Origin of the sequence: uncultured Microbacterium sp., assembly GCF_947489255.1 — a bacterium.
In the GTDB taxonomy this organism is placed as follows: domain Bacteria; phylum Actinomycetota; class Actinomycetes; order Actinomycetales; family Microbacteriaceae; genus Microbacterium; species Microbacterium phycohabitans.
This window is the reverse complement of sequence record NZ_CANLCY010000003.1, coordinates 226,193-341,535: the sequence shown is the minus strand read 5'-3', so window position 1 is coordinate 341,535 and position 115,343 is coordinate 226,193. Positions and strand designations below refer to the sequence as shown.

Below are 115,343 nucleotides of genomic sequence, written 5' to 3'. Positions count from 1 at the left end.
CGCGCGAACTCAGCGCATCAGCAGGATCTGACAGATGAAGAGGCCCCCGCCGTCGTTCCACACCTCGACGGCGGGGGCCTCGCACGTGCCGTCCTCGGCGGTGAGCAGTCGGACCCCGGCGTCGTCGTAGAGCGCGTAGGGGCCCACGGTGCCGCGGACCGCGGCGGAGATGCCCTGCGGGAGCTCGCTCACGGAGGCCAGGGCGTCACGCAGCGGAGCGCTCGCTTCTTCGGTGTAGTGCGTCTCGGCGCCGTAATCCCGGCAGTTCGCCGTGCCGCCCGCCCCGATGGGGAAGCCCGTGCCCAGGCAGTAGCCGCCCGCGGGCATCTCGGGGAGGGTGTCGTGGGCGCTGCGGTACTTCTCGAAGATCTCCTGCCACTGCACGAGCTTCTGGGTGGCCTGCTGGTTCGGCGTCGAGCTCGTCGAGATCAGGAACCAGGAGAGGAATGCGAGCGCTCCGATGATGATGAGGCCGCCGATCACGAGCGACACGATGGCGGCGGGGTGAAGGCGAGTGCGAGACGTGGTCGACATGGCGGGCTTTCTCGAGAGGGGGGCGCGGGCGACGCGATGACGGATCGCGCCAGAATCGCATCCGCCGCGCCCGTCCTCGTCGGCGAGCGCCGTGGCTCCCGCGGGCGAGCGCCGGAGATTCACCCGGGCGCTCGCCCCGTGGGGTCCGGCGTCGAGTCGCGTCCGGCGGGCGAGGGAGACTAGGGGGATGAGCAGTACGGCATCCACGCCCCCCGATCGTTACGTCGTCGCCACCGACGGCGCCTGCAAGGGCAACCCCGGTCCCGCGGGCTGGGCCTGGGTCGGAGAAGACGGCCACTGGGCCGCGGGTTCGATCCCGTCGGGCACGAACAACATCGGCGAACTGCTCGGTCTGCTGCACGCGATCACCGATCACGCCGACGTGCGCGAGCTCGTCGTGCAGGCCGACTCGAAGTACGCGATCGACACGTACTCGTCGTGGATGGACGGCCACCGCCGCCGGGGGTGGGTCACGAGCGCCAAGAAGCCGGTGGCCAACCGCGGGATCCTCGAGGCGCTCATCGCCGCCCGTGACGCGCGCCGTGCCGCGGGGCTCCCCGACGTCGTGCTCGAGCACGTGCGCGGGCACTCCGGGCACGTGCTCAACTCCTGGGCCGACGAGCGGGCGGTGCGCGCCTCGCAGCACGCGGCCAAGGGCGAGGAGCTCATCTGGACCTCGCTGCGCGGTCTCGACCGCCTCGAGGTGCAGAAGGCGCCGCCCCGCTCCGCGGCGGACCGCAACGGCCGCTGACCCCGCGCCCTCAGCCGGCCAGCACCTCGGCCTCCTCCGCCGCGGTGAGCCCCGCCCGTCGCGGCCGGTCGATCCCGCGCGCGCGTTCGTCGTCGAGGACACGTCGCATCGTCTCGGCCAGCGGGCGGCGCCGGCCACCGGACGACAGGAAGGCGGCGTCGCTGCGACGGGAGAAGCCCCGCGCTTCGGCGGGCAGCCACAGCGGGAGCGACCGCGGGCCCATCCAGTGCTGCACGCCGCGGGCGAGGAGGGCCTCGTCGTCGAGGGTGACGGTCTCGGCAACCGCTGCGGACGCATCGCGGGCGGCGGCGAAGATCGCCGCGAGCGGGAACTCCTCGCCGACGGCGTTCACCGGGCCGTGCGCCCCGGCGGCGCCCGCGCGCACGATCCATTGCGCGAGGTCGTCGACGTCGATGCCTTGCGCGTGCCGATCCGCTGTCTCGGGCACGAGCACGCGGCCTCCTCTCGCGAAGCGCGCCGGCCAGTAGCCGAAGCGGTCGGTCGGGTCCCCCGGTCCCACGATGAGCCCGGCGCGAACCAGAAGAGCCCGCTCCGCCAGGCGCGCCGTGGTCAGCCGCTCGGCGTGCACCTTGGCATCCGCGTACCGCGCGAGATCGGTCGGCTCGACGAGGTCCGCGGACACGTCGGCGAACGGGGCGTCGGAGTGGGCGTACACCGACACGCTCGACACCAGGGTCCAGTGCGCCGCCCGCTCGGCGAGGGCGTCGAGGGCGGATGCCACGAAGCCCGGGTCCCACGACAGCTCGACGACGTCGTCCCAGTCGCCGTCGAGGCTCGCGTAGGCGTCGGGGTCGTTCCGGTCGGCGCGCACCAGCCGTGACCCCGCCGCGACGACCCCCGACTCGCCGCGGGCGAGGCAGGTGACGTCGGCGCCCGCGGCCAGCGCGGCCGTCGCGATCGCCCGGCCGAGCCAAGCGGTTCCACCGAGGATGAGGATGCGTCGCATGCGGCCAGCCAAGCAGTCGGACGCCCGGGGAGGCGAGGGGGTTCGCGGTCGGCTGATCTCGAAGGGGCATCATGAGCGGGGATTCCACCCGTTATGGTCGGGCGGAAGGAGGGCATTCGTGAACGGACCATATCCTCGGCGGCCGATGGACGATCGCCACGGAGGGGACTTCGACGGCCCGCCGTCCGACCCCCGTGCGACTCAACGCTCGCGCCTCTGGGATGCCGCGTGGGCACCGAGCGATCCGTCCGGGCCCGACCTCCGGCGCGACCACCCTGATCGATGGATGCGGTTCTGGAGCCTTCCCGACGGTCGGCGTCTGCCCGAGGGCGACGCGGACATGGCGGTGGTGCTGCACCGCTATCGGACCGTCCTCGAGGTGCTGGACCCCGAGCACGCCGCGCTCACCGTCGTCGGGGCGGACTGGGGCCCTCCCGACGGCGCCGGTGGATGGACGCGGCGGCATCTGCCGGGCCGCCGCCCCTGGCGGATCTCGAGCCTCGCCGACGATGGCGGCACGCCGGGCACGACGTTCTTCTGGGCGTCCGAGGGCGTCGCCACGGACGACCTCGACGACCTCCTCCGCCTCGCCGCCGTCGACGCGGCTCACGTCATCGTGGTTCCGCCTGACATGTCGTGGGTGTTCGCGCCGTACGACGGGGGTGTCGACGTGTTCGTCATCGACAGCGATTCCCGGGAGGCCGTGCGCGAGCCCCTCGGGCCGTGGCTCTCGACCCACCCCGACGGGCTCTAGGGGCATCACGCATCGACCGCCTGGGCGAGGGGAATGCGCGGCGTTCGTCGACGAGGCGCGGCGCACGGCCTCGCGAGGACGCCGATCGGTCGGGCGCACGGGGTCGCGGGTCGTCACCGACCCAGCGGCGTCCCCTGGTGGAACAGCATCCGGAGATCCGGCGCGCACCGCCACACCGACGAGCGGCGGCTCTCGCGGCCGTCGAGTCGGAGCAGGTAATCGAGAAGCACCGTGTCGGGCGCGATCGTGCGCGACGAACGTTCTCGGATGACGCCCGCCGCGCTGCCCGGGTCTCGGGCGACGGCGTCGATGATCTCGGCGCGTTCCCATCGCCGCCCCGACTGACCGATCTCCACGAAGTCGTCGGCGAGGAGACGTCCGAGCTCGGCCGCGTCCCTCCGGACGGCGGGGTCGAGCAGACGCTGCTCGGCGTCCCAGGCCGCGGCGGTGAGGGCCGCGGCATCCATCGCCCGACCGCGTATCTCGTAGCGGCGCTCGATGCCCGCCGTCGCGCTGCCCCACGTGCTCGTCGAGACACGGCGCTGGTGGGCGTCGAACGCGGCCTCGTCGGCGAAGCGCTCCTCGACCCGCCAGACGAGCGGGTCGTCCGTGGGGTCGACCTCGAACATGAGGCAGCCCGGTTCGGCACGGGTGAGGGCGACGTGCGCCGGGAGGTGCGCGCGCACGCGCTCGCGTTCCGCGGCGTCGGCGCAGCGGAGCTCGCCCGACAACGTGACCGCGGGACCGCGGGGTACAGGCGTGGTCGTGCCCGACTCCCAGTCGCGGCGCAGCACGCTGTAGGCGACGGATGCCATCGGCTCGCCGTCCTCGACCGGCCACCCGTCGCGGTAGTACGCCTCGAGAACCCACCCGCTGCGCTCGAACGTGCGGCGCATCGCCGTGTTGTCCTCGCGCGTCTGGCCCTCGAATCGGATGACGGCGGGATGGGCGGCGAAGACGCGGTCGGTCGCGAGCGCCAGCGCTGCCGCGCCCAGCCTCTGCCCGCGCCAGGAGTCACCGATCCGCAGGTCGAGCATGGCCGTGGCATCGGCGAGGTCGTCGAGTCGGACGACCCCGATGCGTCCCCGATCGTCGTCATCGATCCAGAGCGTCTCGGTCTCCTCACCGCCCCACGATCCGGCGTCGATCGATCCGTGCACCTCCGCGACGCGGGGATGCGGGTGCACGTGGAACGGGAAGTGATTCTCCGAGAGGAAGGCGACGAGCGCGTCACGATCGGCCCCGGCGGCATCGAGACGGGTCAGATGCAGCGGCATCCGTCCACGCTACGGGCTCCGGGTGCCGGGAAGGGGACGCCGGGCTCAGGTCGCCGGAGCCGCGAGCGAGGGCGTCTTCGCGATGGCATCCCTCAGCACCTTCTCGCCGGCGAAGAGGGTGTCGTGATAGACGTCGCCGAAGGCGAAGGGGGCACGCATGTGCCAGATCGAGGCCCCGGTGCACCACGACGATCGCAGCGGCGCAGCGAGGACCGAGCGGTACAGAAGAGCCTGGACGTCGTGGTTCGGCGCGCCCGTGGGCGGGGTGCTGCCCTCCTGCTGGGCGAGACCGTCGACACGCGGTTGCACGCCGACCTCGGTGATGAGGAACGGGATGCTCAGCTGCGCGCACACGTCTTCGAGCTTGCCGAGGTGGTCGTCGGTTCGGCCGCCGGCTCCCCGCCATCCGTCGACGAGCTCGTCGACGGTGATGTTCGGCGCGGACGGGGTGTAGACCTTATCGGTCAGGCGGATCCAGGAGTTGATGCCGAACACGTCGAGCAACTGCGCCATGTGCGGGGTGCCCTGGGGGAGCCAGTAGGTGTGCAGCAGATAGAGCTCGAGAGTGGTGAAGGCGGCGGTGAGCTTCACTCCGGGCTCGGCCGCCCGCACCGTCTTCGCGAGGTCGACCCACTTCGCGTACTGCGCCGCGTCGGTCTGTCCCGGTTGCTCGCACGCGAGGGAGAGGTACTCGACGCCGTTGTCGGCGCACAGACCCGCGAAGTGCACCATCTGCTCGGTCCACCGCGTGAAGAAGCCCTCGACGGATGCCGGGGCGTAGTTCGCACGGTAGAACCCGTCGCCGTCCTCCTCGGTGGCGATGTGCGGCTTGAGCAGGGTGATGCGCACCCCGCGGTCCTCCGCGAGGGCGAAGACCTTGCGGATGCGGTCGTCGGACACCCGGGTGAACGTCGTCGAGGTGGCATCCGGGATGTAGCAGAGCACGACGAGGGTCGCGTGGGCGCCGAGACGCGCGATGCGGTCGAGTTCGCGCGCCGTCACCGACAGGGGCGTCTTGTCGTCGAGGCTCAGCGAGATGCTGAGGTCGCGCTTGATGTCGCCGACCGTACCGGCGAATCGACGTCGCCGACGATCGTCGCCGTGGCGTACCTCGATCGTGAACGCGTAGGGTCCCGGCGTGGTCAACCGCCCCGCGAGAGCGGAGCCCGCGAGGGAGAGACCGGCGGGGAGGGCCCCGTCGAGCAGGGTCAGCGTCGCGTCATCGTTCTTCGACAGCGGGCGGCGGACGGTGTCCCACACGTGCAGGTCGAGATCGGCGGGCGAGTTCGCGCTCGGCGACGGGGATGCACCGGAGGCGCTGCTCGAGGGCGAGGCAGGGGGTTGCTGCGGGGCGTCGCTGGTGATCATGCTCGCCGCGGCGGCGCTGCCCGCCCCCAGGGCCACGACCCCCAGACCGCCCAGGAGCAGACCGCGTCTCGAGACCTCCATGGCGACCCCCTCCCGATGCGATGCCGTGTGATGCGCGGTGTCGACGTCGACCGGTGGAGGGCCTTCGCCCCCGCCGTCCCAGGCTAGAGGCGCGGTGTGCTGGTGCGTGGGGAATCTCCGACGACTCTGGGGGTTCTCGCGGGCTCGGTGCCGGCAACGACGCGCCGGTTACGCTGGAGCAACCGTCACCCGAGGAGTCACCGTGTCCACCGACGAGCGCGCCCGGCGCATCCGCACCCTCCGTACCGCTTCCCTCGGGATCGCCGGCATCGGCTCTTCGATCGCCATGGCCGTGCTCGGATCGTGGTGGACGCCGCTCATCCTGCTCGCGGCCACCGCGGGGGCGGTGCTCGTGATCTGGCGGTCCGACAGCGCGCTCGCCGCCCCTCGCGCGGTCATTCCGGTGCTCGTCGTGGTGAGCGCCCTCACCGTGGCGGGCCTGCTGGGCGTCGTCGGTGTGCTGCCCGCGGGCTGGGTGTGGGCCGCCCTCGGCGCCTACGCGGTGGCCTGGGGCGAGTACCTGCTGTCGCAGACGATCGCGCGCTCGCGGGGCGTCACGGCCTGGCGCTGAGCGGCGCCGGCCGCTCCAGGCACAGCAGATCGGGACGATCGTCCCACGAGGCGACCCCCGCCGCAGTGGGCGAAGACGGCGGTGCGCACGACGGTCATCCCGCCACGCTACGTCTCCGCGCGAGACGACGAACGGACCCGGATGCCGAGGGGGCGGCATCCGGGTCCGTTCCGTGTTCGGTCAGACCGTCGCGAGCGTTGACTGCCACCCGAGGGCGGGAGCGACGTGCTTCGCGAAGTTCTCGACGAGGCGCAGGTTGAAGTCGACGCCCATCTGCGAGGGGATCGTCAGCAGGAGGGTGTCGGCGCTCATCACGGCCGCGTCGTTCTGCAACTGCTCCACCAGCACCTCGGGTGGGGCGGCGTAGGTTTTGCCGAAGGTCGAGCGCATGCCGTCGATCACGCCGATCTGGTCGTTGCCCGCCGAGCCGCCGAAGTACATCTCGTCTTCGGCGGTGACGATCGGGAAGATGCTGCGGCTGACGGAGGTGCGCGGCTCCCCGGCGTGCCCGGCCTCGCGCCACGCGGCGCGGAAGGCGTCGAGCTGCTGCGCCTGCAGGATGTCGAAGGGAGTGCCGTCGGCCTCGGTGAGCAGCGTCGACGACATGAGGTTGACGCCGATGCGGCCCGCCCACTCCGCGGTCGCCGTGGTGCCGGCGCCCCACCAGATGCGCGTGCGCAGGCCGGGGGAGTGGGGCTCGATGCGCTGCAGGCCGGTGCCGCCGCCGAAGGGGCTCATCGGGTCGCGCTCGGCGAGGCCCTCGCCGTCGATGGCGCGGAGGAAGAGGTCGAAGTGCTCGCGGGCGATGTCGGCTCCGCGGGGGTCTTGCGACCCGGTGTACCCGAAGGCCTCGTAGCCGCGCTGGACCGTCTCGGGTGACCCACGGCTCACGCCGAGCGCGAGGCGGTTGCCGCTGATCAGGTCGACGGATGCCGCCTCCTCGGCGAGCATGAGCGGATTCTCGTACCGCATGTCGATCACGCCGGTGCCGACCTCGATGCGCGAGGTGCGCGCGGCGATCGCGGCGAGAAGCGGCATGGGGGCGGCCTGCTGGCGGGCGAAGTGGTGCACCCGGAACGAGATGCCGTTCACGCCGAGATCGTCCATGCCCTGGGCGAGATCGATCGCCTGCAGCATGGAGTCGCCCGCGGAGAGGTGGTGCCCGCCGCCGAGGGGGCCGTAGTGGCCGAAGGAGAGTGTGCCGAAGGAGCGCATGCAGGGTGCAACGCACGGCATCCTGATCTATTCCCGCGCATATACCGCTCAGCGACCCCGGACGCCGCCGGGTGTGGAAGCATTTCGAGAGTGGACGATGGCGTGCGGGAGGAGCTGCGGCGACTGCGCGCGCGGGCGTACGGTCCCGGCGCCGACATCTCCGACGATCCCGCTGCGTACGCCCGGTTGCTCGCCCTCGAGGACCTCGAGCGCGTCGAGCGGTCCGAGCCCGCGGCCGTGACGACCCCGTCTCCGTCCGCCCCGTCCGTCGAGAACGCGTCGACGATCGACGGCGAGCGGGAAGCCCCGGCCGAAGAGGACGCGCCGCGCGAGCGCCCGCCCCTCCTGCGATCGAAGCGCACCGTCTGGGCGTGGGCCCTGTCTCTCGCGCTCGTCGCAGCGCTCGCGAGTGCGGCGACCTCGGTGGGCGTCGGCTTGGTGCCGGTCGCCGCATCGGCGGGAGCGCCGCAGGTCGCCACCCTCGTCGAGGACCCGGGCGCCCAGACCCCCTCCGTCTTCGGGCAGCGCACGGGTGACGAGCGGGCATTCGCCGACTTCTACGGTGTGAGCGCTTTCGTCGGCACCGCCCAGATCGACGCGAGTGAGAACCGCAGTTCGTGCATCTACCTGCTCGACACCGACGAGGTCGGACAGGACGGCACCACCGGCTTCCGCGGGAACTTCGTCTACGGCGGATGCGGTGCCGGGATCTTCCCCGCCACCGTGCAGTTCATCGTCGCCGACGGCATGCCGGACGCCTTCATCGAACGCTTCCCGGTCGGCACGAGCGTGCAGTTCGTGTACGACGGCGAGAACGTGGGCGTGTTCAGCGACGCGGGCTGAGGATGACCGGGCGGTGGGGCCGGTGGCTTCGACGGGCTCAGCCACCTCGTGGTGGGTCGATGGGCCTCGGTCGCCCGGGGCGGCGGTCCGTGAGCCTGCCGGAAGCCCGGCCAGCGGATGAGAGGGTGGGGGAGTGACCCCCCTCCTCGAACATGTGCCGACCGGTGCCGATCCGGATGCCGTGTACCTCGGTTTCGTCGAGTGGGCGGCCTCGCGCGGGCTGACGCTCTACCCCGCGCAGGACGAGGCGATCATCGAGATCGTGTCGGGGGCGAACGTGATCCTGTCGACACCGACCGGCACGGGCAAATCCCTCGTGGCGGTCGCCGCGCACGCGGCATCCCTCTCCCGGGGCGGCCGTACGTACTACACGGCGCCGATCAAGGCCCTCGTGAGCGAGAAGTTCTTCGCGCTCGTCGAGATCTTCGGCGCGGAGAACGTCGGCATGGTCACGGGCGACTCGTCGGTGAACGCCGACGCGCCGATCGTCTGCTGCACCGCCGAGATCCTCGCCAACCTCGCGCTGCGCCAGGGCGCCGACGCCGACGTGGATCAGGTCGTCATGGACGAGTTCCACTACTACGGCGAGGCCGATCGCGGCTGGGCCTGGCAGGTGCCGCTGCTGCTGCTCACGCGCGCGCAGTTCATCCTCATGTCGGCGACCCTGGGCGACGTCGAGGACATCGCCGACGACCTCTCGCGACGCACCGGTCGCCCCACGGCGCGTGTCACGGGCGTCGAGCGCCCCGTGCCGCTGCACTTCGAGTACGCCCGCACGCCCGTGCACGAGACGGTGCAGGAACTGCTCGACACCAAGCAGGCCCCGATCTACGTGGTGCACTTCTCACAGGCCGCTGCGATGGAACGGGCGCAGGCGTTGTCGTCGATCCGCATCATCGGGCGCGAGCAGCGCGACGAGATCGCCGAGGCGATCGGCGGGTTCCGCTTCACCACCGGCTTCGGCAAGACGCTCTCGCGCTACGTCCGCGCCGGCATCGGCGTGCACCACGCCGGCATGCTGCCCCGCTACCGGCGCCTGGTCGAGACGCTCGCGCAGCGGGGGCTCCTGCGCGTCATCTGCGGCACCGACACCCTCGGCGTCGGCATCAACGTGCCGATCCGCACCGTGCTCATGACCGCGCTGACGAAGTACGACGGCACGCGCATGCGCCAGCTCTCCGCGCGCGAGTTCCACCAGATCGCGGGCCGCGCCGGCCGCGCGGGTTACGACACCGCGGGAACGGTCGTCGTCATGGCACCCGACCACGAGATCGAGAACGCAGCTCAGATCCTCAAGGCCGGCGACGACCTGAAGAAGCAGAAGAAGATCGTGCGCAAGAAGGCGCCGCAGGGCTTCGTCAACTGGACCGAGCAGAGCTACGACCGCCTCGTCGCGGCGGAGCCCGAGCCGCTGCAGCCGCAGATGAAGCTCAGCGCCGCGATGCTCATCAACGTCATCGCGCGCGGCGGCGACGTGTTCGCGAACGTCCGCGCGCTGGTGTTCGACAACCACGAGCCCCGCGCCCGCCAGTACGAGCTCGCCCGTCGCGCGATCGCGATCTTCCGCACCCTGGTGCAGGCCGGTGTGGTCGAGGTCGTCCCCCCGCGTGAGTCGCCGGAATCCGTCGCTTCGAGCGGCCCTGAAGCGACGAATATTGGCGACTCGCGCATTCGGCTCACCGTCGACCTTCAGCCGAACTTCGCACTCAACCAGCCCCTGTCGCCCTTCGCGCTCGCCGCGATCGAGATGCTCGACCCCGCGGTCGAGCTGGGGAGGGGGCCGGATGCCACGGCCGCCGCCGGCGGCGTGGGCACGGGGCACTACGCGCTCGACGTGGTGAGCGTCATCGAGGCGACCCTGGACGACCCGCGTCCGATCCTGTCGCAGCAGCAGTTCCGCGCGCGCGGGGAGGCCGTGGCGGCGATGAAGCGCGAGGGCATCGAGTACGACGAGCGCATGGAACTGCTCGAGGAGATCACCTGGCCCAAGCCCCTCGACGACCTGCTCGCCCAGGCGTACGAGGTGTTCGCGTCGAGTCAGCCGTGGATCCGCGACTTCGAGCTGTCGCCGAAATCGGTCGTGCGCGACATGTTCGAGCGGGCGTGCTCGTTCGGCGAGTACGTCTCGCTATACCAGCTCGCCCGCAGCGAAGGGCTCGTGCTGCGCTACCTGAGCGACGCCTACCGCGCGATCAGGCAGACCGTGCCGGTGGACGCGCAGACCCCCGACCTGCTCGACCTCATCGCGTGGCTCGGTGAACTGGTGCGGCAGGTCGATTCGAGCCTCGTCGACGAGTGGGAGCAGCTCATCAACCCCGCCGACGATCCCGACGCGCCGGTGGTGCCGCCGGCTCCGCCGTCGATCCTCACCAACCGCCGCGCCTTCGTCGTGCTCGTGCGCAACGAGATGTTCCGCCGTGTGCAGCTGGCGGCCCTGCAGCGCGACGACGAGCTCGTCGAGCTGGATCCGGATGCCGGGTGGCCCGACGTCCTCGACCGGTACTTCGACGAGCACGATGCGATCGGCACCGGCGGAGCGTCCCGGTCGTCCGCCCTCGTGGACATCGACGAGTCCGAAGCCGCCGAAGGCTTCTGGCGCGTCGAGCAGACCATCGACGATCCCGCGGGCGACCACGATTGGCGCATCCGCGCCGAGGTCGATCTCTCCGCCTCCGAGGAGGAGGGGACGGCGGTCGTGCGGGTCACCGAGGTGCTGCGGCTCTGACCCCTTCTCCCCGGCCCGTCGATGGGTGAAGTTCTCCACCGATCACATGTGCGCATGTGATTCCTGCTGAGTGGTGTCGTAAATTGGACGCACGCCGCGAACGGGAAGGATCGGCCGTGACTCTCGACACTGCACAGGTGTTCATCGCCCTCGCCGCGTTCTTCCTCACGTTCTCCGCGGCGATCCTCGGCGGTATGAAGTGGATGCTCGATCGAGGTGAGCGTCGCACCGACCGCAACTTCGCGCAGGTCGACCGGCGGTTCGAACAGGTCGACCGGAGATTCGAGCAGGTCGATCAACGGTTCGAACAGATCGACCACCGGTTCGAACTGATCGACCACCGGTTCGACCGCCTCGAGGCCCGCATGGAGCGCGCGGATGCCCGCATGGACCGCGCCGACGCCCGTTTCGACGAGCGCATGGCTCGGATCGACGCCCGCGAACGTCAGATCGACGACCGGCTGCTGAAGATCGACGCGAACATCCTCGCCATCACCACGAAGATCGCCGGCATGAGCGACAGCATCATCGAGATGAAGGCGTCGCTCGCACGGCTGGAAGGTCCGCAGCCGCCCCTCCTGATCGCGCGCGGCTGACGCTCCCCGTTCGCGACGGGCAGGGGCCGCGGCGGCCTGAGCCTCGCACGAACGACGGATGCCGAGGCCTTGAGGCCCCGGCATCCGGTATCTGCGGTCGCTCTTACGACTTGCGGGCGACGCGGTTCTCGGCGCTGACCATCCACGACAGCTGCTCGAGACGCTCGAGCACGCCGTGCAGGATGTCGGCGCTCGTGGGGTCTTCGTCGTCGACGTCATCGTGCACGTCGCGGACGGTGCCGACGACGGCGTCCAGGCGCTCGGTGATGAGGTCGATGACCTCGGCCGTGTCGACCTCGCCCTGAGGGAACTCGGGGAGAGTGGTGGTCTCGGCGACGGTGTCGCTGCGGCCGTCGGGCAGGGCGTGCAGCGAGCGCATGCGCTCGGCGACCTCGTCACCGAACTCGCGCGCGGCGTCGATGATCTCGTCGAGCTGCAGGTGGGTGTCGCGGAAGTTCTTGCCGACGACGTTCCAGTGGGCCTGCTTGCCCTGGATCGACAGCTCGATGAGGTCGACCAGCACGGCCTGCAGGGCGTCGGTCAGCTGCTCCGACGCCTGGAAACCCTTCTCGGCGTTCTGCTCGTCGGTGGTCTCCGGACCGCTGCCTCCGCGCGCGGGGCGGCGGCGGTTCTTGGTGGGGGCGTCCTTCGTGGTGGTGGACATGCGCGTTCCTTTCGTCACGGTCGATAGCGACGTTAGGCCGCACGCCCGGGCGCGCGGCGGGGGTTGCGAGGGCGTCGGAGGAGAGGTACCGGAGTCCGCCGTAGCCGCTCGCGGGTCGAACGACAACCCCGGGGGAGCCTCGCCGCCCGATTCCTAGCGTGAAGACGTGGCTCCCACTCCTCCCGCACCGTCTCGGCCCCTCCGCGACTACGCCGCGATCGGCGACGGTCGAACGGTCGCGCTCATCGGCCTGGACGGATCGGTGGACTGGCTCCCGCTGCCCAACATCCACTCGCGTCCGGTGTTCGCCCGTCTCGTCGACGAGTCCGCGGGGGGATGCATCGAACTGGCGCCCGTGGAGGAGTACGAGGTCACGCGGCGGTACATCCCGCGTACCAATGTCCTCGAGACCACGTTCACCACGGCATCCGGGGTCGCGACCGTCACCGACGCGATGGTCACGGGTATCGCCGGACGCCTGCCGTGGGCAGAGCTCGCCCGCCGCGTCGACGGCGTGGAGGGCGAGGTGGAGTTCGCGTGGTGCGTGCAGCCGGGCACCATGCTGCGCTCGGCGGCCCCCTGGACCGAACGCATCGACGGCTTCTCGATCATGCGCGTCGACCACGTCTCGCTGGCGGTGACCGGCCACGAGCACGGACTCCACGGCGATCCGGATGCCGGCAACGAGAGCATCGACGGAGGGTTCACGACCACGAAGGGCTCGCGGCATCTCCTCGTGATCGCCGCGACCGAGGGCGAGCCCCTGCGCATCCCCGACGCGAAGAACGTGGACCGGGGCATCGACCGCACGATCGGCGGCTGGACGATGTGGTCGGACGAGTTCTCGTACGAGGGGCCGTGGGCCGACGACGTGCAGCGCAGCGCTCTCGCCCTCAAGCTCCTGCTGTTCAGCCCGACCGGGGCGATCGCGGCCGCGGCGACGACGTCGTTGCCCGAGAACCCGCGCGGCGGCAAGAACTGGGACTACCGCTTCGCCTGGGTCCGTGACCTCGCCTACACCGCCCACGCCTGGGTCGGCTTCGGTCTGCGCGAGGAGACGCACGCCGCCATCTCGTGGCTGTTGCGGACGATCCGGAAGAACGGTCCCGAGGTGCAGGTGATGTACACGCTCGACGGCGACGCCGAGATCGGGCTCGAGAAGCATCAGGTGCCGGGATGGAACGGCAATCAGCCGGTCGTCACCGGCAACCCGGCGCAGGGGCAGCTGCAACTCGGGGTCTACGGCGACCTGATCGCGCTGTGCCGCACGTACGTCGAGGCCGGCAATCGCCTCGACACCCAGACCGGGCGCCTGCTGGCAGACGTCGCCGACCGCACGTGCGACCTCTGGCGCCGCGAGGACTCCGGCATGTGGGAGCTCCCGGAGCTGCGTCACTACACCTCGTCGAAGATGGGGTGCTGGAAGGCGCTCGACGACGCCCAGTGGCTCGCCGACGGCGGTCACATCCCCGACAACGGCGATCGCTGGCGCGCCGAGCGCGACCGCATCCACCGCTGGGTCGAGGAGCGTTGCTGGTCGGAGAAGCTGCAGGCCTACACGCTCGCGTCCGGCAGCGAAGATCTCGACGCCTCCGTGCTGCTGCACGCGCCCACCGGTTTCGACCGGGGCGAGCGGATGTCGAAGACCCTGGATGCCATCACCGCACGTCTCACCACCGAGAACCACCTCGTCTACCGCTACACGGGCATGGACCAGGAGGAGCAGACGTTCGTCGCCTGCGCGTTCTGGCGGGCCACGGCCCTGGCCTGCGTCGGTCGGCACGACGAAGCCCTCGAGGCGATGGACGCGCTCGTCGCGCAGGGCAACGACGTCGGGATCTACTCCGAGATGATCGCCGAGTCCGACGGGGCGTTCTGGGGCAATCTGCCGCAGGCGCTCAGTCACCTCGCCCTCATCAACGCCGCTCTCGTCATCCGCGACCTCGTCGACGAGGCCGCGCTGAAGAACCGCTGACTCTCCGCCGAGGCGGCCTCCGCCCCGGCATCCCCCTATGAAAGGACTCGCCATGAGCACGCAGTACACCTTCACCGACCCGGCCAAGCTCTACGCCGACATCGACCCGCAGTCGCAGGACCAGAAGGAGCCCGGCCTCGACGCCGAGCTGACGCCGAAGGCCGCCCTCGGCGAAGACACCTACGTCGGCACCGATCGGCTGAAGGGCCGGAAGGCCCTCATCACCGGTGCCGATTCGGGCATCGGTGCGGCCACGGCGATCGCGTTCGCCCGCGAGGGGGCGTCGGTCGCGATGTCGTACCTGCCGGAGGAGAAGGTGGATGCCGATCGCATCGCCGGCATCCTGCGCGATGCCGGCGCGACCGTCGTGCAGATCCCCGGCGACCTGCGCGAGCGCGAGTACGCCCGCACGCTCGTGAAGGAAGCGGTCGAGGGCCTCGGCGGCCTCGACATCGTCGTCAACAACGGCGGCAAGCAGATCTTCAACGAAGACGTCACCACGCTGACCGACGAGGAGTTCGACGACACCTTCAAGACCAACGTCTACGCGATGTTCTGGATCTGCAAGGAGGCCGTGCCCCACCTGAAGCCCGGTTCGACGATCATCAACACCACCTCGATCCAGGCGTACTCGCCGGCGCCGATCCTCGTCGACTACGCCTCGACGAAGGCGACGATCAACACCTTCACCAAGGCGCTCGGCCAGCAGCTGGCGCCCAAGGGTATCCGCGTCAACGCCGTGGCTCCGGGACCGATCTGGACGCCGCTGCAGGTCACCGACGGCCAGCCCGACGAGAAGGTCGACGAGTTCGGCGAGGAGACGCCGCTCGGACGCATGGGCCAGCCCGCCGAGCTCGCTCCGGCGTACGTGTACCTCGCCTCGGCGGAGTCGAGCTACGTCATCGGCGAGACGCTGAACGTCAACGGCGGGATGCCGACGCCGTAAGCGGCGACCGCAGGCGGGGCCGTCGTCCGGGAACGGGCGGCGGCCCTTCGGCGTGCGGGCGGGGCCCGGTCCCTTCGACAGGCTCAGGGACCTGGCGAGCGCGCCGGAGCTAAGTCGGGGCGTGGCGTTCGCGGGAGGTGGCTGAGCCTGTCGAAGCCACCGGGGCTGCTTCGGGGCCTGGCGTGCGGGGGAGGTGGCTGAGCCTGTCGAAGCCACCGGGGCCGCTCAGGCGTCGAGGCGCTTGCGGTAGAAGATCTCGCCGTCGGCGGTGGTCTCGGTGCGCTGATAGCCCTCGCGCTCGTACAGGCGCTGGTTCGCCTCGCTCAAGCCTCCGGTGAAGAGTTCGGCCTCGGTGGCTCCGGCATCCCGTCCGCGGTCCTCCACCGCCGCGAGCAGCAGCGTCCCCAGCCCTTCCCCCTGCTGGTCGGGCGCGATCGCGAGGCGGCCGATCAGCAGCAGGTCGCCGTCGCGGCGGGCGCGCACCGCGCCGACGATGCGACCGCCGGTCACCGCGACGCAGCCGAGGTTCTCCACGAGTTCCGCGGCGAGCTCCTCGAGGGTCTGCGTGAGGGGCGGCATGTCGGGATCGCCGTAGATGAGGGCTTCGCTCGCGAACGCGGCGCGTTGGATCGTCAGCACCTCGCCGGCGTCGTCGGGGTGGATGGGGCGGATGACGGGTTCATCGGTCATGGGGTTCTCTCCCGGCGGTTTCGAAGCGGAGGTTAACTATCATGGGGCGTGCTGCGACGTCTTTCAGGGGTCTAGCGCTCCTCGCCATGAACGACTTCTTCGATTCGCGCGTCCGCACCGACGACGCCGCCGACACGCACGCCTGGCTCCAGGCGCAGTACGGTCATGTCGACGTCCTGGCGGATCGCGTGTCGATCGCGGAGCACGCGGTCGGCGATGCGGCTTTCGCGCTGCGGCGCCTCGCCTGGGACTGCCGGGCGGAGATCGTCTACGAGGCCGACCGTTTCTTCTTCGCCACCTCGGGCCCCGGGTACGCCTGGCGTATCGGCGCGCGCCACGGCGACTACAGCGTCGAGCCGGGCATCGTCGAGCCCGGGCACGAACTGATCGGGAGTGCGGACCGGACCGAGGTGCAGCTGTTGACCTTCGACGCGGACTGGCTCCGTGAGGCGGCTCGCACGATGTACGGCGACGACGCCCTGGAGGTCCGCTTCGGCGATTCCGGTCCCGTCTCGCGGCGGCTGCGGGACTACTGGCTGGCGACTCTGCGCTGGTCGCTCACGCAGACACCCCTGCTCGCCGAGCCGCTCGTGCGCGCCCACGTGCGTCGTGCGCTCGTCGCGGCGACGCTCGAGGCGTTCCCCCTTCTCGGTGATCCGCGCGAACGGCGGGCGTCGGCGATCGAGCAGGCGTCGCTGTACGCGGCGGCGAGCTCGTGGATCGACGACCACGCCTCGTTGCCCGTCACGGTCGACGACGCCGCCCGTGCGGTCGGGACCTCGACGCAGGGCCTGCGCCGCGCGTTCCTCGCCAACGGGCACCTGGCATCCACTCCCGAGGACTATCTGGCGCACGCACGTCTGAGCGCCGCGCACGCGGACCTGCTGGCCGCGGACCCGACGATCACGAGCGTCGCCGACATCGCGGCCCGCTGGGGATTCCTCGACCTCGCGGCTTTCGCCCGGGCCTACCGCGACGCGTACGGCGCGACGCCGCGGCGGACGCTGGATCGCTGACTCAGCGATCGCGGTCGGTGTACTCGCCCGGGTCGTCGAGGTCTTCACGCGACTCGTGGCCGCTCGACTGCTCGACGTCGGTGTAGGCGCCGGCCTCGTCGGCGCGCGGGCGGCTCTCGCTGCCGTCGGCGTTCTGGCGGTCGATGTACTCGCCGGGCTGGTCGGCGCTGCCGCGGTCCATCTCGCCGTCGGGCAGTTGGACGTCGGTGTACTCGCCCTCGCCGGGTCCCGTGCCGTGTCCGTTGACGTCGCGATCGGCCATTGCCGCCTCCTCGGGGTCGTGGTGTGCTCGACGCTAGCCGTCGGATGCCGCGGCCGCGACCGTCTTGACACGCTCCTGCGGCGCGGCCCGACGCGTGTCAAGGCCGCGGCGCGAGTCCACCCGGAGGTGCAGGGTGGAACACATGCCAGCTCTCGCCATCATCCTCGTCATCGTGGGCCTCGTGCTCCTGTTCCTCGGCGTCTTCGTCGAGGCCGTGAAGTTCTTGCTGTGGATCGGGATCATCATCCTGATCATCGGCATCATCGCCGCGCTCATGCGCTTCATCCGTCGACAGGTCTAGTCACACCGGTCGCATGCCGACGCCGCTCCACGCGAACCGCCCCCGGGCTGACGCGTCGGGGCGGCGTCGTCGTTCTGCGGCGTTTGCGAGCCGCCGCACGCGTCTCAGGCCGAGAACAGGTCGCGCGCCCGCGGCCGACGCGACGCGGCGACATCGTCGAGAGCGCTGCCCAGCTCGGAGAACTCGAACGTGAAGCCCGCCTCGGTGAGCGCCCGGGGGACGGCCCAGCGGCTCTTGAGCACCAGCTCGGGTTCGTTGCGCAGCAGGGCCATCGCCGGATCGAGCATCCAGCGCCACGCCGGCAGGCCGAACGGCATCCGGGCCACCCGCCGCAGTTCGCGCATGAGGGTGCGGTTGTCGCTGACGCCCGGAGCGACGAGGTTGACGGGCCCCGAGAGCGCCTCGTCGTCGCGGAGGAAGCGGACGGATGCCACCACGTCGTCGATGTGGATCCAGCTGAAGCGCTGATACCCGCGCGAGCGATGCCACGACGACCACACGGGACCGGTGGGGCGGGCGCCGATCCCACGGTAGCGACGGTGCGGGAACCACCAGCTGTCGATCTGCGGCCCGCCGAGTCCGAGCTTCGCGAGAGCGAACAGCATCCGGGTGGCGGGACCGTCGCCGAGGACGATGGCCATGCGCAGGGCCACGCGCCGGGTCGCGGGCAGGTCGCCCGAGAAGAACGCGCGCTCCCAGCTCGTGGCCACGTCGACCGAGAACCCCTCGCCGATCACGCCGTCGGTCTCGTCGTTGCCGCGTTCGGTCTCGTGGCGGTAGATCGTGGCGGTGGAGGCGTTCATCCACACGCGCGGCGGTCGCCCGGCCGCGGCGACGGCGGCGTGCAGAGCACGCGTGGTGTCGACGCGGGAGCGCAGGATCTCGTCGCGGTTTGCGTCGGTGTACCGGCACGACACGATCTTGCCGGCGAGGTTGATCAGTACGTCGGCGCCGTCGACGAGACGCGCGATCCCGCCGGGATCGGCCCAGGTGACCGTTCCGGATCGGCCGACGGTGTCGACGTCGAAGCCGTCCTGCGCGAACGCGCGGGTCAGCGCTCGCCCGACGAATCCGCTCGCGCCGGTGATGACGGCGCGGGGGTGCCCAGCCGGCGGGTGATCGGTCACGGGGACTCCTGTCGTCGCAGCCGATCGTAGCGAGCCGGTCGTCCTCGGGGGCGCGCGGTCGCTCGACATCGCGACGATCCGGTCGGGCGTGTGCGCCGTGACTGACACAATGGAGGCCATGCGACGACACGGCCGGGGCACGCGCGTCGCGCGGGGTGCCGCCGCCGCTGCCGTCGCGACCTTCGTCGCCCTGCTGTCGCACGTCTCCGGCGGCGGTGAGGTTCCCGGCATCCTGGGCATCGTCGTGCCGCTCGCGCTCTCGTTCGTCGCATGCACCGCGCTGGCCGGCCGCCGCACCTCGGCGCTGCGGCTCGGCCTGGCGGTCGCGGTGAGCCAGGTGCTGTTCCACACCCTTTTCGTGCTGGGCAGCTATCGGTCGGGAGCCGAGGGGCACGTCCACGGAGCCGTGCCCGCCGCCGTCACCAGCAGCGCCATGCCGCACGTGATGACGACGGATGCCGGGATGTGGGCGTGGCACGCCGTCGCGGCCCTCGTCACCACCGTGGCCCTGCACCGCGGGGAACGCACGCTCGCGGCCCTGCGCGAGCTCGCGCAGCGCTCGATCGCCTGGGTCCGCGCGCGCGCCCGGATCATCGCGGCGACCTTCGGACCGGCGCCACTGCGCCGCGTCTCGGCCGAGGTGGTGGCCGTCGTGCGGCCCGTCTCGGCGCTCATCGTCGCATCCGCGAGGCGGCGCGGGCCACCGGCACGGACCGCGTGAGTTCCGCCCCGTCGGCCTGAGTCGGCGACGGGGTGGTCGATCCCGACGGGGCCTCGTGCGCCCGGGCGGGGTCGTTCGACGTCGTCCGGACGTCTTCTCGTTCCCGTGCCCTCGTGCGCCGGCCACGGACGCCACGCCGATGCCTCCCCGCATCGCCGCGCGTGCCGTTCGTCCGCCGTGCTCGCGAGGCTGCGGCCCCGTGCCTCCGCACGGGCGCCGATGTACGGGTGCCGCGTGCACCCGGAGAGTGCCCCATGTTCCGTTTCCGTGCCCTCGCGGGCGGGATCGTCGTGGCCGTCGCCGTCGTTCTGGCGTCGATCGTCCCGGCATCCGCCCACGATCAACTCCTGTCCAGTACACCCGCCGAGGGTGAGCGTCTGGCATCCGCCCCCGATGAGATCTCCCTGAGCTTCTCGGCCGACGTGCTCGACGTGGGCGCCGAGGTCGTCGTGGCCGACGCCGACGGCGTCGACTGGGCGGGCGCCGACCCCCTCCTCTCCGCGGGGGTGGTCACCGTGCCGTTGCGCGGTGAGCTGCCCGCCGCGGGGTACGAGGTGCGGTGGCGCGTCGTCTCGAGCGACGGTCATCCCATCTCGGGCGTCGTGCCCTTCACCGTCGGCGACGGCGCTCCCCTCGAGCGCGCCGCCGCGGTCCCCGCCGCCGAGGCGGCATCCGATCCGGTGGTCGACGATGCGGCCGGGATCCCCCGCGTCGTGGTCGTCGCCGCAGCGGGAGCGGCCGTCGCCCTCGCGATCTTCATCGTGTTCTTCTTCCTCCGCCGTCGCGCCGCGCGCGACGCACAGTCCTGAAAGGCTGCTCATGACCCTCCGTACCCTGCGCTTCAGCGCCCTCGCCGCCGCCGCCGTTCTCGCCCTCGCGGGCTGCTCCGCCCCGGCATCCACCACCCCTGCCTCGTCGCAGGCCGACGCGTTCACCTCGACCGACGTGTGGGTCAAGGCCGCCGACAGCGGCATGACCGCCGGCTTCGGCCAGTTGCGCAATGACGGCGACACCGATCTCACGGTCGTCTCGGCGACCGATGAGGCGACCTCCGCGATGGAACTGCACGAGACCGTGCCGAACGAGACCGGTCAGATGGTGATGCGCGAGGTCGAGGGCGGCTTCGTCATCCCCGCGGGCGGATCGATCGAGCTCGCGCCCGGCGGCAACCACCTCATGTTCATGGACGTCACCTCGCCGCTGCGCGCCGGCGAGGAGACGACCATCACGCTCACCTTCGCCGACGACTCGACGGCTGAGATCACCGCTCCCGTGAAGGAGTTCTCGGGCGCGAACGAGAACTACGAGGGCGGCGACATGAGCGACATGGACATGGGTCACTGATGGCCCGCCGAGACAGAAGCCCCGCCGACAGCGGAGGTGCGACCAGACGCACCTTCCTGCTCGGCGGGGCGGTCGCGGGCGTCGGGGCGGCGGCGGCGATCGGGATCGACGCGGCCGTGTCCGCCCGCGCGCAGGATCCCGGGGCGTCGACGCCGCTGAACGGCGAGACGACCGTGCCGTTCTACGGGATGCATCAGGCCGGCGTGGACACCGACGCGCAGGCGCACGTCTCGCTCATCGCGTTGGACCTTCTCGCCGAGGTCGATCGCGACGGGATGCGACGGCTCATGCGCACCCTCACCGACGACGCCGCCCGGCTGACCCAGGGGCGAGGCGCCCTGGCCGACACCGAACCCGAGCTGGCCGTCGCCCCCGCGCGACTGACGGTGACGTTCGGGTTCGGACCGGCCTTCGTCGCGCGCGCCGGAGCGTCGGCCCCGGCGTGGCTGCAGCCGCTCCCGGCGTTCGGGATCGACCGCCTCCGGCCGGAGTACGGCGACGGCGACCTGCTGCTGCAGGTCGCGGCCGACGACCCCGTGACCGTCGCGCACGCGGCGCGCATGCTGCTCAAGGACGCGCGGGCGTTCGCCGCCGTGCGGTGGGTGCAGCAGGGCTTCCGTCGGGCGCACGGCACCGAGCGCCCCGGGACGACGATGCGCAATCTCTTCGGCCAGGTCGACGGCACCGCCAACCCGGTGCCCGGGACAACCGCCTTCGACGACATCGTCTGGGCGCGGGAGGGCTGGCTCGCCGGGGGAACCGGGATGGTGGTGCGGCGCATCGCCATGGACCTCGACAAGTGGGACCACCTCGACCGCCCCGGCCGCGATCAGGCCGTCGGGAGGTTCCAGTCCACGGGCGCCCCTCTCACCGGCACCGACGAGTTCGACGAACCCGACTTCGACGCGACGGATGCCATCGGCTTCCCCGTCATCGCCGAGTTCTCGCACCTGCGGCGCTCGCGTCCGGATGACCCCACGCAGCGGATCTTCCGCCGCGGCTACAACTACGACCAGACGCCGCCCGCCGGCGCGGTTAGCGACGCGGGCCTGCTGTTCGTGTCGTTCCAGGCAGACATCGAAAGGCAGTTCGTGCCCATCCAACGCAGACTCGACGAGCTCGATCTCCTCAACGAGTGGACGACCCCCATCGGATCGGCGGTGTTCGCGGTGCCACCGGGATGCCGCGAAGGCGGCTTCATCGGAGAGGGGATCCTGTCGTGACCACGACCATCGAACCCGCCGAGCCCGCGGCGGAGGCACCGGCTCCCCGCCCGGGTGCGGCCATGCGTCCCGGCCGCGGCGGATGGTTCACCCCGCTGCTGCGGCGCCTGCACTTCTTCGCAGGTCTCCTCGTGGGACCGTTCATCCTCGTTGCGGCGGTGAGCGGAGCGCTCTACGCCGTCACCCCGACGCTCGAGAAGGTCGTCTACGCGCACGAGCTGACCGCGGCCTCGGATGCCGCCGGGGTGCCGTTGGCCGCGCAGGTCGAAGCGGCCGAGGCGTATCTCGGCGACGGATCGACGCCCGTCGCCGTGCGCCCCGCCCCCGAGGCCGGGGCGACCACGCGCGTCATGTTCGCCGACGAGACACTGCCCGAAAGCACGACGCGGGCGATCTTCGTCGACCCCGCCACGACCGAGATCCGCGGCGACCTCCCCGTCTACGGCACGAGCGGAGCGCTGCCGCTGCGGCACTGGATCAGCGACCTGCACCGTTCGTTGCACCTGGGCGATGCGGGCCGCTGGTACAGCGAGCTCGCGGCATCCTGGCTCGGGATCGTCGCTCTCGCGGGACTCGGGCTGTGGCTCGGACGCTTCGTGCGCTCGCGCCGGGGACGCCGCGACCTGCTGCGCCCCAACCGCCGTCACACCGGGTACCGACGGCTGTCGGGATGGCACACCTCGGTCGGGATCTGGGTCGTCCTCGGCGCGGTGTTCCTCTCGGCGACGGGCATCACCTGGTCGACGTTCGCGGGAGCCCACGTGTCCGACCTGCGCGCCGCCGTCGGAGAGGGCACTCCCGCGCTGACGACCTCGCTCGACGGCGCGGCGGCCGCGGGCGGTGAGCACGCCGGACATGCCGGACACGGCGGCGCGGCGTCGTCGCCGACGGGTGCGGCCAACCCCGCGACCTTCGACGCGGTCCTCGCGATCGCGCAGCGCATCAACGTCAACAGCGGAGACGTCGAGATCAAACCCCCGGCCGCCGCGGGGAAGGCGTGGGTGGTGCAGGAGATCCACCGCAGCTTCCCGACCGAGGTGGATGCCGTCGCGATCGACGGATCGAGCATGCAGGTGACCGACCGGATCGACTTCGCCGACTTCCCGCTGCTGGCGAAGCTGTCGCGCTGGGGGATCGACCTGCACATGGGGACGATGTTCGGCCTCGCGAACCAGCTCGTGCTGTTCGCGCTCGCTCTCGGCATCGCGGCCCTGGTGGTGCTGGGATACGCGATGTGGTGGAAGCGGCGGCCGACCCGCGGCCTCGCGACCGCCCCCGCGCGCGGGGTGCTCGGTCGCGCGCCGTGGTGGGGGATCGCGGCGGTCCTCGTCGTCGCGATCGCGATCGGGCTGTTCCTGCCGCTCGTGGGCTACACCCTCGCGGCGTTCGTGGTGATCGACCTCCTGCTCGGCTGGCGCGCGCGCCGCGCCACGGCCGCGGGGTCGCGCGGCACCGCGTCGCGCTGAGCGCCCCGGGGCGGCATCCCGCGGACACGCCTCACCGGCGGCCGTCCGCGGGGGCCGCCTCTGTCGGCGCCGTGGCCGCTCCGCGCACCTCCGCCGTGAGAGGGAGGCGGACGACGCCGCGTGCTCGTAGCGTGGGAGGACCCCGCCGGAAGGACCCCCGTGACTCTCGCCCGTCGCCTCACCGCCCTCGTCTCCCTCGTCGCCGTCGCCGCCCTCACCGCGTGCGCGAGCGCGAAACCCGCTCCGAGCGGGAGTCCCGCGGCATCCGTCGACATCCCCGCCACCCCGGTGGGAGAGCGCATGACGTGGATCATCGACGTGTTCGAGGCCGAGGACGACACCACCCCCGGCGCGTGGGCCCGCGTGCTGGACGAGAACTTCCAGAAGCAGGTGCCGGCCGAGCAGGTCGCCGAGATGGTGAACCGGCAGATCCGTCCGGCGGCGCCCTTCACCGTGACCGCCTACACCGGGACCGAGACGCAGGCCCGTGCCACGCTCGCCGGTGCCCTCGGCGACCCGTTCGACCTCACGCTCGCGATCGACTCCGCGGGGCGCGTCACCACGATGCTGCTGGGTCCGGTCGCCCCCGCGTGGGAACCCTCGACCTCGCTCGACGAGGTGGAGCAGCGGCTTCGCGCGCTGCCCGGCCAGGTGAGCGCGCTCGTGCAGCGCGGCGACGAGACGGTCGTGTCGATCGACGCCGAACGCTCCGCGCCCCTGGCATCGGTGTTCAAGCTGTACGTGCTCCTGGCGGTGGCGGATGCCGTGGCATCCGGCGACCTGTCGTGGGACGACACGCTCGTGCTCGACGACGACGACCGCAGCCTCCCCTCGGGCGAGCTGCAGGATGCTCCCACCGGCACCGAGGTGTCGGTGCGCGAGGCGGCCTCGGCGATGATCCGCATCAGCGACAACACCGCGACCGACCTCCTGATCGCCCGGCTCGGACGCGAGCGCGTCGAGGCGGCGGTGGCGCGAAGCGGTCATTCCGATCCCGCCGCGCTGCGGCCCTTCGTCTCGACCAAGGAGCTGTTCACCCTCGGCTGGGGTGACCCCGCCGTGCGCGCCGAGTGGGAGGCGGCCGACGAGGCGGGCAAGCGCGCGCTCCTCGACCGCATCGACGCGGCCCCGCTCGCCGTCGAGGGCGAGAAGGTCGTCACGCCCGAGTGGCAGGACGGTTTCGACTGGTTCGCCTCGGCCGCCGACGTCGCCGCCGTGCATCGCGCGCTGCAGCAGACGCAGGATGCCGAGGTGCTCGGCATCCTGAGCGAGAACCCGGGGCAGGGACTCGACGTCGGAACGTGGCCGTACGTGGCGTTCAAGGGCGGATCGAGCCGCGGCGTGCTCACCGGCAGCTGGTTCGTGCGCGATGAGACGGGGGAGGCGACGGTGGTGCTGATGATGGCCGACACCGACGTCGCGGCGGTGTCGGAGGCGATGTCCGGCTTCTTCCACCTCGCCGAGGACGCGCTGCGTCTGGCGCACTGACGGCACGGGCTCGACCTCCGGCGAGGAGGGAGGTTCCCGAGCCCGTCGATGGGACCGGGCGCGGGAGGCGCCGGCGGCGGAACCTCCCGCGCGGGGCGGTCAGGCGTCGTCGGGGTCGGGCAGTCGCTGGGCGATCTTGCTGGATGCCGCCGAGTCGCGGCCGACGCCCGGTTGGAACGCCGCGATCGGGTCGTCGGCGTCCACGTGCGCCTCGCCGCCGTCGGCGTCGCGCGGGGGAGAGGCGGGGGTCCTCTCCGTCGCGTGGTGATCGGTGCCCTGCGTGTCCTCGGTGTGGCGCGAGGTCGACCCGCCCTCGCTCGAGTCCCGCTCGGTGAGGCCGTCGGCGGCGCGGGTGCCGACGCCGGGCAGGTCGTTCTGGCTCGAGATGTTCTGCATGCGCGCTTCGTCGTCGGGATCGATCCGCGCGGCTCCGACGGCGCCGGAGTCGGCCCCTGCGGCACCGGCGGGGATGTCGGCGGCGAGACCGTCGGACTCGGGGACGAGGTTCTCTTCGTCGGCTCCGGGGAGCCGCTCGGCGGGGGTGTCCATGCTGATCCTTCCGTGGGTGTGACGCCACGCTAGGTCGCCGCCCGGCGGGCGGGGGCGGGGTTGCGCGACGCCGGTCCGCGGCATCCGGTCTCGTTCGGCCCCGGTGTCGGAGGGGCTGGATAGGCTCGATGCAGCTTCGAAAGGAACCGCAATGCAGCAGCGTCCCCTCTCCCGTACCGGCCGCGAGGTCTCGGCCATCGGCCTCGGCACCTGGCAGCTCGGCGCCGATTGGGGTGATGTCAGCGAAGACGACGCCCGCGCCGTGCTCGAGGCCTCGGCCGATTCCGGCGTCACCCTCTTCGACACCGCCGACGTCTACGGCGACGGCCGGTCCGAGCAGATCATCGGGGCGTTCCTGAAGAGCCGAGCGGATGCCGGCATCACCGTCGCGACCAAGATGGGTCGCCGCGAAGACCAGGTGCCCGAGAACTACGTGATGGAGAACTTCCGCGGCTGGCTCGACCGCTCCCGGCGACTGCTCGACACCGAGACCCTCGACCTCGTACAGCTGCACTGCCCGCCGTCTGCGGTCATCGACGACGACGCCACGTGGGACTCCCTCGACCAGCTGGTCTCGGAGGGCGTGATCGCCGCCTACGGGGCGTCCGTCGAGACGATGGACCAGGCCCTGTCGGCGCTGCGGCGGCCGAACCTGACCAACCTGCAGATCATCTTCAATCCGTTCCGCCTCAAGCCCCTCGACGAGGTTCTGCCCCTCGCGGTCGAGAAGAACGTCGCGGTCTTCGCACGCGTTCCGCTGGCCAGCGGCCTGCTGTCGGGAAAGTACACAGCCGACACGACCTTCGCCGAGAACGACCACCGCAGCTACAACCGCAACGGCGAGGCCTTCGACAAGGGCGAGACGTTCTCGGGCGTGCCGTTCGACGAGGGTGTCGCCGCCGCCGACGAGCTCAAGGCATCGCTGCCCGAGGGCGTGACCCTGCCGGCGGCGACGCTCGCGTGGATCGCGTCGCGCCCCGGCGTCACGGCGGTCATCCCGGGGGCGCGTTCGGTGCAGCAGGCGAGCGCCAATGCGGCCGCGGGCGACCTGCTCGACGGTGGTTTCGACCTCGAGGCCTTCGACGCGCTGGTGCGCGACGTCTACGACCGTCGTCTGCGCGCGGAGATCCACCCGCAGTGGTGACCTCGTCATGACGAAAGCCGGGCCCGCCTGTGGAGGCGGGCCCGGCTTTCGTGGAGGGTAAGACGTCAGCTGACGTCGCCGCGCCAGGCGCCGGACTCGGCACCGCGCGACTCGATGTACTCCTTGAAGTTGGCGAGGTCCTTCTTCACCGAGTGGTCGTCGGCGCCGAAGACCGCGCCGAGCTTCTCGAGGACACCGGTCGGCTCCCAGTCGATCTGCACGGTCACGCGCGTCTCGGCATCCGACAGTCGGTGGAAGGTCACGACACCCGCGTGGTTCTCGTCGCCGCCGACGCTGTTCCACGCGACGCGCTCGTCGGGGTGCTGCTCGGTGATCTCGGCGTCGAACTCGCGCTCGGCTCCGCCGATCTTCACCTTCCAGTGCGTGAGCGTGTCGCTCTTCTGCGTGATGGACTCCACGAAGCTCATGAAGTGCGGGAACTCCTCGAACTGGGTCCACTGGTTGTAGGCGACGCGGACGGGAACGTCGACGTCGATGGTTTCGATGACCTGTGCCATGGTGCATGTCCTCTTTCGTGTGGTTTCCGGGGCTGTCCTCAGTCTTCGCGGGATGCCGACCGCCCGCCCCCGGGGTTGAGGGATCGGCGTTCGTGCCCTATAGGCGCAGAGCGCGTCCATGATGCGATCGCGAGGAGGCTGAGCCTGTCGAAGTCTCCGGTTCAGGTAGCGGTGCCGGTCCCTTCGACGCGCTCAGGAACCTGGGGCGGGAGGAGGCCGAGCCTGTCGACGTCTCCAGGTCTCAGGCGCGGCCGCGCAGGATCAGGTGCCAGTACACCCACGGCAGCACGCGGCGGTCCGCGATCCACGACAGGCGGCGCTCGCGATACAGCGACCGCCAGAACGGGACGCTCGGCTGCAGCCGTCCTCGCCGGTCGAACTCCGCGAACACCACCGTGCCGCGCGAGACCGTGAACGGCACGACACTGTAGCCGTCGTACCGTGCGGACGGAGTGCGGCCGTTCAGCGCCGCCGTGATGTTCTTCACCAACGTCTTCGCCTGCTGTCGGATGGCCCCGCCCGAGCGCCGCGTCGCGACCGTCGCTGCGTCACCGACGGCCCAGATCTCGGGGTGTCGGACGTGCTGCAGGGTCTCGGGGTCGACGTCGACGAACCCGTGCGGATCATCGGATGCCGACAGCCCGCTGCCGGCGATCCACTCCGGCGCCCGCTGCGGCGGAACCGCGTGCAGCACGTCGTACGCGAGCGTCTCGCGGGTGTCGCCGTGGCCGATCTCGAGCGTGCGGGAGCCGGCATCCACGCTCGTGAGTTCGCGCTGGTAGCGAACCTCGATGCCGTACTCGTCGAGCTTGCGCCGCAGTTCGCGATCGATCGCCGGGATGCCGAAGGGCACCGGGTCGGGGCAGACGAACACGACGCGGATGTCGTCGCGCACGCCGATCGCGCGCCACCAGTCGCACGCGAGGTACATCGGCTTCTGCGCCGCGGCGCCGCACGAGGCGGGCTCCGGCGGTTGGGTGAACACGACGGTGCCGCGGCGCAGGTCGCGCAGCACGGGCGAGGCTTTCGCGGCGAGGTCGTAGTCGTAGTTCGACACGCCCTCGGGGGCGGCCATGGCCTCGGGCAGGCCCGGGATCTGTTCCCACGCCATGCGCATCCCGGCGCAGACGACGAGCTGGTCGTAGTCGATGCGTCCGCCCGAGACGAGGTGCACGCGCCGGGTCGCGGCATCCACGGTGAACGCCTCGTCGCGCAGCCACCGCACCCCCGGAGGGATGACGTCGGCCTGAGGCCGGATCGCCTCGGACGCGCGCGCGGCCCCTCCCGCGATGTGCGACTGCAGCGGAGCGAACACGTGCTGCTCGCGAGGCTCGATCACGGTGATCTCGCCGACGCGGGCGCGATGCAGCCGCCCCGCGACGGAGAGTCCGGCGTTGCCGCCGCCGATGACGACGACGCGCACGGGGGCGGCGGAGGGAGAAGGGGTCATGTGCCCCACGCTCCGCCGCCGGATGCCGGGATGCCAGCGCCTTGACAGCGACGCGCGGTGGCACAGGGGGCCTCGCACCCGCTGCCGCGTCGCCGGGAGCGCGCGGCGGCGCCTGTCAAGGGCCCGGGGAGCCCGCGAGGGGCCGCGTTGGATGGAGATCACCGCCGATCCCGGCGGCCACCCGCGTCCGACGGAAGGACCCCTCATGAGCGACGCTTCGATCGACCCGACCCCCGACGCGACCGCGCCGGCAGCCGACGCGGGCATTGCGGGTGTGCAGCCCCTTCGCGACGGCGACACGTCCATCGAGCCCGACCCGACGCTCGACCCGGCGCAGGCGGAGTGGGATGCCACGACCGCCCTCGACGAGGGGGCCGACCCCGAGGACATCAACCCGGCGACCGCGACCGGGGGCGACCCGGCGGAGATCCCGGCCGACGACAGCGACATCCCGCTCGAGGACATCCACCCGGAGTCGACCGGCACCGATTCGCAGGGCGAGGATCCCGGCGTCGTCGAGCTGGGCGAGGAAGGCCAGGGCGATCTGGCCCCCGAAGACCTCTGAACCGACGCACGGTGCCCCGGCCGCAGAGGCGGCCGGGGCACCGTGCTGTCAGGACGGCGGGCGATCGCGCCCGCTCGGCCGCGGCTCCTACTGCTCGATCGGCTGCGGAGTGCTCTCGTGCGCCTCGATCACGCCCTCGCCGTCGTCGGTCGAGACGGCGATGCGCCGCGGCTTCGCCTTCTCGCTGACCGGGATCGTGACGCTCAGCACGCCGTTGCGATAGCTGGCACTGATGCGCTCGGTGTCGATGCCCTGACCCAGGTTGAGCTGCCGGACGAAGGATGCCGTCTCGCGTTCGCGGGTGATCCACTTCACGCCCTCGCCGGAGCCGAGGGTGCGTTCGGCGCGGATCGTCAGCAGCTGCCCGTCGACGTCGATGTCGACCGACCCGGGGTCGACACCGGGCAGGTCGGCCGCGAGCACGTAGTGGTCGCCGTCGCGGTACAGGTCCATCGGCATCCGTCGCGGACCACCGCCGCGGCGGGCGTCGAGGAGCGTCGACGCGAGGCGGTCGAGGTCGCGGAAGGGGTCGTAGGTGGCCATGGTCGTTCTCCTTTTCGATCGGTCCGGATGACACATCCGGGTCTGTTGAAGTTGAGTCACCTCCGCTCAACTCGGCAGAAGATTAGCACTCTCCACCCGAGAGTGCCAAGCCTCCTCGACCGAGTGTCCAGACCACGCCGTCCGCCCGTCGCGGCGCACGGCGTGCCGTGGACACTCGACGGATCTCCCACGCGACATGCCGGAGACGCCGCGGGCGTCCCGCGCCGGGTAGCGTCGTCCGGGTGATGGATGCCGCGGCGAAGCCGCCCCTCGTGAAGGCGCTGTGGGGGGCGACCCATCCCGGGCCCACGCTCGTGGTCACGGCCCTGTCTCTCGCGCTGGGCATCGCGGCCGGCGTGGAGCCCGCGCGTCTCGCTCTGCTGGTCGTGGCCGTGTTCGCCGGTCAGGTGTCGGTCGGACTCTCCAACGACGCGATCGACGGCGCCCGCGACGCGGCGGTCGGCCGCACCGACAAGCCCATCGCCGGGGGAGCGGTGACCCCGGAGCGCGCGCTCGCGGTGGCCGTGGCATCCCTCGTCGTGGCGATCGTCCTCTCGCTGCCGCTCGGGCCGGGACTGCTCGCCGCCCACGCGATCGCCCTCGCCTCGGCCTGGGCCTACAACGCCGGGCTCAAGTCGACGCCGTTCTCGATCGCCCCCTTCCTGCTGAGCTTCGGGCTGTTCCCCTCGTTCGCGACGCTCTCGCTGCCCGATCCGGAGCTCGCCGCTCCCTGGGCCTCGTTCGCCGGCGCCGCCCTCGGCGCCGCCGTGCACCTCACCAACGTCGTGCGCGACCTCGACGACGATCGTCGGACGGGCGTGCGGGGCCTGCCGCACCGGCTCGGCGCGCGCGCCTCGGTGGTGCTCGCCGCGGTGGGGATCACGGTCGGCGCCGTCGCGGTGCTCTTCGGGACGGATGCCACCACCGTCGGCACCGTGTTCTTCGTGGCCGTGCTGACCGTCGCGGCCACCGCCGTCGTCGCGGTGATGGTGCGCCCTCCGGGCCGCGCGGTGTTCCAGCTCACGATGCTCGCGGCCCTGCTGCTGGCCGCCCAGCTCGTCACCACCTGACGTCCCCGCCGTCCGCGGAGTCGTCCCGGCCGCGCCCGCTCCGGCCCCGGCCGGTGTGCACAACGGCGGAGTCGGCGCCGACACGCCGCGCGAGGCGGCCTCCGCGTCGGCGTGTCGCCCGCGGCATCCGCCGCTGTGCACATCCCGCGGCATCCGCCGCTGTGCACACCCCGCGCCATCGCCGCCCGGCGTGCTGCCCACCCCGCCCACTCTGGCCCCGCCCGGTGTGCACAACGGCGGAGTCGGCGCCGACACGCCGCGCGAGGCGGCCTCCGCGTCGGCGTGTCGCCCATCGCGCCCGCGGTCGTGCACGCGCACGCGCCCCGGCACGCGCCCGGCGCCGTCAGCCCCGCGCGGCCCGGTCGAACCGCATCGCGTACGCCCGCGTGAACGCCGCGCCGCCCGGCCCGCGCAGCACCGTGCGCAGCGCCGTCGTGCGCGCCGCGTGCACGGCAGGGGCGGCCGCGCGACCGAGCATCGTGTTCAGGAAGGCCAGGCGCGCCGCATGCCGCGCCGACGCCAGGCGGTCGCGTTCCCACCGGGTGAGGCCCGTGTCGTCGCCGTGGCGCACCCAGGGTGCGAGCAGGGGCGCCACCGTGAGCGCATCGAGCAGGCCGAGGTTCATGCCCTGACCGCCGATCGGGCTCACCTCGTGCGCCGCGTCGCCCACGACGACGATCCGTCCGCGCCGCAGTGCCGGGGCCACGGCCCGCCGCACCCCGAACGTCGACGCGCCCGCGATCTCGGCCTCGACCCCGGTGCGGGCGGCGACGGCGTCGCGGAGGAAGCCGTCGGCATCCGTCACCTCGCCCGTGCCCGCCCAGGCGACGAGCCGGCGCCGACCGTCCGGCAGCGGGAACGACTCGACCACCCCGTCGCGCTCGAGGTGCACGCGCGCGATCGGACCCCCGGATGCCACGACGTCGGCCATGACGTACCGGTCGGGGTAGTGGTGCGTGCGCACGGCTCCGGATCGGTAGACGAGGTCGCGCCCCGACCAGCCGGTGGCGACCACGACCACCCCGGCGCCGATCTCGTTCCCGTCGTCGAGCTGCGCGCGGACGCCGTCGCGCTCCTGTCGCAGCGACGTCACGCCCACTCCCCGCCGCACCGGTGGGGCGAGCGCGGTGAGCACCTCGATCGTGTCGGACTGCGGCAGGGCCGCCACGTACGGATGCCGGGCCCGCAGCCGGTCGAAGCGGATCTCGGCCAGGACGCGCCCGTCCGCTCGCGCCTCCCCGCGGGCGATGCGCACCGCGCGTTCGCGGATGCCGTCCGTCGCCCCCGACGCCTCGAGCAGCTCCAGAGCCGGGGAATGGATGCCGATCGCCCGGGTGCCCGCGCCGGGGTCGACGCGTCGCTCGACGACGTCGACGGCGACACCGCGGGCGCGCAGGTCGGCGGCGAGGGCGAGACCCACGGGCCCCGCGCCCACGACGAGGACCTCAGTCACGCGCGCGCCCCCTCGCCGTGGCGAGCACGCGGAACGGTGCCGGGGTCTCGACGACCCAGGGCGTGCCCAGGGCGGCGGCCAGTTCCGCGGCGCGATAGCTGCGGCGGATCGAGCGGAGCCCGTCGACCCGCAGGAACGTGCCGGCCGAGAGCGGAGCGATGCCCACGGCGTAGAGGCCGTAGGCGAGTCGCCCGCGCGCGATGTCGGCGTGCAGCACCGCTCCGCGCGAGAGGGCGAGGCTGTCGTCGGCGAAGGCTGCGAGCGACGGCTCGTCGAGGTGATGCAGCACGTGGTTCGACAGCACGAGGTCGAACGTCTCGCCCGCCTCGATCAGCTCCCGCGATCCCCGCGACACGAAGCGCACGCCGGGGCGCTCCCGCCGTCGTGCGGCCTCGTGCGCGCGGGGGTCGGGATCGGCGCCCACCCACTCCACCTCGAGGCCGTCGCGCCTCGCGAGCGCCGCGAGGCGCGCGACGACGTCGCCACCGCCCGAGCCGAGGTCGAGTACGCGCGCGGGTCGCCCGAGCGCGTTCAGCTCGGGCCGCACCCGCGTGCGGTACACGTGCCCCCAGGCCGACACGAGGCGGTTCACCACATCGAACCGGCGGTAGGTGGCGGCCAACGCCCGCGGGTCGCAGTCGGGGTCGTCCATGAGCTCGGTCAGCGCGGTGTCGCGCCGCGCGAGTCCGGTGAACCCGCTCACGCCGACGCGCGGCGCGCGGTGAGGGTCGCGGCCTCCACGGTGAGCCCCGGTCCGAAGGCCATCGCCGCGACGCTGTCCCCGTCCTTCAGAGCGGGGTCGGCGAGCAGGTCGCGCAGGATGAACAGCAGCGTGGCGCTCGACATATTGCCATGCCGGCGCAGCACCTCCCGCGAGGGCGCCAGGGCCTCGGCATCCAGCCCGAGGGCGCTCTCGACGCGGTCGAGGATGCTCCGCCCGCCCGGATGCACCGCCCACGCGTCGACGTCGGCCAGGTCGCCGAGCACGTCGGCGGCGATCGCGGATATCTCGCGCCCGATGATGCGCGGCACCTCGGGCGTCAACGTCATCTCGAAGCCCGAGTCGCCGACGGTCCACGCCATGTCCTTCTCGCCGTCGTCGGTCACGTGGGTGGCGAAGCCGTCGAGGTCGAGGCCCTCTCGCGAGGGATCCCCGGATGCCACGACCGCGGCGCCCGCGCCGTCGGCGAACACCGAGGCGGCGACGATCTGATCGGGGTGCGACGAGGTCTGCCAGTGCAGCGAGCACAACTCGGTGCAGGCCACGAGCACGACCGCGGCGGGGTCGTTCCCGACGATCCGCGCCGCGAGGCGCAGCGCCGGGATCGCTGCCGCGCAGCCGATGAATCCGAGGTGGTAGCGCTCGACGGTGGGGGAGAGTCCGAGGTCTCGCACGAGGTGGTAGTCGGGACCGGGGGCGAACATGCCCGTGCACGACACGGTGACGACGTGCGTCACGGCATCTGCGGAGTACCCGGATCCCTCGATCGCCGCGCGCGAGGCCGCCGCGAAGAGTCCCGGCGCGGTGCGGCGGTATTCGTCGTTGCGGGCCCCCGTCGGCGGCATGAGCAGCGTGTCGCCGTCGCGCACGGGGAGGCCGTCGACGGCGGTGCCCGCGAGCTGCGGCAGCACGACGTGACGGGTGTCGATGGCCGCGGCGTCGAACGCGGCCCCGACCAGACGCTGGGCCTTGCGGTCGAAGCCCGGTTGCGCGGCGAACAGGTCGCGCAACGTCGACTGGGTCACGCGGGTGTCGGGCAGCGCCGTGCCGATCGACACGATTCGGGCGGTCATGTCTCACTGTAGACACGCTTCGGCGGCCCCGGCGCGGGGATGGTGCGGGTGTCGCGCGGCATCTAGGGTGCCGGGGGCCGGATCGTGCTCGAGAGGTGGTTGAGCCGTTGAAGCCACCGATCGCGCGCGTCCCGGTCCCTTCGGCGGGCTCAGGGACCTGTGTGCGGTTGCGATGGGTCGGTCGGGTTCGGCGAAGCCGCCGATCGCGCGTCCCGGTCCCTTCGACGGGCTCCGGGACCTGTGTGCGGTTGCGATGGGTCGGTCGGGTTCGGTGAAGCCACTGATCGCGCGCGTCCCGGTCCCTTCGACGGGCTCAGGGGCTTGGGTGCGGTCGCGATGAGTCGGCCGCAGACGCCGGTCGCGCGGATGGCCGGGCCTTCGGCGAGCCCCCGACCCGCGTGCCGGAGCGAAGAACCGCCGCCGTCAGGCCGCGATCGCGTCGCGCAGCAGCAGTCCCGCGATCGCACCCCGGTACTCGTCGATCATGCGGCGGCGATCGAGTCGTCCACGCGCCGCGAGGGCGGCTCCGCGCAGCGCCGGACGCAGGGCCAGGGCGTCGCCCCAGGCCTCGGCGATCGCGTCGACGTCGCGCGCGGTGACGAGACCGAAGTCCCTCACCATGCGCGCGGCGTCTCCGACGTCGGTGGTCACGGGCACGGCCCCGGATGCCGCGCCCTCGACCAGGCAGAGCGGTGACGCCTCGCCGAAGGCGCTCGTGAGGGCCACGACATCCGCGATGCGGTACAGCTCGGGCATGTCCTCGCGCAGACCCAGCGCGTGGATGGCGACCTCGTCGCCCACGCCGCTGTCGGCGCGCAGCGCACGGAAGGCGGGGTTGTCGGCCGTCATCCCCGAGCCGCACATCACGTAGTGCGTGGCCGGGGTGCGGCGCGCGTGCCGGGCGACGGCCCGAAGAAAGAGTCCCGGATCCTTCATCGCATCGAAGCGCGCGGCCAGCAGCACCACGGGCGCCGACTCCGGGATGCCGAGAGCCGAGCGGATGCGGCGTCGCTCCGCACGCGTGCCCGGGCGGAAGCGGCGGGTGTCGATGCCGTTGTCGATGACCCGCGCCTCGCGTGCGGCCACTCCGGCCCGCGCGTACGCCTCCGAGGTCGAGGTCGCGCACGAGATGGTGGCCGTCACGGCGCCGGAGGCGGCGGCATCCGTCAGCCACCGCAGAGCGGGCCCGGAGTGGGCCGGGTCGGAGCGGTGCAGGCACGCGGCGATGGGGATGTCGGGCAGAAGGCCCGCACGGTCGAGCGCGACGACGAGGCTGAGCGGCTGCTCCTTGAGGGAGAGCACGACGTCGGCGTCGTCGAAGAGGGCGGCCGCGTGGTCGAGCTCCGCCGTGGTGTAGTCCTCCGGGGCGATCGGGCGGTCGCCGGCGGTGCGGTCGAACGCGTCGATCTGCACACCGGCCGCCCGCAACCGCCGGTAGCGGGTGTCGTCGCGCGCGAGCTGCAGCGATGCGTCGCGGCGGGCCGAGGCGGTGAGCGAGAGCACGCGGTGCTCCTGCGCTCCGTCGCGCGCGAGGCCTTCGATCAGGTCGGAGTGCAGGATGCGTGCCCCGCCGGCGAAGAAGCCCTCGTAGAGCGAGAGCACACGGATGGATCGCGTCATCGGGGTCTCCGTTCGGCCGGGGAGATGTGCCGCGGATGCGGTCGTCCCATGCTGAAGGGTCGACCCCGTGGACCGGGTTACGCCCGAAAGACCATCGTGTGAACGCCCGGACACGAGCCGACGCGCCGGCTCCCGGGGGAAGGAGCCGACGCGTCGGGTGAAGGGGCGGTGGATCAGGCGCGGGGCGCGACCACCATTGCCTCACCGGCGTCACGTGTGCGCGACCAGGGCCAGCGCGGCGCCGTGCGCTCGCGCGGTTGATCGGTCGAGCGCGGCACGATGCCGTTGCCCATGGCGGTCGACATGGCGATGCTCCACACCGAGCCCGCCTGCTGTCCGCTCTGCTGTCCATAGATCATGGTGTTCTCCTCACTCCCGTCTCCCGACGGGATGCCCCCCGTCTCACGACGGCGTCTCGACTTCCGTCATAACCCGAGGGTCGTTCGACCACTCCCCGCTTGACAACGGTGACATGATGCGTATCCCGGGCTCGGGTCGGCGAAAGACCAGACCCACCCCGCGGATGCGGACGCGACGAGGGCCGATGTCACTACGATCAGGGCTCGTGCAGTCATCCGAAGCTCCGGCGTCCTCCTTCCCTGGATCGCCACTCGGGCGCGCCCTTCTCGCCTACGGCGAGGCGAGACGGATCGCCGCCGCCGAGGCCCGACGCGCTCTGTCCTTGAACGAGCTCGACGCCCGTGCCCTCCTCTTCATCGCCGACAATCCGGGCGCGCGCCCCACGCACGTGCGCGACCACCTCGGCATCACCTCGGCCGGGGTGACCACCCTCATCGACCGCCTGGTCCAGCGCGGGGCGGTCAGGCGCGATCTCGACGCCGAGGACCGCCGCGTGAACCACATCACGGCCATCGTCGACCTGGACTCTCCGCCGTGGTCTGCGCTGCGGGCGTTCGACGCGGGCATCGAGGATGCCGTCGCCGACATGGATCCGGCCGTCGCCGACCGCGTGGCCCGGGTCATCGACGAGCTCATCGCGCACGCGCAACGCTGACGACCGGCCGCGACACGGGGCGGTCGCAGGTCAGGATGCCGCGCCGCCGTGCGACGTCGCGGCGTGACGCGCATCGCGACGGCGCCTCTCGACGGCCGACACCGGGAGCGGGTGCGACACCGCCCGAGTCGACCTACTCCGTGGCGGCCAGGAACGCCTCGGAGCGAGCCTGGAGGAACGAGCACAGCGCGGCGAGGGTCGCGAGCTCTCCCGCGAGGGCCATCACCCGGCCCGCCGGCAGGGGAGCGGCGTCTTCACGGGGCTCGAAGGTGACCGACCAGTCGGTCGCGCCCTCTTCGGCGCCGGGCGCGACATAGAAGGTCGTCGACACGCTGCGCAGCCGGGCAGCGATCAACCCGGCATCCCCGCCGTCGTCGTTGTCGCGGGGAATGACGCGGAGGATGTCGGCGTCATAGCCGAGGGCACGGAAATCGTCGATCCACGACTGCAGAGTCGTCACGGTGCGGAACGGCATCGGGTCCCCTCGGGTGACTGGGCGCCGAACAGGCACCGCCCCCATTATGGCGGCGGTGGGGACCGCCGCGGTCGGACGTCGCCTCCTCGGCGTCGCGAGTTCGCGCAGCGACGCTCCGGGAGACTGCTCCGGGGGCGGGAGTGGTCGGTCACCTCTCCCGGCTGCGGCCTGCGGAAAGTCGCCGCGACCGGGCGCGAGGTCGACGCGCGCCCGCGATGCTGCGCTTCGCGGCCGTTCGCTCGCGTCCTGAGGCCGACGGCGCCGAAATGCGCATTTTCCGCATTTTGAAAGATTCGGTGAAAACGGATGGGGGGTCCTCCGCGCCGACCGTCGCCGGTCGGAAGCATCATCGCCGATCAGTGCGTCGTGTCGCGTGAGAGCGTTCCCATATCGACGTGTGCCTTTCGGCGCAATGGTCTTGCCGCACATTCTCGGACGATTTAGGAAACCTGCGTGGAGCACACGAACATCGAGACCCGCGACGCCGAGACGGTCGAGCACCTGTGGCAGACCATCGTGCCCGGAGCACGCATCACCCGCGCGGATGCCATTCAGCCGGCGCTGGCGTGGCACGCGGCATCCGAGCCGGGGTTCGGGTTCTGCGACTGGACGATCGGTTCGACGATGCTGGTCGAATCCGACCCTCTCGACCAGGTGGTGGTCGGTCGGATCGCGGGTCCGCGGGTCGTGGGGACCTACCGGCGCGAGCGCATCGACACCGCGGTGCCGTTCATGGTGGTCGACCGTCCGCTGGAGATCGCCTTCACCGGTCGCATCGCGGGCACCGGCGTCTCGTTCGCGCGGACGGAATTCGACGAGGCCGCGCGGCGCCTGTCGGGTGACGAGGGATTGCGCGTGCGGGCGACGGGCTACGCGCCCGTGAGCGAGCAGCGGCTGCGCTACTGGTCGCGCACCTGGGAGTACACCCGCGACGTGCTGCTGCGCTCGCCCGAGCGCACCCCGCTCATCCAGCAGCAGGCGCGCACGCTCATGCTCGAGGCCTCGCTCATGACGTTCCCCACGACCTTCACCGACGCGCTCGCCGCCGGGCGGCCGTCGCGACCGCTGCCTGCTCCGGTGCGTCGGGCCAAGGCCTACGTCGAGGCGCACGCGGCCGAGCCGGTCGTGCTCGCCGACATCGCGGAGGCGGCGCGCCTGTCGCCGCGCGGCCTGCAGTACGCCTTCCGCGCGGCCACCGGCCGTACGCCGATGCAGTACCTGCGGCGCGTGCGCCTCGACGCCGCGCGGGCCGAACTGCGCAGCGCCGACCCGTCGGTCGAGACGGTGGCGGCGATCGCCGCGCGCTGGGGTTTCTCCAACCTCGGCCGCTTCGCCGCGATGTACCGCGGGGAGTTCGGCGAGACGCCCTCGACGACCCTGCGCTCCTGATCCCGCCGGGCCGCCGCGTCAGTGCCCGGCGCCGAGTCCGCCGCTGAGGCGGTCGTGGAAGCGGGCTGCGGTGTCGTTCATGCCCTCGAGCTCGACGGTCGTGCCGAGGTGGGCGTATTTCGTGCGCACCGCGTCGAGCGCGGCCACGGTCGAGGCGTCCCACACGTGCGAGCGCGAGAGGTCGATGATCACGCGCGCGGGGTCGCGGTGGTATGCGAACTTCGTGGTCAGGTCGTTGCTCGAGGCGAAGAACAGCTCGCCCTCCACGACGTAGCGGGCGACGTCGCCGTCTTCCGAGCGGGTGACGCTGGTCAGGCTCGCGACCCGACGGGCGAAGAGCACCGCGGCGGCCATGACGCCCACGGCGACGCCGATCGCGAGATTGTGCGTCCACACCGTGGCGGCGACGGTCAGCACCATGACGATCGTCTCGCTCAGCGGCATCCGGCGCAGGGTCGAGGGGTGGATGCTGTGCCAGTCGAACGTGGCGATCGACACGACGATCATCACGGCCACGAGGGCGGCCATGGGAATGATGGCGACGACGTCGCCGAACACCAGGACCAGCATGAGCAGGAAGACGCCGGCGAGGAACGTCGAGATGCGGGTGCGCGCCCCGGACGCCTTGACGTTGATCATCGTCTGGCCGATCATCGCGCAGCCGCCCATGCCGCCGAACAGGCCCGACAGCACGTTCGCGGCGCCCTGGCCGAGCGATTCGCGGGTCTTCGACGACGGCGTGTCGGTGATGTCGTCGACGAGGGCCGCGGTCATGAGCGATTCCAGCAGGCCGACGACGGCCATCGCGACGGCGAACGGGAAGATGATGCCGAGCGTGTCGAAGGTGAGGGGCACGTTCGGGATGAGCAGTGCGGGCAGGCTCTCGGGCAAAGCGCCCTGGTCGCCCACGGTGGGAACCGAGATGCCGAAGACCACGGCGGCACCCGTGAGCAGCACGATGGCCACCAGCGGGGCGGGGATCGCCTTAGTGAGACGCGGCAGCAGGTACATGATCGCCAGGCCCGCCGCGGCGATGGGGTACACCGCCCACGGAACGCCGATCAGCTGGGGCACCTGCGCGATGAAGATCAGGATGGCCAGGGCGTTCACGAATCCGACCATGACGCTGCGGGGGATGTAGCGCATGAGCTTCGCGACGCCCGCGAGGCCCAGGATCACCTGCAGGATGCCGCCGAGGATCACGGTTGCGAGCAGGTAGTCGACGCCGTGTTCGCGGGCGACGGGGGCGATGACCAGCGCGATGGCCCCGGTCGCCGCCGAGATCATTGCGGGGCGCCCGCCGAGGAAGGCGATCGCCACGGCCATGACGAACGACGAGAACAGGCCGAGGCGCGGGTCGACCCCGGCGATGATCGAGAAGGCGATGGCCTCGGGGATGAGGGCGATCGCCACGACGAGACTGGCGAGCACCTCGCGGGTGAGCAGGCGCGGGGAGCGCAGGGCCTGGAGGACGGTGGGTTCGGGGCGCGGGCGCGCCAGGACGTCGGTCATATCGATGCTCCTGAGGGGTATCGGAGGGAACCCGCAGCGGCGCGGGGAAGAATAGGGGGGTCGCGATCGCGACCGAGAAGAACTCTACCGTAACGTGAGGTTTGCGGGATCGGGGATGTCATGACCGAGGAGCGTCCGATGCAGATCGGCGAGCTCGCCGAGCGCACGGGACTGTCGATCCGGACGCTGCGCCACTACGACGAGATCGGCCTGCTGCGTCCGTCGGCTCGGACCGAGGGCGGCTTCCGCCTCTACACGGCCGACGACGAGTCGCGCCTGCTGCTGATCCGACGGATGAAGCCGCTGGGCTACTCGCTCGAGCAGATGGGCGAGCTGCTGACCGTCGTCGACGGCCTCGAGGCCGATCCCGACGATGCGGCGCTGCGCGAACGATTCGCCGACATCCGCGACGAGGCGCAGCAGCGCCGGGAAGACCTGCGCCGCAAGGTCGCCGCGGCCGACGAGTTCGTCGCCCAGCTGGAAGCGCGATGACCGCGCACGACATCGCGCTCGAGGCACACGGCATCCGTCTCTCTCCCGCCGCGGCATCCGACGCCGCCGAGGCGTGGCCCCTCACCGACCCGGAGCTGTGGAGCCGCATGACCTCGCCGTGGCCCGACTCGGTCGACGCCTACGCCGCGCACGTCGAGCGCCAGCTCGCGACTCCCGGCCTGTTCGCCTTCACCGTGCGGGATGCCGAGACCGGCGTCGTTCGCGGATCGACCACGTTCTACGAGTACGTGCCCGCGCAGGGGCGGGTCGAGATCGGGACGACCTGGTACGGACGCGCCTTCCAGGGCGGGCGGACCAACCCCGCCGCCAAGCTCCTGCTGCTCGGTCATGCCTTCGAGACCTGGGGCGTGAACCGCGTGGCGCTGCGCTGCGATGCGCGCAACGAGCGCAGTGCCCGCGCCATCGAGCGGCTCGGCGCGACGCGGGAGGGGCGCCTCCGTCGGCATCGCATCGCCCCCGACGGCTCGGTGTCCGACACGCTGTACTTCTCGATCCTGCGCGAGGAGTGGGGCGGAGTGCGCGAGGGGCTCGAGGCGCGGCTCGCCGCATCCCCGTCGCCGGGCGTCGCCGGCTGACGTCTGCGCGACGGACTCCGTGCCCGGCGGCGGTCAGTCGCGCGCGGCAGCCGCGCGACGGCGGGCGAACTCGCGGGCCTCGGTGAAGAGCTCGAGGTCGATCTGCACGTGACGACGCGCGAGTTCCGCGGCCTCGTCGGGGGCGGCGGTCACGATCGCGTCGACGATCGCGTCGTGCTCCCGCGCCGCGCGGGACTCCATGCGCCGATGGCTCTCGCGATCGCCCCAGGGGTGCGCGGGAGCCGACAGCGAGAGATGGCGCTCGTGCTCGAGGAGGATGTCGCGCAGGGCCGTGTTGTGCGCGGCATCGATGATCGACAGGTGCAGCAGGCTGTCGGCGCGCTGCTTCGGGTCGCCCGAGGGGGCCGCGTGGAAGGCGGCGAGGCGGTCGCGCATCGTCGAGATATCGGCATCCGTGCGTCGTTCGGCGGCGAGGCGGGCCAGCGACGAGTGGAGCATCGAGCTGGCGGTGCACGCGTCGACGAGGTCGCTCCAGCGCGCCTCGAACCACCGGTCGACGCCGACGACCACCGAGTCGGGCCAGTGCTCGGCGACGAACGTGCCGCCGTTGCGGCCCCGACGGCGCTCGATGAGCCCGCGCGTGGAGAGGTCGTCGAGGGCGGCGCGCACCGTCGTGCGGCCCACGCCGAGCAGGGGCGAGAGGTCGCGCTCGGCCGGCAGTCGCGTGCCGGGCAGGAACTCGCCCACCGCGACGGCGGTGATGAGGCGCTCGGTCACGCGCTCCACCAGGGAGGCGTCGTCGGTCTCGGCCATGGGCTCCCGTCGTTTCCTCCATGTTAATTCCGCAGAAAAGGTTTGCCAACACACCTTTAAGGGGTCCACGATGACCTCATGCAACGCGAGATCACCGTCCCGTTCCTCGACGGATTCACCTGGGCCCGACTGACCGAACCCGCCGAGCCCTCCGGCGCGGCGCCGCTGTTCGTTCTCCACGGCGGCCCCGGAATGGCCCACGACTACGTGAAGAACCTCGACGCGCTCGCCGAGATCACCGGTCGCACCGTCGTGCACTACGACCAGATCGGGTGCGGACGCAGCTCGCACCACCCCGACGCCCCCGCCGACCGCTGGGTGCCGCAGCTGTTCGTCGACGAGTTCCACACCCTTCGCGAGGCACTGGGCTTCGACGAGTACCACGTGCTGGGGCAGTCCTGGGGCGGCATGCTGGGCGCCGAGATCGCGGTGCGACGACCCGCGGGACTCCAGGGACTGATGATCTGCAACTCCCCGGCATCCATGCAGCTGTGGCTCGACGGCGCCGCGCGCCTGCGCGCGGAGCTGCCCGCCGAGAACCGCGAGGCCCTCGATCGCCACGAGGCGGACGGCACCCTCGACCACCCCGACTACGTCGAGGCCACGCGCGTGTTCTACGAGCGGCACGTGTGCCGCATCACGCCGATGCCGCAGGACTTCGTCGACAGCGAGGCGCAGATGCTCGCCGACCCGACGGTCTACCACACCATGAACGGACCGAACGAGTTCCACGTCGTCGGCACCGGCCGCGACTGGACGATCATCGACCGCCTCCCGCAGATCGCGGTGCCCACGCTCGTGGTCGCGGGGGAGTACGACGAGGCCACGCCCGAGACCTGGGCGCCGTTCGTCGAGCAGATCCCCGGCGCGCGCTCCCACGTGTTCGCGGGCGCCAGCCACTGCACGCACCTCGAGATGCCCGACGTGTTCCGCGGCGTGATCGCCGACTTCCTCGCACCCCTTCCCTGACCCGTCCCCCCGAACCCGCTTCACACGCACCCGCCCCACCCGAACCCCGATCAGGAGCCCCGATGTCGAAGACCGCCCCCGAAGCCCAGCAATCGCTGGAATCCTTCGGCTACAAGCAGGAGCTGAAGCGCTCCATGTCCACTCTCGACCTGGTCGTCTACGGCCTGGTCTTCATGGTGCCGATCGCCCCGTGGGCGATCTTCGGCGTGGTCTACAACGCCGCGAGCGGAATGGTCCCGCTGGTCTACATCACGGGCGTTGTGGCCATGATCTTCACCGCGCTGGCCTACGCGCAGATGTCGAAGGCCTTCCCGATCGCCGGTTCCGTGTTCTCGTACGTCGGACGCGGCATCCACCCCACCGTCGGCTTCTTCGCGGGATGGGCGATCCTGCTCGACTACCTGCTCGTCCCCACCCTGCTGTACGTCTTCGCGGCGTCGTCGATGGCCGGCATCTTCCCCGACGTGCCGCAGTGGATCTGGGCCGTCGCGTTCGTGATCATCAACACCGTCATCAACGTGCTCGGCATCGGCTCGATCAAGCTCGCGAACCGCGTCATGCTCGGCATCCAGCTCGTCTTCGTGGTCATCTTCGTCGTGATCGCGATGGTCGCCCTCTCCTCCGGCACGATCCCCGGCGCCGAGTTCTCGATCGCCCCGGTGTGGGATGCCGAGAAGGTCAACCCCGCGCTCATCGCCACCGCACTGTCGATCGCGGTGCTGAGCTTCCTCGGCTTCGACGGCATCTCGACGATGGCCGAGGAGTCCACGGGTGACCGCAAGTCGGGCGGCCGCGCCATGATCATCGCGCTGCTCGTGGTCGCCGTGCTCTTCGTCGCGCAGACGTGGTTCGCCAGCGCCCTCGCGGCCGGAACGATCGCGTTCTCGGATGACGACGTCAACAACGCCTTCTTCCTGCTCGTCGCCCAGGCCGCGGGCTCGGGCTGGGCCACGGCGTTCCTCGCCGTCAACGTCGTCGCGGTCGGTATCGCCAACGCCGTCGCCGCTCAGGCCGCGACCTCGCGTCTGCTGTACTCGATGAGCCGTGACCGTCGCCTGCCGGCGTTCTTGTCGAAGGTGAACTCCCGCCAGGTGCCGCTCGCCGCGATCCTCTCCGTCAGCGCGATCTCGCTCGTGCTCGTGCTGTTCTTCGTCGGTCAGATCGCCGTGATCTCGTCGCTGGTGAACTTCGGCGCGCTGCTGGGCTTCCTCCTGCTGCACGTGTCGGTCGCGGTGTACTACCTCGGCAAGAAGAAGTCGAAGAACTACCTGCTGCACCTCGTCGTGCCGGTAATCGGGTTCCTCATCATCGGCTACGTGCTGCTCAACGCCGACATCACCGCCAAGATCGGCGGCATCCTGTGGCTCATCGTCGGCGGTGTCGTCTACGCCATCTTCGCCCGCAAGAACGGCGGCGCGACCGGGCCCCTGCCCGAGCACGCGACCGCGACGGCCGGAGAGGGCGGCGGCGAGGTGGCCGCGCGATGACGGCCGACCACGTGCTCGGGGCGGAGCTCGGGCGACCGGGCTTCCGCGCCGACGTCGCGCCCGTGCTGCGGCTGCGGCCCGGCACCGGTGAGACGGTCGCGTTCCACACCGACGACGCCGTCTACCGCGAGCTGCACGAGCACGGCGACCTCGCCGCGCTCACCGCCCCCATCAACCCGGTGACGGGGCCGGTGTACATCGAGGGCGCCGAACCCGGCGACGCCCTCGCCGTGCACGTGCACGACATCGTGCTGCCGGACTTCGGATGGTCGCAGAGCCTGCCCGGCGCGGGCGCGCTCTCGCACCGCATGCCCGATCGCGTGGTCAGCCGCCGCGTCCCGATCGACGCCGACGGGGTGCACGTCACCGCGCGGCACGTCGTGCCGGCGCGCCCCATGATCGGCTGCATCGGCACGGCTCCGGCCCGGGGCGAGAACTCGACGGTCATGCCGACCACGGGCCTCGGCGGCAACATGGACCTCACCGACGTGGCCCCGGGCGCCACGGTCTACCTGCCCGTCGAGGTCGAGGGGGCGCTGCTGTCGATCGGCGACATCCACGCCGTGATGGCGCGCGGCGAATCGTCGTTCGTGGCAATCGAGGCGGCCGGGGTCGCGGTGGTCTCGGTCGATCTCGTGAAGGATGCCGGCTTGCGCGCGCCGCGCGTCGAGACCGCCGACGAGTGGATCTTCGTCGGTCTCGGCGATCCGGTGCAGGAGAGCATCCGCCGCGGCTACGAGGACGTCTTCGACACCCTCGTGGAGGAGCACGGCTGGGATGCGATGGACGCCTACGCGCTCATGAGCGCTGTCGTGCACAGCGAGCTCGGCGGACCCACGGGGTCGGAGGCCCCCGACCCCCTGCACCCGTTCCGCGCGATCGGGGCGGTGACGTTGCACCGCCTGCCCAAGAGCGTGCTCTGAGGCGGGGCGGGCGTCCGGGGCGCTCGCAGGCCGGGGGCGTGCCGCCATCGGGTCGCCCGCGCGGTCCGAGCCCCCGGGCGGGTGCCCGCTCCCGACGTCTGTTCCACCCGACCGGACCGGCCGGTGACTCAGGCGGGCTCGGCAGCCGTGTAAGCTTTCCTGTTGGAAGTGTGTCCGAGCGGCCTAAGGAGCATGGCTGGAATCCATGTAGGCGGGGTAACTCGCCTCGCAGGTTCAAATCCTGTCACTTCCGCCACACGAAGAGCGTCATCCTCGATCCGAGGGTGGCGCTCTTCGGCGTTCAGCCCACGCTCTCGCGCTCGCGCTCGGCGTCCACGGCACCCGGGCGCACGACGAGCGAGCGGGGCAGCACGCGCGCGAGCACGCGGCGGACCGGGGTCGCCCGCGCGAGCAGACCCGCCCGGATGCGGTCGACGGCCGCGGCCAGCGACGGTCCCTGCTCGGCATCGGGCGCATCGCCGGCGTAGCTGACGCGCTCGAGGGCTTCGCGCAGCAGGTCGGCATCGTCGGCGGCGACGCCGTGCTCCGCGGTGAGACGCGCGGCGAAGGCACGGGGCGATTCGGCGCCGGGCGCCGGGATGCCGAGGTCCACCGCATCCTCCCGCAGAGCGGTCCAGGCGGCGACGGCGTCGCCCGCGCGCGCTGCCGCCAGGCGGCGACGGCGCCACACGACCCGCAGCAGCGACGGCACGAGGGCTGCCGCCAGCAGGGCCAGGAGCACGATTCCGACGGGCACCCATGCGGCACCCTGGCGTCCGCTCGTCGCCGCGCTCCCGGCATCCACGGCACCCACGTCGCCGCGGTCGGCCGCCGAGGGCGCCGTCGAGGGCTGGGCGTCGGGGGCGGCGGCATCCTGTTCGGGAGTGGAGGGGGTCGCACCGCCGTTCGACGTCGATCCCGACGCGAAGTTCGTCGGCACGCCGAGGCTGTTGGTCGGCTCGAAGGGCACCCAGCCGATGCCCTGGAAGTAGACCTCGGGCCACGCGTGCAGCTGGCTCGAGGTCACCGTGTACTCGGTGCCGCCCTGCTGGGGGATGCTGGAGGCCGTGCCCGGAAGGTATCCGACGACGATGCGCGAGGGCATGCCGAGCGAGCGCGCCATCACCGCGAACGCGGAGGCGTAGTGCACGCAGTATCCCGCGCGCACCTGCAGGAAGTCGGCGACGGCGTCGAGTCCCGCGCCGTCGAAGCCCGCGTCGACCGGTGCGTCGAGGGAGTAGCGGAACTCGCTGCTGCGGAACCAGGTCTGCATCTCGAGCAGGGCGTCGTACGGGGTCGAGGTACCGGCCGTCACCTCGCGGGCCGTGTCGCCGATGATCGAGGGCACGTCGGCGGGCAGGGCGCTGACGTCGGCGCCCAGACCGGGGTCGCCCACCGAGCGGCTGCGGATCTGCTCGAGCGTCGGTCGCGGTACGCTCGCCTGCACCTCGTACTGCTGGTCGCGCGTGGACCCGGCCCGCGTGACGACCGTGCGGTTCTGCGGCATCCCGAGCCACTCGCCGTCGAGGCCGGTGACGCTCGAGGCGGGGTAGGGAACGGGCAGCCAGGGACTATCGAGGGCGTCGACGGTGACGTCGGTGGTCCAGTCGGCGCGCGCGATGTCGGCATCGGTCTCGACCGGGCTGAAGACCGCCCCGTCGCCGGGAACGGGCACGGTGTCGGCGCTGTCGGGAGACCACACGGCGCCGTCGAAGCGCGACAGCGTCACCGCGCGCAGGTAGGGAGCGGTCGGGGCCGTCGTGCGCACGGTGAGCACGTCGACCTCGCGCGGCTGGCGCAGGTCGTTGCCGAGCTCGAGGTTGGGGTTGATCGTCGTGCCCGTGCCGCCCGACCCGCCGGTGGCGAAGCGCAGGCCGGGCTGGGGGAGGAGGGGAGTGGCGACCACGGCGACGATGACGGCGACCACGGCGACCGCGACCGCCGTCGCCGAGACCCCCAGCCGCCCGGGCGTGCGAGCGGTCGGGCGACGCGGCACCGTCCCGGCGGCGCGGGCACGCGTGTCGATGCGGAGCAGGAAGAGCAGCGAGGCGGCCAGCAGGACGAAGCCAGCGACGTCGACGTCGGAGGGGATCGCGATCGTGGGGATGAGCGACACCGCGACCAGGCCGACGCCCGCCAGCAGCGGCATGCGCGCCGTGAGCACCACGTGGTCGAGCACGAGGGCGAGGGCTGCGACCGCGGCGACGAGCAGGAAGCTCAGCCCCGCCTCGGGCGGCACGGGGGCCACGCCTAGGCGGATCTCCTCGGACGCTCCCGAGAGCAGCCCCGGCACGGTCGCGAAGGTCGCCGGAGTCGGGATGACGCCGAGCAGGGCGGTCGATCGACCGAACAGCAGGGTGAGCCCCACGATCCAGACCGCCGCCTCGACGATGCTGGCGACGATGGCGGGGAGCTGGGCGAGCCGCACCAGCAGCCCAGCCGCGAGCACCGCGGCGGTGAGCGCCGCCGCGCCGGCCACCCACGGACCGGGGGCGATCACCGAGAACGCCGGCAGGAGCGCCGCGATGATCGCGACGAACAGCCCGGCCGTCAGCAAAGCGGCGTCGCGTCGGCGGCGCGCGGTGCGCAGCTGCGTCACGTCAGCGGCCGACACGGGCGTACCCCTGTTCGATCGCGTCGTCCCACGCCGCCGCCACATCGCCGCCGGGCAGCACCTGCGCCGCGCGCCATCCGCCCGCCCGCAGCCGCTCGAGCTCGGCGCGTTCGGCCACCACCAGCAGCACCGGCAGGGCGGAGCGCTGGGCCACGGCGCCGAGACCCGCGCGGTCGTCGGCGTCCAACGCCCCGGTGACCACGATCACGGGACCGGTCAGGGCCGCCGCGGTCGCGGGGACCACACGGCGCGCGGCATCGTCCGGACGAGCGCGCAGGCTCGCGAAGCCCGCCGCGGTCGCGCGGGCGTCCACGTCGTCACCGCCCTCCACGGGGTCGGCGAGCAGGTGCCCGTCGCTGTCGACCACGTCGACCGTGTACCCCTCGTGCACCAGGCGCGCGACCGCGGAGACGCACGCCGAGACGGCCGTCTCGAACGCGGCGTCGCCGCCCGGCGCGTGGGCGGCCTGGGGAGACCACCGCGACAGGGCGCGGTCGAGCACGACCGTGGCCGCCGGGCTCGACTCCTGCTCCTCCTGACGCACCATGAGCGCGTCGCGGTGCGCGGTCGCCCGCCAGTGGATGCGACGCATCGAGTCGCCCGGCGCGTAGGGGCGGGCGACGAGGTTGTCGGCGCCCTGGCCGATCTGCAGTGTCGTGGTCTGACGTGACCCGCCGGCCTCGCCCGATGCCCCGGGCAGCGCCGCGAGATCGCGCACCGTGGGCGCCACGGTCACCGGCGTCGTACGGCCGAGGGCGATGCGTCGGCGCACCAGTCCGAAGGGGTCGGTCGTGGTGACCTCGAACGGTCCGACGGCGTGCACGCCCCGAGCGGCCCCCGTCATCTCGTAGCGCACCTCGATCGTCGACGCCGAGCCGCTCAGGCTCGACGAGATCGTGGGCGACGCCCCCTCGGCCGCACCCGACAGGCCGGAGGGGAGTGCGTCGCGCCAGCGGCCGGGAGCGGTCGGCAGGGCGCTGTGGATCCCGGCGCGCACCGTCACGGTCGCGGAGCCCCCGACCTCGGGCACCTCGGGCGAGACGACGCGCGCGACCGCACCCGATCCGCGGGTCAGCAGCAGCGCGATCGCCGACGCGGCCAGCAGCGCGACCAGGAGCGTCGCGAAGTACAGCAGTTCCGGGATGCCGGCGCGCTGGGCGATCACGAAGGCCGCCACGGCGAGCAGCAGTGCCCCCGTGCCGCGCACCGTGAAAGGCCAGAACCGCCTCGCTCGGGCCCTCACGGTCGCGAGGCGAGGGGCACGCGCACGCTCGCGGCGATCCGCTCGAGAGCGTCGGCCACGACCGCCGCCCCCGCCTTGCCCCCGGCCGCCGACCGGTTTGCGATCAGGCGGTGGGCGAAGACGGGCGCCAGCAGGGCCGTGATGTCGTCGGGGATGACGTACGACCGGCCGTCGAGTGCCGCCCGCACCTTGGCGGCCCGCACGAGCTGCAGGGTCGCCCGGGGGCTCGCACCGAGCCGGATGTCGGGGTGGCTGCGCGTCGCCTGCGCGAGCGCCACGACGTACTCCTCGAGGGCCGGGGCGACGTGCATGCCGCGCGCCCACGCGATCATCGCGGTCACCTGGCGGGCCGAGACGACGGGGGTGAGCCCGTCGAGCGGGTTGACCGCGTCGCGCTGACGGAGCATGAGCGCCTCGGCCGCGGCATCCGGGTATCCCATCGAGATGCGCAGCAGGAAACGGTCGCGCTGCGCCTCGGGCAGGGCGTACGTCCCCTCCATCTCGTAGGGGTTCTGCGTGGCGACCACGAGGAAGGGCGAGGGCAGCACGTGCGTGCGCCCGTCGACCGTCACCTGGCGCTCCTCCATCGCCTCGAGCAGCGAGGACTGCGTCTTGGGGGAGGAGCGGTTGATCTCGTCGGCGATGACGATGTGGGCGAACACCGCACCGGGGGTGAACTCGAACTGCCGCTGCACGGGGTTGAACACCGACACGCCCGTGATGTCACCGGGAAGCAGGTCGGGGGTGAACTGGATGCGCCGCACGTCGGCGTCGATCGTGGCCGCGAGAGCCCGCGCCAGCATGGTCTTGCCGACCCCGGGCACGTCTTCGATCAGCAGGTGGCCCTCCGCGAGCAGGGCGATCAGGGCACTCTGCACGGCCTCCGGCTTGCCGTCGATCACACGGGAGACGGATGCCAGGATTCCCCCGGTCAGACGGGCGAAGGTCTCCGCATCCAGAGGGGCGTCGGTCGGGGGTCGGGGTGTGGTGTCGGGGCGGCGGAGTCGTGATGCCGCCTCGGGCGTGACCGTCTCGTCCATGGCATCCCTTGTGTCGCGGGGTGGAGGCGCGTCGTCGCCGCCGTGACCTGATCGTAACCCGCGTCGCGGGGGCGAGGGCTGGAAACGGTGCGGTGCACAGGCGTCACTCGGCGGATGCTCGGGCCCCTAGGATCGGGGAGCGTTGGTCCACCCGAGGAGCCCGCGCATGTCGCACACCACCCCGTCCCTGCCCGCCGTCACGCACGTGCTCGCCGTCGACATCGGCGGGACGAAGGTGGATGCCGCCCTCGTCTCCCTCGCCGGCGAGGTCGAGCGGGCGAGCGTGACCCGGCGACCGACCGGGCGCAGTGCCGACCGCGACGAGATCGCCCGCAACATCCGCGAGGCCGCCGTCGCGGCGCTCGCCGCCGTCCCCGACGCCCGCGTCGGCGCGATCGGCGTGGGCAGCGCGGGCCCGGTCGACCTCCCCTCGCGCTCCGTCTCGCCGCTGAACCTGCCCCTCGCCGCCGGTCTCCCGATCGACGAGGTGCTCGGCGGCCTCATCGACGGTCCGATCCGCCTCGCGCTCGACGGCACGTGCATCGCGCTCGCCGAGCACTGGCGCGGCGCTCTCGTGGGCTGCGACGATGCGATGGCCATCGTGGTCTCGACCGGCGTGGGGGGCGGACTCATCCTCGGCGGAGCGCCCATCCCCGGGGCCAGCGGCAACGCGGGGCACCTGGGCCAGACGTTCGTGCGCACCATCGAGGGCGACGAGGTCGTGGCATCCACCCTCGAGGCGGTCGCGGCAGGCCCCGGGACGGTCGCCTGGGCGCAGTCCCAGGGTTGGGAGGGCGAGACGGGACTCGATCTGGCCGCCGCCCACGCGGCGGGGGACGCGATCGCGATCGCGGCCGTCAGCCGATCGGCCCTCGCCGTCGGGCAGGCGATCGCGGCGGCGGCGACGCTGTGCGACCTCGAGGCCGTCGCCATCGCGGGCGGCTTCTCGCAGGTGGCCCCCGACTACATCGACCAGGTGCGCGCGGCCGCCGAGACGGCGTCGCTGCACGCCTACGCGCGCCGGTGCCGCATCGTCGGCTCGGGGCTCGACGGCGACGGCCCCCTCCTGGGCGCGGCGGCGCTCGCACTGCAGTCCTGAGGCCGGGTCTACCCTGAGACCGAGGGACCGCGCCGCGGGCCGGCGAGTGAGGGCGGGGAACATGCGTACGGGTTCCAACCTGCCTGCCGTCGGCGAGTACAACCAGACCCTGGTGCTCGACCTCATCCGGCGCTCGCCGGAGGGGCTGAGTCGTGTCGAGCTCTCGGCGCGCACCGGTCTGAGCGCGCAGACGCTGAGCAACGTCACCCGCCGCCTCGCCGATGACGGGTTGATCATCGAGGCGGGCAAGGTCATCTCCGGCCCCGGCAAGCCGCGGACGCTGCTCAAGCTCGAGCCGCGCTCGCGGTTCGCCGTCGGTGTGCACCTCGACCCGGTCGTCGACACGATCGTCGTGGTCGACATGGCGGGCGAGGTGATCGCGCACGACGAGATCCCCGGGCTCCGCGAGGTCGCTCCCGGAGCCCTCGTGACGGCCGTGGCTGCGGCCGTCGACGCGATCGTCGACCGTGCGGACGTGCCGCGCGAGCTCGTGCTCGGGGTGGGCGTCGCCGCCCCCGGACCCTTCGACGCCCGCGGGGGACGCCTGCTCGACCCGCCGCTGCTGCCGCAGTGGCACAACGTGAACGTGCGCGAAGACCTGGGCGCGGCGACCGGGCTGCCCGTCATCGTCGAGAAGGACGTGACCGCCGCCATGGTCGGCGAGATGTGGTTCGACCGCTCCGACGTGCTCAGCGACGCGATGTTCCTGTACTACGGCGCCGGTGTCGGCATGGGGCTCGCGGTGGCGGGCGCCCCCGTGCGCGGGCGCACCGGCAACGCCGGGGGCATCGCCCACGTGGTGGTCGATCCGCAGGGCCCGCTGTGCGCGTGCGGGTCGCGCGGGTGCCTGGGTGTGTCGATCGAACCCCGCGTGCTGATCGCGGAGGCGGGATACGTCGGGGGAGATCCGCGATCCGACCTCGACCGCCTCGTGCGCGACGCGCGCGACCCGGGTCATCCGGCCGCCGGGGTCCTGCATCGCGCGGGGGAGCGCATCGCGCGTGCCCTGGTCATCACCAACAACCTGCTCGACGTCGACGAGGTCGTGCTGGGCGGACCGGTCTGGGAGCGCCTCGCCGGGGTACTCGCCGACGTCGTCGCCGAGCGGGTGGCCTCGGATCCCGCGTCGACGGCGACGCTGCCGATCATCGTGCGGCGGTCCGTGGTCGGTGTCGACGTCGCCGCCGTGGGGGCCGCGTGCCTCATGCTCGACGGGGCGTTCGCCGCGCGTCCGGCCCGCATGATGATCGCTCTCTGACCCCGCCGCTCGCGCCGAGCGTCGGGCGTGTCCCGATCGTTACCGACGGCGGGACTCTTCGACTTGCCGAGTTAGTCCATTTGATTTATAAAAGGTTCTGGCGACGCGGTGTCTCCACCCGAGCAAGGGAGCTTCCATGAAGAAACTGACGATGGCGACCGGTCTTCTGACCGCCACCGCCCTGACCGTGGCTCTGGCCGGCTGCTCCGGTGGCAGCGGCGACGCGGCGGACTCGAAGACGATCCGTGTGGCGTACCAGACCACGGCGACGTTCAACCAGATGCAGACGCTGATGGAGAACGCGAAGAAGCAGTGCGAGGCCGCCCACGAGGGCATGATGGTCGAGCTCGTCCCGATCCAGGCCGAGGGCGCCGACTACTACACGAAGCTCGCGCTGATGAACAAGTCGGCCAGCACCGCTCCCGACGTGCAGTACGAAGACACGTTCAAGATCCAGTCCGACGCCGCGGCCGGCTACCTCCTGCCGCTGGACGATTACCTCGCGAAGTGGGAGGACTGGTCCCAGTTCGCCGACGGCGCCAAGCAGGCCGGCCTCGGAGCCGACGGCAAGACCTACGGCGTCTCGCTCGGCACCGACACCCGCGGTCTCTGGTACAACAAGGCCCTCTTCGAGGCCGCCGGCATCCCCGTGCCGTGGCAGCCCAAGACCTGGGACGACGTGCTCTCGGCCGCCGAGAAGGTCAAGGCCTCCAACCCCGACGTCATCCCGATCAACGTCTACTCGGGCAAGACCGCCGGCGAAGCGGCATCCATGCAGGGTCTCGAGATGCTCATGTACGGCACCGAGGACACCCTCTACGACACCGACAGCAAGAAGTGGGTCGTCGGCAGCCAGGGCTTCAAGGACTCGCTGCAGTTCGTCAGCGACGTCTACCAGGGCGGTCTCGGACCGTCGCTGCAGCAGGCTCTCGACCCCAACATCTTCACCAGCGTGACCGCCGACTGGCTGCCCTCGAGCAAGCTGGCCATCGCTCTCGACGGCTCGTGGCAGTCGGCCGCGTGGGTCGACGGCGGCACCGCCGCGTGGCCCGAGTGGAGCGACGCCCTCGGCATCGCCGCCATGCCCACGCAGAACGGCCAGGCGCCCGGCACCACCAGCATGTCGGGTGGATGGACCCTCGCGATCGGCAAGAACACCAAGAACGCCGACGCCGCGTGGGACTTCCTCTCCACCGCCGTGAACAAGGACAACGCCACCGCCTACGGCATCGACAACAGCCAGATCGCCGTGCGCGCCGACGTGGCCGAGTCCAGCGAGTACCTCGACGCCAACCCGAGCTTCAAGACCTTCTCGAGCTTCGTCGACACCACCCACTTCCGCCCCGCGACCGAGGACTACGACAAGATCTCGAACCAGATCCAGGTCGCCATGGAAGCCGTCATGACCGGCCAGTCCAGCGTGGACGACGCGGCCGCCGCCTACGACCAGGCCGTCATCGGCATCGTGGGCGAAGACAACACCCAGCAGGGCTGATCGTGACCGCCCTGGCTTCCCCCGGGGCGACCGGAACCGGCCGGGGGTCGCGCGTGAAGACGCGCGGCCTCCGGTCGTCGGCCCGGGCGCTCCCCCTCCTGCCGGCGGCCCTGCTGCTGGCCGTCTTCCTTCTCGGCCCCATCCTGGTGTCGCTGTGGGGCTCGCTCACCAACGCGACGCTGTCGGGATCGACCGCCGTCGCCAGCGACTTCGTCGGCTTCGACAACTACATCCAGCTCTTCAAGGCCCCCGACTTCCCTGTCGCGGTCGTCAACACGATCGTCTTCGTGTTCTTCTCCGCCGTGATCGGCCAGAACGTCCTCGGTCTGGCCCTCGCCCTGATGATGCGCTCGGGCAACCGCGTGGTGACGGCCGTCGTCGGCACCATCGTCGTGACCGCGTGGGTCCTCCCCGAGATCGTCGCGGCGTTCGCCGCATACGCCTTCTTCCGCGACAACGGCACCCTCAACGCCGTGCTCGCCGTCTTCGGCGTCGAGCCCGTCAGCTGGTTGTTCACCCTGCCGGTGCTCATGGTCATCTTCGCGAACATCTGGCGCGGCACCGCGTTCTCGATGATGGTCTACTCCGCCGCGCTGTCCGACGTCCCTCCCGAGATCACCGAGGCGGCCGAGGTCGACGGCGCGAGCGGCTTCAAGCGCCTCATCCACGTCACCATCCCGATGATCCGCTCGACCATCGGCACGAACTCGATGATCGTCACCCTTCAGACCCTGTCGGTGTTCACGCTCATCTTCGTCATGACCGGTGGCGGCCCCGGCACCAAGAGCACGACGCTGCCGATCCTCGCCTACCAGCAGGGTCTGAAGTTCGGCGAGCTGGGCTACGGCACCGCGATCGCCACGATCATGCTCGTCATCGGCGCGGTCTTCTCCTTCTTCTACGTCCGCGCCCTGCGCGAGGAGGTCTCGTCATGAGCGCCACCACGACCCTCCCCGAGGTGACCGGCCGTACCCGGTCGGCCGCGCGGGTTTCGAAGAGCGCGAAAGCGTCGCTGTCGTCGCCGCGCACCCGGGCCCTCCGCGTGCTGAGCAACACGCTGCTCATCGTGATCGGCATCCTGTTCGTCGTCCCGCTCATATGGCTGGTCACGGCCTCGCTCGACGCGCAGCCGACGCTCGCGATCAAGATGCCCGAGGTAATCACCCTCGACAACTTCGCGGCGGTGATGAAGCCCGACCTGCTGTTCCTCCCGCTGTGGAACAGCGTGCTGCTGGCCGGCGGCACCGCGATCGCCACGGTCGTGCTCGCCTCGCTGGCGGCTTACCCGCTCTCGCGGTACAAGATGCGCGTCGGAAAGCCCTTCCTCTATGCGGTGCTCTTCGGCACGTGCCTGCCGATCACGGCGATCATGGTGCCGGTCTACAGCCTGTTCGTGCAGCTGAACCTCATCGACTCCGTCGGCGGCACCATCCTCTTCCTCACCGCGAGCGCGCTGCCGATCGCGATCTGGATGATGAAGAACTTCATGGACGGCGTGCCGGTCGAACTCGAGCACGCGGCCTGGATGGACGGCGCGGGATCGATGCGCACGCTCGTGCAGATCGTGCTCCCGCTCATGCGCCCCGGGATCGCCGTGGTGTTCATCTTCACGTTCATCCAGGCGTGGGGGAACTTCTTCGTCCCCTTCGTGTTGCTACTCAGCCCCGACTACCAGCCGGCCGCGGTCAGCATCTTCAACTTCTTCGGGTCGTTCGGAGCCGTGGCCTACGGCCAGCTCGCGGCCTACTCGATCGTCTACTCCCTTCCGGTCCTCGGCCTGTACGTCCTCGTGCAGCGCGGACTCGGCGGCACCTCGGCCCTGGCCGGCGCCGTCAAGGGCTGACCCGTCCCCCCAGACAAGGAACACACCCCATGCACGACCGCACAGCGCTCATCGAGATGCGCATCGAACGCTTCATCCGCGAGCGTCTCGCTCCCTCCGTCTACCGCCTGCGCCAGCCGCTCACCGTCTCCGCGTGGGTGGCGCCGGGCGAGCCCGTCACCTTCGCCGAGGCGCGGGATGCCGACTACCGCCCGTTCGCGATCGGCACGCCGTGGGGCCGGGCATGGGGGACCACGTGGTTCGCCGTCGCGGGGGAGATCCCCGCCGAGTGGCGCGACGACGCGGGTGCCCTCCCCGAGGGCACCGTCGCCGAGCTCGTCATCGACCTCGGCTTCACCGCCGGCCAGAGCGGCTTCCAGTGCGAGGCGCTGGTGTGGAACCGCGACGGAGCGCCCATCAAGGGCGTGTCGCCGTTCAACAACGCCAGCCCCGCCGCGGTCGACGCCGAGGGCCGGGTCGACGTGCTGGTCGAAGCGGCATCCAACCCCGACGTCGGCAGCCTCTTCACCTTCGAGCCGACGCCCGTGGGCGACCCCGCCACCGCGGGGGACGCTCCTCTCTATGTGCTGCGCGAGATGTCGATCGGCCTCCGCGACCTCGCGGTGTGGAACCTGCTGCAGGACTTCCGCCTCCTCCACGGCCTCATCGCCGAGCTCGACGCCACCTCCGCGCGCCGCGCGACCCTGGTGGAGGGGATGGATGCCGCGATCGACGCCGTCGATCCGCACGACGTCAGCGGCACGGCGCAGGCCGGTCGCGACGTGCTGGCCCCGCTGCTCGCGGCGCCCGCGGCATCCAGTGCCCACGTGCTGCACGCCGTCGGTCACGCGCACATCGACTCCGCGTGGCTGTGGCCGGTGCGCGAGACGGCGCGCAAGGTGTCGCGCACGTTCAGCAACGTGCTCTCGCTCATGGACGAGGATCCCGAGTTCGTCTTCGCGAGCTCGTCGGCGCAGCAGTTCGCCTGGATGAAGGAGCACTACCCGGCGCTCTGGGAGCGGCTCAAGGCGCGCGTCGCCGAGGGACGCTTCGTGCCCGTGGGCGGCATGTGGGTCGAGTCCGACACCAATATGGTCGGCGGCGAGGCCATGGCCCGGCAGTTCGTCGAGGGCAAGAGCTTCTTCCTCGAGGAGTTCGGCATCGACACCGAGGAGGTGTGGCTGCCCGACTCGTTCGGCTACAGCGGAGCCCTGCCGCAGATCATGAAGGCCGCCGGCGCCCGGTGGTTCCTCACGCAGAAGATCTCGTGGAACGAGACCAACCGCATCCCGCACCACACCTTCCGCTGGGAGGGCATCGACGGATCGCGCATCTTCACGCACTTCCCGCCGGTCGACAAGTACAACTCCGAGGTCACCGCGGCCGACCTCGCGCACGCCGAGCGCAACTTCGCCGACAAGGGACGCGCGCGCACCTCGCTCCTGCCGTACGGCTTCGGCGACGGCGGTGGGGGACCCACGCGCGAGATGACCGCGACGATCGCCCGGGCGCACTCGCTCGAGGGCGCGCCGATCGTCAAGCACTCGACCCCGCGCGAGTTCTTCGAGACGGCCGAGGCCGAGTACGCCGACCCGGCCGTGTGGGCGGGGGAGCTGTACCTCGAGTTCCACCGCGGCACGTACACGAGCCAGCTGCGCACCAAGCAGGGCAACCGCCGCAGCGAGCACCTGCTGCGCGAGGCCGAGCTGTGGGCCGCCACCGCCACCGTGCGCGCCGGCGCCGCCTACCCGGCCGACGCTCTCCAGCGCCTGTGGCGGCTCGTGCTGCTGCAGCAGTTCCACGACATCCTGCCCGGCACCTCGATCGCCTGGGTGCACCGGGATGCCGAGCGCAACTACGCCGCGATCCAGGCCGAGCTCGAGCAGATCATCGCCGACAGCCTCCGCGCCCTCGTCGGCGAGGGCGACCGCACGCTGCTCGTCAACGCCGCGCCCCACGCCCGTGCCGGCGCCCCGGCCCTGGGCATCGCGTCGGCGCCGGGTATGCGCGACGTCACCCCTCGCGCCGAGGGCGACGGCTTCGTCCTCGACAACGGCATCGTCCACGCCGTGATCGACGCCCGGGGTCTGCTCATCTCGCTCGTCGACGTGGTGACCGGCCGCGAGGTCGTGCCCGCGGGCCAGGTGGCAGGACTCTTCGAGGTGTTCCGCGACACGCCCACCCAGTGGGACGCGTGGGACATCGACGAGACCTACCGCCGCCACGCCACACGCCTCGACAGCGCCGACGTCGTGCGCGTCGACGGCGACGCGGTCGTCCTGGAGCGCTCGATCGGCGACTCCACGATCGTCACGCGCTTCGCGCTCGCCGCGGGCGCGCGGACCGTGCGTCTGTCGCTGGACGTCGACTGGCACGAGCAGCAGAAGCTGTTGAAGCTCGGCGTGCCGGTCGACGTGCACACCGACCGGGCGGCATCCGAGATCCAGTTCGGACACATCGTGCGCCCGACCCACACGAACACCTCGTGGGACTCGGCGCGCTTCGAGACCGCCGCGCACCGATGGGTGCGGGTCGCGGAGCCGGACTTCGGCGTCGCCGTGACCAACGACTCCACCTACGGGCACGACATCACCCGCCACGAGCGCGACGGCGGCGGCACCTTCTCGCTCGTGCGCCTGTCGATCATCCGCTCGGCGATGTTCCCCGACCCGGGGCAGGACCAGGGCGCGCACCACCTCGAGGTGGGCATCGTCGTGGGGGCGGACGTCCTCGACGCCGTCGCGGAGGGCTACCGCACGAACCTGCCCGCGCGGATGGTGACGGATGCCGCGGCGGAGACCGTGGCGCCCCTGGTGGCCATCGATGCTCCCGGTGTCGTGGTCGAGGCCGTGAAGCTCGCGCAGGACGGGTCGGGCGACGTGGTCGTCCGTCTCTACGAAGCCCTGGGGGAGCGCACGCAGGCGCGTCTCGAGGCCGGCTTCGACGTCACCCGCGTGAGCGAGACCGACCTGTTGGAGCGCGACGTGGATGCCGCCGCGATCACCGACACGCAGGGCACGATCGTGGATCTCGAGCTGCGGCCGTTCCAGCTCGTGACGGTGCGGTTGTCGCGCTGACCGTCCATCGACATGCGGCCGGGGTGCGATGCGCACCCCGGCCGCTTCGTCGTGCTCACGATCTCCGCGGGTGGGAGCGCCTCCGCGGGTCGGGTAGGCTGTACTCGGCTCTCCGCGTGGCGGTATCCCGGCCAACTCCCCCAGGACGGAAACGTAGCAAGGGTAACCAGGCTCTACCGGGTGCGCGGAGGGTCTTTTCTTTGCCCGGATGCCGGGCGGTCCCGAGACGGTGGGTCCTCTCGTGGGGTCCTCAGGTGCCGGATTCGCGGCGGAGGGGTCCGTTGCTCACGGAAGAGCCGCGCGGGAGTCCGGCTCCCACGCTCAGCGCCGACACCAGCAGCACGATGAGCACCAGGGTGATGCCTCCGACCGTTCCGGATCCCCACCCGAGGCCTCCGCGTCCCGGCTCCACGCCGAGCCAGTCCGCGATCGACGCCCCGAGCGGGCGCGTCACGACGTACGCGGCCCAGAACCCCACGACCGGCCCCGCGAGCCGGGCGGAGCGCAGGCCCAGGATGACCGCCATCACCGCTGCGAAGAAGAAGGCCCCGCCGAGGTAGCCGAGGTCGGCGGTCGAGGCGAGCAGGTCGCCGGCGGCGGTACCGGCTGCGAAGGTCGTGATCACGGCGGCCCAGTACAGCAGTTCACGTCGATCGGTCGTGACGTCGTGCACGTCGACCGAGCCCTCCGCGCGGTGCCAGACGACGAAGACCAGGGCCAGCGCCAGAAGGAACACCGGCGTCGATACCGCGTACGGGATGCCGAGGGCGACGTGGACGACGTCGGCGGCCATCGTGCCGAAGATCGCCACCATCGACACCGCCGCCCAGTACATCGCCGGGACGTAGCGGCGCAGGCGCAGTTGCGCGCCCAGCACGACGACGAAGACGAGCGCGGTCAGCAGTACGGTAGGCACGGGGTCGAATCGCGTCACGAGGAAATCGGACACCGCTTCACCCATCCCGGTCGTCAGCACCTTCACGACCCAGAACGACGCGGTGGGTTCGGGAACGCGCGAGCGCGACTGTCGGTTCATGCCCCGGTTTCCTCTGCCGCGCGGGCGGCGCGTCGCCGTCGCCGCACCGCCGCGATGACCACCGGCAGCACCGATACCGCGACGATCACGATGACCAGCACGTCGATGTTGTGGGCGACGAACGGGATGCCGCCCAGCAGCACGCCCACGAGCGTCATCGCGCACGACCATCCGACGGCGCCGACGGCGTTCCACACCAGGAAGCGGCGGTAGGGCATGTCGGCTGCGCCGGCGACGAGGGGGACGTAGGTGCGCACGATGGGGACGAAGCGGCCGACCACGAGCGACAGGCCGCCCCACCGGGCGAAGAAGGCCTCGGCCTCGGCGAGACGCGCGGTGGTCAGCAGCCGCGCGTCGTCGCGGAACAGGCGCCGCCCGAACCGGCGGCCGAGCCAGAAGCCCACCTGATCGCCCGCCAACGCGGCGAGCGAGGCGACGAGGGCCACCTGCCAGGCGGCGATGCCGAGGGGGTCGCTGAGGATCGCCGCCGTCACCAGCAATGAATCGCCGGGCAGGAAGGGGAACAGCACCCCCGACTCGATGAACACCAGCAGGGCGATACCGGCGAGCACGTAGGGGCCGAACGCCTGCAGCACGGATGCGGCATCGAAGGGGTTCAGGGCGGTCACGGGCGATCCTCCGATCGTCGGCGGAGTCCGCCGCGGCGTCGGGGGCGCGCGCCCCGACCGAGACGAGCCTAGAGAAGCCTCACCCAGACGGCGCCAAGAATCGACGGCGCGAGGGGGTGAGGTCTTCGGCGGGGGTCAGCGCCGGCGGGCGAACGGTCCGTCCAGCACCGCCCACTGCAGCAGCATGATGGTCTTGGCATCCTGGATCGATCCGTCGCGGATCATCGACAGGGCGTCGTCGATGTCGTATTCGAGGATCTCGATCTCCTCGTCCTCCTCCGCGAGGCCCCCGCGGTCGCCCTGGCGCCTGGATCCGTCGTAGGCGGCCGCGAAGAAGTGCAGGCGCTCCGTGACGGATCCCGGGCTCATGTAGACGTCGAAGACGTGCTCGACCTCGTCGACGCGGACACCGGTCTCCTCCTCCGCCTCGCGGCGGATCGCCGTCACCGGATCGTCGTCGTCGAGGAGCCCCGCCGCGGTCTCGATGAGCATGCCGTCGGGGTGATCGTTGACGTACACCGGGTAACGGAACTGGCGGGTGAGCAGGACGGTGCGACGGGCCGGGTCGTAGAGCAGGATCGTCGCGCCGTTGCCGCGGTCGTAGGTCTCGCGCGTCTGCGTGCTCCACAGGCCGTCGTCACCGCGGTAGCGGAACGTGGTCGCGCGCAGCACATGCCAGCCCGCGGCGAGCAGACGCACGTCGGCGACCTCCACGCGCGGGTTGCGGTCGAGGTCGAGACCCGTGAGGTGCAGGCCGGTGCGGCCACGGTGGTCGGGGACGGTCGTGCCGGGTCGTGCGGGCTCGGAGGTCACGAGGGTGAGCTTAGGCGTCGGTCGTCCTGATCACTCGACGCCGAAGCAACCCCGGAGCGGTGTCGGGGGCCCGCTCTAGGCTGGACGCGTGACGCAGAGCATCTACATCACGTCGGCCGAAGGTCATTCGGGCAAGTCCACCGTGGCCCTGGGCGTCCTCGACGCGCTGAGCCGGGTCACGCCGCGCGTCGGCGTCTTCCGGCCGATCTCGCGCTCCACCGCCGAGCGCGACTACGTGCTCGAGATGCTGCTCGACCACGACGGCGTCGACCTCGCGTACGACGACTGCGTGGGGGTCACCTACAACGACGTGCGCGACGACGCCGATGCCGCCCTCGGGCGCATCGTCGAGCGGTACAAGGCCGTCGAGGCGCAGTGCGACGCGGTGGTCGTCATCGGCAGCGACTACACCGACGTGGGCAGTCCCGCCGAGCTCGCCTACAACGCGCGGATCGCCGCCAATCTCGGCGCCCCGGTCCTGCTGGTGCTGGGCGGGCGCGCACAGCAGGGGCAGGGCGAGACCCTCGGCCTCTCGGTCGCCCGCACCCCGCAAGAGGTCGGCCAGATCGCGACCCTCGCGGTCTCCGAGCTGCTGCACGAGCGAGCCGAGGTGTTCGCCGCGATCGTCAACCGCGCCGATCCCGATCACCTCGACGAGATCATCGCCTCCGTCCGCCACATCATCGACGCGGCTCCCGTGCGCCCCACCGGCGAGCGTCGTGCGGTGCCCGTGTGGGCCCTGCCCGAAGACCGCTTCCTCATCGCCCCCTCCATGCGCGGCGTGCTGCGCTCGGTCGAGGGCGAGCTCATCAAGGGCGACCCCGAACTGCTCACCCGCGAGGTCCTGGGTGTGGTCGTCGCCGGCATGTCGATGGTCAACGTTCTGCCGCGCCTCAAGGAGTCGGCGGTGATCGTCATCCCGGCCGACCGCACCGAGGTGCTGCTGGCCACGCTCCTGGCCAACGCCTCGGGGACTTTCCCCTCGCTGGCCGGCGTCGTCCTCAACGGCGGGTTCGAGCTGCCAGACGCGATCGTGCGGCTCATCGACGGCCTCGGCTCCCCGCTGCCGATCATCGCCACCGACCTCGGCACCTACGACACCGCCGTGCGCATCATGAACACGCGCGGGCGCCTCGCGGCCGACTCGCAGCGCCGATACGACACCGCGCTGGCCATGTTCGAGCGGCACGTCGACACCGAACTGCTCACGCGGGAGCTGGGCATCGCCCGCCCCAGCGTCGTCACCCCGCTCATGTTCGAGTACGGCCTGGTCGACCGGGCGCGCGCCGACAAGCGCCGCATCGTGCTGCCCGAGGGCACCGACGACCGCGTCTTGCGCGCGGCGGCGACCGTGCTCTCGCGCGGCATCGCCGACCTCACCATCCTCGGCGAACCGATCGAGGTGCGCGGCCGCGCGATCGAGCTCGGCATCGACATCCGCGACGCCGAGGTGCTCAGTCCCTTCGACGCCGTGCACGTCGACAAGTTCGCCACCGAGTACGCCCGGCTCCGCTCCCACAAGGGCGTGACCTACGCCCAGGCCGCCGACACCGTCACCGACGTGTCGTACTTCGGCACGCTCATGGTGCATCTAGGCCTCGCCGACGGCATGGTCTCGGGCGCCGCCCACACGACCGCCCACACCATCCGCCCGGCCTTCGAGATCATCAAGACCGCTCCGGGCGTCTCGGTGGTGTCGAGCGTGTTCCTCATGGCGCTCGCCGACCGCGTCCTGGTCTACGGCGACTGCGCCGTCATCCCGGACCCCACCAGCGAGCAGCTCGCCGACATCGCGGTGTCCTCCGCCGCCACGGCCGAGCAGTTCGGCATCGAGCCGCGCGTGGCGATGCTGTCGTACTCGACGGGAGAGTCGGGCACCGGCGCCGACGTCGAGAAGGTGCGCACCGCGACCGCCCTCGTGCGAGAACGCGCGCCTGAGCTGCTCGTCGAGGGACCGATCCAGTACGACGCCGCCGCCGACGCGGCGGTCGCCCAGGCCAAGATGCCCGGCTCCCAGGTCGCCGGTCGCGCCACGGTTTTCGTCTTCCCCGACCTCAACACCGGCAACAACACCTACAAGGCCGTGCAGCGCTCGGCCGGCGCCGTCGCGATCGGACCGGTGCTGCAGGGGCTCAACAAGCCCATCAACGACCTGTCGCGCGGCGCGCTCGTCGACGACATCGTCAACACCATCGCGATCACCGCGATCCAGGCCCAGGGGAGCCCCGAATGAGCGTCGTGCTCGTCGTCAACAGCGGATCGTCGTCGTTCAAGTATCAGTTGCTCGACATGGCGCGGGAGCAAGTGCTGGCCTCCGGCCTGGTCGAGCGCATCGGCGAGCCCACCGGGGTCGCGAAGCACACGATCCTCGCTCTCGCGTCTGCTGAGGGCCCGGCGCCGACGGTGACGGATGCCACGTACACGATCGAGCGCGAGATCCCCGACCACACCGCCGGCTTCGCCGTCATGCTCGAGGCCTTCGCCGCGCACGGACCCGCGCTCGACGCGCACCCGCCGGTCGCCGTGGGCCACCGCGTCGTGCACGGCGGGGCGCGCTTCTTCGCCCCCACCGTCGTCACGCCGCTGGTCGAGATCAACATCGACGAGCTGTCCGTGCTCGCGCCGCTGCACAACCCCGCGAACCTCGCCGGCATCGTCGCGGCCAAGAAGGCCTTCCCCGACGTCCCGCACGTGGCCGTCTTCGACACCGCCTTCCACCAGTCGCTCGCCCCCGAGGCCTACACCTACGCGATCGACCGCGAGATCGCCGAGGCGCATCGCATCCGCCGTTACGGGTTCCACGGCACCAGCCACAAGTTCGTCAGCGAGGCCGCTGCGGCTTTCGTCGGGCGCCCGCTCGGCGAGCTGAAGCAGATCGTTTTCCACCTCGGCAACGGCGCGTCCGTCGCGGCGATCGAGGGCGGCCGGTCGGTCGACACGTCGATGGGTCTGACCCCGCTCGAGGGGCTCGTGATGGGCACGCGCTCGGGCGACCTCGACCCCGCCGTGCTCCTGCAGCTCGCCCGCCGCGCCGACATGTCGACCGCCGACCTCGACACCCTGCTCAACAAGAGGTCCGGTCTGCTCGGCATCGCGGGGGTGTCCGACATGCGCGACATCCAGGAGCGACGGGATGCCGGCGACCCGGCCGCACGGCTCGCCTTCGACGTCTACATCCACCGCCTGCGGGCCTACGCGGGCGCGTACCTCGCCCAGCTGGACGGCGTCGATGTCATCTCGTTCACCGCGGGAGTGGGGGAGAACGCCCCCGCCGTCCGGGCGGAGGCGATGGCCACCCTGGGCTTCGCCGGCGTCGAGATCGACCCCGAGCGCAACGCGGCGCGGGAGCGCGGCATCCGTCGCATCTCCACCGATGCCTCGCGCGTCGAGGTGATCGTCGTGCCGACCGACGAAGAGCTCGAGATCGCCCGGCAGACGCTATCGGTCACGGCCTGAGCGCCCCGACGCCCGGCGGCGGCAGGGTGATTCGTCGATCGCCGTGACCGCGGCGTCCGGTCGCGGCCGGCGCCGTCAGCTTCCGGCCAGCGCCATGTGCACCTGATAGCGATCGCCGCGGTACCACGACGTGACGTGCTCGACGGCACGGCCGCCGGCGCGCGACGTGCGGCGGAACACCAGCACCGGTGCACCGGGAGCCACCGCGAGCGCCTCCGCGACGGAATCGTCCACGGCCTCGGTCCACACCGTCTGCTCGGCGGCATCGATCCGCACGCCGTACCTGTCGGCCAGCAGACCGTAGAGCGACGTGCCGAGGTCCTGCTCGCCGAGGTCTTCCGCGACCCGCGGGGAGTACCACCCGACCTCGAGGGCCATCGGGATGCCGTTCGCCAGGCGCAGACGTTCGATCGACCAGGCCTGCTCGCCCTCGTCGAGGCCGAGCGCCGCCCGGACGTCGAGGGGTGGCGCGGCCTTCTCGGCGCGACGGACCAGGGTCGTGGCGACCATGCCCCGTCGACGCATGTCCTCCGTGAACGAGGCGAGGTGCAGCTGCGACTGCACGCGCTCTCCGGCGACGAAGGTGCCCTTGCCCTGCACGGTGTACAGCTTCTGCTCCTCGATCAGCTGTCGCAGCGCCTCGCGCACGGTCGCGCGGCTCACGCCGTGACGGGTCGACAGCTCGCGCTCCGAGGGGATGGCGGCGTGGGCCGGCCAGGTGGTGCCGATGTCGGTCAGCAGGATCGCCCGCAGCTGGGCGTGCTTGGGGATGGGGCCGGCGGTGACGGCGGGCGGGGTGTCGGCATCGCGGAGACGGGGCATGACGGCGTCGACTTTCGGTGTTGACACGCCCGGTGGCGACCAGTACCTTCACTGGTACGTACCAGTACGGGCCACGTGGTCGGTCGGGCGAAGACGATCTGATCTTTCCCAACCTAGGCGACGGCCGCTGGTGCGTACCGTCGAACCGCCGCCCCCGAGGAGTCCCCGTGACCGTCATCCTGTCCCCGCTCGTCGGAGTCGTCCTGCCGCTCGCCGACGTGCCCGACCAGCTGTTCGCCCAGGGGGCGATGGGTCCCGGCGTCGCTATCGACCCGCCCCTCGAGGTCGTCGACGCGGTGTCGCCGGTCGATGGGACCCTGCTCCAGGTCTTCCCGCACGCCTTCGTCGTCGTGACCGACGACGGCTTGGCCGTGCTCGTGCACCTCGGGCTCGACACGGTCCAGCTGAAGGGCGAGGGTTTCACGCCCTTCGCCGCGAAGGGCGACCGCGTCGCGGCGGGCACCCCGGTCATCGCCTACGACGTCCCCGCGATCCGCGCCGCGGGCCTGTCCGGTGTCGTCCCCGTCGTCGTCCTCGAGCGCTCCGCCGATGACGTGTCGCTCCTGTCCGCCGAGGGCAGCCAGATCGCCCCCGGCGCTCCGCTCCTGTCCGTCTGATCCGTTCCGTCACCGTCGAGAGAGAACACGTCATGACCACCGTCCCCACCGCGCGCCGTCGCGGCATCCCGGGCTTCGCGCAGATGCAGCGCCTGGGCAAGAGCCTCATGCTCCCCATCGCCGTCCTGCCCGCGGCCGGCATCCTGCTCCGTCTCGGTCAGCCCGACCTGCTGGGCCAGATCGACCTGCCGGTCATCGGCCCCTTCTTCCAGGCGATGAGCGCCGCGGGCGGTGCCCTCTTCGACAACCTCGCGCTGCTGTTCGCGGTCGGCGTCGCGATCGGCTTCGCCAAGAAGGCCGACGGGTCGACGGCGCTGGCCGCCGTCGTCGGCTACCTCGTTCTCGCGAACGTCTTCAAGGCGATGTCGCCGGTCGTGCTCGCCGGGCAGACCACGGCCGCGGGCGATCAGGTGCAGATCAACTACAGCGTCTTCGGCGGCATCGTCATCGGTCTGCTCACAGCGTGGCTGTTCGACCGGTACCACACGATCCAACTGCCGTCCTACCTGGGCTTCTTCGGCGGACGCCGCTTCGTGCCCATCGTCGTCTCGCTCGCGAGCCTCGTCGTCGGGTTCGGGCTCAGCTACTTCTACCCGATCTTCGACACCGGCCTGACGGGTCTCGGTGCCTTCATCGGCGGGACGGGCGCGGTCGGTGCGTTCGTCTACGGCTTCGCCAACCGCATGCTCATCCCCGTGGGCCTGCACCACATCCTGAACTCGTACGTGTGGTTCCTGCAGGGGTCGTACACGAAGGGCGACGGAAGCATCGTCACGGGCGAGCTCACGCGCTTCGCCGCGGGGGATCCGACCGCCGGTGCCCTCACGTCGGGCTTCTACCCCGTTCTGATGTTCGGTCTTCCCGCCGCGGCCCTCGCCATGATCCACCTCGCCAACCCCGCCCAGCGCAAGGCCGCCATCGGCATCCTCGGCGCCGCAGGCCTCACCGCGTTCCTGACCGGGATCACCGAACCGCTCGAGTTCGCGTTCATGTTCGTCGCGTTTCCGCTCTACGTGGTGCACGCGGTGCTCACCGGCATCTCGCTCGCCGTCGCCTACCTCCTCGACATCCACCTCGGATTCTCGTTCTCGGCCGGCCTGTTCGACCTGCTCCTGTACGGAACCGCGCCGGCGGCGAACAACGTCTGGTTGCTGGTGGTGATGGGGGTGATCTACTTCGGCGTCTACTACCTGCTGTTCCGCCTCGTCATCAAGAAGTGGAACCTGCGCACCCCGGGCCGCGAAGACCTCTCCGCCCCGACGGCCGACGCACCCGTGGTCGACGCCGACGCGGATCCCGCGACCGCCGCTCCGCTCGCAGCGCCTTCGGCGACCGCCGTGGCCCCGGATCCCGCCCCGGAGGGTTCCACCGCCGAGCAGCTCATCGACGCGTTCGGGGGACGCGAGAACCTCAAGCACGTCGACGCCTGCATCACCCGCCTGCGCATGGAGGTGGCCGACCGCACGCTCGTCGACCACGCTCGCCTGAGGCAGCTCGGTGCCGCCGGAGTGCTCGAGGTCGGCGACAACGTGCAGGCCGTCTTCGGTCCCCGCGCCGAGATGCTCAAGAACGACATCCTCGAGGTGCTGTGATGAACACCGGATGCCGCGCCCGCGGCGCCCGAGCGAGAGGGGGCCGCTGATGGAGGTCGTCGTCGTCCCCACCCCCGAAGACGCGGCCCGCGTCGTCGCGGACGCCTACTCGGCGCTGCTGCACGCCACCCCGTCGGCGGTGCTGGGATTGGCCACCGGTTCCACGCCGCTGCCGGTGTACCGCGAGCTCGCACGTCGTCATCGCGACGAGGGCTTGAGCTTCGCGAGGGTCCGGGCGTTCCTGCTCGACGAGTACGTCGGGCTGCCCGCAGGGCACCCCGAGCGCTACCGCGAATTCATCCGCACCGAGCTCGAGCAGCACGTGGACTTCGCCCCCGACGCGATCGTCGGTCCCGGCGATCTCGACGTGGCACCGCTGGAGGCCGGACCCGCCTACGAAGAGCTCATCCGCGCAGCGGGAGGCATCGACCTGCAGATTCTCGGCATCGGAACCGACGGGCACCTCGCCTTCAACATGCCGATGTCGAGCCTCGCGAGTCGGACGCGCCTGAAGACGCTCACCCCCCGCACCCGGCAGGACAACGCCCGGTTCTTCGACGGCGACATCGACCAGGTCCCGACCCACTGCCTCACCCAGGGGCTGGCGACGATCCTCGACAGTCGTCACGCGATCATGCTCGGCTTCGGCCGCGGCAAGGCGCAAGCGGTGCGCGAGGCCGTCGAGGGGCCCGTGTCGGCACGGTGGCCCGCGTCGGTGCTCCAGCTGCACCCGCACGCGACCGTCGTCGTCGACGAGGACGCCGCGAGCCAGCTCGCGTTCGTCGACTACTACCGCGCGACCTACGCCGGAAAGCCGGCGGGGCAGGAGCTGTGATGCGCCTGCGTGCCGCTCGAGCGCTGATCGGCGGAGCGTTCGTGGGCCCGGTGGTCCTCGAGATCGCCGGGGAGCGGATCGCCCGCATCCGCCCGGCGACGGGCGACGAGATCGTCGACCACGACGTCGTCGACGGCGTCGTGACCGCGGGCATGCTCGACCTCCAGGTCAACGGCTCGTTCGGGGTCGACGTCGCGGCCGCCGACGAGGCGGGGTGGCGGACCCTCCTGGCGGGGCTCGCCGCGCGGGGGGTCACGGGGATCGAGCCGACCGTCATCACCGCGCCCCTGCCCGACACCGTCGCCGCACTCGAGCGCGTGGGTCACGCGCGAGAGGCCTTCGCCGACGAGCCCGTGGCGCGCGTCCTCGGCGCGCATCTCGAGGGTCCGTTCCTCTCGCCCGCGCGCAAGGGCGCGCACCGCGCCGATCTCATGCTCGCGCCCTCCCGCGCCCACCTCGACGCCCTGCTCGAGCGTCCCGCCGCGCGCGCCGCGCTGCGCACGGTCACCCTCGCCCCCGAGCTCCCCGGTGCGCTCGAGGCCGTTCGTCGACTGGCGGCGGACGGGTACGTCGTCGCGGTCGGGCACAGCGACGCGACAGCGGCGCAGGTGCACGCGGCGGGCGACGCCGGAGCCACGATGACCACCCACGTCTTCAACGCGCAGCGTCCGCTCAAACCCCGCGAGCCCGGGGTTCCCGGCGCCGTGCTCTCCGACGACCGCTTCTTCGTCGGCACGATCATCGACGCGCAGCACCTCGACCCGAGCGTGGTCTCCCTCGTGCTCGCCTCGGCCGGGCGACGCACGGTGGGCGTCACCGACGCGATCGTCACGGCCGGGCTCGAGCCCGGCCGCTGGTGCGACTTCGGCGGGCAACCGGTCGCCAACGACGCCCACGGGCTCGGGCGTCGGCGCGACGGCACGATCGCCGGGGCCGGCATCGTCCTCGACGAGGGCGTGCGCCGCATGATCGCCGCGGGGCTCGACCCCGCGGCCGTCCTCTCGGCGTGCACCGAGAACGCCGCTCGCTCGCTGGGCCGCACCGACATCGGTCACGTCGCCGAGGGCGCGGTGGCCGACCTCGTGCAGTGGGATGCCGACTGGCATCCGTCGGAGGTCTGGATCGGCGGACGCGCCCTCTCGGTCGCCGCGCGGTAGCCCCTCGCAGCGCCGCCCCGCCACTACGCTGGAGGAGCGGCGCTCCGGGCGCTCGCGCCACCGCACACCCCGATCTGGAGCACGCCGTGACCGACAGCCCCGACCTGCCCGACCTCACGTCTTTCGACGGCGTGCTGTTCGACCTCGACGGGGTCCTCACCCCCACCGCCGAGGTGCACATGCGCGCGTGGAAGACGATGTTCGACGAGCTCTTCGCGGCGTGGAAGATCGAGCCGGCGTACACCGATCGCGACTACTTCGAGTACGTCGACGGCAAGAAGCGCTACGACGGCGTGGCCAGTCTGCTGCGCAGCCGCGACGTGGAGGTGCCGTGGGGCGACCCGTCGGACGACCCGAGCGAAGACACCGTCTGCGGGGTGGGCAACCGCAAGAACGAGGTGTTCTCGCGCATCCTCCGCAGCGAGGGCATCCGGCCCTATCCCGGGTCCGTCGCCCTCCTCGACGTGCTCCAGGCCGCCGGCACCCCGATCGCTGTCGTGTCGAGCTCGAAGAACGCCGTCGAGGTGCTCGAGGCCGCGGGCCTGCGCGACCGGTTCCCCGTCGTGATGGACGGCGTGGTCGCCGAGCGCGACCACCTGGCATCCAAGCCCGCCCCCGACGTGTTCGCCGAGGCGGCTCGCATGCTGGGCGTCGATCCCGCGCGGTCGGTCGCGGTCGAGGACGCCCTCAGCGGCGTGCGATCGGCCGTCGCGGCCGGGTACGGCGTCGTGGTGGGCGTGGACCGCGGCGTCGGCGCCGACGACCTCTCCACAGCCGGCGCGACCGTGGTCGTCGACGACCTCTCCGCGTTCGTAGACTGAGCCGTCGCCTGCGCGCGGCGCCCCCGTCGCCGTTCCCGAGCGGCGAGACCGTGCACCACCCGTGCCGACGGCTCGATGCCGTCGCGCTCCGACCTGAACCCGCCACCGGAAGGCACGCCCGATGATCGATCGCGATCGCTTCCCCATCGACGAGTGGCGACTCGTCGAGACCCAGTTCTCGCTCGACGACGTGGGGGTCACCGAGACCCTCTTCGCCGTCGGCAACGGCTACCTGGGCCTGCGCGGCAACTCCATCGAAGGACGCTTCGCCCTCGAGCAGGGCACGTTCATCAATGGCTTCCACGAGACCTTCCCGATCCGTCACGCCGAGCAGGCCTACGGCTTCGCCGAGGTCGGCCAGACGATCATCAACGCACCGGATGCCAAAGTCCTGCGCGTCTACGTCGACGACGAGCCGCTCTCGCTCGACGTCGCCGACGTGCGCGAGTACGAGCGCGTGCTCGACATGCGCCAGGGCATCCTCCGCCGCGACATCCTGTGGGTGACGCCCTCGGGCAAGCGCGTGCGCATCCAGGACGAGCGCTTCGTGTCGTTCGACGAGAAGCACCTCGCCGTGCTGCGCCTGACCGTCACCGTCCTCGATTCCGACGCGCCGGTCACCGTCAGCAGTCAGCTGCTCAACCGCCAAGACGGCGAGGGCATCTACGGCGGCTCGCCGATGGCAACCCCGCAATCCGGGTTCGACCCGCGCAAGACCGAGAAGCTCAGCGATCGCGTGCTCCAGCCGCGCGAGTACTGGCAGGACGGCGAACGCTCTGCTTTGAGCTACGAGGTCAGCGAATCGGGCATGACCCTGGCCGTCATCGCCGACCACCTCGTCGACACGCAGAACGAGTACACGTCGCGTCGTCTGATCGAGCCCGACATCGCGAAGAACGTCTACCGCGTGCACGCGCGCGCCGGCGTGCCCACCACCATCACCAAGCTGGTGAGCTACCACACGTCGCGCGGCGTGCCCACGGGCGAACTCCTCGACCGCTGCCGCCGCACCCTCGACCGCGCCGTCGAGACGGGCATCGACCGCCTCGTCGAGCAGCAGATCGCCTGGTACGCCGACTTCTGGGACCGCTCCGACGTGCGCATCGGCGGCCACGGCGACCTGCAGCAGGCCACCCGCTGGTGCCTGTTCCAGCTGGCGCAGGCCGCGGCCCGCGCCGACGGCCAGGGCGTGCCCGCGAAGGGCGTGACCGGGTCGGGGTACAGCGGCCACTACTTCTGGGACACCGAGGTCTACGTCCTGCCGTTCCTCGCGTACACGTCGCCGCTGTGGGCGCGCAACGCCCTGCGCATGCGCTATCTGATGCTTCCCGCGTCCCGCAAGCGCGCGCACCAGCTCAACGAGGCCGGCGCCCTCTTCCCCTGGCGCACGATCAACGGCGAAGAGGCCTCGGCGTACTACGCCGCCGGCACCGCGCAGTACCACATCAACGCCGACGTCGCCTTCGCCCTCGCGAAGTACGTCCGCGCCACCGGCGACGAGGAGTTCCTGGCCCGCGAGGGCGTCGACATCGCCGTCGACACGGCGCGCCTGTGGTCGACGCTCGGCTTCTGGCGCTCCAGCGACGCCGCCGCCGATGGCGAGCACGACTCGTTCCACATCCACGGCGTGACCGGGCCCGACGAGTACACCACCGTCGTCAACGACAACCTGTTCACCAACGTCATGGCGCGCTTCAACCTCCGCTTCGCCGCGCGCACGGTGCGCGACCTCGCCGAGAACGACCCCGAGGCCTACGCGCACATGGCCGACCGCATGAACCTCGACCCTTCGGAGCCCGAGCGGTGGGAGAAGGCGGCCGAGGCCATGCACATCCCGTTCAGCGAGGCCCTCGGCATCCATCCCCAGGACGCCGTGTTCCTCGAACGCGAGATCTGGGACCTCGAGAACACCCCGCCCGACCAGCGCCCGCTGCTGCTGCACTTCCACCCCCTGGTGATCTACCGGTACCAGGTGCTCAAGCAGGCCGACGTGGTGCTCGCGCTGTTCCTCCAGGGCAATCACTTCACGGATGCCGAGAAGCTCGCCGACTTCGAGTACTACGACCCGCTGACCACCGGCGACTCCACGCTGTCGGCGGTCGTGCAGTCGATCCTCGCCGCCGAGGTGGGCTATCAGGACCTCGCGCTGGAGTACTTCCGCCAGGCCGCGTTCGTCGACCTCGGCGACCTGCACCACAACGCCTCCGACGGCGTGCACGTCGCCTCGGCCGGTGGGGTGTGGACGGCGCTCGTGAGCGGCTTCGGCGGCATGCGCGACCACTTCGGTCGGCTGACCTTCGACCCGCGCCTCCCGGCCGACTGGCCGGAGCTGTCATACGTGCTGCACTGGCACGGCACGCGGCTCGACGTCACCCTCACCGCCTCGGCCCTGACGCTGCGGGCCGGGGGAGAGGGCGGCACGGTCGCTTTCGCGGTGCGCGACGTCGACTACACCGTGGCGCCGGGCGAGACCGTTCGCGTGGCCCTGCACGGTCAGGGTCCGGTGCGGCCGGGCCGTCCGTCCATCCGCCAGCTCGAGGGCTCGGTGCGCGAGGACGGCACCCTGCTCTCGGCATCGGTGCCCATCGTCACCGCGACGATTCCCATCGTGAGCGACGACGAATCGCCCATCGCGGTGGGTCTCGACGGCGGCTTCTGACTCCCGCTCGGACGCGGCGTCACTCCTTCGGGGGTGTCGCCGCGTTCGTCGTCGCGGCGGCGGGAACGGTCGTCTCCCGCTTTCGAGGGGGCATCGGCCGGCCGGCCCCGGGACGTCGACGTGGGTCGTCGAGAACAGGGGATCCGCTGAGAGCAGGACGGATGCCGCGCGATCGGCCTGCCCCGGGGTGATTCCGGCGCCGGGGCCGGGGCCGGGGCCGCGGCCGCGGGCGTGCGGCGACGCGCGGGACGTCTCGGTCGCACGACGTGCGATGGTTCGCGGCGTCGCCCGAGCGGCGCTGGTCGCCGGGAGCAGGGGATCCGCCGAGAACAGGACGGATGCCGCGGGCATCGGCCTGCTCCGGCGCGATCTCCTGTGCCGGCGCGCGCGGTGCGCACCCGGTCGGGGTCGGTCACGGGAGCGATGTCGGAGGGACGCCGTAGGCTGGAGGGGTGACGACAGCCCTGTACCGCCGATACCGCCCCGAGGCGTTCGGCGAGATGATCGGGCAGTCGCAGGTGACCGAACCGCTCATGACCGCCCTGCGCAGCGACCGCGTGGGTCACGCGTATCTGTTCTCCGGTCCGCGCGGCTGCGGAAAGACCACGTCGGCCCGCATTCTGGCGCGCTGCCTCAACTGCGCGGCCGGTCCCACCGACACCCCCTGCGGCGTGTGCGACAGCTGCGTCGAGCTCGGTCGCGGCGGCGGCGGATCCCTCGATGTCGTCGAGATCGACGCGGCGAGCCACAACGGCGTCGACGACGCGCGCGACCTGCGGGAGCGGGCCATCTTCGCGCCCGCCCGCGACCGCTTCAAGATCTTCATCCTCGATGAGGCGCACATGGTCACCCAGCAGGGGTTCAACGCCCTGCTGAAGCTCGTCGAGGAGCCCCCCGCGCACGTGAAGTTCATCTTCGCGACCACCGAGCCCGAGAAGGTGCTCGGCACCATCCGCTCGCGCACCCATCACTATCCGTTCCGCCTCGTCCCGCCCGCGGCCATGCTCGAGTACGTGCAAGAGCTCTGCGAGAGCGAGGGCGTCGACGTCGAAGCGGGAGTGCTGCCGCTCGTCGTCCGCGCCGGGGGAGGGTCGCCCCGCGACACGCTGTCGCTGCTCGACCAGCTCATCGCCGGCAGCGACGCGGATGCCGAAGGCCACGTGCTCGTGCGCTACGAGCGAGCCGTCGCGCTGCTGGGCTACACGCACTCCGAGCTCCTCGACGAGGTCGTCGACGCGTTCGCCGCCGGAGACGGGGGAGGGGCGTTCGCCGCGGTCGACCGTGTCGTGCAGACCGGTCAAGACCCGCGCCGCTTCGTCGACGACCTGCTCGAGCGCCTGCGCGATCTGATCGTCGTGGCCGCCACCGGCGCGGGGGCCTCGGCCGTTCTGCGCGGCGTCCCCGACGACGAGCTCGAGCGCATGGCGCGACAGGCCACCGCCTTCGGCGTGCATCGCCTCTCGCGGACGGCCGACCTCGTGGTCGCCGCGCTCGACGAGATGACCGGGGCCACCTCTCCGCGTCTGCAGCTCGAGCTCCTCGTCGCCCGCGTGCTCACCCACGCCGGCGTCGCGCAGGGCACCGCCCCGGCGACAGCCCACGGTCTCGACGTCGCGCACGCAGGAGCCTCCGCTCCCGTCGCCCCCGCGACCGGGCGTCCGGCCTCGCCCGCCGCCGACATCGCCGCCCCCGGCGTCGCCGATCGGCACAGCGGGGGAACGACGCCCACCCCGCGCGTCGCCGCTCCCGCGGCCGCGTCGCCCGCGATCGCGTCGCCGGGCGCACCGCGCATCGCCGCCCCCGGCGTCGCCTCGCCGAGCGTTGCCGCGCCGAGTGTCGCCTCGCCGACCGTCGCCTCGCCCGCCGTCGCCTCGCCCGGCGCGTCGCCGAGGGTGGCGTCGCCCGGTGTCGCCGCCCCGACCGTGGCGGCCCCCGACGCGTCGCCGAAGGTGGCGTCGCCCGGTGTCGCAGCGCCCACGGTGGCGTCGCCGGGTGCCGCACCCGCGGTGTCGCCCGCAGCCGCACCGACCGTGGCCGCACCCGGCGATGCATCGACGGTCGCGTCCCCTGCTCCCGCGTCGGCGCCCCCGGCTGCTCCCGGTATCGCCGACCCCGGCGCGGCGTCGGACCGGTCGCAGACGGATGCCGCCCCGCCTGCAGCCCCGAGCCCGCGGGGCGCTCACGCGGCTTCCGCCCGTCCGAAGATCGCGCCGAGCGCGTCGGCGACGCCCGCCGGCTCCGAGCCGTCTCTCGCCGCCGACGACGACGCGCCGCCGCCGTTCACCGACGACGATGCACCACCGCCCTTCGACGACGACGGTGACGCGCACCCCTTCGACCTGGCCCCGACGCCCGGTTCGCAGGTCGCGGCGGCGCCGGCACCCGGTGCATCGCGCTCCGCCGCGGAGGGCGCACCGTCCACAGATGCGACCGCCCCCTCCGACGCATCCGCGTCCGAGCCGAGTGCGCCGTCCGAGGCGGCCGCTACCTTCGAGGCGACCGCGGTCTCCGAGGCGCCAGCCCCCGCTGACGCGACGCCCCCGACCACGTCGACCGGGAGCCCCGGCACTCCTGAGGCGTCCGCGCACACCTCCCGTGCGGCGCGTCTCACCCCGGCATCCGACCGTCCGATGTCGTCCGCACCGACGGACGCCAGCGCCGCCACCGACGACCCCACGCCTCTCGAGCCGACCGCGCCGACCCCGCCCGCGATCCCCGTCGGCCCGATCGAATTGGGCCACGTGCGAGACGCGTGGCCCGAGGTGCTCGGCCAGCTCGATGTGTCGAGCAGGTCGTCGTGGCTGGTGGTGTCCACGGCCACCGTCGCCGCCTTCGACGCCGACGTGCTCACCCTGGCCTTCCGCACCGCGGCAGACCTCACGGCGTTCAAGACCCGCACCCCCGAGGGCGGTCCGAGCGAAGACCTGCGTCAGGCGATCCAGGCGGTCCTGGGTGTTCGCGTGAAGTACCTCGCGCGCCTCGACGGCGATGGCGGTCCGGGCGGCTCCCCGCGACGGCCGGCCGACGCCCCGTCGTCCGGACCGGGGAGCACCCGTGGCCCGGTCGCTCCGGCATCCGGTCCGCGAAGCCCGTCGACCTCGGCACCCTACGCTTCCTCGGTGACGGAGTGGGCGGTCGCCCCCATCCCGTCGTCGGACGGGGGAGCGCCCACCGCCCTAGCCGTCGACGACGAGCCCGACGACGCGGTGGTCGAACCCGCGCAGACCGCGCCGCCCTCCGGGGCGGTGCTGCCCCCGCGCGAGGTCGCGCCGTCGGTGCCCGCGCCCGACGAGGTCGACGACGACGACGTCATCCCGCCCGCCGACGAGACCGAGGCGCCGCTGCCTCCCGTCGTCGTGCCCCGCATGGCTCCGCTTCGCGGCGGCGTGCAGCGCTACGGCGAGGCCGTGGTGCGGCAGATGCTCGGCGCCACGTACGTGCGCGACGAACCCTACGAGCCCCCGACGAGGTTCAGCTGATGTACGACGGCATCGTCCAAGACCTGATCGACGAGTTCGGGCGGCTGCCCGGGATCGGCCCGAAGTCGGCCCAGCGCATCGCGTTCCACATCCTGCAGTCGCCGTCGTTCGACGTCTCGCGGTTGTCGACGCTGCTCGGCGAGATCCGCGACAAGGTGAAGTTCTGCGAGATCTGCGGCAACGTCTCCGAGCAGGATCGCTGCTCCATCTGTCGCGACCCCCGGCGCAACGCGACTCTCATCTGCGTGGTCGAAGACGCGAAAGACGTCGCGGCGATCGAGCGCACGAGGGAGTTCCGCGGCCTGTACCACGTGCTCGGCGGGGCCATCAGTCCCATCGCGGGCATCGGACCCGACGACCTCCGCGTCACCCAGCTCATGCAGCGACTGGCCGACGGCACCGTGCAAGAGGTCATCCTCGCCACCAACCCGAACCTCGAGGGTGAGGCGACGGCCACCTACCTCAGCCGACTGCTGCACACCCTCGAGATCCGCGTCACGCGCTTGGCATCCGGTCTCCCGGTCGGCGGCGACCTCGAATACGCCGACGAAGTGACCCTCGGTCGCGCCTTCGAGGGGCGCCGCACGCTCTGACCACCCCTCCAGCGCGTCGAGCCGTCGCGGTGTCCGGCGAGCGATGCCCGTGCCGCGCGCGTGCGTCATCCGTTGCGGGGTGGTGAACCGCGCGTTCACCCGTTGCTCGCGGCGCGGCAAGGCGGGAGGAGCACTTTCATCTCTGCGGAGCAGTGCCGGACGACCCGTAAGTCCCGCACAGAGGTCCGTCAGACAGGGGCCATTCCGTGAGCGACCAGCTCTCCGTCGCGCCCGCCCGCCGGGGCCGCGTGATCTTCGACACTTTCCGATCGTCCTACGATCCGCGACTCGCCGCGTGGCTGCTCTTCCGCTCGTACGTCCTACCCGAGTTCGCCGCCTCCCCGATCGCCGCCGAGGAAGTCGTGCCCGGCGCCGGACTGGTCTCGCTGGGGGTGTTCGGCGTCTGGCGTCTGCTGGCGACCAACAACCGCGAACTCGCCCGGTGCGCCGCGGTGTTCTCCTCGCCGGCCGCCGCCGTCGAGGCGGCCGTCGCCGACCAGCGACGCATCGCCGACCTGCAGTTGAGCGCCGTGCGCGGTCCCACGGCCACCAAGCACGCCTGGGTGCTGCGCGGCGGAGGACGCCCGATCGTCACCAGCGCGCGGTGGTACGAGTCGGCCGGGGAAGCGGTGGCGGCCGGCCGGATGGCGACGGCCGTCCTCGCCTCCGCCGCCGTCACCGAGACCGTCAGCATCGGAACGGCCTCGGGTCGGCGGTCCCGCGTGCTCGAGCGTTCCACGTGACGGGCCAGGGCGATCCGTCGAGCGGCACCAGCCTGATCGCCGGGCGGTTCCGTCTCGGAGAGCTGCTCGGGTCGGGAGGAACGGCGTCGGTTTTCGCCGCCGTGGACTCCGTCACGGGCCGACGACTGGCGGTCAAGGTCCTGCACCCGCACCTGTCGGAGAGCGCGGCGGTCCGCGATGCGTTCCTCGCCGAGGCCCGGCGCGCGGCGCAGGTCGTGCATCCCGCCGTCGTCGTCATCGTCGACATCGGCGTGTTCGACGACCATGGCATCCCGATCGCCTGGATCGCGCAGGAGCGCGTTCCGGGTCGCCCACTGTTCGAGCACGTCCGCGCAGAGGGGCCGCTGACGTCGACTGAGGTCGTGACCGTCGGCGCAGACGTGCTGGCGGGACTGGCAGCGGCGCACGCGGCGGGCGTCGTGCATCGCGACGTGTCACCCTCGAACGTCCTCGTGCGGCGGGAGGACGACGGTGCCCTTCGCGCGACTCTTCTCGACTTCGGTCTCGCCGACGCCGCGGGCCGCACCGCTCACGGCGACGACGTGCTGCGAAGCGCCGTCTCGGGGGTCCCGGCCGGCGTCGTTGGCAACGTGCAGTACGCCTCTCCCGAGCAGCTGGCCGGTCGGCCGGTGGGGCCGCGTGGCGATCTGTACCAGGTCGGCGGTCTCCTCTTCTTCGCGCTCACCGGGCGCCCGCCGTTCGATGGCGGTGACCGGCTCGCGGTGACGCGGGCGCATCTGAGCGCACCGCCGCCCGTTCCTTCGGTGGGCCGGCGCGGGATCCCCCCGGCGCTCGACCGCGTGGTGGTGCGCGCCCTGCTGAAGGAGCCCGACGACCGTTTCGCCGATGCCCGGGAGATGCGAGGAGCGTTGCTCGACGCCCGGGTGCAGGCGATGCGGACGCCCCCGACCGCACAACCCCGACCGGCCACGACGACCGTCGCCGCGACTCTCCCTCCCACGCTCGCTCGCCCCGCCGCTGCTCGCTCCGCCGCCGCACAGCCGGCCGTTCCGGCGCCACCGTCACCCGTGCGTCGCTCGACGGGGTGGGGCACGGTCGTCGCGATCACCGTCGTCCTCGTCGCGGCCGCGACGGCCGTGCCCCTCATGGCAAGCGCGGGGCGTGAGGTCCCCGTCGCGCGGTCGGCGACCCAGGCGCCCCACCCCACGCCGTCCGCCGTCGCTTCGGATCCCGCTCCGCCCGTCGCGAGCCCGACCACCCCGCCCCCCGTCACCGTCCCCGGACTCACCACCCTCGCCGATGCGCCCTCCGTCCTCGCGTCGGCCGGACTGCGAGTGGGAGACGTCGCCGTGCGCGACGAGGCCGCCGTCGCCGGCACCGTCCTCGAATCGATCCCCGGTGCGGGTTCCTCGGTGCCCCGCGACAGTGCGGTGGCGCTGGTCGTGGCATCCGGGTCGAACGTGATCCCGGAGGTGTCGGGGATGGATGCCGCGACGGCGACCTCGCGCCTGCGTGCGGCCGGCTTCGCCACGATGCTCGTGGCCCTGGTGTCCGAGCGTCCGGAGGGGCTCGTCGTGGCCCTCGAGCCGGCGGCCGGGAGCTCGCTCACCCTCGGCACCGAGGTGCGCGTGCTCGTGGCGACGGCTCCCGTCCCCACGCACGCTCCTTCGTCGCCGTCACCGACCTCCTCGCCGACGCCGACCCCCACGCCGACGCCCACACCGTCCTCTCGCTGACGGGTCCGGCGGGCTCGCGCCGCGGAACGGCGCGGCCACGCGCCCTTCGCGACGGTGATGACCCGGGATCCGGACACCGCTCGTCGTCGACGGTGCGGCGTCCCCACGCGCCCTCGCGCCCCCGCGCCTTCCCTCACCGCGACCTCGCGCCCCGCGCCCCCACGCGCACTGGCGCCCCGCGCCCCCGCCCCCGGCCCCTGCGCCCGCCGACGTCCGTCGTTCACCTTCGCTCGCTCGGCGTTCACTCGGCGGCCAGGGCGTGTGGGGGATCGGTCCCGGCCGCGTTCACAGCCCGCTCCTACCGTCGCTGATACCGGCTGCCCCGAGCCGGTTCCCGGCACACGAGCGACGCGCGTCGCCGGTCCTGCGCACGCGCCCCCGTTCCGCCCGCCCCGGACCGTGGGGCAGCGCACGGCCGACCGCGCTCGATGGAGAACGCGATGACCGACATCACCACGGAGGTCCTGCCTCGGCAGGCCGCGGGGCCGATCGAACCGCGATCGCTCAAGAGCGCCCCGGTCGTGGTCGACCGGATCTTCCGCGGCAGCGCCTACACGGCGGGCGCCATCACGGTGGCCGTCATGCTGGCCGTGGGCGTCTTCCTCACGGCGCGCGCGGGAGATGCGCTCCTGGTCGCGGGACCTTCGTTCCTCACCACCCAGGAGTGGTCGCCGGAGACCGGCACCTTCGGCGTCGCCGCGGTCCTGTTCGGCACCGTCACGATCGCCATCGTCGCGATGTCGGTCTCGGTCCCGCTCGCCCTCGGCACGGCGCTGCTGATCAGCGAGATCGTGCCTGCGCGCCTCCGGTCCCTGCTCATCACGATGGTCGACCTGATGGCGGCCGTCCCGAGTGTGGTGTTCGGGCTGTGGGGGGTGTTCTTCCTGCAGGCGAACGTCATCCCCGTGGCCGAATGGATCTCCACTTACTTCGGCTGGATCCCGATCTTCCAGGTCACGGATGCCGCGGGCGCGCGCCTCACCGAGGCGGGGGCGTTCACCTCGTCGGCCTTCATCGCCGGTATCGTCGTCGCGCTCATGGTGGTCCCCACCCAGACCTCGGTCATGCGGGAGGCGTTCTCGCAAGCACCCCTCGGCGAGCGGGAGGGAGCTCTGGCGCTCGGCTCGACGAGATGGGGGATGATCCGCGCGGTGGTGCTCCCCTTCGGTCGGGGCGGCATTATCGGCGGCACGATGCTGGGCCTCGGACGCGCCCTGGGCGAGACGATCGCGGTGGTCATGATCATCTCGCCGATCTTCTCCATCAACACGCAGCTGCTGAAGACCGGCACCAACTCCGTCTCGGCGCTCATCGCCCTCCGCTACGGCGAGGCGAGTCAGTTCGGACTGTCGGCTCTGATGGCGGCCGGCCTCGTGCTGTTCATCATCACCCTGATCGTCAACTTCACGGCCTCCACGATCGTGGCCCGGAGCCGTTCCGGGGCGGAGAGCAACTGATGGCCATCCTCACCCCCGACACTCCTCTGGCCGACGAGGGCACCCCCGGCGAACCGATCCGGACCACGATCCCGCTCCGTGACGGTCACGTCGGCGAGCGTCGCGATCTGCGGACCGTGCCCTTCGGCGACCGCTTCGACCTGCTGGGCAGTGCGGCGGCGGCGCTCGCGGTGTCGACGCTGCTGTTCGGGTGGCTGACGCCGATGACGGGCCTCATCGGGTGGGTCGTGCTGTCGTTCGTGGGTTTCCTCGGGATCTACGCGGTCATGTCGTCGCTGCGTGCCGACCGCCTCGCCGTGCGCGAGCGGATCGTGACGGCCCTGTTCTATTCGGCGGGGGTGATCCTGCTGGGTGCGCTCCTGTTCGTCCTGTTCTTCACGCTCATCCGTGGTTCCTCCGCCCTGATGAACGGCAATTTCTTCGTCGAGACGATGACCACGGCCGGACCCCTCGATCCGCTGACCACGGGCGGCATCGCGCACGCGATCGTGGGCACGCTCATCCAGATCGGCATCGCCCTCTCCATCACCATTCCCCTCGGGGTGATGACGGCGGTCTTCCTGAACGAGATCGGCGGGCCGTTCGCCCGCTTCGTGCGGACGGTATCGGATGCCATGACCGCGCTGCCCTCGATCGTGGCGGGGCTGTTCGTCTACGCCGCCGTCGTCACGCTCATCACGCATGAGCGCTCGGGTTTCGCGGCGTCCCTCGCCATCAGCGTGATGATGCTGCCCATCATCATCCGCGCCTCCGACGTGGTGCTGCGCCTGGTCCCGAACAACCTCCGCGAGGCGTCCTACGCGCTGGGCTCGAGCCGCTGGAGCACGGTGTGGAACGTCGTCCTCCCCACCTCTCGTTCGGGCTTGGTCACCGCGGTCATCCTCGGAACCGCGCGTGGCATCGGCGAGACCTCGCCCGTGCTGCTGACCTCGGGCGTGACGGCGCAGATGAACCTCAACCCCTTCTCGGGGCCGATGATCTCGCTCCCGCTGCAGGTGTTCGACTTCGTCAAGTCGCCCGAGCCGAACATGATCGCGCGCGGGTTCGGTGCGGCGGCCACGCTCGTCCTGCTCGTGCTGACCCTCTTCATCGTCGCGCGCCTCATCGGCGGCCGTGGCCCGGGACAGCTCTCGGACCGTCAGCGCCGCGCCGCGGCTGCGGCCTCCGCACGGGACGTCCGGCGGATGGGCGACGGCACCTCCGCCCTCTCCCGCGCCGCCCGCCGCCTCACGGTGCCGAGCCGTTCGGCATCCCGTCTCCCGTTCCGCCGCGGCACCGCCGCCCCTCACCCCCGATCCTCCGAGGAGAACCCGTCGTGAACCTTCGTCGTCACTGGGGCCGCATCGCGGCCGCGCTCGCGGTCGTGACGCTCGTGGCCCTTGTGCCCGTCCCGGCGCAGGCCGACGGGTACGTCCCCATCTCGGGGTCGGGCTCGACGTGGTCGCAGAACGCCCTCGATCAGTGGCGCAAGAACGTCGCGAACAACTACGGCATGACCGTCAACTACTCCGGCACGGGGTCGTCGGCGGGTCGCAACGACTTCATCAATCAGACGGTCGACTTCGCGGTCAGCGAGATCCCGTTCCAGGGCCAGCCCGAAGACGGTTCGCCCCCCGAGAAGCCGACCACCGGATACGCCTACATGCCGATCGTCGCCGGCGGCACGTCGCTGATGTACAACCTCAAGATCGGCGGGAAGCGGGTGACCAACCTGCGCCTGTCGGGAGAGGTCATCGCGAAGATCTTCGCCGGCCAGATCACGAAGTGGAACGACCCCGCCGTGCAGGCCGACAACCCGGCGCTGGCGATGCCCGACGTCTCGATCACCCCTGTCTACCGCTCGGACGGATCGGGGACGAGCGCGCAGTTCACCCTGTGGATGTCGAAGCAGTTCGGCGGCGTCTGGACCTACGGCATGCGCTCGCAGTTCCCCCAAGTGACCCCGGCGTTCAAGGGGCAGAACGGCTCGCTCGGCGTTGCCGGCTACGTCAGCCAGAACTACGGCGAGGGCGCGATCACCTACGTCGAGTACTCGTACGCGATGAAGTCGGGCTTCCCGGTCGTCAAGATGCTCAACAACGCCGGGTACTACGTCGAGCCGACGTATCAGTCGGTCGCTGTCGCCCTGATGTCGGCGGCCATCAACCCGGACCTCACGCAGAACCTCGACGGGGTCTACAACAGCACCGATCCGCGCGCGTATCCGATGTCGAGCTACTCGTACATGATCGTGCCCACGCAGACGAACAAGGTCTTCACGGCCGAGAAGGGGCGCACGCTCAGCCGGTTCGCGACCTACATGCTCTGCGAGGGGCAGCAGCAGGCGTCGGCCCTGGGGTACTCGCCGCTGCCGATGAACCTCGTGCAGGCGGGCTCCGACGTGCTGAAGAAGATCCCCGGAACCGAAGGGGGCGTCGACTTCGCGAACTGCAACAACCCCACTTTCAAGCCGGGGGACTCCCCGGAGAACAATCAGCTCGCCCTCACCGCCCCGGCCCCGCCGGACTGCGACAAGAAGGGTGCGACCCAGTGCGTCGAGGGAACCGGAGGCGCACAGGAGCAGACGCCGGCGACCGGGGCGGGAGGGGTGAGCGGGGGATCGAACAGCGCCGCCGCCGCGGCCGGGACGACGGGTGCGTCCGCCGCTGCCGCCGCGAGCGATCCCGCCGCCGCGGGGGCTGCTGTCGCGGCGACCGCGGCGGAGCCGGTGTACGACGCCAACGGCAACCTCGTCTCCGCCGCTGCTGCGGGCGGCGCGACGGCGGCGGTCTCGGCGCCGTTCTCGCTCGCCGAGAACGGGTGGGGCACGCCGCAGTTCATCATGCTCGCGGCGGGCCTGCTCGTGGTCGCCGCGATCCTCATCCCGCCGTTCCTGGGCCGACGCGCACGCGACGCTCGCCGTCCGAGATGACCGTTTCACCCGGTCTTTTCACCCGTTCGCACGTGGAGCCCACGGCGGCGGTGCCTCGTTACCGCCGCGTTCATCCCGCCGACACCCGCCGCCCGTCAACTGGTCTCGACGCTCGATCGAGTCGTCCGTCCGAGAAGGAACTCCCGTGACTGAACCGCGCCAGCGTCTCCGCGCCGCGCCCCCCTCCGGGGGCCGTCGAGCGCGACGGGCGTCGTCGCCCCGACGCCGCGACGAGACGATCGCCCGACTGCGTCGCCTGCTGGCGTCGGCAGCGGTCGGGGTGACCGCGGGCATCGCCATCTTCGGTGTCACGGGTGGGAGCGGCACCCTGTTCGCGACGGGTCAGGCCGCCGTCGCCGACGACTCCTCGGCGGTGACCGTCACGGCCAAGGAGCAGGACGCCGACGCCGCCGACGCCCCGTTCCCCGACCTGGCGGTGACGGTGTCGCAGACCCGCGCGCTGGAGTCGCAGGGCATCGTCGTGTCGTGGACCGGGGGCAAACCCTCCACCGTCCCCAGCTCGCAGATCGGCGGCGCCGACTTCCTGCAGGTCTTCCAGTGCTGGGGCGACGACCCCGCGAACCCCGGAACCCCCGACCGCACGACCTGCCAGTACGGTCTGGGCGGTGTGCCCGGATCGCACCGCGACGATCCGCGCGACAGCGACGCCTCGGTCGCCGACCAGGACAAGGCCTACACGGTCTACGGGGACGGGTTCGCGACGCCCACGTACACCTCCATCCCGTTCCGCGCGGCCAACGGCCGCGTGATCGCCAACGTCTCCGACGGGAAGTTCGCGTACACGAAGGACGCCGAGGGTAGAGACGTCCTGGCCGACATGAACACGAACGAGTTCTTCTCGAAGTACACCACCAACATGGTCGCCTGGGCGGGTTCAGGTGGTGACGGTACCGGCTCGGTGAAATTCGAGGTGCAGACCGCTCTGCAGTCCCAGGGACTCGGCTGCGGATCACCGGTCACCGCCGCCGACGGCAGCGTGTCGGGGTCGAGCTGCTGGCTCGTCATCCTGCCCCGCGGCCAGGCCGACGCAGGAGCGTCCTTCATCACCAAGTCGGGTCTGTTCTGGGATGCCTGGAAGCACCGCATCGCGGTGAAGCTCGATTTCAAGCCGCTCGGGGTGCGCTGTCCGATCGGCGCGAGCGAGCGCCAGCTCGCGGGGAGCGAATTGATCAGCCGCGCGATCTCGTCGTGGCAGCCGGCGGTGTGCAACCAAGCGGGCGGATCGGTGTATTCGGCGATCACCGGCGCCGAGTCGGATGCCGCCCGCGCCGCCAACGGGACCGCCCCGGCGCCGCTCGCCCTCACCTCCCGCCCACTCGATCCGAGTCTGGGCGCGGACGCCCTCCGTTACGCCCCGGTCGCGGTGACGGGAGCTGCCATCTCGTTCGCGATCGACCGCAACCCCCGGCCCGGTGACGACACCGTCCCCGAGGCGGACCGCTCGCGCGTCGGATTGCCGTTCACATCGCTCAAACTCACGCCGCGGCTCGTCGCCAAGCTGCTGACCAACTCCTACCTCGACTCTCTGCCGACCTTCGCCGATCGCGATCACCTGAGTCACCTGGACGGGGGGACACGCGTCTTCAACCCGCGCAATCTCGTCAGCGACCCGGACTTCCTCGCCATCAACGACCCGGAGTGGAAGTATCAGTCGCTCGCGGCCGCGTCGCTCGCCGATGCCCTCGTCCCGCAGGGGCGATCGGATGCCGCGTACACGATCTGGCAATACGTGTTGAGCGACGAGTCCGCTCGGCGTTTCCTCGAGGGCACCCCCGACGACTGGGGCATGACGGTCAATCCGTGGAGCGCGACGACCGATGACGCGAACGCGTCGAAGCAGGCGATGATCCTGCCGCGCGAGGACTTCCCCAAGGCCGATCCGATCGAGCAGGCCGCGACCGCGGCCTCCGGACCGGTCAACCTCGTCACCTGGCGGCCGTACGTCAACGACCTCGATGCCGGCGCCTACAACACGCTCCGCGGCGACGGACTAACCCTCGGCGGTTGGGACCCGATCGCCACGCCGCCGAAGTACGGCAAGGCGGACCGGAGCCTGCCCGGTCGGCAGACGGTGATCGCCGTCACCGATACGGCATCCGCCGCGCGGTATCAGATCGTCACGGCGGAGCTGAAGAATCCCGCGGGCGAGTTCGTGGGGGCGACGACGGATGCCATGGCCGCCGCGGCCGCGGCCATGACGCCCGACTCCGGCCAGGCGCAGGTGGTCTCCTTTGACCCGGCGTCCCCCGCGGCCGCCGCGGCGCGCGGCGCCTACCCGCTCACGATGCCCGTGTACGCCGCGGTCAACCCGAAGGCGACGGACGCCGACCTCCGCCGCAGCTACGCCGCCTTCATCCGATTCGCCGCCACCGACGGCCAGCAGCCCGGCACGGCGATCGGGCAGCTCCCACAGGGCTTCCTCCCGCTACCCGACGCCTGGCGCGACCTCGCGAAGGTCGCCGCCGACGACATCGAGGCGGGACGGATGCCGACCTCCGGGAGCGGCCCGGTGGCGACGACGCCGGCGTCGTCGACCACGCCGGTCGCCGGCATCCCGTTCCCGAGCGGGGGTGTGGTGGGAAGTGCTCCCGCTGCAGCGGTGACGGCGAGCGGCTCGACCGCCGCCACGACCGTCGCCGACCCGTCGGCGACGGGAGCACCCGCGCCGGCCCGCGCGGGAGCGACGACCCCCGATGATCCCGACCTCGGCGCCCTGCCGGCCGCCCTCCCCGTCAGCGTGGCCGGCGGTCTCGCCTCCGCCTTCGCCGTCCCGCTGCTCGGCCGCCTCCGTCGACGCCTCTGACGTCACGACGCCGACGCCCCCACGACCCGCCCTCTCCCAACTGAACACCCGACCCACATCACTGCATCACACATCGAAAGGCATTGAGTTGAAGCTCAAGAAGCTGGTCGCCATGGGCGCGGCCTGCGGTATCGCGATCGCCGGGTTCGGCGTCGCCTCCATGGCCTCGGCCGAACCGGTCTCGAACAGCTACGCGCTGGTCGGCTCCGACACGCTGCAGGACTCCGTCAACGCGATCACGAACGGCACGACCCTCACGGGCTCGCTGGTTCGCGTGACGTCCAACAACAAGACGCTCGGCAACTTCGACGCGTTCGGTGCGACGGCGATCCAGACCAAGCAGGGCGGCCCGTTCTTCGGTCGCCCCGCCGGTTCGGGCGCGGGCGTCACGGCCCTGCGTGCCTCGATCACCGGCGCGCTGTACAGCGGCAACGCGGCGGTGCCGACCCGTCCGATCACCGGTCAGGTCGACATCGCCCGCTCCTCCAGCGGCCCGGGCTCCAACGCCAACGCCAACGGTCTGCTGGCCTACGTCCCCTTCGCCCGCGACGCCGTCGGCTTCGCGTACAAGGGTGGGGACTCGTCGTGGGCCACCCTGAGCGCCGCTCAGCTGAAGTCCATCTACGAGTGCACCACCACCTCCATCGGCGGCGTCACCGTGAAGCCGCGCCTGCCCCAGAGCGGTTCGGGCACGCGGAACTTCTTCCTCGGTGCGATCGGCAACCCCGCCCTCGGCTCGTGCGTCACCGACGCCAACGGGACCACGCCCGAGAACGACGCGTCGGTGCTCGGCGCGAACGACCTCATCCCGTTCAGCGCGGCCAGCTGGATCGCGCAGGCCAACGGCGCCACCGGCATCAACACGACCACCGCCTCGGGCGTGAACTTCGGTTCGCCGGTCGGCGGTGAGCCCGCCTTCACCGGCACCGCGCCCAACCTGGTGCCCAACACCGACTTCTATAAGGACGCGACCTTCGGCCGCGACACCTACCTGGTTGTCGAATACGCGCGCATCGTCCCCGGTGACGCCAAGTACGACGCGGGCCTGGCGAACCTCGTCAACCCGTCGGTCGCCAACAGCCTCACCAGCTTCGGCGCGCTGCCGGTCTCCGTGGGCGGCGTGAAGAAGAAGTTCGGCTTCCTCGCCCCCTCCACCACCACCATCCAGCGCGCGTTCGCGACGCTGTGACCCTCGAGAACGGAAAAGGACTCCATCTCATGAACATCAAGAAGTTCGGGACGATCGTCGCCGCGGCGACGGCGGTCTCGCTTCTCGCGGGCGGCTTCTCGGCCACCGCGGCGAACGCCGCCACGACGGCGCCGCAGTTCTACCTCCTCGACGGTGGCGACGGGCACCTGCTCGCCGACGACACCGTCATGCACTGGGACTCGCAGGTCCTGGCCACCCCCGGACCGACCGTCGACGACATCACCGTGCTCTTCCCGGGCACCCCCGACGCCACCGGCGTGGCCTACTTCATCGCCCCGCCGGGCAAAGAGAACAGCATGGCGGACTGGACCGCGTCCAGCGACGGTGCGCTCACCCCCAACACAGTCGACATCATGTCGCCGAACCTGACGCTCTCGGGCTTCCTGTTCGGCAACTGGGCCCAGGTCAAGGCGAACGGCGGTGATTTCAGCCTCGGCTTCGCGTGGACTCGCAACAACGGCCTCAACATCGCCAACGCCGGCGTGAAGTACGTCGGCATCCACGTCAAGCCCGGTGGTGACTGGACGTTCGACCCGCAGAGCTCGGGACCCTCGGCCTCGGCTCCGACCACCGTCACCGGCACTGTCGACGGCCTGGTCGTCGGCACCGCGTTCTCGCAGACGCTGACCGCCGACGGCACCGCACCGATCACGTGGTCGATCAAGGACGGCGGCTCGCTTCCCGCCGGCCTGCGCCTCGATGCGTCCACCGGCGTCGTTTCGGGAACGCCCACCGCCGGCGGTGCGTACAGCTTCACCGCTGTCGCGACGAACAGTGCGGGAAGCGCCGAGAAGGCCTTCTCGGGCACCGTCACCACCGGCAAGACGGGACCCGACAAGCCCTCGGGCTCCTCGGCGAACAAGGTCGACGTCGCCGACCCGGCCAAGGGCGCCAAGACCGTCGTCGTCCCCGCGGGTGCAGCCAACAAGGGCAAGACGCTCGAGGCCTGGGCCTGGTCGGAGCGCACCGACCTGGGCCAGGTGACCGATGACGGCAACGGCAACTTCTCGGTCGACATCTCTAGCCTCCCCGGCGGCGAGCACACGATCGCCCTCGTGACCCCCGGCGACGCCGACTTCGGCATCCTCGCCTGGGACACCTTCACGAAGGTCTCGGAGTCGGGCGACCCGGTCGCCGACAACATCGACCTGACCGCCGCCGTGACCGCGAGCGATCTGTGGTCGCTCAACGCCGAGGCCACCAAGGTGGACTTCGGCAGCGTCGCGCGCGACAAGAGCGTGACCAAGCCCCTCGGCAAGGTCACCGTCGTCGACGACCGCAACGTCCTCAAGGGCTGGGACCTCACTGCCGCGTGGAGCCCCTTCACGAACGGTGCGGGCGACGAGATCCCCGCGACCGCTCTCGCGGTGGCGCCGAAGGCGTTCTCCGGTTACACCCCCATCACCGGTGTGACCGTGGGCACGGGCTCGAAGATCGCCTCGAGCACGGCCGTTTCGACGCTCACCACGGGTGCGCTCTTCGACGCCGACCTCACCTTCACCGCTCCGAAGGACGCGCAGACGGGCGACTACACGTCGACCCTGACGGTCACTCTCACCTCCAAGTGAGCTGACCCGCGCTCCGACCGCGCGGAGGGATCGGATCGATCCCTCCGCGCGGTCCTGCGCCGGCGAGCGCTCGCGCTCGATCCGTGCCCATCAGCCCTCGTTCACCTCGGCGACACGCCTCCGTCGCCCCCATCTGCGGAGATAGAACGTGCTCTCCTCGACCTCGCGGCGCCGCTTCCCGGCTCTGGGCGCCGCATCGATCGCCACCGCCGCGATCGCCGCCCTCCTGTGCTTCCCGACGGTCGCGTCCGCCGCGTCCGCCCCCGGCGCAGCGTCCGCTCCCGCGATCGCCGCCCCCGCGTCCGCTTCACCGTCGATCCTCGCCGCCGAGGGCGATGCCGCCACCGTCGGTGTCGCCACCCGCCCCGCGGGCGAGGACGGCCGGCCCGACGGCCGGTCCCGGTTCACCTTCGCGGCCGACCCCGGTCAGAGCGTGACCGACCGTGTGCTCGTGGGCAACACCGGCACAGCGCGCCAGGACTTCACCGTCTATGCCACCGACGCGTTCAACGACGACGCCGGCGAGTTCTCGCTCCTTCCCACCGCGACCGCGCCGACCTCGGTCGGGTCGTGGATCCGTTTCGACGACGGCAGCGACCGCGCCACCTTCTCGCTCGAACCGCAGGAGGTGCGTCTGCTCACCTTCACCGTCGCCGTTCCGGCGGACGCGACGCCGGGCGATCATGTCGGCGGGGTCGTGGCATCCGTCATCGAGAGCGGCGCGCAGGTCACCGTCGACCGCCGTGTGGCGACCGCGATCTTCGCGCGCGTGTCGGGAGATCTCCAGCCGCAGCTCTCGCTCACCAGTTACGACGCGTCGTACGAGGGAGAGTGGTGGAATCCGTTCTCCGGCTCCGTGCGGCTGCGCTACACCGTCACCAACCCCGGCAACATCGCGCTCGCCGCCAACCTCACCTCGGGGGTCGGCACTTGGTTCGGTATCCCGACGACGGGCGAGCAGGGGGGCGGCGTCCCGGTGCTCCTTCCCGGCAACAGCGCGAGCTACGACTACACCGTCGACGGTGTCGGCCAGTGGCTCTACCTCAACCCGCACACGGTGCTCAACCCGTTCGTCGAATCCCCCGATCCGTCGATGCAGCTCACGATGGTCCCGATCACCCGGGATGCCGTCACCTTCGCCGTGCCGTGGACCGTGCTCATCGCCGTCGTGCTCTCCGCCACGGTCATCCTGCTCATGCGCTGGCGTCGACGTCGCGACGAGGAGCGGGCCCAGGAGTGGATGGACTTCGTCGCGCGCACCGCGGCCGACGACGCCGCTGCCCTCGTGGGGGCCCGGGCGGACGGCTCGTGAGCCGCGCCCGGCGGCCGCGTCCCGTCGGGATCGCCGTCGCGCGTGCCGTCCTCGCCCTGGCGGTCGTCGCAGGGTCGCTCGGCCTCGGCTCCGCGGCATCCGCCGACGATTCCGGCACCCTCACCGTGACCATCACCGACGGTTCCACGACGCCGTCGCCCAGCCCCATCGCTCCCGCGGGAGGCGGTCCGGGCAGCGCGGCCGGCGGCTCGAGCGGCTCGGGAAGCACCTCCGTGAGCGGGGTGCGATCCGTCCCCGCCCCGGCGTCGGGAGCCGGCGGCGGTTCGCCCGCGGGGGGCGGGAGCGCGCCGACGAGCGAGGTGAGCATCGCCGGAATGCTCTACGTCGGCGGGTTGAACGCCTCGGCGGCACCCGCGGTCGATCCGACCGGGGGCGTCGTCGACGTGTGGTTCACGATTCGTAACGCCTCGTCGACCCCCATCGACGCGACCGCGGACTTCTGGATGGACACGAGCATCTTCCCGCAGCGCCTCGACGCCGTCGACGATGTCGCCGTGACCGCTCTGCAGCCGGGGGAGACCCGTGTCATCAGCGCCCGCCTGCAGCACGGCGGACAGTGGACCCTGCTGTCGACCCATGTCACCGTCACCCCGCCCGACAGCGTGGACGGGATGACGCTGACTCCGGTCACCCGTGACGCGCTGGCGCTGATGTTCCCCTGGGTGCTCATCTCCCTCCTCGTGCTCGTCGTCGTCAGCGTGGCGCTCGTGGAGGTCATCCGTGGCGGGCTGCGCCGTGCCGCGATCGCCGTGGCGGTGACGCCGTGACGCTTCTCGACCGGTTCGGGTCGCGGCTGGGCGATACCGCCCGCGCGGTGGCCGCGGCACTCCCGTCGATCGGGGCGCGACCTTCCGGTGCCGTCCGGCTGCCCGCTGTCGAAGCCCGGCGGGCGGGCGTCGTCGCATCCATCGCGTCCGCTCCCGTCGACGCTCCACGCCCGGGCGAGTCGATGCCGCGCGCGGTCGCTCGGGGCGGCAGCCCGGTCATGGGGCCGCCGCCGCGACCGCCCCGTCGGCCCCCGCGTCCGCGTCCCGCCTACGCCCCGCTGGCTCCGGGTCAGGTCTTCCTCCGCGGCATGCTCGTGTCTCTGTCGGTGCTGGTGCTGGTGTTCCTGCTTAACCTCCTCGTCATCAGCCACGTCTCCCACTTCGCCGCACAGCAGCAGGCGCGCGACAACTTCCGTATGCAGCTGGCGGCCGGGACGGCGCCGGTCAGCGAGGGCGACTTCGAAGACCATCTGCTTCCGGACGGGGCTCCGGTCGGCATCCTGTCGATCCCGCGTCTCGGCGTAGACGAAGTGATCTCCGAGGGCACGACCTCGGGAGTGCTCATGCGCGGGCCCGGACACCGACGCGACACCGTCCTTCCCGGTCAGGCGGGGGTGAGCGTGGTGATGGGGCGTGCCGCGGCGTTCGGCGGGCCGTTCGGTCGTCTGCAGTCCCTCCAGCCGGGGGAGACCTTCACCGTGCGCACCGGTCAGGGAGAGCAGACCTTCGAGGTGCTGGGCGTCCGCTACGCGGGGGATCCGACACCACCGGCTCCGGTGCGGGGCGAGAGCCGGTTGATCCTGATGACCGCGCGCGGGGCGCCGTACCTGCCCACGGGTGTCGCCTACCTCGATGCCCGCGCCACGGGCACGGCGAAGCCCGCCGGCACCCGCCAGACGACCTCGATGACCCTTCCCCCGCAGGCGAAGCCGCTCGCGACCGACATGACGACGGTGTGGGCGCTCGTCTTCGCCCTGCAGTTCCTCGTCGCGGCGGAATTCGTCGCCGTCTGGGCCTACCGCCGCGTCGGGTGGCAGAAGACGTGGATCGTCTTCGCGCCCGTCCTCCTGCTGGCGAGCGTGTTCGTCTCCGACCAGCTCATCCGCCTCCTCCCCAACCTCGTGTGAGTGAACCCGTCATGATCTCTTCCCTCGAATCGCCGCAGCCCGATGACGGCGCCGCCGACGAGCGGACGCTCGACGACCCGGAGCGCACCGACGTCGTCCACCCGGGCCCTCAGACCGACCCCGACCCCTACATGACCGACGTACTCGACGCCGACGAGGCTCGCATCCTCGCCGAGCTCGAGCTCGACGGTGTCACCGCCGACATGGCGGGCGCTCCCGCCGCGCTGCCGCGCTCGCGCCGGAGCGGGCGTCTGTTCGCACGCTCATCGAGCGCCCCCGCGCAGGCCGCCGCCGCCGACGCCCACACGGCGGTCTTCGCCCCGGTCGTGGAGCCCGCGCAGGCATCGACCTCCGCGGTCTCGCTCCTCGGCGGCGCCTCGGCGACGGCGGAGCGCCTGGCCGCGGCCGAGCACGCGCTCGCCGGGGGGAGGCAGCGCGCCCCGCTGTCCGAGCTCGACGCCCGCTCGATCTCCGCGTGGTTCGGCGACCATCAGGTGCTGCTCGACGTGTCGCTGACGATGCCGGCGGGCCAGGTGACGGCCCTGATCGGCCCGTCCGGATGCGGCAAGTCGACGTTCCTGCGCATCCTGAACCGCATGCACGAACTGGTGCCCTCGGCATCCCTCGCCGGCGAGGTGCTGCTCGACGGCGACGACATCTACGACGCGGGTCATCGCCTCATCGACGCTCGCAAGCACATCGGCATGGTCTTCCAGAAGCCCAACCCCTTCCCGGCGATGTCGATCTACGACAACGTCATCGCGGGCCTGAAGCTCACGGGCGTGCGTGCCTCCCGGGATGAGAAGGATCATCTCGTCGAGACCTCGCTCGCATCGGCCGGCCTGTGGAAGGAGGTGAAGGACCGTCTCCGCGCCCCCGGCGGCGGCCTGTCCGGTGGTCAGCAGCAGCGCCTGTGCATCGCGCGATCACTCGCGATCAAGCCGCGCGTGCTCCTCATGGACGAGCCCTGCTCCGCCCTCGACCCCACCTCGACGCGCGTGATCGAAGAAACGATGGGCGAGCTGCAGAAGGAGCTGACGATCGTGATCGTCACGCACAACATGCAGCAGGCGCAGCGCGTGTCGCAGCAGTGCGCGTTCTTCCTGGCATCCCAGGGACAGCCGGGCCACATCGTCGAACACGGCGACACCGACGCCATGTTCGACTCGCCCATCGACCCCCGCACCTACGACTACGTGAACGGACGCTTCGGATGATCCCCACCCGCCCGCGCGCGACGGCGATCGCGATCGCCGTCGCGGCTCTGCTCGTGGTGCCGACGACGGCGGCGTACGCCGAGGACTCCGCATCGATCTCGGGTGAGGGATCGACGTGGGCGCAGAACGCGGTCGATCTCTGGCGCCGCGACGTCGCGGCCGCCCCCGGCCTGACCGTCTTCTACGCGGGTGTCGGCTCCGCGGCGGCCGTATCCGATCTCGCGGCCGAGCGCGTGGACTTCGCCGTGACCGACATCCCCCTCGGAGATGGGGCGTCGACAAACGTGCCGTCGGTCCCGCACGCCTCCGTTCCCGTCGTCGCAGGAGGGATCGCCTTCGCGTACGACCTGGTGGTGGACGGTCGTCCCTTCCGCGACCTGCGTCTGTCGGGAGACGCGGTGGCGGGCATCTTCTCCGGTGTCATCACGCGATGGGACGACCCGCTCCTGCGGGCCGACAATCCCGGCGTCGCGCTCCCGGCCCAGGACATCACCCCCGTGGTGCGCGCGGACGCGGCGGCGACGAGCCTCGGACTCACCCGGTGGATGCAGAGCGAGCACTCCGACGTCTGGTCCCTCGGCGCCTCCACGGTGTTTCCTGCCGTCGGTCCCGCGTTCCGTGCCCGGAACGGATCGCTCGGTGTCGTCGGGGATCTCGCGCAGAGCTACGGTCGCGGCGCGATAACCTACGTCGAGAACGCCTCCGCGGTCGGTGCCGGTCTCCCCACCGCGAAGATCCTGAACACCGCTGGGTACTACGTCGCTCCGACGCCGGAGGCCGTGTCGATCGCCCTGGGGGGTACGACACCGGATGCCATCGGCACCGGTGTGTGGCGGCATCCCGACGCCCGCGCCTACCCCCTCGCGACCGTGTCGTCGGCGATCGTGCCGACGCAGCCGACGCGGGTCTTCACGGCGGAGAAGGGGCGCACCCTCTCGCAGTTCCTCGAGCACGCCCTCTGCCGGGGCCAGCAGGATGCGGCCGGTCTCGGCAACGCGCCTCTCCCGCTCGGACTCGTCCGGTCCGCCGCCGGAGTCCTGGCCGCGATCCCGGGGAGCGCAGGGGGGATCGACCTGGCCACGTGCGCCAATCCGACCTTCGTCCCCGGGGACTCCGCGGTCGACAACGTCCTGCTGAGGAGCACGCCGATGCCCCCCGACAGCGACAAGCGGATGCCGTCGGGCTCGGAGGGATCCACCGGTACCGACATCGACGTCACCGTCACGGCATCCGATCTCTTCCAGCTCACGGCACCGACCGCGACCTCCATCGACTTCGGGGATCTCGGGCGCGGTCGCGACGGCGTCGCACGCACTCTCGGACGGTTCACCGTCGTGGACGACCGCAACCGCCTCGCCGGGTGGAGCATGCAGATCACCGTGAGCGACTTCATCGGAACCGGTGATCCCTCGCCGCGGTTCTCGTCGTCGGCGCTGGGCATCGATCCGCGCGAGGTCGTCCACCACGACGGCGTCGTCGTCGCGCCGTCGCAGGAGGCGGGGCGGGCGGTCTACCCGATGACCCTGGCGTCCGCCGCTCCGGGGACGACCACGACCCTGGAGGGGGCGACTTTCGACGCCGATCTCACCCTCCGCGTCCCTCGCGACGCCGCGGTGGGCGACTACCGCTCCACGGTGACCCTGACCCTGATCGCCCGGTGACCTCGTGCGCCGGACTCCCTGGAAAGAAGGCGCGGCATGACCCTCTTCGACGAGCGGACCGAGACACTGCCCGCACCACCGCGCGTCGACGAGTCCGAACCGGCGGGGTCCGGGTCGGGCGTGGCGATCGCGCTTCTCGCGGGGCTCGTCCTCGTGCTGCTGGCAGCGGGGATCTTCATCGCCGAGACCCTCGCCCGGGCCGAGGCCGAGCGGGCGATCGAGGACGGGGTGCGCAGCGCCCTCGCGCTGTCCGACGGAGAACGCGTCGAGGTCGAGGTCGGCGGGCCGGTACTGCTGCAGAACGTGCGCGGACGCCTCGACAGTGTTCGCCTCACGGTGTACAGCTTCCCGACCGGGCGGGCCAACGCCGATCTGACGATGTTCGTCGAGGGACTCCACGGCGTGGGGGATTCGTGGGGGGCGGACCGGATCTCCGGGGCCGCGACCGTCTCCGCCGCACAGGCCACGGCGCTCTTCCTTCCGACCGAGGCCCAGGGGCGGATGCGCGTCGGCTTCTCCGGCGGCGACATGGTCATCGGCCCGTCCGCCCCGGGCGGCCTCGCGATGAGCGCCGCGGTGACCCCGCACGTCGAGAACGGGCGGTTGAGCGTGGGGCTGACGTCGGTGACCATCGGCGACAAGACCCTCACCCCTGATGAGGTCGCCGCGCAGACCGGTCTCGATCCCGCCGCCTTGCAACCCGCATCGGTCTGCCTCGCCGAGGAGATGCCGCGGTTCCTGCAGCTGCGGGACGTGCGGATCACCGACCAGCAGCTCCGCTTCGAGGTGGACGCCGACCCCGCCCTGCTGGACGCCGCGTCGGGCGACGAACACGGTTCCTGCCCGTAGGGCGCGGACGCCGAGCGCGCACCGGCGGGGGACGCGTCCAAACCGCCGAGAGGCGGGCGCACGTCCGGAGCTCCCGGCCGGATGCCGGACGCGCCGTCGCCGGTGAGCCGCCCCTCGGATCGTTCACCAGTGCCGGGCGTGGCCTCTCAGCGCCTCACCCGCGCCCGCACCCGCGTCACGCTCGACAGCGTCGCCCGCACCGGCTGCCCGAGGTAGATGCCGAGCGACGCCCCCACCGCGAGCGCGATGCCGATCGTCGCCGCGCCCGCGAGGGTGGTGACGCCGGTCATGAGCACGGCCGGGTCGTCTCCCGACTCCACGATCCCGAGCAGTCCCCGGAACACCGCGGCACCGGGCACGAGCGGCAGGATCGCCGCCGTCGTGATCGCGACCGACGGCACGTGCAGCCGGTAGGCGACGACGATGCCGACGAAGCTGCCGATGAACGCGCCCACGCCGCTGGCAGCGGCCACCTCGAATCCGAGTCCGGTCGCCGCGACGTAGCCGGCCCACGCGACCAGGCTGAGGGCGGCGCTGACGACGATGATGCGCGCCCCCGCGCCGTTGAAGACCGCCACCGCGACCGCGATCACCGCGGCGCCGACGAACTGGAACACGACCGGTCCGAGGGGGAGGGCGTTCGACGGCGGAGACATCCCGAGCCCCAGCACCCGCACCGTCTCGAGCCCGGCCAGGATCCCCAGCACCACGCCCAACGTCTGCGTCGTGAGTTCGAGGATGCGTCCCGTGGCCGTCAGCGCGTAGCCGTCGATGGCATCCTGGGCCGCGCCCACCACGGTGAGCCCCGCGAGCATGAGCACGATCCCGGATGCCACGATCACCGACGGTCTGATCGCGGCGGCCGCCTCGATGCCGGTGTAGCGCAGCAGCGGCGACAGCGCCGCGACGACGGTCAGCACGAAGCCGCCCGCGATCTGCGCGAAGAAGTAGGGCACGCGCGCGCGGGCCATCACGTATTGGGTCGTCGCGGCCAGCGCCGCGGCGATGAACGACAGTACGAGCGCGAGCCAGTTCGCACCGAACATGATCGCGACCCCGGCGGCGAGGGTGGCCTGCGAGGCGATGACGATCGCCGGACGATAGCGGAACGGGAGGCGGCGGATGGCGCGGCAGCGGGCGATCGCGTCGTCGAGGGCGAGCCCGCCGGTCACCTCGGTGACGAGGGCCTGCAGGCGCTGCAGCTTCGCGTGATCGGGGACCGATCCGCGCACGACGCGCAGAAGGGTCGTGGGGTGCGAGGCGCCCGGGCGACTGTGCGCGATGGTGATCGAGTTGTAGGTGACATCGACGTGGACGGGGTCGAGTCCGTACGCCCCGCACACCCGCACGATCGTCAGCGTCACCTCGTTCGCGGGAGCGCCGACGACGAGCATCGTCTCGCCGATGCGGATCGCGAGGTCGAGGATGCGCGAGGCCAGTGCCTCGTCGATGACGGGGAGCAGCGTCGTGTCGAGCGACGTCGTGTCGTCGGTGTGCACGAGTCGTCGCAGCGACGACAGCCAGCGGCCGGGGGTGGGCGGCATCCGATCGCTCCAGGAAGGGGGGAGGGGTGGAACCCGTCGATCCTATCCGCGGGACCTCCGCGCATCCGCCCCGGGCGACGCATGGCGGAGCGGTCATACGTGCGCCCCTAGGATTGTCCACGGCGCGGCACGAGCGCCGGCGTCGTGACACCCCGACGCACGACCCCTCCGGGAGTTCTCCTCATGGCTCTGATCGTCCAGAAGTACGGCGGTTCCTCCGTCGCCGACGCCGAGAGCATCAAGCGGGTCGCCAAGCGCATCGTCGACACGCGTCGCGCCGGCCACGAGGTCGTCGTCGCGGTCAGCGCCATGGGCGACACCACCGACGAGCTGCTCGACCTCGCGGGCCAGGTCGCCCCGATCCCCGCCCCGCGCGAACTCGACATGCTGCTGTCCAGCGGGGAGCGCATCTCGATGGCGCTGCTGGCGATGGCGATCCACTCGATGGGCTTCGAAGCGCGCTCGTTCACCGGCAGCCAGGCCGGCATGATCACGGATGCCACGCACGGCGCGGCCCGCATCGTCGACGTCACCCCCGTGCGCCTGCGCGAGGCGCTCGACGAGGGCGCGATCGTCATCGTCGCCGGCTTCCAGGGATTCAACCGCGACACCCGCGACATCACGACCCTCGGTCGCGGCGGCTCCGACACCACCGCCGTCGCGCTCGCCGCGGCGCTCAACGCCGACGTGTGCGAGATCTACAGCGACGTCGACGGCATCTTCACCGCCGACCCGCGCGTCGTCCCGCTCGCGCGCAAGCTCGACCGCGTCGGCAGCGAAGAGATGCTCGAGCTCGCCGCCAACGGCGCCAAGGTCCTCTACATCCGCGCGGTCGAGTACGCGCGGCGCCACGGCGTGCTCATCCACGCCCGGTCCACCTTCAGCTCGGGCGAGGGCACCTGGGTGCTCGACGCCTCGAAGAAATCCCCGCTCGTCCCCGAGGGAGCCACCATGGAAGAGCCCATCGTCGCCGGCGTCGCCACCGACCTCAGCCAGGCCAAGATCACCGTCATCGGCGTGCCCGATGTGCCGGGCAAGGCCGCCGACATCTTCAAGATCGTGGCGAAGTCCGGCGCGAACGTCGACATGATCGTGCAGAACGTCTCGGCCGCCGCCACCGGTCGCACCGACATCTCGTTCACCCTCCCCAAGACCGACGCCACGACCGCCCTCAAGGCGCTCGCCGGCGAGCAGGCCGAGGTCGGGTTCGAGAGCCTCGTGCACGACGACCAGATCGGCAAGCTGTCGGTCGTCGGCGCCGGGATGCGCACGCACTCGGGCGTCTCGGCGACGCTGTTCGAGGCGCTCAGCATGGCGGGCGTGAACATCGAGATGATCTCGACCTCCGAGATCCGCATCTCCGTGGTCGTCCGCGGCGTCGACCTCGCCGAGGCCGCCCGGCTCGTGCACACCGCCTACGGTCTCGACGGCGACGCCGAGGCGACCGTCCACGCCGGCACCGGTCGCTGACTCGCAGTCCATCTCCAGCGACGCGGGTTAACCTCGACCCCGACGAGCGGAGACGGCGATGGCGCGGAATCGGAGGACGCGGCGACGCAAGGCCGTCTGGGTCATCGGCGCCGCGGGTGCCGCGGCCGTCCTCATCGTCGCAGGGCTCCTCTTCCAGCCGTGGCTGCTCTTCGTCGACGTGCGCGTCGCGGATCGCATCCCGTCACCGCAGGCGACGCCCTTCGCCGTCGCGGAGTCCGCGGAGATGGCCGACTCGCCGACGGTGGAGGCGACCCCCGTCGCACCCATCGGCCCGAGAGACCTCGCCGCGGGGTCGTTGATAAGTCATGAACACGAGACGTCGGGATCGGTCCGCGTCATCGAGAATCCAGACGGCACCCGCCAGGTGGCGCTCGTCGGGCTGGTGACCTCGAATGGACCGGACGTGCACGTGTGGCTGAGCGCGGGACCGGTGGTCGAGGGGCGCGACGGCTGGTACACCGCGGCGTCGTACGACCACGTCGACCTCGGCCCCCTCCGTGGCAACCTCGGCGATCAGCTCTACGACATCCCGGCCGAGGTCGATCTGTCGACCTTCCGCACGGTCGATCTGTGGTGCGAGCGCTTCGGCGTCTCATTCGGCGCCGCGGCGCTGAGCTGAACGCTCCGCGCCGCGTCGCGGCGCAGGACTTTTCCGGCGGGCGGCTCCCGCGACAGTGGATTCCGGCCGCGCACCCGCACGGAACCGTCATTCTTCCTGCGCGGTGCCTCCACGGTCGGCAGCCCCACCGCTGCTCGCGCTACCCTGACCCGAACGCCGCGTTCGCGGCATCCACCACCCGAAGCACCGAGGTACCCGCATGACCCGCATCTCCGATTCCGGAATCTCCCTCGCCGTCGTCGGCGCCACCGGCCAGGTCGGCACCGTCATGCTCGAGATCCTCGCCGAGCGCTCCTTCCCGATTCGCGAGCTGCGCCTGTTCGCCACCGCGCGCTCGGCCGGTACGTCGATCGCGTTCGGCGGGCACTCCGTGATCGTCGAAGACGTGGCCACGGCCGACCCGGCGGGCGTCGAGGTCGCGCTCTTCTCCGCCGGCGCCACAGGTTCGCGCGCCCACGCCCCCCGCTTCGCCGCGGCCGGTGCCCTCGTGATCGACAACTCCAGCGCGTGGCGCATGGATGCCGAGGTCCCCCTCGTCGTGAGCGAGGTCAACCCGCACGCGATCGACCAGGCGGTCAAGGGCATCGTCGCCAACCCCAACTGCACCACGATGGCCGCGATGCCGGTGCTGAAGGTGCTCGACGCCGAGGCGGGTCTCGAGCGTCTGATCGTGAGCACCTACCAGGCCGTCTCCGGTTCCGGTCTCGCCGGCGCGCGGGAGCTGCTCGGCCAGGTCGAGGGCGTCCTCGCGCAGGGCGACGTCGAGCGTCTCGTGCGCGACGGGTCGGCGCTGGACTTCCCCGAGCCCGAGAAGTACGTCGCACCGATCGCGTTCGACGTCATCCCCTTCGCCGGCAACCTCGTCGACGACGGCCTCAACGAGACCGACGAGGAGAAGAAGCTGCGCAACGAGAGCCGCAAGATCCTCGAGCTGCCCGACCTCCGCGTCGCGGGGACCTGCGTGCGCGTCCCCGTCTTCACCGGGCACTCGCTCAGCATCAACGCCGAGTTCGCTCGCGAGCTCTCGCCCGAGCGTGCTCGCGAGATCCTCGCGGATGCCCCCGGCGTCCAGCTCGAGGAAATCCCTACGCCGCTGCAGGCCGCAGGCACCGACCCCAGCTATGTCGGCCGCATCCGCGCCGACCAGTCGGCCCCCGAGGGCAAGGGTCTCGTGCTGTTCATCAGCAACGACAACCTGCGCAAGGGCGCGGCGTTGAACGCGGTGCAGATCGCCGAGCTGGTCGCCCAGAAGCGTCTCGCGACGGCCTGAGGCCACGGCATCCGGGCGCGCGTTGCCAGGTGTCTCGACATCGAACCGACCGATCTCTCGATGTCGAGACACCTCACGGCCCGCACCTAGAATCGACGGGTGACTGAAAACGTCGATGTTCTCCTCATCGGTGGCGGCATCATGTCCGCCACTCTCGGCACGCTGCTGAAAGACCTCCAGCCCGATCTGAAGATCGCGGTCCTGGAGCGGCTCAGCGACGTCGCGCAGGAGAGCTCCAACGCGTGGAACAACGCCGGCACGGGCCACGCCGCCCTGTGCGAGCTGAACTACACGCCTGAGGGCAAGGACGGCTCGATCGACCCCGCCAAGGCGGTGACCATCAACGAGCAGTTCCAGCAGAGCCGTCAGCTGTGGGCCTCGCTCGTGGCCGAGGGAGTGCTCGACGAACCCTCGACGTTCATCAACGCAACGCCGCACATGACCTTCGTGCGTGGCGAGAAAGACGTGGCCTTCCTCCGCAAGCGCTACGAGGTCCTCAAGCAGCAGCCGCTGTTCGCGGGCATCGAGTACAGCGAGGACTCCCGCGTCATCAACCAGTGGGCGCCCCTTCTCATGCAGAAGCGTCGCAAGGGCGAGCCCTTCGCGGCGACGCGCGTCCCCGCCGGCACCGACGTCGACTTCGGCTCGCTCACGCGCCAGCTCTTCGCGAACCTGCGCGAGAAGGGCGTCGAGGTCGTCACGAACCACGATGTCAAGAAGCTGAAGAAGCAGAAGGACGGCTCGTGGGAGGTGTTCTACCGCCATGTGATCGGCGGCACCCCCGGCTCCATCAACGCCAAGTTCGTGTTCGTCGGCGCGGGGGGCTGGGCGCTCAAGCTCCTGCAACGCTCCGGTATCCCCGAGATCAAGGGCTACGGCGTCTTCCCCATCGGCGGACAGTGGCTCAAGACCTCGAACCCCGACATCGTGTCGAAGCACCGCGCCAAGGTCTACTCGCAGGCTTCGGTCGGCGCGCCGCCCATGTCGGTCCCGCACCTCGACACGCGCGTCATCGACGGCGAGTCCTCGCTGCTGTTCGGGCCGTTCGCGACCTTCAGCCCGAAGTTCCTCAAGAACGGGTCGATGCTCGACATCGTCACGCAGGTGCGCCCGCACAACATCGGGCCCATGCTCAAGGTCGCCGTCGACAACCCGAGCCTCATCAAGTACCTCGTGAGCGAGCTGCTGAAGACCCACTCCAAGAAGGTCGACAGCCTGCGCGACTTCATGCCGACGGCGAAAGACGAGGACTGGGAGCTGCTCGACGCCGGTCAGCGCGCCCAGGTCATGAAGCGCGACAAAGAGAAGGGCGGCGTGCTGCAGTTCGGCACCGAGGTCGTCACCTCCGCCGACCACTCGATCGCCGGGCTCCTGGGTGCGTCGCCGGGCGCCTCGACCGCCGTGTCGATCATGCTCGGCCTCATCAAGACCTGCTTCCCCGAGCGGATGCCGCAGTGGGAGCCGCGCCTGCGCGACCTCATCCCGAGCTACGGCGAATCCCTCAACACGCACCCCGAGGCTGCTCGCAGAGAGCTGGATGCCACCGCTCGCGCGCTCGCGATCAACCCCTGAGGCTCGCGTGGCGAAGCTGTACTTCCGCTACGGCGCGATGAACTCGGGAAAGTCCACCGCACTGCTGCAGGCGGCGTACAACTACGAGGAGCGGGGCCAGCGCGTTCTGCTGGCCAAGCCCGAGATCGACACGAAGGGCGCCGACCAGATCGACAGCCGTCTCGGCGTCACCCGACCGGTCGATTTCCTCGTGGGCTCCGGCGACGATCTGCGGGCGAAGTTCCACGCCACGGCCGGGCGCGGCCCGGTGGCCTGCCTGCTCGTCGACGAGGCGCAGTTCTTCACGGCGGGTCAGGTCGACGACCTGCTGCGCATCGCGGTGCTCGACGGCATCCCGGTGCTCGCCTACGGCATCCGCACCGATTTCCGTACCGAGGCGTTCCCGGGGTCGGCGCGACTCATGGAGATCGCGCACAGTCTCGAGGAGCTCAAGACCATCTGCCGCTGCGGTCGCAAGGCGATCTTCAACGCACGGCTGGTCGGCGGGCGGTTCGTCTTCGACGGCGACCAGGTCGCGATCGACGAGGGTCAGATCGCCGGAGAGGTGACCTACGAGTCGATGTGCGCGGCCTGCTACCTGCGCGAATCCGGCGGTCGGCTCGACGGACGCTGAGGCGCCGGCGTCTCGCATCCCGTGTCCTGACGTGCCCCTCCGACCGCTCCGCGGCTGCAGGGCGGCTTCCGGCTGACGTGTGCGTCGCCGGAATACCACGGCGCGATCAGCGTCGTGCCGTCCCGACCGGTGGACGGCGGCGCGGACGGCTCTGCGCCGAGCGATAGCCTGGGGGTATGCGCGTCCTCCTCGCCGGCGGTGCCGGTTACATCGGAACCCACACGGCCGTCGCCCTCCTCGAGGCCGGCCACGACGTCGTCCTGCTCGACGACCTGTCCGGCACGCACGCGGTCGCCGCGGAGCGGGTCGAACGCATCACCGGCAAGCCCGCGCCCCTCGTCATCGGCGACGCCGCCGACGAGGCCGTCGTCACGGCCGTCTTCGACGAGCACGGTCCGATCGACGCGATCATCCACCTCGCGGCGTTCAAGGCCGTGGGGGAGAGCACCCAGAAGCCGCTGGCCTACTACTCCAACAACCTCGACACGACGTTCTCGCTGCTGAAGGTCGGTATCGCCCGCGGCATCCGGTCGTTCGTCTTCTCGAGCACGGGTACGGTCTACTCCGACCCGGCCGACCTGCCGTTCACGGAGGAGTCGAGCACGAGCATCGACCTGTCGAACGCCTACAGCAAGTCCAAGCGCATGAACGAGGTCGTGCTGGCGGACGTGGCCCGGGTGAACCCCGAGCTCAACGTCACGGTCCTGCGGTACTTCAACCCCGTGGGCGCGCACGCCTCGGGTCTCATCGGTGAGGACCCCGCCGGCATCCCGAACAACCTGATGCCGTTCGTCTCGCGCGTCGCGATCGGCACGCTCGACGAGATCGGCGTCTTCGGCGACGATTACGACACTCCCGACGGCACCGGCCTGCGCGACTACATCCACGTCGTCGATCTCGCAGAGGGCCACGTCGCCGCCCTCGAGCAGGCGCAGCCCGGGCACCAGGTGTTCAACCTCGGCACGGGGCGCCCGGTGAGCGTCCTCGAGCTCGTCGCGTCGTTCGAGAAGGCCGTCGGCCGCGAACTGCCGAAGAAGATCCTCGCGCGTCGTCCGGGCGACGTCGCCGCGACCTACTGCGACCCGATGAAGGCCGCCGAGGTGCTGAACTGGCGCACGCGTTTCTCGATCGACGACGCCTGCCGCGATTACTGGAACTGGCAGACGATGAACCCGGCCGGGTACCAGACCACGGCCTCGGAGTGACGTCGCGCGCGTAAGGTGATGTGGTCTGGCCACATCGTCGGGCCGGGCGAAGGGGGAACCTCATGCCGGACAGCGCGCCGCGGGCATGGCAGGTCGTGCTCGAGCGGATCGAGGGCGATCTCCGTGACGGCCGCCTCGGTCCGGGCGACCGATTGCCGCCCGAACGCGAACTGGCCGCGCAGCTGGGCGTGGGTCGTTCGAGCGTGCGCGAGGCCGTGCGCGTGCTCGAGGTGCTGGGTGTCGTGCGTACGGCGACCGGTTCCGGTCCCTCGGCGGGGGCGATGATCGTGACCACCCCGCGCGGGGGACTGGCGGCGTTCCTGCGTCTGCAGGTGGCGGCGAACGGTTTCCCCCTGAGCGACGTGGTGCGCACCCGCGTCGTGCTCGAGTGCGACGTCGCCGAGCGGCTCGCCCGAACCGACGCCGACCTGGCCGAGATCACCGGCATCCTCGACGCGATGGATGCCGAGTCCCTTCCCCCGCGCGAATTCCTCGCTCTCGACGCGCGCTTCCACCAGGCGCTGGCGGAGGCATCCGGCAACGCCGTCGTCTCGGCGATGATGGCGGGGCTGCGCAGCTCGATCGAGGCCTACACCCAGGCCGGAGCCGCTCGTCTGAGCTCGTGGACGGCTACCTCCGAGCGGCTGCGGGGGGAGCATCGGCATATCGTCGACGCCGTATCGCGCGGAGACGCCGCCGCCGCGCGCGAGCGCGTGCGCGCACACATCACCGACTACTACACCGAGGTGGCGCAGGCATTGAGCCCGTCCGACCCCGCCGACGACGCGATCGACGGCGCGGTGCGCGCCGCCGTACGCGCCGCGGCGACCGCGTGAGAGGAATCCCCGTGACCGATCGTCCCGCGCGCGCTCCGCGCCCCCAGCACATCCTCCACGTCGTGGATACCCGGCGGTTGAGTCCGCACCTGGTGCGCGTGCGCGCTCGAGGGACGGATCTGGCGGCGTTCCGCGACAGCCCTCACACGGACGCGTACGTCAAGATCACCTTCGCGAAGCCCGAGCTGGGCCTCGAGCCGCCGTACGACCTGGTCGCTCTGCGCGAGACGCTGCCGGCCGACGACCTTCCCGTCACCCGCACGTACACCGTGCGCGCCGTCGACGGCGACGAGCTGACCATCGACTTCGTCGTGCACGGAGACGAGGGCCTCGCCGGTCCCTGGGCGGCACGGGCCCAGCCTGGCGACCGGCTCGTGGTCTCGTCCCCCGGCGGGGGATACGCCCCCGACCCGTCCGCCGACTGGCACCTGTTCGCCGGTGACGAGTCCGCGCTGCCCGCGATCGCGGCCGCGCTCGAAGCGTTGCCCTCGGATGCCGTCGGTGCGGCGTTCCTCGAGGTGCAGAGCGCCGACGAACGCGTGCCCCTCTCGGCTCCCGCCGGCATCGTGGTGACCTGGGTGCACCGGGGTGCGGCCCCGGCGGGCTCCACCCCGGTGCTGGCCGAGTCGGTGGGTGGGTGGCATCCACTCGAGGGGCGCGGGCAGGTCTTCGCGCACGGGGAACGCGAGGCGATGAAGGCGCTGCGCGACATCGTCTTCACCCGGTGGGGGCTGCGACGGGAGCAGGTGTCGCTCTCGGGGTACTGGGCGTACGGCCGCACCGAGGACCGGTTCCAGGCCGAAAAACGCGAACCGATCGGGAAGATCCTCTGAGGGTCACCTGATCCTCAGAGGCGTGTCGTGATCCGACTCGCGGGGCTCCCGGCAGGTTGCGTAGCTCGAGCCCGACTTCGCTCCGGTTCTCCGGCGCGGCCGGTCAGGCCTGGGCGCGCTCCGGAAGAGTCGGGATGAGCTGCTCGAGGAACGCGGCGGTGTCCTCCCAGCCGTGCACGGCGTGGCAGGCGACGCCCATCGCGAGCACCGGGTAGTCGTTGCCGTCGGGGTCGAGCCGGTCGCCGACGAAGAGCATGTCGTCGAGCGGGATGCCGGTGGTGTCGGCGAGCTTGCCCATGCCGTAGGCCTTGTCGATGCCGCGGTGGGTGATGTCCACCGAGGTCGAGCCGCCCGAGCGCACCTCGAGGTCGGGGATGCGCGCGGCGACCGCCTCGCGCAGGCTGTTCTTCTTCTCACCCGTGGGGTCCCACGCCATCTTCGCGTCGAGGGGGGCCGACTGGCCGAGGGCGGAGAACGTGATCTGCGAACCGCGGTCTTCGAGGATGTCGCCCCAAGGCTCGGCCTCCCACAGGCCGAGCCGCTCGGCCTCTTCTCGCACGGCCGACAGGGCACGCTGCTTCTCGTCATCGGTGAGGGAGTGGGCATACACGGTCTCGATGCCGGCCGGGGTGAGACGGTAGTACTGCGTGCCGCAGGTCGGCATGAGGTGGAACTGCGACAACAGCTCCGGGGAAGCCTCCGGGAGGCGCTCGACGACCTGGGTGCGGAACTGCTGCAGCTGCCCGCCGGAGATGATGGCCACCTCGACCCGCTCGGCCAGGGCGAGCAGCAGCTCGCCGATCCGCGGATCGATGGCTGACTTCGACGGGGCGAGGGTGTCGTCGAGGTCGAAGGCGACGAGGCGGGGCGTGGCGTCGGACACGGGGCTCCTGCGGGGTGAGGTACGGGGAACACGCGTGGACACGCGTGGGAAGAAGACGGACGCCGCATGACTGCGGACGTCTTGCGATTCTACCGACCCTGCCGAACCGCGCTCGCGGGTGAAATGGCCGGGCAGGGCGACAAAGTCGTGCGCCCAGCGGAGCATCGGGCGCACTGACGACGTGCAGCGACGTCGTGCGGTTCGTCTCGGCGGAAATGTCAGGCGGCGCGTGTCAACGTGCCGATGCGCTCGCCCACGTGGTTGTAGACGGTCATCGTGTCGTCGGCGACGGTCGCGGTCGCTATCCCGCGAAGCCAGGTGTCGACGCCGGGGCACGCCATCTTGGTCGAGAGGCCTAGGGTCGCGACGATGGTGCCGTCTTGGGCGGTGTAACTACCGCCGATGCCGTTGCACCCGTCATTCCCTCGGAGTTTGCCATTTCGCAGTGACAGCGATTCCGGCCCGGTTCCTCGCCATTCGCCCGTTTCGGGAGCGTTTTCCGGTGCGCTCGCCGGACCGACGCACGCGGTCGTTGCGCACCCCACCGTGATGAGAGCGACGACAAACAACGCACAGCGAAACATGAGATTTTCCTCATTCACCTCGGGAAACGAAAGATTATTCATATCGGATTACCAGGTTGTCATAAGGTAGGCGCCGACGCTGTGAGGTGGGTGGGGGCCCGATCGCGATCCCCGTCTGTATCACCGTGCGTACTCCACGAGACACATGAGATGAGACGATGACACGAAACACGAAGCGCATGGGATGGGGCGGCCTCACCGCAGCCGTCGCGCTCACCGCATCCGGTCTGCTGGCCCCGACGGTGGCTTTCGCCGGTGACGACCCGTCGATCGCGCCCACGGCCGGCGCGGACTTCGATGCCACAGCGCAGCGACTGTTGAGCGGGGATGACGACATTCAGGCGGTGGCCAAAGACGGCCGCGGCAACGTCGTCGTCTATACGGCCGGAGACGAAAGCGATCTCGGCGGCGCGGCGCGCAGCTTCGTCGACTCGAAGTCGAACGTCATCGTCAAGTCCATCGGTTCCCCGATCGAGGCGCTGGCGGCCAACGACGTGGTCGGTGGCGCGGGATACGTCTCACCAGACCCCGGCGACCCTCAGAAGGGCTTCTTCTGTTCCATCGGTTTCGCCGGATGGAGCCCTGAGGGCGCCCCCGCCGTCATCTCCGCCGGTCACTGCACCAAGGATGGCACCGCAAACGAATCGCTGCTCACGACACCAGCGAATGAGCCTGCCGGTGGGGGCAGCAAACCGGGGGCGTTCGCTCCCCTGGGCACCGTGGGGTACTCGCAGTACGGGGGGCCTGGAAACTCGGCAGGCGCTGAAGGAGATTCCTCCTCCGTGGACATTTCTGCCATCGATGTGACGAACCCGGATCTCAACCTGAAGCCGGAGATCACGGATTGGACGACCGCCTCGACGAACGATCTGGCTGCTTCGACCATCGCCGTTGAGTCCATCGGAGAAGCCCAGGTCGGTGCGTCCGCCTCGAAGTCGGGGCGCACGACGGGCCTCACATCGGGCACCGTGGATTCGGTCGAAGGCTGGGCCGAGGTCAGTGGGCGCTGGGTTTACGGCTTCGGAGTCGTGGGCGACTACAACATGGTCCTCAGCGGCGACTCCGGCGGGGCCGTCTTCCAGGGCAACACCGCCTTGGGCGTCGTCTCGGGCGGAAACGATCCCATCCCCGAAACCGGGACGCCGGGCGGCAACTTCATGTGGGTCGCCGATCTGCAGGCTGGTCTCGCCCGCACCGGCGGCTACACGGTCGCTCTGAAGATCGACGCTCCCGCGCTCACCACCCCCTCCGATGGCGGCACTGTAGGCGTCGGCGGCGTCATCTCCGGTACCGCTGAGGTCGGAACCACGCTGAAGGTCAAGCCGTCCACCGGCGACGCGTTCGATGTGACCGTCGACGGGGCGGGCAACTGGAGCTTCCCCGCTCCCGACAAGCTCGGCGCTTACTCCTTCTCGCTCACCTCGGTCAGCGGCTACAACACCTCGGCCACCGTCGACGCGTCGGTCCAGGTCAAGGCGGAGGCCCCGGTCATCACGAGCCCCGCCAACGGCTCGACGATCGAGAACGAGCTCACGGCGATCTCGGGCACCGGTCTCGCCGGCGCGACGGTGACCCTGACGGGCGACGTCAAGGGCACCGCGAAGGTCGCCGCCGATGGCAGCTGGTCCGTCGAGACCGATCTGAGCATCGGCCAGTACGAGGTCACCGCCACCCAGGCCCGCGACGGCGAGACGTCGGCTGCGGCCACCGTCGAGTTCACCGTCGCCCCCTCCGCGCCGGTCATCACCGGCGTCCAGGACGGGGAGTCTTACACCGGCGCCGCTGTTCCCACGGCCATCTCGGGAACGGGCCTCACCGGTGCCGACATCACGGTGACGATCAACGACGCCAAGGTCGGCGAGACCGTCGTCAAGGACGGCACCTGGTCGGTCGTGCTGAAGGACGCCCTCGCCGCCGGTGACTACGCCGTGGTCGCCACGCAGACGGTCGACGGTGTCTCGAGCTCCGCTTCGGTGCGATTCTCGGTCACGGCCGCTCCGGCACCGGCACCTTCGCCCAGCGGCACTCCCGCTCCGGGCGGTAACCCCGGCGGCGGACTCGCCAACACCGGTATGGGTGACGTCGCCCCCCTCGCGTGGGGCGCTCTGGCCCTCATGCTGGGCGGCTTCGGTGCCCTCGGATACCGCAAGGTGCGCCGCGCCACGCGCTGAGCACCCTGAGTGAGCGCCCCCGGTGCCTTCCCGTTTCGGAAGGCTCCGGGGGCGCTTTTCTCTGGGAGCCGTGCTCGACCGGGTGTCTGGCGTCGAGCAATCATGTCGCAGCCGAGTCGCGCTGCTCGGACCAGCCCTTAGGCGGTTCATTGCCCTTCCCTCTGGTCGGCGCACGATGACGCAGGGGCCGGGTCTGCCTCACGTCGAGCGTCTCCCACGGGCCGGGTGAGCCGGCGCCGGACCGGTTCGAGCGCGGACCGGCCGAGTCCAGCCGGTCCGGCCGAGCAGGGTCGCGCTGGTGGTCAGCAGATGACTGCCGCGAAGGAAAAGGAGAAGGGCCCCCACTGAGCGGGAGCCCTTCTCGATGATGCGATGGTCGGGGTGACAGGATTTGAACCTGCGGCCTCGTCGTCCCGAACGACGCGCGCTACCAAGCTGCGCCACACCCCGTTGCAACTTGAAAAGTCTACCCTGCCGCGGGCCATGCTCCGAACCACGACGGCATCCGGGCGTGCCGTCCTCGACGACAGACCGGTTGCACGCTGAGCTCCCGGGCGGTGAGGTGCGGGCGGCGGCTCCCTGTCGGTGAACCGCCGCCCGGTGTCCTCAGGTGCGCAGAGCCCGACGTCGACGCCCGAACGCGCACGCGACTGCGCCCAGTCCCAGAGCGGTCACCGCGGCCCCCACCGCGCCCGGGAGTGCGGCGCCGGGCGATCCTGTAGCGGCGAGCGAGGCGAGCGCGGGCGGAGCCGCCGGGGGCAGCGGTTCCGCGCCGGTGGGAGGGAGAGTGGGAACAGGGGTCGTCGTGGGCGCGGGCGGTGCGACCTGCTCGGTCTGGGTGGGGGAGGCGAACCGCTCCTTCCATCGGAATCCGAGGGGGAGGTGGGCCGAGACGCCCGGGTCCTGCTCCTCCCGGTCGATCCGCCACACGGCGGTGTAGACACCCGGGCCGGGAAGCTCGGAACTCTGCACCGTATAGGTGCCCGCCCCTAGCGACGGATCGGTGGTGAGGCTCAGGTGCGTGAGGGGCGTGAGGTTCGCGGGGATCTCGTCGGCTTCTGCGGGCCACGCCCCCGTGCGGTAGACGTCGGCCGTCGCCGTGATCGGCACGAACGACCCGTCGCTGCGTCGAGGCCAGATGCCGTCGACGGATGACACCGTGACGTCGTCGACGAACCGCCCGTCGGCGATCCGCGCCGTCGTCTCGATGCGCGGGGAGAACTGCACGGGCCGGGGCGCGGCATCCTGCGTCGACAGGTCGAACCGCGTGGGTTCGGCCGGGCCCGCGGAATCCTGCTGCCCGGGGGTGGTGTAGAAGTGGACGGCCGCCGCGGGAACCGTGAAGGAGCCCGTCGCGCGAACGGTATAGGGACGGCCGTCCTCGGAGGCCGAGGCGGGGGCGATGATCGGGTAGATCTCGCCGCCGCGGACGTTCTCGCGGACACCGCTGCCCGTGTCGGCGAAGACGGCGTTCTCGAGGTGCACTCGGCCCGTCGCGGCCGGGTCGACGTCGACGCGCACGGATCCGCGGGTGGGATCGCCCTCGTCGGTCGTGAGCGACAGAGCGCCACCGATCCGCGGAACGGGTACGGCCTCGGCCTCGGCGAGGTATTGCATCGTCCGCGCCTGGATGGCGCCGCTGTTCTCGGGGCTGGCGCGTCGCATGATGAAGTCGATCGCGCCGGGCAGATCGTCACCCTCGTATCCCCAGGAGTGCAGCGTGGTGTCGCGGTCGACGACCGCTTTGACCGCCCAGGCGACGCTCGCGGCCTGCACCGGATCGTCGGTCTGCCCGTAGGAGGTCACGAGATGGTTGATCGACACGAGCTGCTGGGGAGAGAGCCCGTTGACGTCGCTGGATGTGCCGTGGTCGGTCGTCGCGTCTGTCGGGACGGGCAGGCCGGGGTGGATGCAGTACGTGTGGACGTCGCCCACCCGCATGGATCCGTGCCATCCCGTGCGGGAAAGCGGGGCCCACGTGCCGAAGCCCGTGCCACGTTCGGTCGCCTGAGCGGCGGGTGCGACGGCGAAGGTGCCGATGAGGATCGTGAGGAGGGCGAGCGCGGCCGGGAGACGACGCGTCGACGGAGGTGGATGGTGCATGAGGGATTCCCTTCGATCGAGGAGTTCGATCGTCCGGGATCCACCGGCCGGTGCATGCGGAGAAGGGACCGATCCGTGGATGGATCGATCCCTTCGCCGACTGTGGAGGAAAGGTCAGCGCGGCAGCAGCGTGAGCAGACTCGCCTCCGGCCGGCAGGCGAAGCGCACGGGAGCGTAGATCGAGTGCCCGAGCCCGGCGCTGACGTTCAGGGGCACGGTGCGACCCGCCGCGGTCCATTCGCTCAGACCTCGCGCCTGATCGAGGGGCAGGTCGCAGTTCGACACGAGAGCCTTCCTGCTGAAGGGCACGCGCACTTGGCCGCCATGCGTGTGACCGGCCAGCAGGACGTCGGCGCCGAGCTCGACGAAGGTGTCGAGCGTCCGACGGTAGGGCGCGTGCATGACGCCCAGCGTGAGATCGGCGCTGGGGAGCGTGCCGAGCACGGGCGGGATGAGCTCGGGCTTGTCCCACTTCCGGTGCGCGTCGTTCACGCCGAAAGCCGTGACGCGAAGGCCCTTCACCTCCACCGACACCGCGGTGTCATCCAGAACACTCCAATCGAGATCGTCGGTGAAGAACCGGTCCAGGGCGTCGACGTCGAGGTGCTTGTGGGCGGGGAGATTGCCCGAGGGGCCGAGGAAGTAGCGCAGCGGGTTGCGCGGGGCGGGTTCCTGGAAGTCGTTCGACCCGTGCACCACGAGGCCCGGGATGCCGCGGAGGGGGGACAGAGCGGCGCGGATACCCGTGAGTCCGTCGCGATGTCCGAGATTGTCGCCGGTGTTGACGACGAGATCCGGCGAGAGCTCGGCCAATCGCGCCATCCACTCCTGCTTGCGATGCTGCCACGGCGCCATGTGGGCGTCGGACACGTGCAGGATGCGGACGGGCTCGGAGCCCTTCGGAAGCACGCGGAGGGCGTGATAACGCACCGTGAACAGGTATCGCTCGATACCCATGCCCCACACGGCCGCCCCGACGGCGGCCGCCCCCGCGACCCCGAGGGGTGCGAGGGCGGCCTTCACCACAGGACCGGTCACGAGGGGCAGTCCTTGGCGACGATCGTCAGGATCACGTTGGTGCTCTTGCTGGCCGCCGTTCCGCCGGCCGGGTTGGTCGAAACAACCTGCCCTTCCGCCGGGGCCTTGTCGTCCTTCGAACAGCCGCCGATCGAGACGGTGCCATACCCTGCGGCCAGCATGGCCGCACGGGCCGAACTGACCGGCTGTCCGGACACCTCGGGCACGGTACCGCTCTGCCCGTTGCCGGGGCTCAGGGTGATGACCGAGCCGGCCGGAGCGGACCCGCCGCCGGGGTTCTGGGCCGCGACACGGTCGTTTCCGAACTCCGCGTCGACCGGGTCGCCGATCGAGACACGGAAGCCCGCGTTCTGGAGCGTCGACCGGGCGCTGTCGATGGACTGACCAACGACGTTCGGCAGGTCGGCCTGCTTCGTCCGCAGGGCATTCGAGGGCGGGTCGGGGAAGGCATCTCCGCCGTAGAACTCGTCGGCTGCGCTCTGGGTCGCCCGAGCGATCGAATACCGCATGTCGGACAGCTGCTGACCGTTCCAGTACTTGCCGAACAGCGTCTCGATGCCGCGCCAGTTACCGACCCACACCGCCGTGGTGACCTTGGTCGAGGACTCGATCATCCACGTGTTCCATCCCTCGTGCGTACCGGTCTTCCCGAGCACGGGAGTGCCGTCGTAAGGGTTCGCCGAGGAGCCGGTTCCGCCGCTCGCCATGACGCCCTGCAGCGCGTAGCCGACCGCGGCCGCGACGTCGGGGGTGAGCGCGGGCTCGCACGCGCGCTCGGGGATCCTCCGCTCCGCGCCGTCGCTGTCGGTGACCTTGTCGATCACCTTGGGCTGGCAATGCGTGCCCCCGTTGGCGACCGTGGCGTAGGCGCCCGCCATCGCGAGAGGCGACACCGGGTCGTTGCCGATGACGTTGTTCGCGACGGCCATGTCGATGTCGGTTCCGTTGCCGCGCGTGACACCGAGCTTCTTCGCCGTCTTGGCGATATCGCAGAGGTCGAGTTCGGATGCCATCGCGAGATAGCCCGTGTTCAGCGAGTCGCGCGTGAAGCGCAGGGGGGTGCCGACGTAGCCGGAGCTGTTCCCGAAGTTGTTGATCGTGACCTTGCCGGCGTTGATCCAGTCTCCGGTGCAGGAGTTCTTCATGTTCGGAACCGGTCCGAGACGGCCGTTGAGGTTCTCGTTGAGCGAGTGCCCCTTCTCGATCCAGTCGACGAGGGTGAAGAGCTTGAACGTCGATCCCGCGTTGAATCCGTCGGACCCGCCGTAGGTGCTGTCGCCGGCGAACACGATCGAGTTGTAGGACGGGTCCGCTTCGGCCTGAGCAGGGTCCTGGGTGAACTTGGTGTTCTGCGCGATGGCGAGGACGCGTCCCGTGCCCGCCTCAAGGCTCACCGCCGTCGAACCGAAGTCCATGTTCGCGTACATGGCGGGCGCGTTGTCGTTCATCGCCTGCTGGGCGGCATCCTGAACACGCCAGTCGAGGGTGGTCTGGATCGTCAGACCGTCCTGGCGGAGGGCGCGCACCCGGTCGTCGGTCTCGTCGCCGAAGGCGGGGTCGTTGAGGATCGTCGCGACGACGTACTGGCAGAAGTACGGGGCGGCGGAGACGACGCAGCCCTGGTCGGTCGAGGTGATCGACGGGGTGATCGGCTCGATCGCGAACTGCACGTACTGTTCGTGCGTGATCTTGCCGTCCGCCTCCATACGACTGAGCACGTAGAGCTGACGGCCCTTCGTCTCGCTGTAGCCGTCGGCGGCGTTGACGAGCTGCTCCTGCGTGATCTCGCCGTTGTCACGCAGCGTGTACAGCGCCTG

99 protein-coding genes, 2 tRNA genes and 1 other RNA gene (1 of these 102 cut by a window edge) are annotated in these 115,343 nt (G+C 71.4%); 67 read left to right on the top strand and 35 right to left on the bottom strand.

Going from position 1 to position 115,343, the window contains the following annotated elements; genetic code table 11:
- Window positions 1-9: 9 nt before the first annotated feature.
- The gene (locus Q0818_RS08915) at window positions 10-534 is read right to left on the bottom strand and encodes a hypothetical protein (protein ID WP_298873695.1); all 525 of its coding nucleotides are present in this window, start codon (window positions 532-534) and stop codon (window positions 10-12) included.
- Window positions 535-721: 187 nt separating this feature from the next.
- Between Q0818_RS08915 and Q0818_RS08910 the strand changes: the two genes are divergently transcribed.
- Window positions 722-1,285 (top strand): ribonuclease H, encoded by a 564-nt coding sequence (locus Q0818_RS08910; RefSeq protein WP_298873693.1) that lies wholly within the window; start codon window positions 722-724, stop codon window positions 1,283-1,285.
- Between the two features lie 10 nt (window positions 1,286-1,295).
- On the opposite strand, the gene Q0818_RS08905 is transcribed toward Q0818_RS08910, so the two are convergent.
- Complete coding sequence (locus tag Q0818_RS08905) at window positions 1,296-2,252, bottom strand: NAD-dependent epimerase/dehydratase family protein (protein WP_298873691.1); 957 nt, start codon at window positions 2,250-2,252, stop codon at window positions 1,296-1,298.
- Window positions 2,253-2,397: 145 nt separating this feature from the next.
- Between Q0818_RS08905 and Q0818_RS08900 the strand changes: the two genes are divergently transcribed.
- Window positions 2,398-3,006 carry a hypothetical protein gene (locus Q0818_RS08900; protein ID WP_298873690.1) on the top strand — a complete coding sequence of 203 codons (609 nt, stop codon included), beginning with the start codon at window positions 2,398-2,400 and terminating at the stop codon, window positions 3,004-3,006.
- 113 nt (window positions 3,007-3,119) lie between these two features.
- Here the strand turns inward: Q0818_RS08900 and Q0818_RS16725 are convergent, their stop codons facing one another.
- Both Q0818_RS16725 and Q0818_RS08880 read right to left on the bottom strand, forming a co-directional pair.
- On the bottom strand, window positions 3,120-4,283 hold the full coding sequence (locus Q0818_RS16725; RefSeq protein WP_366943137.1) for a GNAT family N-acetyltransferase: 1,164 nt from the start codon (window positions 4,281-4,283) through the stop codon (window positions 3,120-3,122).
- Window positions 4,284-4,328: 45 nt separating this feature from the next.
- Complete coding sequence (locus Q0818_RS08880) at window positions 4,329-5,732, bottom strand: hypothetical protein (protein WP_298873688.1); 1,404 nt, start codon at window positions 5,730-5,732, stop codon at window positions 4,329-4,331.
- Window positions 5,733-5,934: 202 nt separating this feature from the next.
- Between Q0818_RS08880 and Q0818_RS08875 the strand changes: the two genes are divergently transcribed.
- Complete coding sequence (locus Q0818_RS08875; RefSeq protein ID WP_298873686.1) at window positions 5,935-6,303, top strand: hypothetical protein; 369 nt, start codon at window positions 5,935-5,937, stop codon at window positions 6,301-6,303.
- A gap of 180 nt (window positions 6,304-6,483) precedes the next feature.
- Here the strand turns inward: Q0818_RS08875 and Q0818_RS08870 are convergent, their stop codons facing one another.
- Entirely contained in the window at window positions 6,484-7,518 is a 1,035-nt protein-coding gene (locus Q0818_RS08870) for an LLM class flavin-dependent oxidoreductase (protein WP_298873684.1), read from the bottom strand.
- Window positions 7,519-7,608: 90 nt separating this feature from the next.
- Between Q0818_RS08870 and Q0818_RS08865 the strand changes: the two genes are divergently transcribed.
- From Q0818_RS08865 to Q0818_RS08855, 3 genes are all read left to right on the top strand, one after another.
- Window positions 7,609-8,361, top strand: a complete 753-nt coding sequence (locus Q0818_RS08865; protein ID WP_298873682.1) for a hypothetical protein — start codon at window positions 7,609-7,611, stop codon at window positions 8,359-8,361.
- Window positions 8,362-8,494: 133 nt separating this feature from the next.
- A complete protein-coding gene (locus Q0818_RS08860; protein WP_298873680.1) occupies window positions 8,495-11,086 on the top strand; it encodes an RNA helicase in 2,592 nt (863 codons plus the stop codon).
- A 116-nt stretch (window positions 11,087-11,202) separates the two neighbouring features.
- Entirely contained in the window at window positions 11,203-11,682 is a 480-nt protein-coding gene (locus Q0818_RS08855; protein ID WP_298873677.1) for a hypothetical protein, read from the top strand.
- 103 nt (window positions 11,683-11,785) lie between these two features.
- Here Q0818_RS08855 and Q0818_RS08850 read toward each other — a convergent pair whose 3' ends face one another.
- A complete protein-coding gene (locus Q0818_RS08850) occupies window positions 11,786-12,346 on the bottom strand; it encodes a DNA starvation/stationary phase protection protein (RefSeq protein ID WP_298873675.1) in 561 nt (186 codons plus the stop codon).
- A gap of 166 nt (window positions 12,347-12,512) precedes the next feature.
- Between Q0818_RS08850 and Q0818_RS08845 the strand changes: the two genes are divergently transcribed.
- Together Q0818_RS08845 and Q0818_RS08840 are read left to right on the top strand one after the other, a co-directional pair.
- Window positions 12,513-14,321, top strand: a complete 1,809-nt coding sequence (locus Q0818_RS08845) for a glycoside hydrolase family 15 protein (RefSeq protein ID WP_298873673.1) — start codon at window positions 12,513-12,515, stop codon at window positions 14,319-14,321.
- 52 nt (window positions 14,322-14,373) lie between these two features.
- Window positions 14,374-15,267: an SDR family oxidoreductase gene (locus tag Q0818_RS08840; RefSeq protein WP_298873671.1), complete on the top strand. Its 894-nt coding sequence runs from the start codon at window positions 14,374-14,376 to the stop codon at window positions 15,265-15,267.
- A gap of 225 nt (window positions 15,268-15,492) precedes the next feature.
- Here the strand turns inward: Q0818_RS08840 and Q0818_RS08835 are convergent, their stop codons facing one another.
- Window positions 15,493-15,957, bottom strand: coding sequence for a GNAT family N-acetyltransferase (locus Q0818_RS08835; RefSeq protein ID WP_298873669.1), 465 nt, complete (start codon window positions 15,955-15,957; stop codon window positions 15,493-15,495).
- 86 nt (window positions 15,958-16,043) lie between these two features.
- On the opposite strand from Q0818_RS08835, the gene Q0818_RS08830 reads away from it, so the two are divergent.
- On the top strand, window positions 16,044-16,973 hold the full coding sequence (locus tag Q0818_RS08830) for an AraC family transcriptional regulator (RefSeq protein ID WP_298873667.1): 930 nt from the start codon (window positions 16,044-16,046) through the stop codon (window positions 16,971-16,973).
- A 1-nt stretch (window position 16,974) separates the two neighbouring features.
- Here Q0818_RS08830 and Q0818_RS08825 read toward each other — a convergent pair whose 3' ends face one another.
- Window positions 16,975-17,235, bottom strand: a complete 261-nt coding sequence (locus Q0818_RS08825) for a hypothetical protein (RefSeq protein WP_298873665.1) — start codon at window positions 17,233-17,235, stop codon at window positions 16,975-16,977.
- A gap of 142 nt (window positions 17,236-17,377) precedes the next feature.
- On the opposite strand from Q0818_RS08825, the gene Q0818_RS08820 reads away from it, so the two are divergent.
- On the top strand, window positions 17,378-17,536 hold the full coding sequence (locus Q0818_RS08820; protein ID WP_298873663.1) for a hypothetical protein: 159 nt from the start codon (window positions 17,378-17,380) through the stop codon (window positions 17,534-17,536).
- A 104-nt stretch (window positions 17,537-17,640) separates the two neighbouring features.
- On the opposite strand, the gene Q0818_RS08815 is transcribed toward Q0818_RS08820, so the two are convergent.
- Window positions 17,641-18,663, bottom strand: a complete 1,023-nt coding sequence (locus Q0818_RS08815) for a DUF1731 domain-containing protein (protein ID WP_298873661.1) — start codon at window positions 18,661-18,663, stop codon at window positions 17,641-17,643.
- Window positions 18,664-18,781: 118 nt separating this feature from the next.
- Here Q0818_RS08815 and Q0818_RS08810 point away from each other — a divergent pair, with 118 nt between their 5' ends.
- The 6 genes from Q0818_RS08810 (at window position 18,782) to Q0818_RS08785 (ending at window position 24,905) form a co-directional block, all read left to right on the top strand.
- Complete coding sequence (locus Q0818_RS08810; protein ID WP_298873659.1) at window positions 18,782-19,384, top strand: hypothetical protein; 603 nt, start codon at window positions 18,782-18,784, stop codon at window positions 19,382-19,384.
- A 254-nt stretch (window positions 19,385-19,638) separates the two neighbouring features.
- Complete coding sequence (locus Q0818_RS08805) at window positions 19,639-20,193, top strand: copper resistance CopC family protein (RefSeq protein ID WP_298873656.1); 555 nt, start codon at window positions 19,639-19,641, stop codon at window positions 20,191-20,193.
- 10 nt (window positions 20,194-20,203) lie between these two features.
- Window positions 20,204-20,728 carry a copper chaperone PCu(A)C gene (locus tag Q0818_RS08800; RefSeq protein ID WP_298873654.1) on the top strand — a complete coding sequence of 175 codons (525 nt, stop codon included), beginning with the start codon at window positions 20,204-20,206 and terminating at the stop codon, window positions 20,726-20,728.
- A complete protein-coding gene (locus Q0818_RS08795; RefSeq protein ID WP_298873652.1) occupies window positions 20,728-21,951 on the top strand; it encodes a Dyp-type peroxidase in 1,224 nt (407 codons plus the stop codon). Before Q0818_RS08800 ends, Q0818_RS08795 begins: the two co-directional genes overlap by 1 nt.
- A gap of 62 nt (window positions 21,952-22,013) precedes the next feature.
- On the top strand, window positions 22,014-23,417 hold the full coding sequence (locus tag Q0818_RS08790) for a PepSY domain-containing protein (RefSeq protein ID WP_298874231.1): 1,404 nt from the start codon (window positions 22,014-22,016) through the stop codon (window positions 23,415-23,417).
- Window positions 23,418-23,576: 159 nt separating this feature from the next.
- Complete coding sequence (locus tag Q0818_RS08785; protein ID WP_298873650.1) at window positions 23,577-24,905, top strand: serine hydrolase; 1,329 nt, start codon at window positions 23,577-23,579, stop codon at window positions 24,903-24,905.
- 99 nt (window positions 24,906-25,004) lie between these two features.
- On the opposite strand, the gene Q0818_RS08780 is transcribed toward Q0818_RS08785, so the two are convergent.
- A complete protein-coding gene (locus tag Q0818_RS08780; RefSeq protein ID WP_298873648.1) occupies window positions 25,005-25,454 on the bottom strand; it encodes a hypothetical protein in 450 nt (149 codons plus the stop codon).
- A gap of 151 nt (window positions 25,455-25,605) precedes the next feature.
- Here Q0818_RS08780 and Q0818_RS08775 point away from each other — a divergent pair, with 151 nt between their 5' ends.
- On the top strand, window positions 25,606-26,598 hold the full coding sequence (locus Q0818_RS08775) for an aldo/keto reductase (RefSeq protein ID WP_298873646.1): 993 nt from the start codon (window positions 25,606-25,608) through the stop codon (window positions 26,596-26,598).
- 65 nt (window positions 26,599-26,663) lie between these two features.
- On the opposite strand, the gene Q0818_RS08770 is transcribed toward Q0818_RS08775, so the two are convergent.
- On the bottom strand, window positions 26,664-27,116 hold the full coding sequence (locus tag Q0818_RS08770; RefSeq protein ID WP_298873644.1) for an SRPBCC family protein: 453 nt from the start codon (window positions 27,114-27,116) through the stop codon (window positions 26,664-26,666).
- Between the two features lie 241 nt (window positions 27,117-27,357).
- Entirely contained in the window at window positions 27,358-28,566 is a 1,209-nt protein-coding gene (locus tag Q0818_RS08765; protein ID WP_298873642.1) for an FAD-dependent oxidoreductase, read from the bottom strand.
- A 205-nt stretch (window positions 28,567-28,771) separates the two neighbouring features.
- Between Q0818_RS08765 and Q0818_RS08760 the strand changes: the two genes are divergently transcribed.
- Window positions 28,772-29,131 (top strand): sugar ABC transporter ATPase, encoded by a 360-nt coding sequence (locus tag Q0818_RS08760; protein ID WP_298873640.1) that lies wholly within the window; start codon window positions 28,772-28,774, stop codon window positions 29,129-29,131.
- An 87-nt stretch (window positions 29,132-29,218) separates the two neighbouring features.
- Here Q0818_RS08760 and Q0818_RS08755 read toward each other — a convergent pair whose 3' ends face one another.
- Window positions 29,219-29,674: an Hsp20/alpha crystallin family protein gene (locus tag Q0818_RS08755; protein ID WP_298873638.1), complete on the bottom strand. Its 456-nt coding sequence runs from the start codon at window positions 29,672-29,674 to the stop codon at window positions 29,219-29,221.
- Between the two features lie 245 nt (window positions 29,675-29,919).
- Between Q0818_RS08755 and Q0818_RS08750 the strand changes: the two genes are divergently transcribed.
- A complete protein-coding gene (locus Q0818_RS08750) occupies window positions 29,920-30,744 on the top strand; it encodes a UbiA family prenyltransferase (protein WP_298874229.1) in 825 nt (274 codons plus the stop codon).
- 343 nt (window positions 30,745-31,087) lie between these two features.
- Here the strand turns inward: Q0818_RS08750 and Q0818_RS08745 are convergent, their stop codons facing one another.
- The 5 genes from Q0818_RS08745 to Q0818_RS08725 form a co-directional block, all read right to left on the bottom strand.
- The gene (locus tag Q0818_RS08745) at window positions 31,088-32,197 is read right to left on the bottom strand and encodes an NAD(P)/FAD-dependent oxidoreductase (RefSeq protein ID WP_298873637.1); all 1,110 of its coding nucleotides are present in this window, start codon (window positions 32,195-32,197) and stop codon (window positions 31,088-31,090) included.
- Window positions 32,190-32,900, bottom strand: a complete 711-nt coding sequence (locus tag Q0818_RS08740) for a methyltransferase domain-containing protein (protein WP_298873635.1) — start codon at window positions 32,898-32,900, stop codon at window positions 32,190-32,192. The genes Q0818_RS08745 and Q0818_RS08740 overlap by 8 nt, the downstream gene beginning before the upstream one ends.
- Window positions 32,897-33,991 carry a type III polyketide synthase gene (locus Q0818_RS08735; RefSeq protein ID WP_298873633.1) on the bottom strand — a complete coding sequence of 365 codons (1,095 nt, stop codon included), beginning with the start codon at window positions 33,989-33,991 and terminating at the stop codon, window positions 32,897-32,899. Before Q0818_RS08735 ends, Q0818_RS08740 begins: the two co-directional genes overlap by 4 nt.
- A 423-nt stretch (window positions 33,992-34,414) precedes the next feature.
- Window positions 34,415-35,611 (bottom strand): glycosyltransferase, encoded by a 1,197-nt coding sequence (locus tag Q0818_RS08730; protein ID WP_298873631.1) that lies wholly within the window; start codon window positions 35,609-35,611, stop codon window positions 34,415-34,417.
- A gap of 173 nt (window positions 35,612-35,784) precedes the next feature.
- Window positions 35,785-35,970, bottom strand: a complete 186-nt coding sequence (locus tag Q0818_RS08725; RefSeq protein WP_298873629.1) for a hypothetical protein — start codon at window positions 35,968-35,970, stop codon at window positions 35,785-35,787.
- Between the two features lie 323 nt (window positions 35,971-36,293).
- Between Q0818_RS08725 and Q0818_RS08720 the strand changes: the two genes are divergently transcribed.
- The gene (locus tag Q0818_RS08720) at window positions 36,294-36,626 is read left to right on the top strand and encodes a helix-turn-helix domain-containing protein (RefSeq protein WP_298873627.1); all 333 of its coding nucleotides are present in this window, start codon (window positions 36,294-36,296) and stop codon (window positions 36,624-36,626) included.
- A 133-nt stretch (window positions 36,627-36,759) separates the two neighbouring features.
- On the opposite strand, the gene Q0818_RS08715 is transcribed toward Q0818_RS08720, so the two are convergent.
- Window positions 36,760-37,101 (bottom strand): hypothetical protein, encoded by a 342-nt coding sequence (locus Q0818_RS08715; RefSeq protein ID WP_298873625.1) that lies wholly within the window; start codon window positions 37,099-37,101, stop codon window positions 36,760-36,762.
- A 453-nt stretch (window positions 37,102-37,554) separates the two neighbouring features.
- Between Q0818_RS08715 and Q0818_RS08710 the strand changes: the two genes are divergently transcribed.
- Window positions 37,555-38,490, top strand: a complete 936-nt coding sequence (locus Q0818_RS08710; protein ID WP_298873623.1) for an AraC family transcriptional regulator — start codon at window positions 37,555-37,557, stop codon at window positions 38,488-38,490.
- A gap of 18 nt (window positions 38,491-38,508) precedes the next feature.
- On the opposite strand, the gene Q0818_RS08705 is transcribed toward Q0818_RS08710, so the two are convergent.
- Entirely contained in the window at window positions 38,509-40,002 is a 1,494-nt protein-coding gene (locus Q0818_RS08705; RefSeq protein WP_298873621.1) for a SulP family inorganic anion transporter, read from the bottom strand.
- Window positions 40,003-40,122: 120 nt separating this feature from the next.
- Between Q0818_RS08705 and Q0818_RS08700 the strand changes: the two genes are divergently transcribed.
- Both Q0818_RS08700 and Q0818_RS08695 read left to right on the top strand, forming a co-directional pair.
- Window positions 40,123-40,494 carry a MerR family DNA-binding transcriptional regulator gene (locus tag Q0818_RS08700; protein WP_298873619.1) on the top strand — a complete coding sequence of 124 codons (372 nt, stop codon included), beginning with the start codon at window positions 40,123-40,125 and terminating at the stop codon, window positions 40,492-40,494.
- Window positions 40,491-41,090 (top strand): GNAT family protein, encoded by a 600-nt coding sequence (locus tag Q0818_RS08695; protein ID WP_298873617.1) that lies wholly within the window; start codon window positions 40,491-40,493, stop codon window positions 41,088-41,090. Before Q0818_RS08700 ends, Q0818_RS08695 begins: the two co-directional genes overlap by 4 nt.
- 33 nt (window positions 41,091-41,123) lie before the next feature.
- Here Q0818_RS08695 and Q0818_RS08690 read toward each other — a convergent pair whose 3' ends face one another.
- Window positions 41,124-41,864: a GntR family transcriptional regulator gene (locus Q0818_RS08690; RefSeq protein ID WP_298873615.1), complete on the bottom strand. Its 741-nt coding sequence runs from the start codon at window positions 41,862-41,864 to the stop codon at window positions 41,124-41,126.
- 78 nt (window positions 41,865-41,942) lie between these two features.
- Between Q0818_RS08690 and Q0818_RS08685 the strand changes: the two genes are divergently transcribed.
- The 4 genes from Q0818_RS08685 to Q0818_RS08670 all read left to right on the top strand — a co-directional run bounded on the left by Q0818_RS08685 (window position 41,943) and on the right by Q0818_RS08670 (window position 45,499).
- Window positions 41,943-42,833 (top strand): proline iminopeptidase-family hydrolase, encoded by an 891-nt coding sequence (locus Q0818_RS08685; RefSeq protein ID WP_298873613.1) that lies wholly within the window; start codon window positions 41,943-41,945, stop codon window positions 42,831-42,833.
- Window positions 42,834-42,895: 62 nt separating this feature from the next.
- Window positions 42,896-44,320, top strand: coding sequence for an APC family permease (locus Q0818_RS08680; RefSeq protein WP_298873611.1), 1,425 nt, complete (start codon window positions 42,896-42,898; stop codon window positions 44,318-44,320).
- On the top strand, window positions 44,317-45,243 hold the full coding sequence (locus Q0818_RS08675) for an acetamidase/formamidase family protein (protein WP_298873609.1): 927 nt from the start codon (window positions 44,317-44,319) through the stop codon (window positions 45,241-45,243). Before Q0818_RS08680 ends, Q0818_RS08675 begins: the two co-directional genes overlap by 4 nt.
- 164 nt (window positions 45,244-45,407) lie before the next feature.
- Window positions 45,408-45,499, top strand: a tRNA-Ser gene (locus tag Q0818_RS08670).
- A gap of 45 nt (window positions 45,500-45,544) precedes the next feature.
- Here Q0818_RS08670 and Q0818_RS08665 read toward each other — a convergent pair.
- The 3 genes from Q0818_RS08665 to Q0818_RS08655 are packed head-to-tail and all read right to left on the bottom strand — an operon-like array spanning window position 45,545 to window position 50,140.
- A complete protein-coding gene (locus tag Q0818_RS08665) occupies window positions 45,545-47,857 on the bottom strand; it encodes a DUF3488 and transglutaminase-like domain-containing protein (RefSeq protein WP_298873607.1) in 2,313 nt (770 codons plus the stop codon).
- Window positions 47,844-49,100, bottom strand: coding sequence for a DUF58 domain-containing protein (locus tag Q0818_RS08660; RefSeq protein ID WP_298873605.1), 1,257 nt, complete (start codon window positions 49,098-49,100; stop codon window positions 47,844-47,846). The genes Q0818_RS08665 and Q0818_RS08660 overlap by 14 nt, the downstream gene beginning before the upstream one ends.
- Window positions 49,097-50,140, bottom strand: coding sequence for a MoxR family ATPase (locus Q0818_RS08655; RefSeq protein WP_298873603.1), 1,044 nt, complete (start codon window positions 50,138-50,140; stop codon window positions 49,097-49,099). Before Q0818_RS08655 ends, Q0818_RS08660 begins: the two co-directional genes overlap by 4 nt.
- Window positions 50,141-50,306: 166 nt before the next feature.
- Between Q0818_RS08655 and Q0818_RS08650 the strand changes: the two genes are divergently transcribed.
- From Q0818_RS08650 to ffs, 7 genes are all read left to right on the top strand, one after another.
- The gene (locus Q0818_RS08650) at window positions 50,307-51,239 is read left to right on the top strand and encodes an ROK family protein (protein ID WP_298873601.1); all 933 of its coding nucleotides are present in this window, start codon (window positions 50,307-50,309) and stop codon (window positions 51,237-51,239) included.
- Between the two features lie 13 nt (window positions 51,240-51,252).
- A complete protein-coding gene (locus Q0818_RS08645; protein WP_298874227.1) occupies window positions 51,253-52,497 on the top strand; it encodes an ROK family transcriptional regulator in 1,245 nt (414 codons plus the stop codon).
- Window positions 52,498-52,633: 136 nt separating this feature from the next.
- A complete protein-coding gene (locus Q0818_RS08640) occupies window positions 52,634-53,992 on the top strand; it encodes an extracellular solute-binding protein (protein ID WP_298873598.1) in 1,359 nt (452 codons plus the stop codon).
- A 2-nt stretch (window positions 53,993-53,994) separates the two neighbouring features.
- A complete protein-coding gene (locus Q0818_RS08635) occupies window positions 53,995-54,927 on the top strand; it encodes a carbohydrate ABC transporter permease (RefSeq protein ID WP_298873596.1) in 933 nt (310 codons plus the stop codon).
- Window positions 54,924-55,835, top strand: a complete 912-nt coding sequence (locus tag Q0818_RS08630; protein WP_298873594.1) for a carbohydrate ABC transporter permease — start codon at window positions 54,924-54,926, stop codon at window positions 55,833-55,835. Before Q0818_RS08635 ends, Q0818_RS08630 begins: the two co-directional genes overlap by 4 nt.
- A 29-nt stretch (window positions 55,836-55,864) precedes the next feature.
- Window positions 55,865-58,891: a glycoside hydrolase family 38 C-terminal domain-containing protein gene (locus tag Q0818_RS08625; protein WP_298873593.1), complete on the top strand. Its 3,027-nt coding sequence runs from the start codon at window positions 55,865-55,867 to the stop codon at window positions 58,889-58,891.
- Between the two features lie 103 nt (window positions 58,892-58,994).
- Window positions 58,995-59,091, top strand: an RNA gene (gene ffs, locus Q0818_RS08620) — signal recognition particle sRNA small type.
- 50 nt (window positions 59,092-59,141) lie between these two features.
- On the opposite strand, the gene Q0818_RS08615 is transcribed toward ffs, so the two are convergent.
- The 3 genes from Q0818_RS08615 to Q0818_RS08605 form a co-directional block, all read right to left on the bottom strand.
- Window positions 59,142-59,927, bottom strand: a complete 786-nt coding sequence (locus Q0818_RS08615) for a hypothetical protein (RefSeq protein WP_298873592.1) — start codon at window positions 59,925-59,927, stop codon at window positions 59,142-59,144.
- Window positions 59,924-60,556: a DedA family protein gene (locus Q0818_RS08610; RefSeq protein WP_298873591.1), complete on the bottom strand. Its 633-nt coding sequence runs from the start codon at window positions 60,554-60,556 to the stop codon at window positions 59,924-59,926. Before Q0818_RS08610 ends, Q0818_RS08615 begins: the two co-directional genes overlap by 4 nt.
- 135 nt (window positions 60,557-60,691) lie before the next feature.
- Complete coding sequence (locus Q0818_RS08605; RefSeq protein WP_298873590.1) at window positions 60,692-61,369, bottom strand: NUDIX domain-containing protein; 678 nt, start codon at window positions 61,367-61,369, stop codon at window positions 60,692-60,694.
- An 88-nt stretch (window positions 61,370-61,457) separates the two neighbouring features.
- On the opposite strand from Q0818_RS08605, the gene pta reads away from it, so the two are divergent.
- Together pta and Q0818_RS08595 are read left to right on the top strand one after the other, a co-directional pair.
- Window positions 61,458-63,602, top strand: a complete 2,145-nt coding sequence (gene pta, locus Q0818_RS08600) for a phosphate acetyltransferase (RefSeq protein ID WP_298873586.1) — start codon at window positions 61,458-61,460, stop codon at window positions 63,600-63,602.
- The gene (locus Q0818_RS08595) at window positions 63,599-64,825 is read left to right on the top strand and encodes an acetate kinase (protein WP_298873584.1); all 1,227 of its coding nucleotides are present in this window, start codon (window positions 63,599-63,601) and stop codon (window positions 64,823-64,825) included. The genes pta and Q0818_RS08595 overlap by 4 nt, the downstream gene beginning before the upstream one ends.
- A gap of 75 nt (window positions 64,826-64,900) precedes the next feature.
- On the opposite strand, the gene Q0818_RS08590 is transcribed toward Q0818_RS08595, so the two are convergent.
- A complete protein-coding gene (locus tag Q0818_RS08590) occupies window positions 64,901-65,647 on the bottom strand; it encodes a GntR family transcriptional regulator (RefSeq protein ID WP_298873582.1) in 747 nt (248 codons plus the stop codon).
- A gap of 167 nt (window positions 65,648-65,814) precedes the next feature.
- On the opposite strand from Q0818_RS08590, the gene Q0818_RS08585 reads away from it, so the two are divergent.
- From Q0818_RS08585 to Q0818_RS08480, 22 genes are all read left to right on the top strand, one after another.
- Window positions 65,815-66,264 carry a PTS glucose transporter subunit IIA gene (locus Q0818_RS08585; protein WP_298873580.1) on the top strand — a complete coding sequence of 150 codons (450 nt, stop codon included), beginning with the start codon at window positions 65,815-65,817 and terminating at the stop codon, window positions 66,262-66,264.
- Window positions 66,265-66,296: 32 nt separating this feature from the next.
- Complete coding sequence (locus tag Q0818_RS08580) at window positions 66,297-67,856, top strand: PTS transporter subunit EIIC (protein ID WP_298873578.1); 1,560 nt, start codon at window positions 66,297-66,299, stop codon at window positions 67,854-67,856.
- 49 nt (window positions 67,857-67,905) lie between these two features.
- On the top strand, window positions 67,906-68,691 hold the full coding sequence (gene nagB / locus Q0818_RS08575; protein WP_298873576.1) for a glucosamine-6-phosphate deaminase: 786 nt from the start codon (window positions 67,906-67,908) through the stop codon (window positions 68,689-68,691).
- A complete protein-coding gene (locus Q0818_RS08570; RefSeq protein ID WP_298873574.1) occupies window positions 68,691-69,848 on the top strand; it encodes an amidohydrolase family protein in 1,158 nt (385 codons plus the stop codon). The genes nagB and Q0818_RS08570 overlap by 1 nt, the downstream gene beginning before the upstream one ends.
- Before the next feature lie 86 nt (window positions 69,849-69,934).
- The gene (locus tag Q0818_RS08565) at window positions 69,935-70,669 is read left to right on the top strand and encodes an HAD family phosphatase (RefSeq protein WP_298873572.1); all 735 of its coding nucleotides are present in this window, start codon (window positions 69,935-69,937) and stop codon (window positions 70,667-70,669) included.
- Window positions 70,670-70,790: 121 nt separating this feature from the next.
- The gene (locus tag Q0818_RS08560) at window positions 70,791-73,328 is read left to right on the top strand and encodes a glycosyl hydrolase family 65 protein (RefSeq protein WP_298873570.1); all 2,538 of its coding nucleotides are present in this window, start codon (window positions 70,791-70,793) and stop codon (window positions 73,326-73,328) included.
- A gap of 452 nt (window positions 73,329-73,780) precedes the next feature.
- A complete protein-coding gene (locus tag Q0818_RS16720; RefSeq protein WP_366943135.1) occupies window positions 73,781-76,807 on the top strand; it encodes a DNA polymerase III subunit gamma and tau in 3,027 nt (1,008 codons plus the stop codon).
- On the top strand, window positions 76,807-77,400 hold the full coding sequence (gene recR / locus Q0818_RS08550; RefSeq protein WP_056229546.1) for a recombination mediator RecR: 594 nt from the start codon (window positions 76,807-76,809) through the stop codon (window positions 77,398-77,400). Before Q0818_RS16720 ends, recR begins: the two co-directional genes overlap by 1 nt.
- A 206-nt stretch (window positions 77,401-77,606) precedes the next feature.
- Window positions 77,607-78,143: a hypothetical protein gene (locus tag Q0818_RS08545; RefSeq protein ID WP_298873567.1), complete on the top strand. Its 537-nt coding sequence runs from the start codon at window positions 77,607-77,609 to the stop codon at window positions 78,141-78,143.
- Entirely contained in the window at window positions 78,140-79,840 is a 1,701-nt protein-coding gene (locus Q0818_RS08540; protein ID WP_298873565.1) for a PASTA domain-containing protein, read from the top strand. Before Q0818_RS08545 ends, Q0818_RS08540 begins: the two co-directional genes overlap by 4 nt.
- 440 nt (window positions 79,841-80,280) lie before the next feature.
- A complete protein-coding gene (gene pstC, locus Q0818_RS08535; RefSeq protein WP_298873563.1) occupies window positions 80,281-81,297 on the top strand; it encodes a phosphate ABC transporter permease subunit PstC in 1,017 nt (338 codons plus the stop codon).
- On the top strand, window positions 81,297-82,616 hold the full coding sequence (pstA, locus tag Q0818_RS08530) for a phosphate ABC transporter permease PstA (RefSeq protein ID WP_298873561.1): 1,320 nt from the start codon (window positions 81,297-81,299) through the stop codon (window positions 82,614-82,616). Before pstC ends, pstA begins: the two co-directional genes overlap by 1 nt.
- Window positions 82,613-84,208, top strand: coding sequence for a phosphate ABC transporter substrate-binding protein PstS (pstS, locus tag Q0818_RS08525; RefSeq protein WP_298873559.1), 1,596 nt, complete (start codon window positions 82,613-82,615; stop codon window positions 84,206-84,208). Before pstA ends, pstS begins: the two co-directional genes overlap by 4 nt.
- A gap of 145 nt (window positions 84,209-84,353) precedes the next feature.
- The gene (locus Q0818_RS08520) at window positions 84,354-87,032 is read left to right on the top strand and encodes a hypothetical protein (protein ID WP_298873557.1); all 2,679 of its coding nucleotides are present in this window, start codon (window positions 84,354-84,356) and stop codon (window positions 87,030-87,032) included.
- An 88-nt stretch (window positions 87,033-87,120) separates the two neighbouring features.
- Entirely contained in the window at window positions 87,121-88,221 is a 1,101-nt protein-coding gene (locus tag Q0818_RS08515; RefSeq protein WP_298873555.1) for a hypothetical protein, read from the top strand.
- A gap of 29 nt (window positions 88,222-88,250) precedes the next feature.
- Window positions 88,251-89,810 (top strand): Ig domain-containing protein, encoded by a 1,560-nt coding sequence (locus tag Q0818_RS08510; RefSeq protein WP_298873553.1) that lies wholly within the window; start codon window positions 88,251-88,253, stop codon window positions 89,808-89,810.
- Between the two features lie 148 nt (window positions 89,811-89,958).
- Complete coding sequence (locus tag Q0818_RS08505; RefSeq protein WP_298873551.1) at window positions 89,959-91,122, top strand: hypothetical protein; 1,164 nt, start codon at window positions 89,959-89,961, stop codon at window positions 91,120-91,122.
- On the top strand, window positions 91,119-91,910 hold the full coding sequence (locus Q0818_RS08500) for a hypothetical protein (RefSeq protein WP_298873549.1): 792 nt from the start codon (window positions 91,119-91,121) through the stop codon (window positions 91,908-91,910). The genes Q0818_RS08505 and Q0818_RS08500 overlap by 4 nt, the downstream gene beginning before the upstream one ends.
- Window positions 91,907-93,037: a sortase gene (locus Q0818_RS08495; protein WP_298873546.1), complete on the top strand. Its 1,131-nt coding sequence runs from the start codon at window positions 91,907-91,909 to the stop codon at window positions 93,035-93,037. Before Q0818_RS08500 ends, Q0818_RS08495 begins: the two co-directional genes overlap by 4 nt.
- A gap of 467 nt (window positions 93,038-93,504) precedes the next feature.
- Window positions 93,505-94,254 carry a phosphate ABC transporter ATP-binding protein gene (locus Q0818_RS08490; protein ID WP_298874225.1) on the top strand — a complete coding sequence of 250 codons (750 nt, stop codon included), beginning with the start codon at window positions 93,505-93,507 and terminating at the stop codon, window positions 94,252-94,254.
- Window positions 94,251-95,915 (top strand): phosphate ABC transporter substrate-binding protein PstS, encoded by a 1,665-nt coding sequence (locus Q0818_RS08485; RefSeq protein WP_298873544.1) that lies wholly within the window; start codon window positions 94,251-94,253, stop codon window positions 95,913-95,915. The genes Q0818_RS08490 and Q0818_RS08485 overlap by 4 nt, the downstream gene beginning before the upstream one ends.
- A gap of 36 nt (window positions 95,916-95,951) precedes the next feature.
- Window positions 95,952-96,764 carry a DUF2993 domain-containing protein gene (locus Q0818_RS08480; RefSeq protein ID WP_298873542.1) on the top strand — a complete coding sequence of 271 codons (813 nt, stop codon included), beginning with the start codon at window positions 95,952-95,954 and terminating at the stop codon, window positions 96,762-96,764.
- 146 nt (window positions 96,765-96,910) lie between these two features.
- Here Q0818_RS08480 and Q0818_RS08475 read toward each other — a convergent pair whose 3' ends face one another.
- Entirely contained in the window at window positions 96,911-98,308 is a 1,398-nt protein-coding gene (locus tag Q0818_RS08475; protein ID WP_298873540.1) for a threonine/serine exporter ThrE family protein, read from the bottom strand.
- Between the two features lie 183 nt (window positions 98,309-98,491).
- Here Q0818_RS08475 and Q0818_RS08470 point away from each other — a divergent pair, with 183 nt between their 5' ends.
- The 8 genes from Q0818_RS08470 (at window position 98,492) to Q0818_RS08435 (ending at window position 106,747) form a co-directional block, all read left to right on the top strand.
- Entirely contained in the window at window positions 98,492-99,778 is a 1,287-nt protein-coding gene (locus tag Q0818_RS08470) for an aspartate kinase (RefSeq protein WP_298873538.1), read from the top strand.
- 58 nt (window positions 99,779-99,836) lie between these two features.
- Window positions 99,837-100,418: a DM13 domain-containing protein gene (locus tag Q0818_RS08465; protein WP_298873536.1), complete on the top strand. Its 582-nt coding sequence runs from the start codon at window positions 99,837-99,839 to the stop codon at window positions 100,416-100,418.
- 199 nt (window positions 100,419-100,617) lie between these two features.
- Window positions 100,618-101,688: an aspartate-semialdehyde dehydrogenase gene (locus Q0818_RS08460; protein WP_298873534.1), complete on the top strand. Its 1,071-nt coding sequence runs from the start codon at window positions 100,618-100,620 to the stop codon at window positions 101,686-101,688.
- Window positions 101,689-101,829: 141 nt separating this feature from the next.
- A complete protein-coding gene (mqo, locus tag Q0818_RS08455; RefSeq protein WP_366943148.1) occupies window positions 101,830-103,260 on the top strand; it encodes a malate dehydrogenase (quinone) in 1,431 nt (476 codons plus the stop codon).
- Between the two features lie 7 nt (window positions 103,261-103,267).
- Entirely contained in the window at window positions 103,268-103,873 is a 606-nt protein-coding gene (locus Q0818_RS08450; protein ID WP_298873533.1) for a thymidine kinase, read from the top strand.
- 176 nt (window positions 103,874-104,049) lie between these two features.
- On the top strand, window positions 104,050-105,078 hold the full coding sequence (gene galE / locus Q0818_RS08445; RefSeq protein WP_298873532.1) for a UDP-glucose 4-epimerase GalE: 1,029 nt from the start codon (window positions 104,050-104,052) through the stop codon (window positions 105,076-105,078).
- 62 nt (window positions 105,079-105,140) lie between these two features.
- Window positions 105,141-105,914, top strand: coding sequence for an FCD domain-containing protein (locus tag Q0818_RS08440; protein WP_298873530.1), 774 nt, complete (start codon window positions 105,141-105,143; stop codon window positions 105,912-105,914).
- A gap of 11 nt (window positions 105,915-105,925) precedes the next feature.
- Window positions 105,926-106,747: a siderophore-interacting protein gene (locus Q0818_RS08435; protein ID WP_298873527.1), complete on the top strand. Its 822-nt coding sequence runs from the start codon at window positions 105,926-105,928 to the stop codon at window positions 106,745-106,747.
- Between the two features lie 103 nt (window positions 106,748-106,850).
- On the opposite strand, the gene Q0818_RS08430 is transcribed toward Q0818_RS08435, so the two are convergent.
- Together Q0818_RS08430 and Q0818_RS08425 are read right to left on the bottom strand one after the other, a co-directional pair.
- On the bottom strand, window positions 106,851-107,630 hold the full coding sequence (locus tag Q0818_RS08430; RefSeq protein WP_298873525.1) for an HAD-IIB family hydrolase: 780 nt from the start codon (window positions 107,628-107,630) through the stop codon (window positions 106,851-106,853).
- Window positions 107,631-107,848: 218 nt separating this feature from the next.
- Window positions 107,849-108,256, bottom strand: a complete 408-nt coding sequence (locus Q0818_RS08425; protein WP_298873522.1) for an META domain-containing protein — start codon at window positions 108,254-108,256, stop codon at window positions 107,849-107,851.
- Between the two features lie 116 nt (window positions 108,257-108,372).
- Here Q0818_RS08425 and Q0818_RS08420 point away from each other — a divergent pair, with 116 nt between their 5' ends.
- Window positions 108,373-110,385 (top strand): hypothetical protein, encoded by a 2,013-nt coding sequence (locus tag Q0818_RS08420; protein WP_298873521.1) that lies wholly within the window; start codon window positions 108,373-108,375, stop codon window positions 110,383-110,385.
- A gap of 373 nt (window positions 110,386-110,758) precedes the next feature.
- Here the strand turns inward: Q0818_RS08420 and Q0818_RS08415 are convergent.
- The 4 genes from Q0818_RS08415 to Q0818_RS08400 all read right to left on the bottom strand — a co-directional run.
- Window positions 110,759-110,835 (bottom strand) — tRNA-Pro (locus Q0818_RS08415).
- Window positions 110,836-110,991: 156 nt separating this feature from the next.
- Window positions 110,992-112,488: a hypothetical protein gene (locus tag Q0818_RS08410; protein WP_298873519.1), complete on the bottom strand. Its 1,497-nt coding sequence runs from the start codon at window positions 112,486-112,488 to the stop codon at window positions 110,992-110,994.
- 114 nt (window positions 112,489-112,602) lie between these two features.
- Window positions 112,603-113,526, bottom strand: coding sequence for a metallophosphoesterase (locus Q0818_RS08405; RefSeq protein WP_298873517.1), 924 nt, complete (start codon window positions 113,524-113,526; stop codon window positions 112,603-112,605).
- Window positions 113,523-115,343, bottom strand: the 3' portion of a protein-coding gene (locus tag Q0818_RS08400; protein ID WP_298873515.1) for a transglycosylase domain-containing protein. 879 nt of this gene lie beyond the right edge of the window; the window shows 1,821 of its 2,700 coding nt (coding positions 880-2,700); the start codon falls outside the window, past its right edge; it ends in the stop codon at window positions 113,523-113,525. Before Q0818_RS08400 ends, Q0818_RS08405 begins: the two co-directional genes overlap by 4 nt.

Excerpts from the sequence above, each read along its gene's own strand:
- Q0818_RS08570 (WP_298873574.1), top strand. The coding sequence starts at position 68,691 with ATGCGCCTGCGTGCCGCTCGAGCGCTGATCGGCGGAGCGTTCGTGGGC.
- Q0818_RS08625 (WP_298873593.1), top strand. The coding sequence starts at position 55,865 with ATGCACGACCGCACAGCGCTCATCGAGATGCGCATCGAACGCTTCATC.
- Q0818_RS08510 (WP_298873553.1), top strand. The coding sequence starts at position 88,251 with ATGAACATCAAGAAGTTCGGGACGATCGTCGCCGCGGCGACGGCGGTC.
- Q0818_RS08485 (WP_298873544.1), top strand. The coding sequence starts at position 94,251 with ATGATCCCCACCCGCCCGCGCGCGACGGCGATCGCGATCGCCGTCGCG.
- Q0818_RS08800 (WP_298873654.1), top strand. The coding sequence starts at position 20,204 with ATGACCCTCCGTACCCTGCGCTTCAGCGCCCTCGCCGCCGCCGCCGTT.
- Q0818_RS08790 (WP_298874231.1), top strand. The coding sequence starts at position 22,014 with ATGCGTCCCGGCCGCGGCGGATGGTTCACCCCGCTGCTGCGGCGCCTG.
- Q0818_RS08615 (WP_298873592.1), bottom strand. The coding sequence starts at position 59,927 with ATGAACCGACAGTCGCGCTCGCGCGTTCCCGAACCCACCGCGTCGTTC.
- Q0818_RS08685 (WP_298873613.1), top strand. The coding sequence starts at position 41,943 with ATGCAACGCGAGATCACCGTCCCGTTCCTCGACGGATTCACCTGGGCC.
- Q0818_RS08650 (WP_298873601.1), top strand. The coding sequence starts at position 50,307 with ATGTCGCACACCACCCCGTCCCTGCCCGCCGTCACGCACGTGCTCGCC.
- Q0818_RS08760 (WP_298873640.1), top strand. The coding sequence starts at position 28,772 with ATGAGCGACGCTTCGATCGACCCGACCCCCGACGCGACCGCGCCGGCA.
- Q0818_RS08590 (WP_298873582.1), bottom strand. The coding sequence starts at position 65,647 with ATGCCCCGTCTCCGCGATGCCGACACCCCGCCCGCCGTCACCGCCGGC.
- Q0818_RS08725 (WP_298873629.1), bottom strand. The coding sequence starts at position 35,970 with ATGATCTATGGACAGCAGAGCGGACAGCAGGCGGGCTCGGTGTGGAGC.
- Q0818_RS08560 (WP_298873570.1), top strand. The coding sequence starts at position 70,791 with ATGATCGATCGCGATCGCTTCCCCATCGACGAGTGGCGACTCGTCGAG.
- recR (WP_056229546.1), top strand. The coding sequence starts at position 76,807 with ATGTACGACGGCATCGTCCAAGACCTGATCGACGAGTTCGGGCGGCTG.
- nagB (WP_298873576.1), top strand. The coding sequence starts at position 67,906 with ATGGAGGTCGTCGTCGTCCCCACCCCCGAAGACGCGGCCCGCGTCGTC.
- Q0818_RS08730 (WP_298873631.1), bottom strand. The coding sequence starts at position 35,611 with ATGACGCGATCCATCCGTGTGCTCTCGCTCTACGAGGGCTTCTTCGCC.
- Q0818_RS08780 (WP_298873648.1), bottom strand. The coding sequence starts at position 25,454 with ATGGACACCCCCGCCGAGCGGCTCCCCGGAGCCGACGAAGAGAACCTC.
- Q0818_RS08640 (WP_298873598.1), top strand. The coding sequence starts at position 52,634 with ATGAAGAAACTGACGATGGCGACCGGTCTTCTGACCGCCACCGCCCTG.
- Q0818_RS08655 (WP_298873603.1), bottom strand. The coding sequence starts at position 50,140 with ATGGACGAGACGGTCACGCCCGAGGCGGCATCACGACTCCGCCGCCCC.
- Q0818_RS08410 (WP_298873519.1), bottom strand. The coding sequence starts at position 112,488 with ATGCACCATCCACCTCCGTCGACGCGTCGTCTCCCGGCCGCGCTCGCC.
- Q0818_RS08880 (WP_298873688.1), bottom strand. The coding sequence starts at position 5,732 with ATGGAGGTCTCGAGACGCGGTCTGCTCCTGGGCGGTCTGGGGGTCGTG.
- Q0818_RS08425 (WP_298873522.1), bottom strand. The coding sequence starts at position 108,256 with ATGAATAATCTTTCGTTTCCCGAGGTGAATGAGGAAAATCTCATGTTT.
- Q0818_RS08750 (WP_298874229.1), top strand. The coding sequence starts at position 29,920 with ATGGATGCCGCGGCGAAGCCGCCCCTCGTGAAGGCGCTGTGGGGGGCG.
- Q0818_RS08870 (WP_298873684.1), bottom strand. The coding sequence starts at position 7,518 with ATGCGCTCCTTCGGCACACTCTCCTTCGGCCACTACGGCCCCCTCGGC.
- Q0818_RS08675 (WP_298873609.1), top strand. The coding sequence starts at position 44,317 with ATGACGGCCGACCACGTGCTCGGGGCGGAGCTCGGGCGACCGGGCTTC.
- Q0818_RS08630 (WP_298873594.1), top strand. The coding sequence starts at position 54,924 with ATGAGCGCCACCACGACCCTCCCCGAGGTGACCGGCCGTACCCGGTCG.
- mqo (WP_366943148.1), top strand. The coding sequence starts at position 101,830 with ATGTCCGCCACTCTCGGCACGCTGCTGAAAGACCTCCAGCCCGATCTG.
- Q0818_RS08460 (WP_298873534.1), top strand. The coding sequence starts at position 100,618 with ATGACCCGCATCTCCGATTCCGGAATCTCCCTCGCCGTCGTCGGCGCC.
- Q0818_RS08795 (WP_298873652.1), top strand. The coding sequence starts at position 20,728 with ATGGCCCGCCGAGACAGAAGCCCCGCCGACAGCGGAGGTGCGACCAGA.
- Q0818_RS08910 (WP_298873693.1), top strand. The coding sequence starts at position 722 with ATGAGCAGTACGGCATCCACGCCCCCCGATCGTTACGTCGTCGCCACC.
- Q0818_RS08850 (WP_298873675.1), bottom strand. The coding sequence starts at position 12,346 with ATGTCCACCACCACGAAGGACGCCCCCACCAAGAACCGCCGCCGCCCC.
- Q0818_RS08580 (WP_298873578.1), top strand. The coding sequence starts at position 66,297 with ATGACCACCGTCCCCACCGCGCGCCGTCGCGGCATCCCGGGCTTCGCG.
- Q0818_RS08820 (WP_298873663.1), top strand. The coding sequence starts at position 17,378 with ATGCCAGCTCTCGCCATCATCCTCGTCATCGTGGGCCTCGTGCTCCTG.
- Q0818_RS16725 (WP_366943137.1), bottom strand. The coding sequence starts at position 4,283 with ATGCCGCTGCATCTGACCCGTCTCGATGCCGCCGGGGCCGATCGTGAC.
- Q0818_RS08700 (WP_298873619.1), top strand. The coding sequence starts at position 40,123 with ATGACCGAGGAGCGTCCGATGCAGATCGGCGAGCTCGCCGAGCGCACG.
- galE (WP_298873532.1), top strand. The coding sequence starts at position 104,050 with ATGCGCGTCCTCCTCGCCGGCGGTGCCGGTTACATCGGAACCCACACG.
- Q0818_RS08705 (WP_298873621.1), bottom strand. The coding sequence starts at position 40,002 with ATGACCGACGTCCTGGCGCGCCCGCGCCCCGAACCCACCGTCCTCCAG.
- Q0818_RS08765 (WP_298873642.1), bottom strand. The coding sequence starts at position 28,566 with ATGACCCCTTCTCCCTCCGCCGCCCCCGTGCGCGTCGTCGTCATCGGC.
- Q0818_RS08480 (WP_298873542.1), top strand. The coding sequence starts at position 95,952 with ATGACCCTCTTCGACGAGCGGACCGAGACACTGCCCGCACCACCGCGC.
- Q0818_RS08755 (WP_298873638.1), bottom strand. The coding sequence starts at position 29,674 with ATGGCCACCTACGACCCCTTCCGCGACCTCGACCGCCTCGCGTCGACG.
- Q0818_RS08440 (WP_298873530.1), top strand. The coding sequence starts at position 105,141 with ATGCCGGACAGCGCGCCGCGGGCATGGCAGGTCGTGCTCGAGCGGATC.
- Q0818_RS08775 (WP_298873646.1), top strand. The coding sequence starts at position 25,606 with ATGCAGCAGCGTCCCCTCTCCCGTACCGGCCGCGAGGTCTCGGCCATC.
- Q0818_RS08805 (WP_298873656.1), top strand. The coding sequence starts at position 19,639 with ATGTTCCGTTTCCGTGCCCTCGCGGGCGGGATCGTCGTGGCCGTCGCC.
- Q0818_RS08735 (WP_298873633.1), bottom strand. The coding sequence starts at position 33,991 with ATGACCGCCCGAATCGTGTCGATCGGCACGGCGCTGCCCGACACCCGC.
- Q0818_RS08900 (WP_298873690.1), top strand. The coding sequence starts at position 2,398 with ATGGACGATCGCCACGGAGGGGACTTCGACGGCCCGCCGTCCGACCCC.
- pstC (WP_298873563.1), top strand. The coding sequence starts at position 80,281 with ATGACCGACATCACCACGGAGGTCCTGCCTCGGCAGGCCGCGGGGCCG.
- Q0818_RS08840 (WP_298873671.1), top strand. The coding sequence starts at position 14,374 with ATGAGCACGCAGTACACCTTCACCGACCCGGCCAAGCTCTACGCCGAC.
- Q0818_RS08475 (WP_298873540.1), bottom strand. The coding sequence starts at position 98,308 with ATGCCGCCCACCCCCGGCCGCTGGCTGTCGTCGCTGCGACGACTCGTG.
- Q0818_RS08810 (WP_298873659.1), top strand. The coding sequence starts at position 18,782 with ATGCGACGACACGGCCGGGGCACGCGCGTCGCGCGGGGTGCCGCCGCC.
- Q0818_RS08695 (WP_298873617.1), top strand. The coding sequence starts at position 40,491 with ATGACCGCGCACGACATCGCGCTCGAGGCACACGGCATCCGTCTCTCT.
- Q0818_RS08465 (WP_298873536.1), top strand. The coding sequence starts at position 99,837 with ATGGCGCGGAATCGGAGGACGCGGCGACGCAAGGCCGTCTGGGTCATC.
- pstA (WP_298873561.1), top strand. The coding sequence starts at position 81,297 with ATGGCCATCCTCACCCCCGACACTCCTCTGGCCGACGAGGGCACCCCC.
- Q0818_RS08825 (WP_298873665.1), bottom strand. The coding sequence starts at position 17,235 with ATGGCCGATCGCGACGTCAACGGACACGGCACGGGACCCGGCGAGGGC.
- Q0818_RS08595 (WP_298873584.1), top strand. The coding sequence starts at position 63,599 with ATGAGCGTCGTGCTCGTCGTCAACAGCGGATCGTCGTCGTTCAAGTAT.
- Q0818_RS08770 (WP_298873644.1), bottom strand. The coding sequence starts at position 27,116 with ATGGCACAGGTCATCGAAACCATCGACGTCGACGTTCCCGTCCGCGTC.
- Q0818_RS08680 (WP_298873611.1), top strand. The coding sequence starts at position 42,896 with ATGTCGAAGACCGCCCCCGAAGCCCAGCAATCGCTGGAATCCTTCGGC.
- Q0818_RS08690 (WP_298873615.1), bottom strand. The coding sequence starts at position 41,864 with ATGGCCGAGACCGACGACGCCTCCCTGGTGGAGCGCGTGACCGAGCGC.
- Q0818_RS08715 (WP_298873625.1), bottom strand. The coding sequence starts at position 37,101 with ATGCCGTTCCGCACCGTGACGACTCTGCAGTCGTGGATCGACGATTTC.
- Q0818_RS08470 (WP_298873538.1), top strand. The coding sequence starts at position 98,492 with ATGGCTCTGATCGTCCAGAAGTACGGCGGTTCCTCCGTCGCCGACGCC.
- Q0818_RS08420 (WP_298873521.1), top strand. The coding sequence starts at position 108,373 with ATGACACGAAACACGAAGCGCATGGGATGGGGCGGCCTCACCGCAGCC.
- Q0818_RS08830 (WP_298873667.1), top strand. The coding sequence starts at position 16,044 with ATGAACGACTTCTTCGATTCGCGCGTCCGCACCGACGACGCCGCCGAC.
- Q0818_RS08835 (WP_298873669.1), bottom strand. The coding sequence starts at position 15,957 with ATGACCGATGAACCCGTCATCCGCCCCATCCACCCCGACGACGCCGGC.
- Q0818_RS08905 (WP_298873691.1), bottom strand. The coding sequence starts at position 2,252 with ATGCGACGCATCCTCATCCTCGGTGGAACCGCTTGGCTCGGCCGGGCG.
- Q0818_RS08915 (WP_298873695.1), bottom strand. The coding sequence starts at position 534 with ATGTCGACCACGTCTCGCACTCGCCTTCACCCCGCCGCCATCGTGTCG.